A 111602-nucleotide genomic window follows, 5' to 3' on the forward strand; every position below is an offset into this window, starting at 1 on the left:
GCCCGGTTACATTCCGAACCCGGAAGCTAAGCCTTACAGCGCCGATGGTACTGCAGGGGGGACCCTGTGGGAGAGTAGGACGCCGCCGAACAATTATTGGAGCTCTGGCTCTTGGGTATACAGCCCAAGAGCCAGAGCTTTTTTGCGTTGAGGTAGGGTCAGGGGGCATCGTTGGCTCATTTTCTACTGGAGGCCCCCGGGTGGAGGTCCAGGAGACTCGTGTTCAGACGGACCGGGTCCTCACCATCCCCAACATCCTCAGCATGGCGCGGCTCGTCGGCGTGCCCGTGTTCCTGTGGCTCATCCTGCGGCCCGAGTTCGGCGGCCCGAAGAGCGACGGCTGGGCACTTCTCGTGCTGGCCCTGAGTGGTGTCAGTGACTATCTGGACGGGAAGCTCGCGCGGCGCTGGAACCAGATCAGCAGCCTCGGCCGGCTGCTCGACCCGGCGGCCGACCGGCTCTATATCCTCTCCACCCTCGTCGGCCTCACCTGGCGCGAGATTCTGCCCCTCTGGTTGACCGCTGTACTGCTCGCGCGCGAGCTGGTTCTCCTGGTGATGGTGGGCATCCTGCGCCGGCACGGCTATCCGCCGCCGCAGGTGAACTTCCTCGGCAAGGCCGCGACCTTCAACCTGATGTACGCCTTCCCGCTGCTGCTGCTCAGTGACGGATCGGGCTGGCTGCCGTCACTCGCTGCTATTTTCGGATGGGCGTTCGCCGGATGGGGTACAACGCTGTACTGGTGGGCAGGAGTCCTCTACGTGGTACAAGTCCGCCGCCTGGTCCGAGCGGATGCCACGGCCGACTGACTCCTCCCGCTGTCGACGGCGACCGCGGTCCCCGATGGCCCGCTCCGGAAAAGTACGGGAGAATCTGGAGGGGAGTAGTCGGCCAGACCGTCGTCTTTAGAGGAGGACGCTTCCGACATGAAGGCCGTCGTGATGGCCGGAGGCGAAGGCACGCGCCTTCGCCCCATGACCTCAAGCATGCCCAAGCCGCTCCTGCCGGTCGCCAACCGACCGATCATGGAGCATGTGCTGCGGCTGCTCAAAAGGCATGGGCTCAATGAGACCGTCGTAACAGTGCAGTTCCTGGCGTCACTGGTCAAGAACTACTTCGGTGACGGTGAAGAGCTCGGCATGGAGCTCACCTATGCCAATGAGGAGAAGCCACTCGGTACCGCCGGAAGTGTCAAGAACGCCGAAGAGGCATTGAAGGACGATGCCTTTCTCGTCATCTCCGGTGACGCACTGACCGACTTCGACCTCACCGAGCTGATCAATTTCCACAAGGAAAAGGGCGCGATGGTCACGGTCTGCCTCACCCGTGTGCCCAATCCGCTGGAATTCGGCATCACCATCGTCGACGAGGAAGGCAAGGTCGAGCGCTTCCTGGAGAAGCCGACCTGGGGCCAGGTCTTCTCGGACACCGTGAACACGGGCATCTACGTCATGGAGCCCGAGGTGTTCAACTACGTCGAGCCCGATGTGCCCGTCGACTGGTCCGGTGACGTCTTCCCGCAGCTCATGAAGGACGGCAAGCCGATCTACGGCTTCGTCGCCGAGGGCTACTGGGAGGACGTCGGCACGCACGAGAGCTATGTGAAGGCGCAGGCCGACGTCCTCGAAGGCAAGGTCGACGTCGACATCGACGGTTTCGAGATCTCGCCGGGCGTGTGGGTCGCGGAGGGCGCCGAAGTGCACCCGGACTCTGTCCTGCGCGGGCCGCTGTACATCGGTGACTACGCCAAGGTGGAAGCCGGCGCCGAGATCCGCGAGCACACCGTGGTGGGCTCCAACGTCGTCGTCAAGAGCGGGGCCTTCCTGCACAAGGCCGTCGTGCACGACAACGTCTACGTCGGGCAGCACAGCAATCTGCGCGGATGTGTCGTGGGCAAGAACACCGACATCATGCGGGCCGCTCGTATCGAGGACGGGGCCGTCATCGGTGACGAGTGCCTGGTCGGCGAAGAATCGATCGTGCAGGGCAATGTGCGGGTCTACCCGTTCAAGACGATCGAGGCCGGTGCCTTCGTCAACCAGTCGGTCATCTGGGAGTCCCGCGGGCAGGCGCACCTCTTCGGGGCCCGAGGTGTCTCCGGCATCCTGAACGTGGAGATCACGCCGGAGCTCGCCGTCAGACTCGCCGGCGCGTACGCCACGACCCTCAAGAAGGGCTCCACGGTCACCACGGCCCGCGACCACTCCCGTGGTGCCCGGGCGCTGAAGCGGGCGGTGATCTCCGCGCTGCAGGCCAGCGCCATGGACGTACGCGACCTGGAGAACGTGCCGCTGCCGGTGGCGCGCCAGCAGACCGCTCGGGGCAGCGCGGGCGGCATCATGATCCGGACGACGCCCGGGGTGCCGGACTCGGTCGACATCATGTTCTTCGACTCGCAGGGCGCCGATCTCTCGCAAGGAGGTCAGCGCAAGCTGGACCGGGTGTTCGCGCGGCAGGAGTACCGGCGCGCGTTCCCCGGTGAGATCGGTGACCTGCACTTCCCGGCCAGCGTCTTCGACTCCTATACGGGCTCGCTGCTGCGGAACGTGGACACGACCGGCATCGCCGAGTCGGGCCTCAAGGTCGTCGTGGACGCCTCCAACGGCAGCGCCGGCCTGGTGCTGCCCAGCCTGCTCGGCAAGCTCGGCGTGGACTCGCTGACGATCAATCCCGGTCTCGACGAGTCCCGGCCCACCGAGACGACGGAGATGCGCCGGGCGGGGCTGGTGCGGCTCGGCGAGATCGTGGCGTCCTCGGGTGCCGCGTTCGGTGTGCGGTTCGACCCGGTCGGCGAGCGGCTGTCGCTGGTCGACGAGAAGGGCCGGATCATCGAGGACGACCGGGCCCTGCTGGTGATGCTCGACCTGATCGCCGCAGAACGGCGCAGCGGCCGGGTGGCGCTTCCGGTGACCACCACGCGGATCGCGGAGCAGGTGGCCGCGTACCACGGCACCCAGGTGGAGTGGACGACCACCTCCCCGGACGACCTGACGCGGGTCGGCGGCGAGGAGGGCACCATCTTCGGTGGTGACGGCAAGGGCGGCTTCATCGTCCCCGAGTTCAGCAGCGTCTACGACGGTACGGCCGCCTTCGTACGGCTGATCGGTCTGGTGGCGCGGACGCAGCTCACGCTCAGCCAGATCGACGCGCGGATTCCGCGGGCACACGTGCTCAAGCGCGATCTGGCGACCCCGTGGGCCGTCAAGGGACTCGTGATGCGGCGGGTCGTCGAGGCGGCCGGAGACCGCTCCGTGGACACCACGGACGGGGTGCGCGTGGTGGAGGCCGACGGGCGCTGGGTGATGGTGCTGCCCGACCCGGCCGAGGCGGTCACCCACCTGTGGGCGGAAGGCCCCGACGACGCCTCCGCGCAGGCCCTGCTGGACGAGTGGGCGGCCGTCGTGGACAGCGCCGGACGGTAACCGCGACCCCACACGCGCGTGCCGGACAAGTACCCCCAACGGGGGCCTGTCCGGCACGCCGGTGGGGCCATTCGGAGGAATCCGTCGCGACGTGCGACGATGTGCGGCATGCCGCAGCAGCCCCCCGTTCGGAGCACTCGTACGCCACCGTCGCGGCCGGACGCGTCCATGTCGCTGCTCACCAACGTCATGGACCACAGCCTCGACGACGGCTATGCGGAGGCCGCCGCCCGTAAGGCGGCGGTCGGCTCGGGGGGCCTGCCGAAGACGCTCAGGGCGAAGCTGGGGCTGGCCGCCGGGCTGGTACTAGCGGCGCTCGTGGTGACCGTCGGCGCCGCACAGGCGCGTGTGGCGGCGCCGGTCGTCGCCAAGGAGCGCCAGGAGCTGATCGACCGGATCGACCGGGAGACGAAGACGGCCGACGACCTCGAGGGCGCCGTCGACAAGCTGCGTGACGACGTGAGCGCACGGCAGCGCGAGGCGCTGAAGACGAGCGGGGGCGGCGACCAGGCGGAACTCGTGGGCGTCCTGTCCGGGGCGAGCGCGGTGCACGGCCCGGGGGTGAAACTGGTCGTCGACGACGCCAAGGAAGCCACTTCGGGCCAGGCCGGCAACCCGCGGGAGACCAGCGGGTTCTCCGACACGGGCCGCGTCCGCGACCGGGACATGCAGCGGGTGGTCAACGGCCTGTGGGCGTCCGGCGCCGAGGCCGTGGCGATCAACGGACAGCGGCTGACGGCACTGTCCGCGATCCGCGCCGCGGGGGACGCGATACTGGTCGACAACAAGCCGTTGGTGCCGCCGTACACGGTGCTGGCGGTGGGGGATGGTGAGCAGCTCAGCACGCGGTTCCAGGACAGCGCGGACGGGCTGTATCTGAACGCCCTGCAGGAGAACTACGGCATCCGTACCAGCATCTCCGTGCAGAGCGACCTCCAGCTGCCCGCCGCACCGAGCGTGATCGTACGTACAGCACAGCCGGACACGGGAAAACCGGACACGGGAAAGACTGAGAAGGGCACATCGTGATCGCCGTACTGGGCCTCGTCGTGGGAGTCGTGGCCGGCCTGTTGGTCCGGCCGGAGGTTCCGGCGGTCGTCGAGCCGTATCTGCCGATCGCCGTCGTGGCGGCGCTGGACGCCGTCTTCGGCGGCCTGCGGGCCATGCTCGACGGCATCTTCGACGACAAGGTCTTCGTGGTGTCGTTCCTGTCGAACGTGGTGGTGGCTGCGCTGATCGTGTTCCTCGGGGACAAGCTGGGCGTGGGCGCGCAGCTCTCCACGGGTGTCGTCGTCGTGCTCGGTATCCGGATCTTCTCCAACGCTGCGGCGATCCGACGGCACGTGTTCCGGGCGTGAGAGCGATGAGCAACGAGGACGAGACACCCGGAAACACCGGAAACAAGGGCGAACAGCCCGGGGTCCCCGAGAATTCACTGCGCCGGGAGCTGCCCGAAGAGGTGCCGGCGCAGGGGCCCAGGGCCGGCGACGGCGCCGGGGCCGCGCCGCGCGGTGAGGCGAGCGGCCGGCAGCGGCTCGTGAAGGGGCTGTGGCCGCCGCGTGTCACGCGGGCCCAACTGATCGTGGCCGTGCTGCTCTTCGGTCTGGGCTTCGGGCTCGCCGTCCAGGTCGCCTCCAACAGCGACAGCGACAGCGCGCTGCGCGGTGCCCGGCAGGAGGATCTTGTCCGGATCCTCGATGAACTCGACGACCGCACCCAGCGTCTTGAGGACGAGAAGCAGGGGCTCGACAAGCAGCGCCAGGAGCTGGAGAGCAGCTCCGACCAGGCCGAGGAGGCCCGCAAGCAGACGGTGGAGAAGGAACGGCAACTGGGCATTCTGGCGGGCACGGTGGCGGCGCAGGGCCCCGGCATCACGATGACCGTCGACGACACGAAGGGGACGGTCCAGGCCGACATGCTGCTCGACGCGATCCAGGAGCTGCGCGCGGCGGGCGCGGAGGCGATCCAGGTGAACGACGTACGGGTGGTGGCCGGTACCTATCTGACGGACTCGGGCAAGAGTGTGAGCGTCGACGGGAACAAGATCACCGCGCCCTATCGTTTCAAGGTCATCGGCAAGCCGCAGGACCTGGAACCGGCGCTCAACATCCCTGGAGGCGTGGTGCAGACCCTGGAGAAGGAGCAGGCCACCGTGACGGTCGAGCGATCGAGCAAGATCGTCGTGGACGCCTTGCGAGCGGCGAAGCAGCCTGACTACGCTCGGTCGTCCTCCCAGTGAACCGGTGGTGCATGCGGGGCGTCGCACGAGGGCATGAGGTTGCGGGGGGTCGGCGCACCGAAGGGGTGGTGCGTGGTGGAAACTGTTTGGTGGATACGGACGTTGTGAGGATGTCCGGGTCGACCGGTGTGTTCAGTCAGGGTTCGTCCTGCCCCACGGGCGGGTCTGTTTCGGTCAAGGGGAATCGCCCGTGAAGTTGTTTGCGAGGTTGTTCGGCAAGAGCGCGCGAGAGGGCAGCGACAGCAACGCGACCGCTCGCCATCGCGCCCAGCCGGAGGAAGAGGCACAGCGTCCGCTGTTCCGGGACCAGGTGGCTGGTCCGGGCGGTGGCATTTCCGGAGGGCAGGGCGCGCCGTCGGTTGACCCTGCCCAGGCCGGCGGCATAGGTTTCGGCCAACCGTCAACCTCAGGTACGGGTGGAGGGTTCTCGTCCGACCCGTACGCGTCCCATGCCCCGGCGGGGCAGCCGCGGCAGGAGGATCCGTCCATGTCGGCCCTGGTGTGCACGAGGTGCGGTCACCGCAACGCGGAGAACAGCCGCTTCTGCAACAACTGCGGCGCGCCGCTGCGTGCGGGGGCGGTGCCGGAGCGCGCCTCCGAGACGACGTCCACGATCTCCATCTCCGGCATCGAGGCCTACGACGCCGAGGTCACCGGTCAGACGCAGCTTCCTGCGCTGTCCCCGGAGGCGCAGGCGGCCGTGGACGCGCTGCCGCTGGGTTCCGCGCTGCTGGTGGTGCGCCGCGGGCCGAACCAGGGCAGCCGCTTCCTGCTGGACGGTGAGCTGACCACGGCCGGCCGTCACCCGCAGAGCGACATCTTCCTGGACGACGTCACGGTCTCGCGGCGCCACGTGGAGTTCCGGCGCAGCCCGGACGGCACGTTCACGGTCGCCGACGTGGGCAGCCTCAACGGCACCTACGTCAACCGTGAGCGCATCGACCAGGTCGCCCTGCACAACGGCGACGAGGTGCAGATCGGCAAGTACCGGCTGGTCTTCTACGCGAGCCAGCGGGGCTACTGACCCTCCCTCGGACTGAGTCCGGGGGCACCCCCAGGGAAGGTCCATGCTTCGAACACCGGGCGGCGGTGCCGGCCACGGCACCGCCGCGGCGGACAGTGGGCTGATGAGCATCGGCACCGTGCTGAACATGCTGCGCGACGAGTTCCCCGAGGTCACCATCTCCAAGATCCGTTTCCTGGAGTCGGAGGGGCTGATCGAGCCGCGGCGGACCCCCTCGGGGTACCGCAAGTTCAGCGCGCAGGACGTCGAGCGCCTCGGCCGGGTGCTGCGGATGCAGCGTGACCACTATCTGCCGCTGAAGGTGATCCGCGAGCACCTGGACGCCCTGGAGCGCGGGGAGAGTGTCCGGCTGCCGACGCTCGGCCGGCAGCGGGACGGCGAGCAGCTGCGTGAGGTGCCCGAGGAACACACCGTGGCCCGCGTCGGCCGTTCCGAGCTGCTGGCCGCTGCCGGGATCGGCGAGCAGGAACTTCAGGAGTGGGAGTCGTACGGCCTGATCGCTCCGCTGGAGGAGGGCCTGTACGACGCCGAGGTGATCACGGTGGCCTCGCTGATCGTCCAGCTCGGCCGGTTCGGGATCGAGCCGCGTCATCTGCGGGTGATGAAGGCCGCCGCCGACCGGGAGGCGGGGCTCGTGGAGCAGGTGGTGGCCCCGCTCAAGCGCCACCGCAACCCGCAGACCAGGGCCCACGCCGAGGACCGGACCAGAGAGCTGGCGGACCTGGCGGTGAAGCTGCACGCGGCGCTGGTGCAGACCGCTCTCGGGGTGCGGCTGCCCTGAGCCGGGCGGGCGCGGGATGTGATGATCGTCCATGCGTTACCGGCTCGACTACCCAAACATCCCGGGCACGGCCTAGGGTTGCTGTGTGAACGAGCTCGATGTCGTAGGTGTCCGGGTCGAAATGCCCTCCAACCAACCGATCGTGCTCCTGCGCGAAGTGGGAGGCGACCGTTACCTCCCCATCTGGATCGGGCCAGGGGAGGCGACGGCGATCGCCTTCGCCCAGCAGGGCATGGCCCCCGCGCGGCCGCTGACCCACGACCTGTTCAAGGACGTGCTGGAGGCCGTCGGCCAGGAACTCACCGAAGTACGCATCACGGACCTGCGTGAGGGCGTCTTCTACGCCGAGCTGGTCTTCGCCAGCGGGGTCGAGGTGAGCGCCCGTCCGTCCGATGCCATAGCGCTGGCGCTGCGCACCGGCACGCCGATCTACGGCAGTGACGCGGTGCTCGACGACGCGGGCATCGCCATTCCGGACGAGCAGGAGGACGAGGTCGAGAAGTTCCGCGAGTTCCTCGACCAGATCTCACCGGAGGACTTCGGGAGCAGCAGCCAGTAGCCCGTGGGAGACGGGGGCCGGCGCGGGCCGGGAGGTCCGGTCCGCGCAGGTCGCGGTACGCGGCGCGGCGGTCGACAATGACGGCATGTGCCGATGGCGCGTGAGAGCGTCCTACGCCCTGTCCCGAGCGCATTCGGCTAGCCTTTCCCCGCGGTGGGGTACGGGAAACCACTCTCAGGGTGATTATCACTCGGCGTGCCGAGTGTGGCGGTCGTTGACGCACCCCTGGTGGCTGCCTACCTTCGAGAAGGCAGGTCGAGGACGGAGGTCGGCGTGGGAAGCAGCGGCGGCGGTTGGGCCGGGGGTGCCCCCGAACGCGGTTTCGGCGGGAGCGGTCCCCTTCCTTCCCCTGGCTCTCGGCTGCGTTCGAGCAGCGGGTGTCCCCATCCCGGCAGTGCGGCCGATCACGCTCCGCAGCGACCGACGGCCGTGCCGAGCGGCGGAGAGGCGACGTCCATGGCGTCCGAGGAGATCGGCTACCGGGGTCCGACGGCCTGCGCGGCCGCCGGGATCACCTACCGGCAACTCGACTACTGGGCCCGCACCGGACTCGTCGAACCGAGCGTGCGCCCGGCCCACGGTTCGGGAACGCAGCGCCTGTACAGCTTCCGGGACGTCGTCGTCCTGAAGATCGTCAAGCGGTTCCTCGACACCGGGGTGTCGCTGCAGAACATCCGCACCGCCGTCCAGCACCTGCGCGAGCGGGGATTCAGCGACCTGGAGCGCATGACGCTGCTCAGCGACGGCGCGACCGTCTACGAGTGCACCTCGCCCGACGAGGTGCACGCCCTCCTGCAGGGCGGGCAGGGCATTTTCGGCATCGCCGTCGGCGTGGTGTGGCGGGATGTGGAGCACGCGCTGTCGCAGCTGCACGGGGAGCGCGTCGACACCGGGGAGACCCTCATCGGGAACAACCCCGCGGACGAGCTGGCGCGGCGGCGCAACCGGGCGGTCTGACCGGGGCCATCGCGCGGGCGGGGCCCGGCCGCGCGGGCGGCGGTGCCGCTCGGCCGCCTGGGAGCGGCGTTGTCAGTGGTGTGGTGCAGGATCGGACATGTGAGGACCGCGCCCACGATTCTGCATCTGGACATGGATGCCTTCTTCGCGTCGGCGGAGCAGGCGTCCAAGCCCAGCCTGCGCGGGAAAGCCGTCGTCGTCGGCGGGCTGGGGCCCCGCGGTGTGGTGGCCACCGCCTCGTACGAGGCGCGGGTGTTCGGGGTCCATTCGGCGATGCCCACGGCCCAGGCCCGGCGGCTGGCGCCGAACGCCGCGTACCTCACGCCGCGCTTCGCCTTCTACCGGGCGATCAGCGAGCAGGTGATGGGGCTGTTGCGGGCGCTGTCGCCGCTGGTGGAGCCGCTCAGCCTGGACGAGGCGTTCGTGGACCTGGAGGCCGGGGGAGTCGCCTGGGACAGCGAGTCGGCACAGCGGGCGGGGCTGAAGCTGCGCGGGGACATCAGGGCGGTCACCGGGCTGACCGGGTCGGTGGGGCTCGCCGCGTCCAAGATGCTCGCCAAGATCGCCTCGGAGCAGGCCAAGCCGGACGGACTGGTGCTGATCGAGCCGGGGACCGAGCGGGCGATGCTCGGGCCGCTGTCGGTGCGGACCCTGCCCGGGGTCGGTCCGGCCACCGGTGACCATCTGCGGCGGTCCGGGATCACCACGGTCGACGAGATCGTGGAGGCCGGTGAGGACGAGCTGGTCCGGCTGCTGGGCAAGGCCCACGGGCACGGTCTGTACGCCATGGCGATGGCGCACGACGAGCGGCCCGTGGTGGCGGAGCGGGAGGCGAAGTCCGTCTCCGTCGAGGACACCTACGACGTGGACATCCACGACCGGCTGCGGATCGGGCTCGAGGTCCAGCGGCTGGCCGAGCGGTGCGTGCGGCGGCTGCGCGCCGCAGGGCTGTCCGGACGGACCATCGTGCTGAAGGTGCGGCGGTACGACTTCTCCACGCTGACCCGGTCGGAGACGCTGCGCGGGCCCACCGACGACCCCGCCGTCGTTCGGGAGGCGGCGCTGCGGCTGCTGGAGGCGGTCGACACGACGGGCGGGGTGCGGCTGCTCGGCGTCGGCGTCAGCGGGCTCGCCGACTACACCCAGGAGGACCTGTTCGCGCAGGCGGCGGGGGAGCGGGAGCGGGCGCGGACGGAGGGCCCGGAGGAGGACGACGCCGCGCACGCGCCGCCGGCGCCGCCGGAGGAACCGGAGCCGGCACAGCGGCCCTGGCTGCCGGGGCACGACGTGCGGCACACCGAGTACGGGCACGGGTGGGTCCAGGGCAGCGGCCTCGGCCGGGTCACGGTCCGTTTCGAGACACCGGACTCTGCCCCGGGCCGGGTCCGGACCTTCCGGACGGACGACCCCGCGCTGGAGCCGACGGAACCCCTGCCCCTCGTACGGCGAAGACCGGGCGAGGGTGGCCTGGCGGGTGCGGAGACCGAGGGATCAGGTGTTGGTGCGCAGCCGTCGGCGGTTGGGTGGGCCGGGCCAGGGGGGCGCCAAGCAGGTGACGGGTAGGTCGAGGCGTCGTCCACTCGTAGCCGAGGGGTGGCAGCCACCCTTGGCAGAGGCTCGGTTCGGGCGGAACGCGCCCGCCCGGGGCCCGGGGCTGGGGGCTTCGGGCATCGACCGGACGTGGTTCCGCTGCGAGCGCCGCCGTACGACGGGGGCGCCCGTAGCCCGGTGCGTGCGGCCCGGTGCGTGCGGGTGCCGGCCGCGGTCGGCAGCGTAGAGGGTTCGCCGGAGGGAAGGGGTGGGACGGGGTGAAAGGCGTAGGGAGCGTGCCGGGCGTCGGCTCGGGCCGGTCCGCCGGGCCGGCCGCCCCGGCGCGGCACGGGCCCGGGCCCGGGCGTCGCGGCGGGTGGGTCAGATCTCGTCCGTGCCGGCCACTTTGCCGAAGTCGTGATCCTGCAGCGGGGGAGGGGCGGCGATGTCGAGGCCGTAGTGGTGGTAGAGCTGGAGTTCCTGTTCCGGGGAGAGGTGGCGGCCCACGCCGAAGTCGGGGGCGTCCTTGATCAGGGCGCGCTCGAAGGGGACGTGCAGCGCGCCCTCGATCAGTTCGCTCGGCTCCAGCGGGACGAAGGCGTCCCGGCTGAACAGGCCCGTTCGTATGGCGGCCCACTCCGGGACGCCCGTCGCGTCGTCGAGGTAGACCTCGTCGACGGTGCCGATCTTCACGCCGCTGCGGTCGAACGCCTTGCGGCCGATCAGGTTGCGCGGATCGATCTCGGTCTGCACGGGCCCTCCACTTGGTCGCAAGACGGTTGTAAGCACTACGAAAGAGCACAATGGTGATGGCGGCCACTCGAAGGCTCCGGCGTCGACCTCGCTGGTAGGCTGACAGCGGCTGCTGACCCCGTGCGGGAGAGTCCTCCAGACATCATCGGAGGCGCCGAAGGAGCAAATCCTCCCCGGAATCTCTCAGGCTCACGTACCGCACGGACGAGGTCACTCTGGAAAGCAGGGCGGGTGTCGACGGCTCCCGCTCTCACCGACGGTGAAAGCCGGGTGCTCTCGGGCGTCCGGTGAAGCTCTCAGGTCGAGATGACAGAGGGGGAGGCCGTCCGGGTACCCGCGCCGTGGTGCCCCTCGAAGGTCGTGTCAGACCAGGAGGCCTCCGCAATGACCGCCCATCGCATTCCGCTTGCCGAGCTCGAGAAGGGGATTCCCTTCGAGCAGCGCCACATCGGGCCCGACCACGAGGCCCGGGCCAAGATGCTCGCCCAGGTCGGGTACGGCTCGCTGGACGAGCTGACCGCCGCCGCGGTGCCGGATGTGATCAAGAACGCCGACGCCCTCGACCTGCCGGACGCCCGCAGTGAGGCCGAGGTGCTCGCCGAGCTGCGCTCCCTGGCCGACCGCAACCAGGTCCTCGGCTCCATGATCGGCCTCGGCTACTACGGCACCTTCACGCCGCCGGTCATCCTGCGCAACGTCATGGAGAACCCGGCCTGGTACACGGCGTACACGCCCTACCAGCCGGAGATCTCCCAGGGCCGTCTCGAGGCGCTGCTCAACTTCCAGACCGTCGTCGCGGACCTGACCGGTCTGCCGACCTCCGGCGCCTCCCTGCTCGACGAGGGCACGGCGGCCGCCGAGGCGATGGCGCTGTCCCTGCGCATGGGCAAGAACAAGAAGGGTCTGTTCCTGGTCGACGCGGACGCGCTGCCGCAGACCGTGGCCGTCATCGAGACCCGGGCCGAGCCGACCGGCGTCGAGGTCGTCGTCGCCGACCTCAGCGAGGGTATTCCGGCCGACATCGCCGCCCGCGAGATCAACGGCGTGCTGCTCCAGTACCCGGGCGCCTCCGGTGCCGTACGCGACCTCAAGCCGGTCATCGACCAGGCGCACGAGCTGGGCGCGCTGGTCACCGTCGCCGCCGACCTGCTGGCGCTGACGCTGCTGAAGTCGCCGGGCGAGCTGGGCGCGGACATCGCGGTCGGCACCACGCAGCGGTTCGGTGTGCCGATGGGCTTCGGCGGCCCGCACGCCGGCTACATGGCCGTGCGGGAGAAGTTCGCGCGCAGCCTGCCCGGGCGGCTCGTGGGCGTGTCCGTGGACGCGGACGGGAACAAGGCCTACCGGCTGGCGCTGCAGACGCGTGAGCAGCACATCCGCCGGGAGAAGGCCACCAGCAACATCTGCACCGCGCAGGTCCTGCTGGCCGTGATGGCCGGCATGTACGCCGTGTACCACGGGCCGGAGGGCCTCAAGGGCATCGCGCGGCGCACGCACCGGTACGCCGCGATCCTCGCCGAGGGCCTGAAGGCCGGCGGCGTCGAGGTCGTGCACGGCGCCTTCTTCGACACCGTCACCGCGCGGGTGCCCGGGCGGGCCGCAGAGGTCGTCGCCGCCGCCCGGGACAACGGGGTCAACCTGCACCTCGTCGACGCCGACCACGTCTCCCTCGCCTGCGACGAGACCACGACCCGCGACCAGCTGGCCGCCGTGTGGAGCGCCTTCGGCGTCGAGGGCGACATCGAGGCGCTGGACGCCTCCGCCGGGGACACGCTGCCGCAGGACCTGCTGCGCGGCGACGTCTACCTGTCCCACCCGGTCTTCCACCAGCACCGCTCCGAGACCGCGATGCTGCGCTACCTGCGCAAGCTGTCCGACCGCGACTACGCGCTCGACCGCGGCATGATCCCGCTGGGCTCCTGCACGATGAAGCTCAACGCGACCACGGAGATGGAGCCGGTCACCTGGCCGGAGTTCGGTCAGCTGCACCCCTTCGCTCCCGCCGAGCAGGCCGAGGGCTACCTCACGCTCATCCACGAGCTGGAGGAGCGTCTCGCCGAGGTCACCGGCTACGACAAGGTCTCGCTGCAGCCGAACGCCGGTTCGCAGGGCGAGCTGGCCGGTCTGCTGGCCGTGCGTGGCTACCACCGCGCCAACGGCGACGACCAGCGCACGATCTGCCTCATCCCGTCCTCCGCGCACGGCACCAACGCCGCGAGCGCCGTGATGGCCGGCATGAAGGTCGTCGTCGTCAAGACCGCCGAGGACGGCGAGATCGACGTCGAGGACCTGCGGGCGAAGATCGAGCAGTACCGCGACGAACTCGCGGTGCTGATGATCACCTACCCGTCGACGCACGGCGTGTTCGAGGAGCACGTCGCCGACATCTGCGCCCAGGTGCACGAGGCCGGCGGCCAGGTCTACGTCGACGGCGCCAACCTCAACGCGCTGGTCGGCGTCGCCAAGCCCGGCCACTTCGGCGGCGACGTCTCCCACCTGAACCTGCACAAGACGTTCTGCATCCCGCACGGCGGCGGCGGTCCCGGCGTCGGCCCGGTCGCGGTCCGCGAGCACCTCGCGCCGTATCTGCCCAACCACCCGCTGCAGCCCGCCGCCGGGCCGGAGACCGGTGTCGGCCCGGTCTCCGCCGCGCCGTGGGGTTCCGCCGGCATCCTGCCCATCTCCTGGGCGTACGTCCGCCTCATGGGCGGCGAGGGCCTGAAGCGGGCCACGCAGGTCGCCGTGCTGTCCGCGAACTACGTCGCCAAGCGCCTCGAGCCGCACTACCCGGTGCTCTACACGGGCCCCGGCGGGCTGGTCGCGCACGAGTGCATCATCGACCTGCGCCCGCTGACCAAGGCGACCGGCGTGAGCGTGGACGACGTCGCCAAGCGGCTCATCGACTACGGCTTCCACGCGCCGACGATGTCCTTCCCGGTGGCCGGCACGCTGATGATCGAGCCGACCGAGTCCGAGGACCTGGCCGAGCTGGACCGGTTCTGCGACGCGATGATCGCCATCCGCGCGGAGATCGAGAAGGTCGGCTCCGGCGAGTGGACCGCGCAGGACAACCCGCTGCGGAACGCCCCGCACACCGCCGGTGCGCTCGGCGGGGAGTGGAAGCACGCCTACAGCCGCGAGGAGGCCGTCTTCCCGGCCGGCGTGTCGGCCGCGGACAAGTACTGGCCGCCGGTGCGCCGGATCGACCAGGCCTTCGGTGACCGCAACCTGGTCTGCTCGTGCCCGCCGCTGGACGCGTACGAGGACTGAGGCACGCTGAGGTGAGTGAGGGCCCCCGCTTCGGGGGCCCTCATCCGTTTCAGGCCGTCGCCACGGCCACCTCGGTGGCCTTGATCAGGGCGACGACGGAGGAGCCCGCCGCCAGGGCGAGGTCGGTGGCGGCGTCCTTGGTGATGGCGGCGGTCAGTTCCGTGTCCTCGACGGCGACCCTGACCGTGGCCATGGCGCCGCCGCTGGTGACGTCGGTGACCGTGCCGGGCAGCTGGTTGCGGATCGACAGGCCCCCGACGGGGCCCGTCGCGAGGGAGACCTCGGTGGACTTGACCAGGGCGCGGACGGGGGAGCCGGGTGCGAGGCCGAGGTCCTCGGCGGCGTCCAGGGTGACGGCGGCGGTGAGTTCGCGGCCGCCCGTCAGCCGGATCCGGACGGTGGCCATCGCCTCGCCGGTCTGGACGGCGGTGACGGTGCCGGAGAGCTGGTTGCGGATGCTCAGGGTCATGGCACCCACCGTAGTGCCGGTGTCCGGTCAGGCCGGGTATGCGTGGGTCTGTGCCGCTTTCACTGTCGCCCACACCGGTGCACCCGGGTGCAGGTCCAGCTCGGCCGCGGCGACCGTGGTGAGGTCGGCGGCCAGCGGCAGCTCGCCGGTGAGGTCGACGCGGATCTGGTCTCCGTGGGTCTCCAGGCCGGCCACCTCACAGCACCACAGATTGCGGGCGCTGGAACCGCTCGGCCGCTCGCGGTGCAGGGTGACCGCGCCCGGCGGGAACGCGACGAAGACCCCGCCGGTGAGGTGCTCGGTGGTGGTGATCTCCGGGCCCGCCTCCAGTTTCACGGTGTGGCCGTCGGCCCGGCCGCGATAGAGGTTCAGGCCGACCAGCTGGGCGATGTAGTCGGTGCGCGGGTGGCGGGCGATGTCGGCGGGCGTGCCCTCCTGGACCACCCGGCCGTGCTCGATCACCACCAGCCGGTCGGCCAGCACCATGGCGTCCAGCGGGTCGTGCGTGACCAGGACGGCCACCGCCTCGAACTCGGCGAGATGGCGGCGCAGCTGGGCGCGCACCTCCAGCCGGGTGCGGGCGTCCAGGGCGGCGAGCGGCTCGTCGAGCAGCAGCAGCCGCGGGCGGGTGGCGAGCGCGCGGGCGAGGGCGACGCGCTGGGCCTGCCCGCCGGACAGCCGGCGCGGTTTGGCGCCGGCGTGCTCGGTGAGCCCCATGCGCTCCAGCCACGCGGCGGCCTCGGCGCGGGCCTCGGCCTTGCCCGCGCCCCGGCAGCGCGGCCCGAACGCCACGTTGTCCAGGGCCGTCAGATGCGGGAAGAGCAGGTAGTCCTGGAAGACGACGCCGACGGGGCGGGATTCGGGCGGCGTACGGTCCAGGCTGGTGCCGTCGAGGCGCAGCCGGCCGCCGGGCAGCGGGGCGAGGCCGGCCAGGGCGCGCAGGGCGGTGGTCTTGCCGGCGCCGTTGGGACCGAGGAGGGCGACCACGTCACCGGGTGCGGCGGCGAGGGTCAGGTCGAGCCGGAAGGTGCCGCGGTCGACGACGAGGTGGGCGTCCAGGCCCGCGGCGCCTTGGGCGGGGGCGGCGGTCGCCGGGTTCTCGGTGTCGTTCTCGGTGCCGGTCATGAGGTGCTCATCCATCGGTCCCGCAGCCCCGCCAGCACGGCGACGGACACCGCGAGCAGCACCAGACTGAGCGCGATGGCCGCCGCCGGGTCGTTCTGCAGCGCGAGGTAGACCGCGAGGGGCATGGTCTGGGTACGGCCGGGGAAGTTGCCGGCGAAGGTGATCGTGGCGCCGAACTCGCCGAGCGCCCGCGCCCAGGCGAGTACCGCGCCGGCCGCGACGCCCGGCGCGATCAGCGGCAGGGTGACCCGGCGGAAGGCGGTGAAGCGGGAGGCGCCCAGGGTCTGCGCGGCCTCCTCGTAGCGGCGGTCGGCGGCCCGCAGGGTGCCCTCGACGCTGATGACGAGGAACGGCATCGCCACGAAGGTCTCCGCGAGGACGACGCCCGTGGTGGTGAACGGCAGCGTGACGCCGAACCAGGAGTCCAGCCACTGCCCGATCACCCCGTTGCGGCCGAGGGCGAGCAGCAGGGCGACGCCGCCCACCACCGGCGGCAGGACGAGCGGCAGGGTGACCAGGGCGCGCACCAGACCCCGTCCGGGGAACTCCGTGCGGGCCAGCAGCCAGGCCAGCGGGACGCCGACGAGGATGCTCAGCGCGGTCGCGGACGTGGCGCAGAGCAGGGAAAGCTGGAGCGCCTGCCACACCTCGGTGCTGGTCAGCTGGTCCGGCAGGGTGCTCCAGGGCGCTCGGATCAGCAGGGCGACCAGCGGCAGCACCAGGAACGCCAGACCCAGCAGCGCCGGCAGCAGCAGGGGCAGGGGGACGACGCCCGTGCGGGCGCGGCGGCGCCGCGGACCGCCCTGAAGGCTGTCCGCGGCGCCGGTCCTGCCCGGATACGTCACGGCTTGAGGAACCCCGCCTCGGTCAGCACCTTCTGGCCCTCGGCGGACTTGACCAGGTTGATGAAGGCCTGGGCGGCGGTGGCGTTGGGCGCGTTCTTCAGCGGGGCGATCGGGTACTCGTTGACGGCCTTGGCCGACTCGGGGAACTCCACGCCCTGCACCTTGTCACCGGCCGACTTCACATCCGTCTTGTACACGACGGCGGCGTCGGCCTCCTTCAGCTCGACCTTCGTCAGGGCGCTCTTGACGTCCTGCTCGTAGGAGACCGGGGTGAGGGTCAGGTTGCTCGCCTTGAGGGCCTTCTGGGCGGCGGCGCCGCACGGCACCGTCTTGTCGCACAGCACGACCTTCAGGCCGGACTTGGTGAGGTCCTTCAAGGAGGCGACCTTGTCGGGGTTGCCCGGCAGGGTGGCGATCTCCAGCTGGTTGCGCACGAAGGTGGTCGGCGCCGCGGCCGTGTCCTTGGCGTCCGAGACGATCTTCATGGTCTTGGGGCTGGCGGCGGCGAACACGTCGGCGGGCGCGCCGCCCGTGATGCTCGCGGCGAGGGAGTCGCTGCCGCCGAAGTTGAAGCTGACCTGGGTGCCGGGGTGCTCCTTCTCGAACTGCTTGCCCAGGGCCGTGAAGCTTTCCTTGAGGGAGGCGGCCGCGAAGACGGTGACCGTGCCGGACAGCTTCGGCGACGACGAGGCGCTCGACGTGCCCGGCGCGCCGGAGGAGCCGGATGAGTCGGAGGAGCCGGAGGGCGAGGAGCAGGCGCTCAGCGCCAGCAGCGCGGCGGCCGACGCGCCGGTGATCCACAGTGTCCGGCGGGCGGGACGGGTCATCACGGGTTGACTCCCTTTGTGCTCAAGGCGGAGGCAGCCCGAAAGGACCCCTCCCATGCGTCGATCATACTGACGCATCTGCGAGGGAGAAGTCTGCTGTCTCATCGCATGAGCTATGGCCGCCGAGGTGCCGGCTGGCATGTGCGTTCGTACGGTGCGGAGTCGCGTTCCCCCGCGGCGGCGGGTCAGGCGCGGTCGATGTGTACGTTTGTCGACTTCACACGGGCGGTGGCCTCCATGCCGACCTCCAGGCCCAGCTCTTCGACGGCCTCCCGTGTGAGCAGGGAGACCAGCCGGTGCGGCCCGGCCTGGATCTCCACCTGGGCGGCCACGTCGCCGAGCTTGATGGCGGTGACGATGCCGGGGAAGGCGTTGCGGGCGGAGGTGTACGGCGTCTCCTCCTCGTCGGTGCCCGCCTTCGCGAGCTCGACGGAGAACGCCGCCAGGTCCCGTCCGTCGATCAGCCGCCGTCCGCCCTCGTCGCGGTGGGTGGTCATGCGGCCGGCGTCCGCCCAGCGGCGCGCGGTGTCGGGGCTCACGCCGAGGAGCCGTGCTGCCTGGCCGATTGTGTAGGACTGCATGCCGGTCACCATAAGGGCGCCGCGGGCACGCACCTGATCCGGGGCTGTGGGTGTGTCAGCCTGCGTGGCCACGGGGGGCGTCAACCCGTGTGGACGCGGGGGCATCAGCCGGCGTGGACGCGAGGGCGTCTGCCGGCGTGGACGCGGGGACGTCAGCCGGCGTGGACGCGGGGACGTCAGCCCGTGTGGACGCGGGGGCGCCGCTCGCGGTCCGGTTCGGCCTCGCGCAGCACCTCGCGCGTCACCGGGGCCACCTCGCCCGAACCGAAGAGGAAGAAGCGCAGGAAGTTGGTGAACGGATTGCCCTCGGTCCACTCGAAGTAGATGTGCGGGGTGCAGGCCGTCGTGTCGCGGACGTACAGCAGCAGCGCCGCCAGGGCGTTCGGCACGGACGGGGACTCGAGCGTCAGGACCCGGTAGCGGCCGTGCAGGATCTCGCCGCGCACGGTGAGACCGCCCTCGAACTCCGACGGGTCGGTGACCGTCACCTCGGCGAAGACGAAGTCGTCCTGCTCCGGCATGTCGTTGTCCTCGCGGATCTGCTTGATCTTTTCGCGGTACTCGGCCTTGTCGCGCCGGTCGGGCTCGTTGGCGATGAAGCGCATCTTGCGGCTGGCCATGTCCCGTATGAACCGCTCGGCCAGCGGGTCGAGCGTCACGCTGGTGACCCGCAGTTCGAAGGCGCGAAGCAGCCGTGACAGGAGGGAGATGAGGATGATGCCGGCGATGAAGCAGGCGCCGATCTTCACGCCGTCCGGGCGCTCGATGACGTTGACGACGGTGGTGTAGAGGAACACCGCTGAGATCACCGCGAAGCCGATGGTCCAGCCGCGCTGGCCGGCCTTGCGGGCGGCGATGGTCACCGCGATCGCCGCGGAGCTGATCAGCACGAGGACGCCGGTGGCGTAGGCGCCGCCCTGCTTGTCGACGTTGGCGTCGAAGATCCAGGTGACCAGGAAGGCGACCAGGGTGAAGACGAGGACCATCGGGCGCACCGCGCGGGCCCAGTGCGGGGCCATGCCGTAGCGGGGCAGGTAGCGCGGCATCAGGTTGAGCAGTCCGGCCATCGCGGACGCGCCGGCGAACCAGAGGATGGCGATGGTCGAGATGTCGTACACCGTGCCGAACGCGCCGCCGATGTAGTGGTGCGCGAGGTAGGCCAGCGCGCGGCCGTTGGCGGCGCCGCCCGGCTTGAACTCCCGCTCCGGGATCAGCAGCGTGGTGATGAAGCTGGTCGCGATCAGGAAGCAGCTCATGATCAGGGCGGCGGTGGTCAGCAGCTTCTTGGCGTCCCGGATACGGCCGGCGGGGTTGGCCTCGGTGTCGCCGGGATCGCCCTTGACGTGCGGCATCACCGCGACGCCGGTCTCGAAGCCGGAGAGGCCGAGGGCCAGCTTGGGGAAGACGAGCAGAGCCACGCCGACCATTGCAAAAACGTTTCCGTGCTCGGCGGTCAGAGCGCTGGTCCAGTCGGTGACGAGGTGTCCGGCGGTGACCACCTGGTACATGCCGACGATCACGACGACCACGTTGAGCGCGAGATACACGCCGACCAACGCGACCGCGACGCCGACCGCCTCCAGGAAGCCCTTGAGGAACACCGCGCCGAGCAGGGCCACCAGCACCAGTGTGATCAGCATCTGCTTGTCGTGCAGGGCGCTGGTCAGGTGCGGGTTCTCCACCAGGTGCGTGGAGGCGTCGGCCGCCGACAGGGTGATGGTGATCAGGAAGTCGGTGGCGGCGAAGCCGAGCAGGGTGAGCACGAACAGCTTGCCCTGCCAGAACGACAGCAGCCTCTCCAGCATCGCGATCGAGCCCTCGCCGTGCGGGCTCTCCTTCGCCACGCGGCGGTAGACCGGCAGCGCGCCCGCGAGGGTGACGATCACCAGCACGAGGGTCGCCACAGGGGAGAGCAGGCCCGCCGCGAGCGCGGCGATGCCGGGCTGGTACCCGAGGGTGGAGAAGTAGTCGACGCCGGTCAGGCACATCACCCGGTACCAGCGCTGTCCCTTGTGCGGGGGCTCCGGCGCGGCGTGCGGCCCGCTGAGGCCGCCGCCGCCCTTGCCCATGTCGGACAGCCCCTCCAGCATCCACGCGCGCAGGCGACTGGGAGGGGGGTGCTCGGTGGTGGCCATCGGGGTGCTCCTGAAGTGCGGCTCGGCGTGTGGATTCGGCCATCACGCGGTCGGCGGCACCAGCGTATGCGGAGCGTGACGCCCGGGCCTTCGGATCAAGGGCCGGGCGGCGTCAATCTTGCGTTAAGACTGGCCTGGTCGGCGGGGTGAGCTGGGAGGGAAGGGGTTGGGCCGGACGGGGGATGCAGCACCTGAGGGTGGCCCGGCGATCGCGGGAGGGCGTCGGGAGGGCGTCGGGATGATCGCGCGAGGGGCGCCGGATGCGTCCGGGCGGGCCCCGGAAGGTGGCGGGAGGGGCGCCGGGACGGGCCTCGGCGCCCCTCGGGCACGGAACGCGCGTCGGCGGGGAGGCCGGCGTACCCGCGAGCGCCGCGGCGGAGCCGGACCGCGACGTCGGTCGGTCGAGATGCCGGGCGCTGTGCCCGCGCTCATGGAAGCGGGCGGTGGGGGCGCCGACAAGCCCCGGGAAGGTTCTCTTACGGGGTTCTGACGTGGACGGGGACCGTCCGTCTGCGCAGGACGACGTGGACCGGGGTGGGGGCGGGCCACCACCGCTGCCATTGATCGGCGAGCCCCGGGTCAAGGTGCTGTAGCTCAACAACGCCCTGAGCGAGCTGATGGAGTGGCGCTGACCTTGGCGGGTGCGGCGCCGACGGCGACCTCGGACTGCGCGGTGTGGGGGGCCGGTGCATAGCCGGTGGCTGCGGCCGGCCCCGGGAGCCGGTGGCTCAGGCGGCCGTCATCACCCGGCCGGTGTCCAGCGGGCGGTGCGGTGCGATGATCTTGCCGTTGGGCAGGAGTTCGCCGGTGTCCTCGAAGAGGAGTACGCCGTTGCACAGCAGGCTCCAGCCCTGCTCCGGGTGGTGCGCCACGAGACGGGCGGACTCCCTGTCGGCTGAGTCGGCTGAGGGACACGGCGGCTGGTGCTGGCACATGGTGGGTGAGATCTCTCGCTCTGTTGTGGTCATGTCCGCCCCCGTTGGAAAGTCGGTCGGAATCCAGTGTTGCCCCATGGGCGACAATCCGCAGGGATTTCGCAGCACCGCTCCCTCACAGATTGAGTACGCATCACCCGGGCGGCTGGTTCAGTCCAACTGACCTGCACGTTCGGGTGGTTCGCCGTGGCCCTGGGTGACTAGTCCGTATGGGATCGGACGGGTATTTCGGCTCCTTCGAGCGATGAATTGCTCTTAGGAGCGGATTTGCCGGTGGGGCGCCCATGAGGGGGCATGAGTGGGCCCCGCTCCCGGTGCGGAGGCGGGGCCCGGTGTGAAGGACGTGGTGAAGGGCGTGGTGAAGGACGTCAGGCGGGCTGGCCCAGCAGCGGGGCCGGGGTGGCCCGCAGGGTGAGCACCGGCAGCAGGTCGGAGACGCGGTGCGGGCGGTGGGCGGCGATCCCCGGTGGCGCGGGGGCCAGCGGCACCAGCAGATCCGTCGCCTGTGGATGCCCCGTCGCCCCGTCCGCCGTGCAGTCCCCGTGCAGCCACAGGGTGAGCATGTACAGCCCGGGCACGGACAGCAGCCGCGCCTGGTACGGCTGCGGCACCGACTCGGCCTGGCGCAGTGCGCGCTCGGTGGAGGCGATGTAGGGCCCTTCGAAGAAGTGGGAGAAGGCCCAGCCGTCGGGCGTCAGCCGGGTCTCGGCCGCCGCCACCGCGCGGTCGCCACAGCGGATCAGGAACCGCCACCCGGCCAGCCGCGTGGCCCGCACCCCCTCGGGGGTGATCGCGTCCAGCACATGCACGGGCAGCGGCAGATCGGGCGTCGCCGGCCCCTCGGCGTTGCGGAGGGAAGGAGTGGGTGCTTGACGGACCGCAGTCGGGGAACCGAGTGCTGTGAGGACGGAGCGAAGTGCGGGCGCGGGAGCCGGGGGTACATGCAGCGGCATGGTGGGTCGCCTCTCATTCGGCAGGCATGGTGGCGTGAGGGCGGGCGTGGGCGGACGACGCTGTCAGCTCTCGGGATCAGGGCTCGGCGAGGCAGGGGCCGGGGTCGGAGTGTGAAAGAGGTGCGCTGGTGGCTCGTCGTCCGTCACCCCGACGACAAGCCTTCGACCGCGGGCGCCAACCTGCTGCCCTGTCCAGCGAGTTTATACGACACGTGTTCAGCCTGTGTTTCGTCTAGCCGCTTCCGGACTACTCGGCAAGAGCCTATTCGGTCGGCGATTCGCGGGAATCATCCCGATTCCGCGGAGGCTGAACGGCGATGACCTCGGGAAGTGCAGGTCCAGGGGTCGGCCAATTCTCGTCGGTGTTTTTCACGAGATCCATTCCCGTGGAAAGTGCCTGACGCCGCATGCCCTGGGAATGTGCCACTGGACAACCCGCCGGACAACCCGGCAAGCCTAGCCGCTCACGCTCTCGCGCGCATGCGTTATGGATCGCTTCGGCTGGGCATCATCCCCCGTGCACCGGACACCGGAGGCCCGATGACCGGGCCCCGCCCCACCTGAGGAAGGGACGCTTCGATGGGCGAGAAGGTCGTGGCAGGCTCGTTCGACCTGTCCGATCGCCAGCGCTATCGCGAGAAGCTGCAACAGTGCCTGACGGGGCTCGAGCGGCTTCTGGCCCAGCAGCGGTTCGACCGTCCGAAGAACCTGATGGGGCTGGAGATCGAGCTGAATCTGGTGGGCTCCGAGGGGCTGCCGAAAATGCTGAACGCGGAAGTGCTGGAGCGGATCGCGAGCCGGGACTTCCAGACAGAACTCGCCATGTTCAACCTGGAAGTCAACATAGCCCCCCACCGGCTCGGCGACCGGGTATTCGACCGGCTCGCCGAGGAACTCCGCGTCGCCCTGGCCTACGCGGACCGCAAGGCGGGAGAGGTCGACGCCGGAATCGCGATGATCGGGATTCTGCCCACCCTGGACCGGGACGACCTGGTGTCGTCCAATATCTCCGACGTGGACCGCTACACCCTGCTCAACGACCAGATCGTCGCCGCCCGCGGTGAGGACTTCACCCTCGACATCGAGGGCGTGGAGCATCTGCGGTGCACCTCGAGGTCGATCACTCCGGAGGCCGCCTGCACCTCCGTGCAACTGCACCTCCAGGTCACCCCGGGCCGCTTCGCCGACGTGTGGAACGCCGCGCAGGCCGTCGCCGCCGTGCAGGTGGCCCTCGGCGCCAACTCGCCGTTCCTGTTCGGCCGCGAGCTGTGGCGCGAGTCGCGGCCCCCGCTGTTCCAGCAGTCCACGGACACCCGCCCGCCCGAACTCCAGGCGCAGGGCGTGCGGCCGCGCACCTGGTTCGGCGAGCGGTGGATCACCTCGGCGTACGACCTGTTCGAGGAGAACCTGCGCTACTACCCGGCGCTGCTGCCGATCTGCGACGAGGAGGACCCGCTCGCGGTGATCGACGCCGGCGGCACGCCCAAGCTCGCCGAACTGGTCCTGCACAACGGCACGGTCTACCGCTGGAACCGGCCCGTCTACGACGTCGCCGACGGCGTCCCGCACCTGCGCGTGGAGAACCGGGTGCTGCCTGCCGGCCCGACCGTGACGGACGTGGTCGCGAACGCGGCGTTCTACTACGGCGTCGTGCGCGCCCTCGCCGAGGACACGCGGCCGGTGTGGACCCGGCTGCCGTTCGAGGCGGCCGCCGCCAACTTCGACGCCGCGTGCCGGTACGGCATCGACGCCCGCCTGGAGTGGCCGCGGCGCGGCCGGCTCGGCGGCACGACCACCGTCGACGCGGTCACCCTCGTCCGGGACGAGCTGCTGCCGCTGGCGGAGGCGGGGCTGGACGCGTGGGGCATCGAGCCCGCCGACCGTGATCTGTACCTCGGTGTGATCGACGAGCGGTGCCGGCGGCGCGCGAACGGGGCGACCTGGCAGGCGGCCACCTTCCACAACGCGCTGGAGGAGGGGCTGTCGCGTGAGGCGGCCCTGGCGGCCACGACCCGGCGCTACTGCGAGCTGATGCGCAAGGGCGACCCCGTCCACAGCTGGCCGGTGGGGCTGCGGGAGCCGGTGCCACTGGGGTGAGCCGCATTGCTCCGGGCTGAGCGGCACCGCTCCGGGGTGAGCGGTGCTGCTTGCGGGTGAGTGGCGCTCCTCGCGAGTGAGCCGCGCTGCTCCGGGCTGAGCGGCACTGCGTGCCGGTGAGCGGCGCTCCTCGGCGGCTCGGCCGGGGCGCGCCCCGCGACGGGGGCCGACGGACTCCGCGCTGCCGTGATCGGGCATGCTGTGACCTCCCACGGTGTGCAGGCGGAGGCGGGTCAGTGACCGAGACTTTTCCCGAACAGCGGCTCTCACGGCGGATCTTCCGTGACGAGACCCTGCTCGTCCTGGGGCTGTCGCTCGGCGCGAGTGGCGTGTCCGCGCTGATCAGCTTCGTCGGCTCGGTGACCAAGCCGGGCGGCCTCAAGGAGCAGGCGGCCACACTCAACGCCTCCGCCGCGCCGGGCCGGCCCTGGCTGGACCTCGCCTGGCAGCTGTTCGGCATCGCCACCGCGCTGGTGCCGGTCGCGCTCGTGGCGCACCTGCTGCTGCGGGAGGGCGGCAGCCTGCGCACGCTCGGCTTCGACCGCTCCCGCCCCTGGCCCGACCTCGGCCGGGGCGCCGCGATCGCCGCGGTGATCGGCAGCACCGGCATCGCCTTCTACCTGGCCGCGCGGGGCCTCGGCTTCAACCTCACCGTGGTGCCCGAGGCGCTGCCCGGCGTGTGGTGGAAGTACCCCGTGCTGATCCTGTCGGCGGTGCAGAACGCCGTCCTCGAAGAGGTCGTCGTCGTCGGCTATCTGCTGCGCCGGCTGCGCCAGCTGGGCTGGACGCCCGGCACCGCGCTGGCCGCCAGCTCCGTGCTGCGCGGCTCCTACCACCTCTACCAGGGCATCGGCGGCTTCCTCGGGAACATGGTGATGGGCGTCGTCTTCGTCTGCCTCTACCGCCGCTGGGGCCGGGTCGGCCCCCTCGTGGTGGCGCACTCCCTGCTCGACATCGGGGCGTTCGTCGGATACGCGCTGCTGGCCGGCAAGGTGGGCTGGCTGCCGACGCCGTGAACCGCCGGCAGCGCGCCGTCACGGCTGCGTGAGCAGGTCGCCCTCGATCACGGTGACCGCCCGGCCGCTCAGCAGCGTGCGCTCACCGCGCACCTCGGTGCGCACACGGCCGGAGCGCGGTGACGCCTGCAGCCCGGTGAGGCCGGGGCGGCCGAGGCGCTCGGCCCAGAACGGTGCCAGCGCGGTGTGGGCGCTGCCCGTGACCGGGTCCTCGTCGATGCCGACGTTGGGGAAGAAGCACCGCGAGACGAAGTCGTAGCCGCGCGCCGGGTCCTCCGCGCGGGCGGTGGCGATGATGCCGCGCTCCGAGAAGGCGGCCAGGGCCTTGTGGTCCGGGGTCAGGCCGTGCACGGTCTTCTCGTCGGCGAGCTCCAGCAGCAGGTCGCCGATGTTCGGGCCGGTGTCGAATACGGCGCGCGGCTCGGCGCCGAGGGCGTCGGCGACCCCGGCCGGGACCTGGACCGCAGTGAGCGGCGCGGTGGGGAAGTCCAGCGTGATCGAGCCGTCCTCGTGGGGGGTGGCGGTCAGGACGCCGCTGCGGGTGGCGAACCGGACCGGACCCTCGTGGGCGCCGGTGGTGTGCAGGACGTGGGCGGTGGCGAGGGTCGCGTGGCCGCACATCGCGACCTCGGTGGCCGGGGTGAACCAGCGCAGGGCCCAGTCGGCCTCGCCGCCCTCGGGCAGGCGGTGCGCGAACGCGGTCTCGGCGTGGTTGACCTCGAGGGCCACGTTCTGCAGCCACTCGTCGGCCGGGAACGAGTCGAGCAGGAGCACCCCGGCCGGGTTGCCGGCGAAGGGGCGGTCGGTGAAGGCGTCGACGATTCGAATGCGCATGTCCCGACGGTAGCGGCGGCGGGAAGCCGCAGGCCAAGGCCAATTCGGCGGTGCTGGACCGGTCCGCGGCGGGGGAGGCGCGTCCGGTCGGCCGCGAGGCAGGGCTCCAGGGACCTTGTCATGCGAACGCTTCCGATATATCGTTGAAGCATCGCGAATGATCGACGATCGAATGCGAACATGATGATGAAAGAGGAGAGTGATCGCGATGCGTACCCACGGTTTCGAGCACGGACATCGGCACGGCGGCCCCGAGCGCGGCTTCGGCGGATTTGGCGGTGACAGCCGGCGCGCGGCCTTCGGCCCCTTCGGTCCGGGTGGCCCCGGCGGCTTCGGCCCCGGCTTCGGCGGGCACGGCCCCTGGGGCGGCCGAGGGCGTGGCGGACCGCGCGGACGGGCACGGCGCGGAGACGTACGGGCCTCGATCCTGGCCCTGCTGAAGGACCGGCCGATGCACGGCTACGAGATGATCCAGGAGATCGCCGAACGCAGCGGCGGCGCCTGGAAGCCGAGCCCCGGCTCGGTGTACCCCACCCTCCAGCTGCTGGAGGACGAGGGGCTGATCGCCAGTGAGTCCGAGGGCGGCAAGAAGCTCTTCGCGCTCACCGAGGAGGGCCGTACGGCGGCCGAAGAGGGCCCCGAGGCTCCGTGGGAGGAGGCCTCCCGCGGGATCGACTTCGAGGCGCTCGGCGAGATCCGCCAGGCGGGCGTCGGACTGATGGAGGCCTTCGGCCAGGTCTGGAAGACCGGCACGAAGGAGCAGCGCGACAAGGCGCTGGCCGTCCTCAACGACGCGCGCAAGAAGCTCTACCTGATCCTCGCCGACGAGGACTGAGTGATACGGCGGTGAAGGTGCCCCGCGCGGTCGTGCGGGGCGCCTTCGTGCGTCCGGTCGGCCGGCGCGCCGCTCGGGGGGAAACGGCGTGATCTCATCCGTAAGGAGGAGATCACGGTGGGCGGAGTCCACTCCTCGTGGGACGCGGAGATGCTTCGTGCCGTGGATGCGGACGCCCCGGGGGGAGTGATGGGGTAGGGGGCGTGCATCCCCGTATACCCCAGCAAGCCAGCCGTGACCAGGGCGTCCGCCGCGACGACAACGATGTCCCGCTGGGCCCCGGACTGGCCGCTGTCGTGGCGGGCGCCCGGCGCCGGGCGGTACGGGACGGGGACCGGCACATCGACACCGCCCACCTCCTGCACTCCTTGCTGGAGTCCGACCCCGACGTGCGCGCCGTGTTCGAGGCGGCGCAGGTCGCCCGGCTGCTCGGCTACCTCGTCCAGCGCAGCATCGGCTACGGGTTGCGCTGGCAGACCGCCGTGGAGGATTCCGGCGCGCCGCCCGCGACGGTCCGGGCCGAGGGCTACTCGCCGCTGGCGGCGCTCGCCGTCGCGCGGACCGAGGAGCGCGCCGCGCGGCACGGGCGCGCGGCCCGCGGTGTCGAGCTGCTCGCCGCCCTCGTCGCGGACACCGAAGCGCGCGCCGTCCAGGTGCTCGGCCACGCCGGGATCGACGCGCACGAACTGGCCACGCGCCTGACTCGGGAATCGCTCCTGACTCGGGAATCGCGCCTGAATCCGGAATCGTGCCTGGCCCCCGAGTCGCGCTTGGCCTCCGAGTCGCACCCTGCCCCCGAGCCGGGCCTCCCCGCGGAGCCGACCCTCGCTCAGGAACCGTCCGGAGACGCCGGATCGTCCAGCCGGTGAGACAGCAGCCACAGAGGATGACGCTCCTGTCGTGCCCTGCCATCATGTGCCGGTGCATACGTCTGGAAGCAATCAGGGCAGTCGCGGCAAGGGCGCCGGGCTGTCCCTCGCGCTCGTGTCGGCCCTCGCCTTCGGTGGTTCCGGCGTCGCGGCCAAACCGCTGATCGAGGCGGGACTCGACCCGCTGGACGTGGTGTGGCTGCGGGTGACGGGCGCGGCCCTCGTCATGCTGCCGCTCGCCGTCCGCCACCGCGCGCTCCTGCGCCGCCGCCCGGTGCTGCTCGCCGGGTTCGGGCTGCTCGCCGTCGCCGGTGTCCAGGCGTTCTACTTCGCCGCCCTGTCCCGGATCCCGGTCGGGGTCGCGCTGCTCATCGAGTACCTCGCCCCGGCGCTGGTGCTGGGCTGGGTGCGGTTCGTGCAGCGGCGGCCGGTGACGCGGGCCGCGGCGCTCGGAGTGATCCTCGCCGTCGGCGGCCTCGCCTGTGTCGTCGAGGTGTGGTCGGGGCTGAGCTTCGACGCCCTCGGACTGCTGCTCGCGCTCGGCGCCGCCTGCTGCCAGGTCGGCTACTTCGTCCTGTCCGACCAGGGCAGCGACTCCGGCGCCGACGCCCCCGACCCGCTCGGCGTCATCGCCTACGGCCTGCTCGTCGGCTCCGCCGTGCTCACCGTCGTGGCACGCCCCTGGGGCATGGACTGGTCCGTGCTCGCGCACACCGCCCCGATGAACGGCACACCCGTCGCGGCCTGGCTGCTGCTCGCCTGGATCGTCCTGCTCGCCACGGTCGTCGCCTACGTCACCGGCGTGCTGTCGGTGCGCCGGCTCTCCCCGCAGGTGGCCGGCGTGGTGGCCTGCCTGGAGGCGGTCATCGCGACCGTCCTGGCCTGGGTGCTGCTCGGCGAGCACCTGTCCGCCCCGCAGATCGCCGGTGGCGCGGTGGTCCTGGTCGGCGCGTTCATCGCCCAGTCGTCCACGCCCGCGAAGGGCTCGGCGGAGCCGGTCGCCGCCGGGGGCGCCGAAAGGGAGTTGTCGGCCCGCGGAACGGCCGCATAAGGTGCGGCCCATGCCTTCGGACGCACTCGTTCTTCCGCCTCCGGCCGCCTGAGGCGGGCCCTCCGGTGAAGTACGCCCGGCGCACGCCGCCGGGCCGAACGGTGCTGCCCGCAGAAGACGTCAGCGGATCCCGCTCGGGCGGGGTCCTTCCACGAACTTCTGTTTTCTGCGGAGAGAACGCGTGTCCACTCCTGCTTCCGGCCTGCCCCTTGGGCGAGGCCTGCTGTATCTGATCGTCGCCGGTGCCGCCTGGGGCACCGCCGGTGCGGCCGCCTCCCTGGTCTACCGGGCCGCCGACATGAGCGCCGTCACCCTGTCCTTCTGGCGCTGCGCCGCCGGACTCGTCCTGCTGCTGGCCGCCCGCCGCTTCGGCCCCCGCCCCGCGGTCGCCGCGACGCCCGGACCGCTGGGCCGCCGGCTGCTGCGGGCCGGCGCCACGGGCGTCGGGCTCGCGGTGTTCCAGACGGCGTACTTCGCCGCCGTCGCCGCCACCGGCCTCGCCGTGGCGACCGTCGTGACGCTCGGCGCCGGTCCCGTCCTGATCGCGCTCGGCGCCCGGCTGACCCTGGGCGAGCGGCTCGGCCGCGGCGGCCTGGCCGCGGTGGCGGGCGCGCTCGCCGGGCTCGGCGTCCTCGTCCTCGGCTCGGGGGCGGCGGCGGTACGGCCGTGGGGAGTCGGCCTGGCGCTGCTGTCCGCCGCGGGCTACAGCGCCATGACGCTGCTGACCCGCCGGTGGGGGCGCGACGGCGGCGCGGACGCCGCCAGTACGTCCGTCGGGGCGTTCGCGGTGACCAGCCTGTGCCTGCTGCCGTTCGCCCTGGCCGACGGCCTGATCCCGCACACCGCCGACCCCGTCCGGACCCTGTGGCTGCTGGCGTACATCGCCGCCGTGCCGACCGCCCTCGCCTACGCCCTGTACTTCGCGGGCGCCGCGGTGGTCCGGTCGGCGACGGTGTCCGTGATCATGCTGCTGGAGCCGGTGAGCGCGGCCGTGCTCGCCGTGGCCCTCCTCGGCGAACGGCTCACCGCCGCCACGTGCGCCGGCACCGTCCTGATGCTGGCCTCGGTCACCGGGCTCGCGCTGGCGGAGGCACGGACACCGGCGCCGGCGTAGGCCGGGCGGTGCGGGCGGCTCAGGCGCTCTTCCTGCGCAGCAGGTGCTCCCGCGCCACCGTGTCCCGGGGGCCGTCCCGGTCGGCGAGCCCGGCCGCGATCCGCTCCCGCGTCTCCTGAGGGCGGTGACCGGCGTACTTGAACTTCGCGCGTACGCCGGTCACCTCCAGCCGGATGCCGCGGATCCCGGACAGCAGCCGCCCGTACGGCGCCTCGCCCACCGTTGCCGGGGCGGAGCCGCCCTCCGGCTGGAAGTGGCCGACCTGCCGGTTGAGCAGCTCCGCCTTCGCAGCCGGGTCGTCCACCACGTGGGCGCGGCAGCGCAGCTGGACGGCCGCGTAGAAGCTGGTCGGCGTGCCGTGCTCGGGCGGCACGCCGGCCGGCGCCTGCCAGGGACCGGGGATGAACACATAGTCGTCCACGACGCTCAGCACGACCTCCGGGTCCGCCTCCAGAGCCGCCCACAGCGGGTTGGGGCGGGCCAGGTGCGTGACCGCCTCGCCGCGCTCGGCGTCGTAGGCGAAGTGGAGCGGCTGCACGAACGGCGGTTCGCCGGGCGGGCCGTTGACGGCGAGCTGGCCGAAGTCGTGGGCGGCGAGCCAGCTCTGCCACTCCGCGTCGTCCTGGGGCGCGTCCCAGGGGTGGATCAGCATCACAGCACCGCGAGGTAGTCCGGCAGCCCGGTGCCGGGGGCGAGCTGGGGATCGGCCACCGGGGCGTCGTAGCCCTTGCGCAGCGGGACCACGCCGGCCCAGTGGGGCAGGGCGAGGTCCTCCGGCTCGTCGTTGACGCCGCCGGTGCGCAGCTTGGCGGACACCTCGTTCAGGTCGAGGCGGATCACGGCGGTGGCGGCCAGTTCCTTCTTGTTGGCCGGCCGGGAGTCCGCGGCGCGGCCCGGGACGACGTGGTCGACCAGCGCGTCGAGCGCGAGCCGCTTCTCCTCGGGGTCGGTCACGTCGTGGGCGATGCCGTGCACCACCACGGAGCGGTAGTTGATCGAGTGGTGGAAGGCGGACCGGGCCAGCACCAGCCCGTCGACATGGGTGACGGTCAGGCACACCGCGAGCCCCGGGTCGGTCTGGCCGGCCATCCGCAGCGGGCGCGAGCCGGTCGAGCCGTGCACGTAGAGCCGGTCGCCGACCCGGCCGTACAGCGTCGGCAGCACCACGGGTGCGCCGTCGCGGACGAAGCCGAGGTGGCAGACGTAGCCCTCGTCGAGTATCGCGTGCACCAGTTCCGCGTCGTAGCGGGCGCGTTCGGCGGAGCGGGTGGGGACGGTGCGGTCGGTCGGGGGGTAGGCGGTGGACGGTGTGGTCGAGGTCCCCTGCATGGCGCTCTCCCTGAGGCGGCGTCGTGGAACTGGCGATCTGTATTGCACTAGTGCATAATCGGCTTTGTGCTAGGAGAATATCCGATCCAGGGGCGGCGTGCAGCAGACATCGCCGCCGATGTCGAGCGCGCGGTGGCCGCCGGGGCCCTGACCCCCGGCGAACTCCTGCCGCCCATGCGGGAGTTGGCGGTACGGCTCGGGGTGAACCCGAACACGGTCGCGGCCGCGTACCGCACGCTTCGCGAGCGCGGGGTCATCGAGACCGCCGGCCGGCGGGGCAGCCGGGTGCGGCCCCGGCCGGCCACGACGGGGCGCGAGTACATCGGCGTGGACATCCCCGAGGGGGTGCGGGACCTGACGAACGGCAACCCCGACCCGGCGCTGCTGCCGCCGCTCGGCCCCGCCTTCGCAGCGGCCGCCGCGCAGGGCGACCGGGAGCCGGTGCTGTACGGCGCCGCGCCCGTCGAGCCGGAACTTCAGTCGTGGGCGCGGGCAGCGCTGCACGCCGACGGGGTGCCGGACGGGCCGCTGGCCGTCTGCTCCGGCTCACTGGACGCCATCGAGCGGGTACTGGCGGCACATCTCAAGCCCGGTGACACCGTCGCCGTCGAGGACCCCGGCTGGGGGAGCCTCCTCGACCTCGTCCCGGCGCTGGGACTGCGCACCGCGCCGGTCCGCGTGGACGACGAGGGGCCGCTGCCGGACGACGTGCGCGGCGCGCTCGCGGCCGGCGCCCGCGCGGTGATCGTCACCGACCGCGCGCAGAACCCCACCGGCGCCGCGGTGAGCGCCGCACGCGCGCGTGCCCTGCGGGCGGTGCTGCGCGAGCATCCCGGGACGCTGCTCATCGAGGACGACCACGGGCACGCGATCGTCGACCTGCCCCTGCATCCCCTCGCCGGCGTCACCCGGCACTGGGCCCTCGTCCGCTCGGCCGCCAAGGCCTACGGTCCCGACCTGCGGCTCGCCGTGCTCACCGGCGACGACGTCACGCTCGACCGGGTGCGCGGGCGGCAGCGGCTCGGGCCCGGCTGGGTCAGCCGGATCACGCAACGGGCGGTGGCCCGGCTGTGGGCCGAGGGCGCGGTGGACGTGCCGGCCGTGGCGGGCGCGTACGGCCGCCGCCGGGACGCGCTCATCGGCGCGCTCGCCGAGCGGGGCGTGCGCGCGCACGGGCGCAGCGGGCTCAACGTGTGGATCCCGGTCCCCGACGAGACCGGCGCCGTCGCCCGGCTCCTTCAGGCCGGCTGGGCGGTCGCGCCCGGCGCCCGCTTCCGGATGAGCGCGACGCCGGGCATCCGCGTGACGGTCTCGACCCTGCCGGAAGGGGAAGCGGGCCCGCTGGCGCAGGCGATCGCGACGGCTCTGGGGGCGGGTGGAGTGGGGCGGCCGGTGTAGGGCCGCCGCCGGGAACCCCGTCCCCGCGGGCGGCGGTTGCTTCTCAGTGCCTCGACCGTGCCTGCGTCAGTGCCGCGCCCGCCAGGACGATCGCCGCGCCCACCGGGGTGGACCACCGCAGGGACTCGTCCAGCAGGGCGACGCCCGCGGCCGTGGCGATCACCGGGATGAAGTACGTGACCATCTGGGCCGTCGTCGGGCCGACCTCGCCGACCAGGCCGTACTGGATCAGCACCGCCAATCCGGTGCCCAGGGCGCCCAGGGCCGCGATCGCGAGCAGGGGGAGCGCGAAGACGTGGGTCGGCACGGTGGTGAACAGCGGGGTGACGACGGCCAGTTGCAGGGTGGCCAGCAGCAGCTGGGCACCGGTCAGTGAGAGGTTGGAGTGACCGCTGCCGGCCAGGGTGCGGCGGACGTAGATCCAGCCGACGGGGTAGCTGAAGGACGCCAGCAGGGCCAGCGCCGTGCCCTTGGCGTCCAGTCCGCTGAAGCCCTGCCAGGCGCCGAGGACCGTGAGTACACCGAGGAAGCCGACGCCGAGGCCCGCCACCCGCAGCCGTGTCGGGCGGTCCTCGGACAGCGCGACCAGCGACAGCGCCATGCCCCACAGGGGCGAGGTGGCGTTGCAGATGCCGGCCAGCGTGGAGGGGATCGTGAGCTCCGCGTAGGCGAAGAGCGAGAAGGGCAGCGCGTTCAGCAGGAACGCGGCGACCGTCAGATGCGCCCAGGTGCGCGTCCCGCGCGGAAGACGCTCCCGCTTCACCGCCATCGCCGCCGCCAGCACCGCCGTACCGAAGACCAGCCGGCCCAGGGTGACCTGGAAGGGGGCGTAGCCGTGCGTGCCGACCTTGATGAGCAGGAAGCTGAAGCCCCAGATCAGCGACAGTGCGGCGAAGCGCAGCCGCCAGTCCAGGCGGGGGGAGCGGGGCTCGGGGGCGCCGGTGCGCGACCGGGGGCGGGTGACGGAGGCGGTGCTCATGCAGGTAACCATGCGGCACGGCCATCTCGTAGCACAATCGAGAATTCGCACCCGGTATCTCGTAGCATTGCTAACGCGTTGTCCGTCGTCGAAGGAGCCCCTCTTGCTGAACCTCGAGCGTCTGCGCACCCTCGACGCCGTCGCCCGGCACGGCTCGGTCAGCGGCGCTGCCGAGGGGCTGCACATCACCACCTCCGCCGTGTCCCAGCAACTGGCCAAGCTGGAGCGCGAGGTGGGTCAGCAACTGCTCGCCAAGCACGGCCGCGGCGTCCGGCTCACCGATGCCGGCCGGCTGCTCGCGGAGCACGCCGCGCGCATCCTCTCCCAGGTGCAGCTCGCCCAGTCGGATCTGGAGGCCCAGCGCGGCCGGGTGGTCGGCGAGCTGCGGCTGTCGGCGTTCCCGACGGCCGCGCGCGGCCTCTTCCCGGCCGCCCTCGCCGCCCTGCGAGCCGAACATCCCGCGCTGCGGATCCGCTCCTGCGAGCTGGAGCCCGAGGCCGGCATCCGGGCCGTGGTGCGCGGCGACCTCGATCTGGCCGTCGTCCTGGACTGGTACAACAAGCCGATGCCGCTGCCCGAAGGGCTGGTCAAGGCGTCCATCCTGGACGACCCCGCCGATGTGGCGATGCCCGCCGGGCATCCGCTGGCCGACCGCGCCGAGGTGGACCTCGGGGAGTTCGCCGAGGACGAGTGGATCACCTGGGCCGAGGGCGAGTTCTGCCACGAGTGGCTGATGTACACCCTGCGCTCACGCGGCGTCGAGCCGATCGTCGGCCACCGCGCCGGCGAGACGCACACCCAGCTCGGCCTGGTCGCCGCCGGTCTCGGCGTGTGCATCGCGCCGCTGCTCGGCCGGCACCCGGTGCCCGACGGCGTCGTAACCGTGCCGCTCAAGCAGCGCGTCCGCCGCCATGTGTACGTCGTCTGGCGCTCGGACGCCGACCGCCGCCCCTCGATCCGCGCGGCCGTCGCGGCGCTGCGGGCGGCGGCCGAGCACGTCGAGGGCGCGGCCACGGCTACCGCGGGCTGAGCTTGCGGAAGTCCCAGGAGACGACCTTGCCCGGCACGAGCTTCAGCCAGGCGTGGCGGCCGTCGTGCGGCAGCATGTCCAGACCGAAGTACTTGCGGGCGAACCGCGTCTCCACCGCGTCGAGTTCGGCGCACAGCTCCCCGGTGCGCGGCACCTCGCCCACCGTCCGCACGGCCCCGGACAGCTCGACGCCGCGCAGCTCGCCGTACTCCTCGCCGGTGTCGACCGCGACCGCCACCCGCGGATCGCGGCGCAGATCGGCCCACCGCCTGCTGCGCACCACCGAGTACAGCCACAGCGCCGTGCCGTCCCACAGGAACCACAGGGCGCTCACATGCGGGGCGCCGTCCGCCGACACCGTCGCCACCCGGCAGGTGCGCTGCTCGGCGAGGAACGCGTCCAGCTCGCCGGGCGTCATCATGATCTTCCGGCCCCGGCGCTGTGCGGCGGTCATCGGGCCCCCTCCGCCGTCCGACGTGACGCCGGGAATCTTGGGCCGTCCCCCCGGGCCGCGCAAGGGCGCCCGCCCGCCGCGGCCGGGCGTCACGCGAGGGTGATGTCGTCGCCGCTGACGGCGATCCGCACCTCCGGAAGCGGCCGGGTCGCCGGGGACCGCTTCACGCTGCCGTCGGCGATGGAGAACTCGCTGTGGTGGCAGGGGCAGCTGATCACACCGTCCCGGACACCGGTCACCGCGCAGCCCTGGTGCGTGCACGTGGACGAGAACGCCTTGAACGAGCCCGCCGTCGGCTGGGTGACCACCACCTGGTGGTCGGGGAGGATCTTCCCGCCGCCCTCGGGGATGTCCGAGGTCTTGGCCAGCGCGGTCCCCGGCTTCGCGGCCGTGGTGCCGCCGTCGCCCGAGCCGCACGCGCTCAGCGCGACCGCGGCCCCGGCCACGCCCACCGCGGCGACGACGGTACGGCGGGTGGGGCCCGAGGAGGCCTGGAGCGATTCGCTGGTCATGCCGATGTCCCTTCGCCGGATGCCTGGAGAACTGCAGACCAGTACGGGCCCGGGGGACCGGCGGTTCACCGCGCGGCCCCAAGTAACCTGGGGCGATGCTCAAGCACGTCACCGCGACCCGCTACATCACGCCTCTGCGGGAGGGCGGCTCGCTGCCGGGACTCGTCGAGGCGGACGACTTCGGGACGTACGTCCTGAAGTTCACCGGAGCCGGGCAGGGGCGCAAGACGCTCGTCGCCGAAGTGGTGTGCGGGGAACTCGCCCGCCGGCTGGGCTTGCGCGTGCCGCGTCTGGTCGCGCTCGACCTCGACCCGGTACTCGGCCTCGGTGAGCCGGACGCCGAGGTGCAGGGGCTGCTGCGCTCCAGCGGCGGCACCAACCTGGGCATGGACTTCCTCTCCGGCGCGCTCGGCTTCGACCCGCTCGCCTTCGCGGTCACGCCCGAGGAGGCGGGGCGGATCGTCTGGTTCGACGCGCTGATCAACAACGTCGACCGGTCCTGGCGAAACCCGAACCTGCTGGTGCGCAGGGGCGAGCTGTGGCTCATCGACCACGGCGCCACCATGATCTGGCACCACAACTGGCCCGGCGCCGAGGCCTCCGCCGCGCGTCCCTACGACGCCGGCGACCACGCCCTGCGCAGCTTCGCCCCCGACCTCGCGGGCGCCGCCGCCGAGCTGGCCCCCCTCGTCACCGAGAACCTGCTCGCCGAGGTCACCGCCGAGGTGCCCGACGCCTGGCTGACGGGCGAGCCCGGCTTCGACCACCCCGACGACCTGCGACGCGCCTACGCCCGCCCGCTGCTGGCCCGGGCCGCCGTCATCCACGAACGCGTCACGGGGATCGAGGGGGACAAGTGAGCGAGCGGCACGGCACGGGGATCGAGGAGGACGAGTGAGCGAGCGGCACGGCACGGGGATCGAGGCGGACGAGTGAGCGAGCGGCACGGCACGGGGATCGAGGGGGACAAGTGAGCGAGCGGCACATCCACGTGGCCGGCGGGGTCGCCGAGCGCCACATCATCCGGGCCGGGCAGGGCGGCGGACGCGACGTCTACGAATACGCCCTGCTGCGGGTCGTGCCGCGGGTCGAACGCGGGGAGTGCATCAACGCCGGCGTGCTGGTCTACTGCCGCGCCCAGGGCTACGTCGGCGCCCGTACGCACCTCGACGAGGCGCGGCTGCTCGCCCTGGACCCCGACGCGGACGTCACCGGCGTGCGGGCGGCGCTGCGGGCCGTGGAGGAGGTCTGCGGCGGCGGCACCGGCGCGGGGCAGGCCGCCAGCGACGACGCCGGGCGCCGCTTCCGCTGGCTGATCGCCCCGCGCTCCACGGTGGTCCAGCCGGGCCCGGTCCACACCGGGCTCACCACGGACCCGGCGGCGGAGACGGAACGACTGCTGGACCTGCTGGTGCGCTGACGCGGCGGGTCACGTCCGGGCGGGGAACCCGGCGCGGGCCCGGGGCCTTCGCGCGCCGCCTCAGCCGCGGCGCCGCTTCACCACGTACCCGGTGGCCAGGACCGCGCCGGTGACGAAGGTCAGGCCGATGGCGATGTCCCAGTCCGTGGCCCCGACGGCGGAGCCCCCGCCCACTCCGCCCTGCACGCCCCGCGTCGGTTCGACGGGCGTGGGCGTGACCGGCACGGGGGTGACCGGCGCCGGCGTGAGCGGCCTCGACGTGGAGGACGTGAGGCCCTGTGACCGCCGCGGCAGCGCCTCGCAGGCGATTCCGTCGTCCGGGCCCTGCTCCTCGTCGAGCCGGTTCGGGTCGCTGCGGTCGGCGTCCAGGACCGCCTGGGCGTCCTCCTGGTAGCGGAAGTCGCGGCAGTCCAGATCCCGCGCGTGGGCGGGGCCGGCCAGTGGCACGAGCGCGGCCATCGCGATCAGGGTGCCGGCGGCTGTCGTGCTGCGGCGCATGAAGCGCCTCCTTTCCGGGCACGGTTGGCTCGCGCTTCGACGCTAGGGGCGCGGCGCGCCGACGGCGCGCGGCCGTCGGCCGATCGGGTGTTCCGGCGCCCCTGCACGGGCGAGGAAGCAGGTAATGGATCACACACCGCCGGTGTGCCGTTGACACCGGGTGCCAACGCTTCTAGCGTCAGCCGTGGTGAAGGTACTAAGCGGTCGCTCACCTGACGGGCGTACCGTAGGAGCAGCACTGGGCCGGCCGGCGTTCCGGCTTTCTCGAGGGCGAGGAGAAACAGCAATGTCCACCACTGAGCAGCGGGTCGCCGTAGTCACCGGTGCCGCGCGCGGCATCGGCGCCGCCACGGCCGTACGACTGGCGGCCGAGGGCCGTGCGGTCGCGGTGATCGACCTCGACGAGGCCGCCTGCAAGGACACCGTGGAGAAGATCACCGCGGCGGGCGGCAGGGCCATCGCGGTCGGCGCGGACGTCTCGGACGAGGCGCAGGTCGAGGCCGCGATCGCGCGGGTCGTCGAGGAGCTCGGCGCGCCAACGATCCTGGTCAACAACGCGGGCGTGCTGCGCGACAACCTGCTGTTCAAGATGAGCGTCGCCGACTGGGACACCGTCATGAACGTGCACCTGCGCGGCTCCTTCCTGATGTCCCGCGCGGTGCAGAAGCACATGGTCGACGCCGGTTTCGGCCGGATCGTGAACCTGTCGTCGTCCTCCGCGCTCGGCAACCGCGGCCAGGCCAACTACTCCGCCGCCAAGGCCGGCCTGCAGGGCTTCACCAAGACGCTCGCCAAGGAACTCGGCAAGTTCGGCATCACCGCCAACGCCGTCGCCCCCGGCTTCATCGCCACCGAGATGACCAAGGCCACCGCCGACCGCGTGGGCATGGGCTTCGAGGACTTCAAGGCCGCGGCCGCCACCCAGATCCCGGTGGCGCGCGTCGGCGAGCCCGAGGACATCGCCAACGCCGTCGCCTTCTTCACGGGCGACGCGGCCGGTTTTGTCTCCGGCCAGGTCCTGTACGTCGCCGGCGGACCGCTCAACTAAGGGACAGCGCACATGACTTCCGTGGAACTCCCCGAGCTGTCGGGCAAGGTCGCCCTCGTCACCGGCGCCAGCCGCGGCATCGGCTACGGCATCGCCGAGGCGCTCGTCGCCCGCGGTGACCGGGTCTGCATCACCGGCCGCGGCGAGGACGCCCTGAAGGAGGCCGTCGACAAGCTCGGAGCCGACCGGGTCATCGGCGTCGCCGGCAAGGCCCACGACGAGGCCCACCAGGCCGAGGCCGTCGAGCGCACGATGGAGGCCTTCGGCCGCGTCGACCACCTGATCAACAACGCCGGCACCAACCCGGTCTTCGGCCCGATCGCCGACCTCGACCTGAACGTGGCCCGCAAGGTCTTCGAGACCAACGTGGTCTCCGCGCTCGGCTTCGCCCAGCGCACCTGGCACGCCTGGCAGAAGGACAACGGCGGCGCGATCGTCAACATCGCCTCCGTCGCGGGCCTCGCCCCCTCACCGTTCATCGGCGCGTACGGCATCAGCAAGGCCGCGATGGTCAACCTGACCATCCAGCTCGCGCACGAGTTCGCGCCGAAGGTACGGGTCAACGCGATCGCCCCGGCCGTGGTGAAGACCAAGTTCGCCCAGGCGCTGTACGAGGGCCGCGAGGAGGAGGCCTCCGCGGTGTACCCGCTCAAGCGGCTCGGCGTGCCGTCCGACATCGGCGGCGCGGCCGAGTTCCTCACCTCGGCCCAGTCCGACTGGATCACCGGCCAGACCCTCGTCGTCGACGGAGGACTGTTCCTCAACGCCGGCGTCGCCTGACGCCCCGTGGCCGTATGACGATTCGGGCGCCGTTACCGTCCCACTCTTGACGGAAACGGCGCCCGCATACCCAAACGGGCTGTTCCGGGGTGGATGACAACGTCGTCATCAACAGAGTGTTCACAGGGTGAACGAACCAGGTTCAACAACCGTCGCACTGCGGTATGGTCTGCCGACCCTTGGCATGGCAGATCGAGGAGCGTGCGCGTGTTCAACCGGAACCGATGCCTGCGGCAAGTGGCGGCGATCGCTTCCATAACGTCCCTGACGGCCGGCTGCGGCCTGCTGTCCGGGGGCGATTCCAAGGACGCGGGACCCATCGTCGTCGGCACGACGAGCGCCCCCAGCACCCTCGACCCGGCGGCCTCCTGGGACGGCTCGTGGGAGCTGTTCCGCAACATCTACCAGACGCTGCTCGCCTACCCGAACGGCGCGACCACCCCCCAGCCGGACGCCGCCAAGGAGTGCTCCTTCACGGACAGCTCCAACCGCACCTACCGCTGCCGGCTGCGGCCCGGGATGAAGTTCGCCGACGGCGACACCCTCGACGCCAAGGCGGTCGCCTACTCCATCGACCGCATCCGCCGGATCAACGTCCCCGGCGGCCCCGCGGGACTGCTCGGCAGCCTGCAGAGCGTCGAGGCCACCGGCGCGGACGAGGTGGTCTTCCATCTCAACAAGTCCGACGCCACCTTCCCGTTCGTGCTGGCCACCCCCGCCATGTCGATCGTCGACCCGGACGACTACCCGGCCGACAAGCTGCGCGAGGACGGCAAGGTCTTCGGTTCCGGCCCCTACACCCTCGCCTCCTACGAGGAGGACAAGGAGGCCCGGCTCGAGCGCAACGAGAACTATCAGGGGTACGCCCAGCGCAAGAACGACGCGGTGACGATCCGCTACTTCCAGGACTCCGCCGTCATGGTCAAGGCCCTGCGGGACAAGCAGATCGACGTCACCTACCGCGGACTCGCCGCCGACGACATCGTCGCCCTGCAGCGCAAGGAGAGCGCGCCCGGCCTGCAACTGGTCGAGAGCACCGGCGCGGACATCAACTACCTGGTGTTCAACCCCAAGGACAAGTGGGCGGGCAAGGCCGCCGTGCGCCGGGCCGTGGCCCAGGTCGTCGACCGCGGCGCCATCGCGCACAAGATCTACAAGGACACCGTCGACCCGCTCTACTCGATGGTCCCCAAGGGCCTCACCGGCCACACCACCGGCTTCTTCGACGACTTCGGCGAGCCCGACACCGCCAAGGCCCGCAAGATCCTGTCCGAGGCGAACATCTCCACGCCCGTACCGCTCACCCTGTGGTACACCACCGACCGCTACGGTTCCGAGACCGCCCTGGAGTTCCAGGAGCTCAAGCGCCAGCTCGACGAGTCCGGCCTGTTCACGATCACGCTGAAGAGCCGGCCCTGGAAGACCTACGTCGAGGGCTACCAGAAGGGCGAGTACCCGGTCTTCGGGCGCGGCTGGTTCCCGGACTTCCCGGACCCGGAGAACTTCATCGCCCCGTTCGTCGGCGACCAGAACGCCCTCGGCACGCCCTACCCGCAGCCCGAGATCACCGGCATCCTGCTGCCCCGCTCCCGCCGCGAGAGCGACCGCGCCAACGTGGTCAAGGACTTCGAGGAAGCCCAGAAGATCATGGTCGAGGACGCCCGGCTGCTGCCGCTGTGGCAGGGCAAGCAGTACGTGGCGGCCAGCGAGGACATCGCCGGTCCGGAGCGGGCGCTGGACCCCTCGACGATCATGATGATGTGGGAGCTGTCCCGCAAGACCAGCTGGTAGGGACCGCGCGGGCGGCGTTGTCAGTGGGTGCCGGTAGGTTCTGAAGTCAGGAAGCGACCGCACGAATCTTGAGGACGTTGACGTGACCGACACCGCCATGCTGCCCGAGTCCTGGCGCGGGGTTCTGGGCGAGGAACTGCAGCAGCCCTACTTCAAGGAGCTGATGGAGTTCGTCGAGGAGGAGCGGGCGAACGGTCCCGTGTACCCGCCGCGCGAGCAGGTCTTCGCCGCGCTGGAGGCCACGCCGTACGAGCAGGTGAAGGTCCTGATCCTCGGTCAGGACCCGTACCACGGCGAGGGGCAGGGCCACGGCCTGTGCTTCTCGGTGCGGCCGGGTGTGAAGATCCCGCCGTCGCTGCGCAACATCTACAAGGAGATGAACGCCGAACTGGGCACGCCCGTCCCGGACAACGGTTATCTGATGCCGTGGGCCCAGCAGGGCGTGCTGTTGCTCAACGCGGTGCTGACCGTGCGCGGCGGCGAGGCCAACTCGCACAAGGGCCGCGGCTGGGAGAAGTTCACCGACGCGGTGATCCGCGCGGTGGCCGAGCGGCCCGACCCGGCGGTGTTCGTCCTGTGGGGCAACTACGCGCAGAAGAAGCTCCCGCTGATCGACGAGAGCCGGCACGCGGTGGTCAAGGGCGCGCATCCCTCCCCGCTGTCCGCGAAGAGGTTCTTCGGCTCCCGCCCGTTCACCCAGATCAACGAGGCGGTGGCCCGCCAGGGCCACGAGCCGATCGACTGGACGGTGCCGAACCTGGGCTGAGCCGCCGCCGGGCCGGTTCCCCGGGGGCCGGCCCGGCGTGGCCTGGGGGTGGTGCGAGCGCGACTGCCGATCACCCTCGCCGCGTGAGCGTGACCGCGGTGAGCCGACGGCGGGGGTGCCGGTGCCGGTGCCGGTGCCGCCTGAGCGTGATCGCCGGTCTCTGCCGTTAGCGTCGGGGCAAGGAGCACGACGGCCGACGGAGGGCACGCGGTGGCGGAGCGACAGGAGCGGACGGCGTCGGACGCCGTGCTGACGCGGATCGGGCAGGTGGTGATGCTGCTGCACGGCGGGGACCGCGAGGAGGCCCGGCACCGCTTCCTCGGCCTGTGGGCGGAGATCGGGGAGGACGGCGACCCGCTGCACCGCTGCACCCTCGCGCACTACCTCGCCGACACCCAGGACGACCCGGCCGACGAACTCGCCTGGGACCTCAGGGCGTTGACGGCGGCCGAGGAAATCACCGGCGACCGGCTCGACCGGCACGAGGGGGCGCCCGCCGCCCGGGCGCTGTATCCCTCGCTCCATCTGAACCTCGCCGCCGACTACGTCCGCCTCGGCCGGCCCGACGACGCCCGCACCCACCTCGTCCGCGCCCGCCACGCCTCCGACGCCCTGGCCGACGACGGCTACGGCGACGGGGTCCGGGCGGCGATCCGGCGGATGGAGCTGCGGCTGGGGGAGTGAGGCGGGCGCCGGCCGACGAACGGGGCTTCTCCCGGGCGGGGCCCCTCTCAGTGGCCGTACGTCTGCTTGCAGATCCGCGCCTGCGGGCTGTCCGGGCGCCAGCCGCCGTACTGCTCGCCGAGGGCGCACACGTCGGCGTTGCGGCGTGCGATGCCGGGCACGTCCGGGGTGTGTGCGCGGCGGCCCGGCGATCGGTGGTGTTCGGGCCGGGGTGTGGGGTGCGGAGTCTGCTGGTGCCGGTGCTGCGTCCGCGTGGGCGCCGGGGGCTCGGCGTGCGCCGGGCGGCGGGGCTGTTGGGGTTTCGGGGTCTCCGGGCGGCGTGACGGCCCGACCATCTCCAGCGCCTCGCGGGCCGGCGCCTGCACGATCCGCTGCTCCGTGGCGCCGTCCGGCCGTGGGACGGCCGGGGACGAGGAGCGGACCGGGGCGACCGGCGGGACCGGGGCGGGCGGACGCTGGACCGTCACACAGCCGGAGAGGGCCGAGACAGCCACGGTGACCAGGAGCGCTGCGGTGGTCGTCGTTCGATGCACGCGCGTCACTCTGCTGGTTTCGCGCCGCGCAAGGACAGCGGACGAGCGCAGGATGCCCCGCACGGGTGATCTACCGCCCCGTACGGAGGTCTTGTGTGGGTCCCGGCTGACGTCAGTCGCCCGTGGCGCCGTCGATCCGCTCCCGGATCAGGTCGGCGTGGCCGTTGTGGCGGGCGTACTCCTCGATCATGTGGGTGTAGATCCAGCGCAGGCTGACACACTGCCCGCCGCCGTGTCGGGTGACGCCCTTCGACAGGTCGTCCAGGGCGTATCCCTCCGCGTGGCGACGGGCGAAGTCGATCTCCGACTGCCAGGTGGCGTGCGCTTCCTGCCAGGTGTCCGCGCCGGTCAGATGGAACTCGCCGTCGGGGTCGTCGTCGCTGAACCAGATCGGCCCGGCGCCGTCGTCCGCCAGCACCTTGCGGAACCAGATCCGTTCCACCTCCGCCATGTGCCGCACCAGCCCCATGAGGGACAGCTCGGACGGCTCCACGGCAGCGGTCCTGAGCTGGGCGTCGGTCAGGCCCTCGCACTTCACGGCGAGCGTCTGGCGGTGGTACTCCAGCCAGCCCTCCAGCATGGTGCGTTCGTCGGCGTCGGGTGCGGGGGTGCGGCGCTGCGTCGTCATACCCGCATCCTCGTGCAGGCGGGGCGGGGCGGGCCAGCGGATTTTCAGCTGCGGAGCATGCCCGCCAGCAGCTCGCGCAGCCCTTGCCGTACGGCCGCGGGGGGCGGCGGCTCGTAGGCGCCCGCCACGCAGGAGAACAGCAGCCCGTCCGCCCAGGCCGTCAGCGACAGCGCGTGGCGGTCCGGGTCCGGCGAGCCCAGGGCGGTGACCAGGGTGGTGAGCTGATCGCGGAAGCGGGCGCCGGTGGTGTCGTAGGAGGTGCGCAGCGCGGGGCGGCGGGTGGCCTCCAGGGCGAGTTCGTAGCGGGCGAGCGTGAGGTCGCGGTGGCGGGTCAGGGCGCGGTGCAGCGCCAGGGCCAGTGCGTCCACCACCGCGTCGGCGCCCCCGCTCGGATCAGGCATCTCGTGCAGCGCCAGCACCCGGGCCTCCCGCTCGGCGAGCCGGCGCACGGCCAGCTCCAGCAGCGCCTGCCGGGTCCGCGCCACGTTGGACGTCGAGCCCTGCGGCAGCCCGGCCGTCTCGTCGACCGCCCGGTGGGTCAGCCCGCGCATCCCGCGCTCGGCGAGCAGGGCCAGGGCGGTGTCGGCGACGAGGTCGGCGCGGGAGGCGCCGGGGGTGCGTACGGACATGGAGATCACGCTACCCGGACCACTACGCCTGTAGTACCTTCGACGTGTACTACAGATGTAGTTGCCTCTGGAGGAGCCATGAGCCAGGCACAGCGCGCCGTCGTGATCGGCGGCGGCATCGGCGGGCTGACCGCGGCCGCCGCCCTGCACCGGCGGGGCCTGCACGTCACCGTCCTGGAGCGGGCCCGATCCCTCCAACCCGTCGGCGCCGCCCTCTCACTCGCCCCCAACTCCCTGCGCGCGCTGGACGTCATCGGGCTGGGCGACGAGATCCGCGACCTCGCCGCCTGGCAGGGTGACGGCGGACTTCGCACCCCGGGCGGCCGCTGGCTGTCGCGCTCCGACGCCGACGCCGCCGCCGCACGGTTCGGCGGTCCCCTGGTGCTGCTGCACCGCGCCACCCTCGTCGACCGCCTCGCCTTACTGCTCCCGCCCGGCACCGTGCGCACCGACGCCGAGGCCACCGTCACCGACCCCGGCCACGCGAGCCGGCCGGCCGTCGTGCGCACCGCCCGCGGCGAACTGGAGGCCGACCTCGTGGTGGCCGCCGACGGCATCCACTCCGCCGTACGCGGCGCCCTCTTCCCCGACCACCCCGGACCCGTCTACTCCGGGTTCACCACCTGGCGCGTCGTCGTCCCCCTGCCCGGCGTCGCCTTCCCCTCGCACGAGACCTGGGGCCGGGGGCGCATCTGGGGCACCCACCCGCTCAAGCACGGCCGCGTCTACGCCTACGCCGCCGCCATGGCCCCCGCCGGCTCATCCGCCCCCGACGACGAGCGGGCCGAACTCCTGCGCCGCTTCGGCGACTGGCACGAGCCGATCCCCGCCGTCCTCGCCGCCGTTCGCCCCGAGGACGTGCTGCGCCACGACGTCCACCACATCGACCGGCCGCTGCCCTCCTACCACCGCGGTCGCGTCGCCCTTGTCGGCGACGCCGCGCACGCCATGCCGCCCACCCTCGGCCAGGGCGGCAACCAGGCCGTCGAGGACGCGATCGTGCTCGCCCACCACTGCGACGACCTCGCCGCCTACACCGCCGCCCGGCTGCCGCGTACGACCGCGATCACGCGCCGGGCCGTGAAGGTCGCGAGCCTCAACCTCAGCACCAACCGGGCCGTGATCGCCGTCCGGAACGCGGCGATCGCCTCCCTTTCGAAGGCCGGACCTGCCCTGTTCCTGCGGAGCTTCGACGGCATCGCCGACTGGCGGCCGCCGCAGGACCCGTATGCTGCCGTTACGTCAGCAGCGGACACGCAGTGAAGGAGCCCGCAGTGAAGGTCGGCGTCATCGGACTCGGCGACATCGCGCAGAAGGCGTACCTGCCGGTGCTCGCCTTCCAGCCCGGTGTGGAACTGCACCTGCAGACCCGCACCCCGGCGACGCTGGACCGGGTCGCCGACAGCCTGCACCTGCCCGCCGCGCAGCGGCACCGGGACCTGGACGCGCTGCTCGCCGAGGACCTGGACGCCGCGTTCGTGCACGCGCCGACCTCCGCGCACCCCGAGATCGTCACCCGGCTCCTCCAGGCGGGCGTCCCGACGTACGTCGACAAGCCGCTCGCCTACGAACTCGCCGACTCCGCACGGCTGGTGGAGCTGGCCGAGCAGCGCGGCGTGTCCCTCGCCGTCGGCTTCAACCGGCGTTTCGCGCCCGGATACGCCCAGTGCCTGGAGCACCCGCGCGAGCTGATCCTGCTGCAGAAGAACCGGATCGGGCTGCCGGAGGAGCCGCGCAGCATGGTCCTGGACGACTTCATCCACGTCGTGGACACGCTGCGGTTCCTGGTGCCCGGGCAGGTCGACGACGTCACCGTGCGGGCCCGCGTCCAGGACGGGCTGCTGCACCACGTCGTGCTCCAGCTCGCCGGCGACGGCTTCACCGCGCTCGGCGTGATGAACCGGCTCAGCGGTTCCAGCGAGGAGATCCTGGAGGTGTCCGGGCAGGACACCAAGCGCCAGGTCGTCAACCTCGCCGAGACCATCGACCACAAGGGCCAGCCCACCGTCCGCCGGCGCGGCGACTGGGTGCCGGTGGCCCGGCAGCGCGGCATCGAACAGGCCGTGCTCGCCTTCCTGGACGCCGTGCGCGCCGGGCGGCCGCTCAGCGCCCGGGACGCACTGGAGACTCACGAACTGTGCGAGCGGGTGGTACGTGCGGTGCAGGAGCGCTCCGGCGCAGCCTGACCGCGCGCACGCCCTCCGTCACCCCCAGCGCCGCCAGCACCAGCACCGCCACGTCCACCGGCCAGTCGCCGTAACGGACGTACGGGGTGACCCCGTGGGCGAGCGGCACCTCGTACACCGCGGCCCGGCTCGCGCTCGTGCCCAGCCAGGAGCCGACGCGCTCACCGTCGGGGCCGTACACCGCCGACACCCCGGTGAGCGTGGCGTGCACCATCGGCCGGCCGGTCTCCGCGGAGCGCAGCGCGGCGAGCGAGGCGTGCTGCTGTGGCGCCCAGCTGTGCTGGAACGACGACGTGGACGACTGGCCGACCAGCACGTCCACACCGTCCTGGGTGAGCCGCCGGCTCATGTCCGGGAACGCCGTCTCGAAGCACACCAGCGGGCCCAGCCGCAGCCCGTGTCCGGCGTTCATCACGACCTGCTCGCTGCCACGCCGGCGGTCCTCGCCGGCCGCCTTGCCGACGGAGGTCGCCCAGCCGAGCAGCGAGCGCGCGGGGATGTACTCGCCGAACGGCACGAGCCGCATCTTGTCGTAGCGGTCCCCGGTGAGCCCGTCCGGCCCCACCAGCACCGAACTCTTGTAGATCCCGGGGCGGTCCGAGCGCCGCGCGTCCACGTTGACCAGGATGTCCGCGCCCGTCTCGCGGGACAGCGCCGCGATCCGCCGGGCCAGGTCGGGCCGCGCGGACAGGTCGACGCCGACGCTGCTCTCACCCCACACGACCAGGTCGACGCCCTGCCCGGCCAGCTGCCGGGTCAGCCGCTCCTCGACGGCGAACCGCCGGTCGCCGCTGTCGGCGCCGTCCACGATCCCGGGCTGGACCACGGCGATCCGCGCCCGGCCGTCCACGTGCGGACGCGGCGACCACACCCAGGCCGCCGAGGTCGCCGCCGCGGTGGCGACCAACCCGGCCACGGCAGGCATGCGCGACTCCCGCACCGCCAGCAGCACGGCCGCCGCCACGTTGACGGCCACCACCAGGAAGCTGAGCAGCCACACCCCGCCCACCGAAGCGAGCCGCAGCGCGGGACCCACCTGCCACTGACTGGCGCCGAGCATGCCCCATGGCCCGCCGAGCCCCTGCCAGGACCGCACGAGTTCCACCATCAGCCACGCCGACGGCAGCACCAGCAGCGCCGCCGCGACCCGGCCCCGGGAGGGCACCCCGGCCAGGAAGCGGTGCACCAGCCACGCCCAGGGCGCCCACAGCGCGCCGAGCAGGGCGGCCAGCACCAGCGTGAACACGTGCAGGTCCGGCAGCAGCCAGTGGTGCATGCCCAGCATGAACCCGAACCCGCCGCACCATCCGTCGTACGCCGCCCGCCGCTGGGTCGGGGCGCCGCGCGCGAGCAGGATCCACGGCACCAGGGCGACATACGCGAACCACCACGCGGCGGGCGCCGGGAACGCGAGCACGGGCAGGGCGCCGGCCAGCGCAGCGAGGGCCCCTCGTCGCCAGGGGGAGGCGAGCCAACTGCTGAACGTCTTCATATGCCGCCCTCCTACCCGGTGGGGGCTCCAGTGTGCGCGCCAGGGGCGACCCGGCGACAGAGGACCACGCCTCAGCCTGCCGCTCGCCGCCGATTCCCCCCGCCGTCGGCGACGGCCCGCTCACCGGCCGCGCCGGGATATTTGGTGGCCGTCCCGGCCGGGGCGGTGCAGCCTTGCCTGCGTGAATGATCAGAACGTCGCAACGGAGCCCCGGTTCCGTATTCGTGCCCGGTACACGGACACCACCGTCACCGTCTACCAGGCGTACCGCCCGCAGATCGGACTCCCGGCGGCCCGTGCCGGACGCTTTCCCTCCAGTTGGAAGCGGGACCGGATGACCTGGATCAAGCCGTCGTTCCTCTGGATGATGTACCGCTGCGGCTGGGGGACGAAGGAGGACCAGGAGACCGTCCTCGCCGTCGAGATCGCCCGCGAGGGGTTCGAGTGGGCGCTGCGTCATGCGTGCCTGTCGCACCATGTGCCCGACCTGCACGGCGACCGGGCCGCCTGGAAGCGGCAGTTGCGGCAGGCGCCGGCGCGGGTGCAGTGGGACCCGGAGCGCGACCTGCACTTCACCGCGCTGCCGCACCGCTCGCTGCAACTCGGCCTCGGTGGGCAGGCCGCGGCCCGGTACGCCGACGAGTGGGTCGTCGGCATCGAGGACGTCACGCCGCTGGCCGCCGAGATCCACGCCCATGTGCGGGCCGGGGAGCTCGACGCGGCGGCGGCGAAGCTGCCGGTGGAGCGGCCGTATCCCGTGGACGGGGATGTGCTGGATCATCTGTGCGCCTAGAGTGATCGATGATCGATCAAACCGCCTCCGGAGGTACGCATGGCCCAGCCGCTCACCGTCGTCACCGGCGGCAGCCGGGGTATCGGCGCCGCGACCTGTCTCAGGCTCGCCTCCGACGGCCACGACGTGGCGGTGGGGTACGTCCGGGACGCCGAGGCCGCCGAGCGGGTCGTGGACGCCGTCCGCGCGGTCGGGCGACGCAGTGTCGCGGTGCGGGTGGACACGTCCGCTGAGGCGGACGTCGATCACCTCTTCGCCGTGGTGGAACGGGAGTTGGGGCAGGTGACGGGGCTGGTGAACAACGCCGGTGTCACCGGGCCGCTCGGCCGGCTCGCCGACACCGGCACCGCCGATCTGCGGCGGGTGGTCGAGGTGAATCTGCTGGGCGTGCTGCTGTGCGCGCGGCGTGCCGCCCAGCTGATGACCGCGCGGGGGAGTGGGGCGATCGTGAACGTGTCGTCGGCCGCCGCGACGCTCGGCAGCCCCGGCGACTACGTCCACTACGCCGCCACCAAGGCGGCCGTGGACGCCCTCACCGTGGGGCTGGCCAAGGAGCTGGGCCCGGACGGCATCCGGGTCAACGCGGTCGCGCCCGGCATGATCGACACCGAGATGCACGCCGCGATGGGCGATCCGGAGCGAGCGCACCGTGCGGCGGCCGCGATCCCGCTGCGCCGCCCCGGCCGGGCGGAGGAGATCGCCGCGGCCATCGCCTGGCTGCTGTCCCCGGACGCCGCGTACACGGCCGGCGCGGTGCTGCGGGTGTCGGGCGGACGGTGAGACGGGCGGCTGACGGTGCGAAGGCCGGGCGGGCGGCTGACGGTCTCGGGCGGGCCGGCGGTGAGCCGGGCGGCTGACGGTCGCGAAGGCCGGGTGGCCGGGAAGCGGGCGGCCGACGGTCACGAAGGCCGGCGGTGACCTGCGCCCGCCGCTCACGCCGCCTCGACCACCTCGCTGCGTACCGCCGCGGCCCACTGCACCACCAGCAGCTCGTACTCCGCGCGCTCCTGTGCCGACAATATGCCGCCCGCGCGCAGCCACAGCGCGCGGATCTCCTCGTTCACCTCGGCGGCGGAGCGCACGGAACCACGGATCATGGAATCGGGGGACATGCGCCTCAGCCTAGGGGCAAGAACTGACACTGCGCTACCGATTGGCTACGCAACCCGTACGGAGTCGGTCACGAACCGGTACGCGACGCGCCGCGAGCGCCGTCAGTCGATCCACACCACGACACACAGCCCCCGCCGCGCGGCACACTCGTAGAACTCCCGCAGCGCCACGAACCGTTCGGTGAGATGAGCGCGGACGTCACCGCTGAAGCTCTCCGGATGACCGCACAGCGCCGCGGCCTCGGCGGGGTCGCCCGGCAGGCCGGCGAGCACCGCGTCCACGTCGACGTCCCGCAGATCCCGGGCGATCTTCTCGACCTCGGCCGGGTCGAGCACGCGCGGCGGGTCGCTGAAGCCGTCGTACACCTCGTCGTGGTCCAGGTAGCCGGCGGTCTGGCCGAACGTGGCCGAGACCGCGCGGTCGAGCAGGCCGGCCACGGACGGATCGGCGCCGTGGGAGCGGCAGTAGGCGGCGAGCCCCCAGCTCGCCCAGCCCGTGTCCAGCAGGTCCGAGGCGGGCGGGTCCCAGCCGGGCGCGGCACCCGGCGAGTCGAGCGCCGACTCACGGCAGCGTTCCAGGTACGCGGGGGTCACACGGGCGAACTGCTGGGTGAGAGCCATGGCTTCATTCCTCCCCGGTACGCCGCCCGGCGATTCAGCCCGCCGACTCCGCCGCGTGCGGACTGAGAACGCCCGCCGTGACCAGACCGATGATCATGACGCCCAGGATCACGCGGTACCAGACGAACGGCATGAAGGACTTGCTGGAGATGTACTTCATGAACCATGCGATGACGGCGTATCCCGACCCGAACGCGATCACCGTAGCGAAGATCGTCGGCCCCCAGGAGACGTGATCGCTCTCCATCGCGTCCTTCAGCTCGAACAGCCCGGACGCCAGCACCGCGGGGATCGCGAGGAGGAAGGAGTAGCGGGCGGCGGCCTCGCGCCGGTAGCCCATGAACAGGCCGCCGCTGATGGTCGCGCCGGAGCGGGAGACACCCGGGACGAGCGCGCAGGCCTGGCACAGGCCGAAGACCAGACCGTCCTTCACGCCCAGGTCCTGGAGCGTCTTGCGCTGCTTCGGCGCCCGGTGCCGGCCGCCCGACTCGTCGCGGGCCGCCAGCCGGTCGGCTATGCCGATGACGACACCGACGACGATGAGCATCGTCGCGGTGATCCGCAGATCGCGGAACGGCCCCTCGATCTGGTCCTTGAACGTGACGCCCAGCACGCCGATCGGGATCGAGCCGACGATCACCAGCCAGCCCGTCTGGGCGTCGTGATCGCCGCGCATGCCCTTGTCGTACAGCGACCGGAACCACGCGGACAGGATGCCCGCGATGTCCTTGCGGAAGTAGATCAGCACCGCCGCCTCCGTGCCGATCTGGGTGATCGCCGTGAAGGCCGCGCCCGGGTCGTTCCAGCCGGAGAAGGCCGCGGTCAGCCGCAGATGCGCGCTGGAGGAGACGGGAAGGAACTCGGTCAGCCCCTGGACGAGTCCGAGGACGAGCGATTCAAACCAAGACATGAAGGTACGTCAGTCCAAGTGCCGGTCGTGGAGGGGCGACGGGGCACCGGGCCGCCGTACGCGATGATCACGTGTGTCGAGGGCAGCGTAGCGCCCCCGGATGACGGCCCCTTGGCGGGGGCGGCGGCTCCGTCGCGGTCAGCCGCGGCGCAGATGGTGCCGTTTGCGCCAGGCCACCACCGCTCCCGCCACCGCGGGCAGTGCGATGCCGGCCATCGCCACCAGGAAGGCCGGAGACGTAGGGGAACCGGCCCGGGCGCCGGCGAGTGCGTAGGCGGCGGTGTTCGGGACCGAACCGATGCCCGTCGCGAGCAGGAAGGGCAGGCAGCGCATCCGGGAGACGGCGGCGCAGTAGTTCGCGGCCCAGAACGGTACGCCGGGAAACAGACGGGCCATCAGCATCGAGCGGAACCCGTGCCGGCTGAGCTGGCCGTCCGCCGCCGTCAGCAACCGGCCCCGCAGCAGCGGGCGCAGCGCGTCCTGCCCCAGCGCCCGGCCCAGGCCGAAAGCGACCCCGGCGCCCAGCACGGTGCCGGCGAGCGACGTGGTGAGCCCCATCGACGTGCCGAACAGCGCGCCCGCCGCCAGGTTCAGCAGCGGCCGCGGCACGAACGCCACCGTGCACAGCCCGTACGCCACCGTGAACACCGCGGCCGCCGCCGCACCGCCCAGCTGTGGTGGCCAGCCGTGCGCCAGGAGCCGCTGCGGCTGGAACAGCAGCACCGAGCAGCCGGCCGCCGCGAGGAGCGCGAGCAGCAGGGAGAAACGGGACCAGGGCGAGCGCAGGACCCGGGTGCAGCGCGCGGCGAGCGTGCCGGGCAGGGACACGGGCGGCGCGGCGATCGCGAGCTCCATGGCGGGGGCCGGGGGAGAGGCCACTGCGGTGCCCCCAGAGCGGGTGGGTGCATCGGGCATCCGGCGACAGTAACCGACGCGGGTGTCTGATCGCCGTATGGTCTGTCTCATGACCGTCACAGGTACGGGAGCGATCGCCGTGCCCCGCAGTGCGCTCGCCGACGTCGTCCTGGCGCGGCTGACCGAGGCGTACGGCGCCGCGGCCGACCCCGAGCGGGCCGGGCCCATGCGCGCGTACATGAAGGATGTCGCCCCCTTCCTCGGTATTCCCACCCCCGAGCGCCGCGCCCTGTCCCGTACCGTCCTGGCGGGTACGGCGCGCCCTGGCGAGGCCGACTGCGCGGCGATCGCGCTGCGCTGCTGGGAGCTGCCGGAGCGGGAGTACCACTACTTCGCCGTCGACTACCTGCGCCGCCACGTCGGCCGCTGCTCCTCCGCCTTCCTGCCGGTGGTCCGGCACCTGATCACCACCGTCCCGTGGTGGGACACCGTCGACCTGCTCGCCGCCCATGTCGTCGGCCCGCTCGTCGCGGCCGACCCGGCCCTCGCGAACACCATGGACGCCTGGATCGCCGACGACGACCTGTGGCCGGTCCGCGCCGCCCTGCTGCACCAGCTGCGGTTCAAGGAGGACACCGACGCCGAGCGGCTGTTCGGCCACTGCCTCCGTCGCAGCGGCCACCCCGACTTCTTCATCCGCAGGGCCATCGGCTGGGCCCTGCGCGAGTACGCCAGGACCGACCCGGAGGCCGTGCGCGGCTTCCTCGCCCGCGAGCGGGGCCGGTTCGCGGCGCTGACGGTGCGCGAGGCGCTGAAGAACATCGGCGCCTGACAGGCCGTAAGGGACGCCCGGCACCGGCCGTACGGCGATAAATCGTTCGACGGCGTGCCGTGGCCCGGCGATGATCGACGACATGTTCCGGTACGCCTTCCTCCTCGCAGCATCCGCGGTCGCGGATGCCCCGAAGGCTGCCGTTCCCGTCATCCTGGCCGCTGTCGACGGCGCCCGAAGCTGACCCTCCCCGGATCGTTCCGCGGACCCCGCAGGGGAGGGTCGGCGGTTTCTTGGGGGCCCCCTTCCTTCCCACGAGGCTTCGAGGTACAGCCATGCCCAAGACGGCGTACACGCGCACCAAACCGCATCTCAACATCGGCACCATGGGCCACGTCGACCACGGCAAGACGACGCTGACCGCCGCCATCACCAAGGTGCTGGCCGAGCGCGGCACCGGCACGTTCGTGCCGTTCGACCGCATCGACCGCGCCCCGGAGGAGGCCGCCCGCGGCATCACCATCAACATCGCGCACGTCGAGTACGAGACCGACACCCGGCACTACGCCCACGTGGACATGCCGGGTCACGCCGACTACGTCAAGAACATGGTCACCGGCGCCGCCCAGCTCGACGGGGCGATCCTCGTCGTCTCCGCGCTCGACGGGATCATGCCGCAGACCGCCGAGCACGTGCTGCTGGCCCGTCAGGTCGGTGTGAACCACATCGTCGTCGCGCTCAACAAGGCCGACGCCGGCGACGAGGAGCTGACCGACCTGGTCGAGCTGGAGGTCCGCGACCTGCTCACCGCGCACGGCTACGGCGGCGACGCCGCGCCCGTCGTACGGGTCTCCGGGCTGAAGGCGCTTCAGGGCGACCCGCGCTGGACGGCGTCCGTCGAGGCGCTGCTCGACGCGGTGGACACCTACGTGCCGATGCCGGAGCGGTACCTGGACGCGCCGTTCCTGCTGCCGGTGGAGAACGTGCTCACCATCACCGGCCGCGGAACCGTCGTCACCGGCGCCGTCGAGCGTGGCACGGTGCGGGTCGGCGACCGGGTCGAGGTGCTCGGCGCCGGCGTCGACACGGTCGTCACCGGGCTGGAGACCTTCGGCAAGCCGATGGAGGAGGCGCAGGCCGGGGACAACGTGGCGCTGCTGCTGCGCGGGGTGCCCCGGGACGCGGTGCGGCGCGGGCACGTCGTCGCCGCGCCGGGCAGCGTCGCGCCGAGCCGGCGCTTCACGGCCCAGCTGTATGTGCTCTCCGCGCGCGAGGGCGGCCGTACGACACCGGTCGCCACCGGGTACCGGCCGCAGTTCTACGTCCGCACCGCCGACGTCGTCGGCTGCGTCGACCTCGGCGAGGCGGCGGTCGCGCGGCCCGGGGAGACGGTGGAGGTGACCGTCGAGCTGGGGCGCGAGGTGCCGCTGGAGCCGGGGCTCGGGTTCGCCGTCCGCGAGGGCGGGCGGACGGTCGGCGCGGGGACGGTGACGTCCGTCGGCTGAGGTGACAATGGTGTCGTGAGCGATGCCATACCCGTCACCCGGACCACCGACCACGGAACCGCCAAGCTGATGCCCGACGTCGACCGTGAGCGGGCCTGGCTGCTCACGGTCGACGGCGCACCCCAGTCGTACGTCGACCTCGACGACCCGGCGTACCTGGAGTTCGAGTACGCGCGGCGGCTCGGGCATGTGCTGGACACGGTCGCGGAGCCGGGACGGCCGCTGGACGTGCTGCACCTCGGCGGGGGCGCGCTCACCCTGCCGCGGTACGTGACCGCGACCCGCCCCGGCTCCCGGCAGGACGTCGTCGAGGCCGACCGGGGGCTGCTCGAGCTGGTCGTGGAGCAACTGCCGCTGCCCGCCGGGTCGGGCGTCGCGCTGCACACCGCGGACGCGCGGGCCTGGCTGGAGGCGGCGCCGGCGGACAGCGCCGACGTGCTCGTCGCCGACGTCTTCGGCGGCTCGCGCATCCCCGCGCACCTGACGACCCTCGCCTACGCCCGCGAGGCCGACCGGGTGCTGCGGACGGACGGCGTCTACGTCGCCAATCTGGCGGACGCGGCGCCGTTCGCCTTCCTGCGCTCCCAACTGGCCACCTTCGCCGCGCTCTTCGAGGAACTGGCGCTGATCGCCGAGCCGGGCGTGCTGCGCGGCCGGCGGTTCGGGAACGCGATCCTGGTCGCCGCGCACCACCCCGTGGACACGGCCGCGCTGGCCCGGCTGACCGCCGCGGACGCCTTCCCCGCGCGGGTGGAGCACGGGCGGTCGTTGCGCGACTTCACGGGGGACGCCCGCCCGGTCACGGACGAGGACGCGGTGCCCTCACCCGTGCCGCCCGACGGGGCGTTCGGCATCGGCTGAACCTTCCGCGCCGCGGGCCGCCACGGCCCGGGTACGGCGGCGCAGCCGGCGCACGTCCGGCACGCACAGCACGGCCCCGGTGACCGCCACGACGAGCGCAGCGCACCCCCACAGGGACGCGGCGCGCCCGAAGGCGCCCTCCGCGGGCCCCGCCAGCGCCATCGCCACCGGCACCAGCGCGACGGACCCGAACCAGTCGTAGGCCGACACCCGCGACAGCTTCTCCTCGGGGATCTCCTGGTGCAGCGCCGTCATCCAGGACACGCCGAACACCTCCAGCGTGACACCGGTGGCGAACATCACCGCGCACAGCACGCCCAGCGGCACCGGTACGGCGAGGGCGGCCGACGGCAGGGCCAGCGGGAAGACGCACAGGGTCCCGGCGAGCAGCAGCCGGCGGGGCTTCCACCGGGTCATCAGCAGCGCGCCGGCGACCGTGCCCGCGCCGAAGAAGCCGAGCGCCAGGCCCCAGGGGCCCGCCCCGCCGAGGTGGTCGCGGGCGACGAGGGGGCCGTAGACCGCGTCGGCGGCGCCGACGACCGCGTTGGCGACGGAGAACTGCGCGACGACGCCCCACAGCCAGGGCCGGCCGGTGAACTCCCGCCAGCCCTCCTTCAGATCGGCGACGATGCCGCCGCCCGGTGCGCGCGGCGGGAGGTGCCGTACGTCGAGGAAGGAGCGCAGGGCGCCGGCGAGCGCGAACGCGGCAGCGTCCGCGGCGAGGACCCAGCCCGGGCCGACCGCGGCGACCAGCGCGCCGCCCGCGGCCGCGCCGCCCAGGGCCGCGCCCTGCATCGCCATCCGGAACACGGCGAACGCCCGCCCCGCGTGTTCGCCCTCCACGGACGACAGCAGCATGCCCTCGGCGGCCGGGCTGAAGAACGCCTGCCCGGCGCCGCCGAGCGCGGTCAGCAGCATCATCTGCCACAGCCGCGGCTCACCGGCCAGCACGAGGACGGCGAAGGCGCTCTGCGACAGGCAGTTGACGGCGTTGGCGGCGACCATCACGCGGTGGCGCGGCACTCGGTCCGCCACCGCGCCGCCGATCAGCAGGAACAGCACCAGCGGCACCGTCCGCGCGGCCGCCACCAGACCCACGTCGCCCCCGTCCCCGCCCGCGCCGAGCACCGCGAACGCGGAGGCGATGAGAGCGGCCTGACTGCCGCCGTTGGTGAGGAAGGCGGCAGCGGTCAGCAGAGGGTAGTTCCGGCCGGCCCAGCGGGGCCGACCGGAACGGGGAGCGGTGTCGGCGGGGGTGGTCACCGAGTGACTATGGCTTCTGGGACACCGCCGCGCCAAACCGGGTCCCGCTCCGCACGCGGTGCGGGACGGAACCCGGATCGGGTCAGCTCACGACGGGGTCGCCGTGCAGCCGGACCGTGCTGAGGATCTGCTGGATCGTCGCGTCCGGCAGCTCTTCCTTGACGCCCTTGACACCGTAGAGAGTGAAGGCGACGAAGTTGCCGGCGGAGTTCTTGAAGGCGAACGTGGTGGCCTTGCCGTCGGTGTCGCACTTGGTCTTCTTCGGCGCACCCGCCGTGAAGCTCGTCGCGACGTCGCCCTTGAGGCCCGACTTGGTGGTGTAGGGCGCGGCCTGCCCGATCTTCAGGTACTTGCGCGAGGTCTTCTCGTTCTGGTCGGTGTAACCACCGAAGGCCCACGTGGCGGAGTCGCCGCGGGCGACGCTCGCGGTGTCCTTGGCGCCGTTCTCGCCCTTGGTGCCCGCGGCGGCCAGTTCCTTGTCGGTGGTCCTGCCGTCGTGGACGGACGAGCACCACTTCTCGTTGTAGAACGCCGGCGCGCTCATGCCGATGTAGGCGGAGCCGTCGCCCTTCTGCTCGTCCTCGAAGCCGATGAACAGGCCCGGGTCCTTGACCACCCAGTTCGCGGGGACGTCGAACGCCGTGCCGTACTTGGGGTTGATGACGACCTTCCACCCCGGGACGGTCGCCTTCTCGGCCTCTCCGCCCCGCGGGTTGTCGGCCGCCCCGGACGAGGTCGGCTGCGGCGACGGGGTCGGCGAGGACGACACCGACTGTGCGGTGGTCGGCTTGTCCGAGCCGCCCTTCGCCGTGTCGTCCTTGTCGTCGCCGAGCACCAGGAACCCGGTGACGGCTGCGGTCAGCACCACCGCGCCGGCCGCGATGATCGCCACGAGCCTGGTCCGGTTGCCGTCACCGCCACCGCCGTTGCCGAGGTTCCCGGGCGGCGGCGTCGCCGGCTGCGGAACACCGGCCGGCGTGGGCGTGCCCCACTGCTGCTGCGGATAGGGGCTGGGCTGCTGGTATCCGGTCTGCTGGTACGGATTCGGCTGCTGGTACCCCGGCTGACTCGGCTGCTGATACGGGTTGTTCTGCGCGTTCGGGTTCGGCTCGCCCCCGGGCGGCTGCTGTCCTGGCCACATGGCGCCCCACCCTAGTGCCGCCCCGGACACGATTCGGTCACCGGGCCTTGTCAGGGACGTACCAGATCAGGATTCCGTGGTCTTCACCAGACGGACGGTGCTGAGGATCTGCCGGACCGTCGTGTCCGGAACCTCCTCGCGGACCCCCTTTGCGCCGGTGAACGACCAGGAGGCGAAGTCGCCTTCGGCGTCCTTGAAGGCGAACGTGGTGGCCTTGCCGTCCGTGTCGCACTTGTGCCGCCGTACGTTTCCGGAGGACTGCGAGGTGGCGAGGCTGCCCGTGAGCCCGGAGGCGGTGGTGAAGGACGTCACCGGGGATGTGGTGATCTTCTTGCGGTCCGGTTGAGTGTAGGAACCGTAGACCCAGCTCGCCGAGTCGGAACGGGCGATGTCCTCGGTGCTCTTCGCGCCGTTGTTGCCCCGGCTTCCCACGTCGGCCAGCGCGGTGTAGTCGATGGTGCCGTCCCGGTCGGTGTCCTCACCGCACCACTTCTCGTTCAGGGTCGCGGGGGCTTTCATGGCGACGAGGGGCTTGTCCTGCGGGTCGTTCCGGTCGGCCACGTAGCTGACCCAGTCGGGCGCCTTGAGCGTCCAGGTGGCGGGAACGTCGAAGGCGACCCCCAGGTCACTGTTCACCACGACCTTCCAGCCCGCGATCGTCGGCTTCGGCGCCGAGTCGGCGTTCCTCGGGTCGGCGTTCCTCGGGTCGGCGGGAGCGGAAGGGGAGGCCGACGCGGCGGAGGCGGTCGGGCCCGGGGCGGCCTCGCCGTCCGAGCCGCCGCCCAGCAGCACCGCACCGGTCACCGCCGCGGCCACGACCACGGCCGCGGCGACGGTGATGGCGAGGACCTTGGTGCGGCGGCCCGAACCGCCGGGCGGGGGCGGCGCCGTGACGGTGGGCGCGTTCCAGGGGCCGGGAGAGGGCTGGGCGTACGGGTTGGGCTGGTGGTAGCCGGGCTGCTGGTACGGGTTCGGCTGCCCGGTCGGGTTGTCCCGGCCGCCCGGGGACGACTGATCTCCTGGCCACATGGTCGGCAAGCATACGGGGAGCGGTTGGCGGGGTGAGCGGCCCGGAGGTCTGGCCCACTGAGGCTACTCATGGGTAACATGCCGCCATGAGCGCAGATCAGATGTCGATCGGCGAGATGCTCGCCGCCACCGTGCCGATGGCCCGGACCTTGAAGCTCGAGTTCGTCGAGACCACGCCGGAGCGGGCGGTGGTGGCCCTGCCGGATCAGGGGGAGTTCCACAACCACGTGGGCGGCCCGCACGCCGGTGCGATGTTCACGCTCGGGGAGTCGGCGAGCGGGGCCATCGTGCTCGCCGCGTTCGGCGACCAGCTCGCGCGGGCCGTGCCGCTGGCCGTGCGGGCCGAGATCGCCTACAAGAAGCTCGCCATGGGCGCCGTCACCGCGACCGCGACGCTGGGGCGGCCGGCCGCCGAGGTCGTGGCCGAGCTGGACGCGGGTCAGCGGCCCGAGTTCCCGGTCGCCATCGAGATCCGGCGCGAGGACGGAGCCGTGACCGGCGAGATGACCGTGGTGTGGACCCTGCGGCCCAACGGCTGAGCGGACGTTGCGGGGAGTGTGGCCGAGGCCCGCGCTGGTGCGGAGCCTCGGCCATCGTCATGCCACCGGGCCGCCTCCGCGTCCAGGTTCGAGAACTGGACGTAACCCGCCACCGCGGCCCTCCGTATCCGCCGTTTAAGCCGTCCGTCGCCCATTGCAGGCGAATACGGAAACCGATACCGGCGGTAACCAAGGGGAAAGCGCGGCTTTCTGAGGAGACGTCACTCGGACTCCTTGTTTCCCCTGAGCCGTATGTGCGAAAGTGAGCCCCCCGCGGGAACGCAGTGCCACCCTTCGGCTCGGAAGGAATTGGTTCCGTGCACTCCCCACACCCCCCACGCCCCCCATATCCGCCCCGTCCGGGAGGGACGCCCGGAGAGTCGGACCGCGACCTCGTCGCCCAGTTGGCCACGTCCGACGGGCACGGCCGCGCCGTCGCCCTGCTGCTCGCCCGGCACTGGTCGGCCGCCCACGACTACGCGGCCGTCTGCCTCGCCTCACCCGGCGAAACCGCCCAGCTCGTGGCCACCGCAGCGGTCCATCAGGTGCTCGACCGGCTCGCCGCCGGCCGGGTCGGCGGCGCGCTGCGCCCGCAGATCCTCGTCGCCGTCCGCGACACCGTACGCGGCTGGGCCGCGGACCACGGTATTTCCGTACTCCTGCCGGAATTGCGCAAAACCACCGGTGGTCGCGGACTACGCGCGACCAGAGGCGGAACCCCGGAAAAGCGACAACTCGCCGAACGCGCATTCCGCGCCCTTCCCGGTGCCGCCCAATGCCTGTTGTGGCACACCGAGGTCGAAGCCGAACCGATATCCGTACCCGCTGGTCTGCTGGCCGTGCATCCCGGCACCGCCGCCACCGCTCTGGAACAGGCCAGGGAACAATTCCGCACCGGTTGCGTCCGCGCCCACCGCGAACTCGCCCCCACCGACGAGTGCCGCTTCCACAGCCGCCTCCTCGACGTCCCGCTGCGCCGCGGCGGACATCTGCTGCCCGACGTCCGCCGGCATCTCGCGCAGTGCCGCTACTGCCGTCACGCCGCCGAACAACTCGCCCACTTCGACGGTGCGCTCGGCGTCCTGCTCGCCGAGACCGTGCTCGGCTGGGGCGCCCGGCGCTACCTCGACTCCCGGCCGGGGCGCGGTGCCCGTCCCGGCGCCGCGCACGCCGGTCCCGGCGCCGCGCATGTCCGTCCCGGCGGCCGCCATCGCGGGGCGCCACCGGCGGGCCGTCCCGCCGCCTCCGCGCGGCACACCAAGGCCGTAGTGGCCGGTGTCGGGCTGACCGCTCTGGCCCTGCTCGTCACGGTGCTCGCCACCCAGAGCCGCTCCGCCGACAACGCTGTCCCCGGTTCCGGAACCGGCCGCCGGTCGGTGCGCACATGGGGCCCGCCCGGTGCCGGGACCGGTGGCGGGACCGCCACCCGGCCGGTCGGGTCCGTCGCCACCCCGCCGTCACCCGGCTCCCCCTCCGCCGCCTCCGCCGCGCGCCCGGCCCCGGCCCCGCTCCTGCGGGGCCGCCTGCGCAACGCCGCCCTCGGCCGTTGCCTCGACGCCGACGCCGGCCGGGTGTGGCCTGCAGTCGCCGTCGTGCTCGCCGACTGCTCACCGGCCGGCTCCCAGCGCTGGACCTACGGCGCCGACGGCCGCTTGCGCAGCGCCGCCGACCCCGCCCTGTGCCTGCGCGCCGACCCGCTCGACCATCGCGTCACCCTCGCCGACTGCACCGCCGCGACCGGCTACGACCTCACCGTCCGCGGCGAGTTGCTGCCGCGCGGGCGGGTCGGCCTCGACCTCGCGGCCGCACAGGGCTCCGCAGCCACCGTCACCGTCGCCCGGCGGGACGGATCGGCGCGCGGGCGGTGGCTGTTCGACACCGGGACCGCGCAGGACGGCCCGCCGCAGCCGCGGTCGGACCCGGCGGCCGTCCCACCCGGCACGCCGAGCCGGCCGAGCGAGCCGAGCGCGCCGAGTCGGCGGCCCCAGCCCTCCGCCGTCCCCGGCGGCCGGCCCGCCACGCCGCGCTTCGCCCCGGTCGGCTGCTGCGCCGAGCCCCCACCGGTCGTGGAACCACGGCCGGCCACGGCACCGGTCATTGCACCTGCCACGGCACCTGGCACGGCACCGGTCATCGCACCGGCCGCCGCTCCCGTCGCCGCGACCACGATCGTGTCCCTCGCCGCCGTCGCCCGGCCCGTCGTGTCCGCCGCCGTGCGGACCGCCACACCGGCGCGCTGATCCGACCGCACCACTCGCGGGGGCCACCCGTCCGGCGGCCCCCGCCCCACTTTCCGTTCCTCCCGCGGCCGGCATCCGGCGTCCGACCGCCTCGCCTCGTTGACTCGCGTCATCCCGAGTCGTACGTTGCCGACGCGTACGCCGTTTCTGACGGGTCGTCACTCTCCGGCGCCCTCGTCGTGCCCGCGCACCGAAGGAGCGACGGCCCATGTCCGACACGGTCTCCCGGCGATCCGCCCTGACTCTGCTGAGCGGCACGATCGCGGTCGTCGCGGCGGCCGCCGGTTCCCTCTCCCTCGCCCCCCGCGCCGTTGCGCGCGGCAGATCCGGCGCCCGCACCCCCGGCCGCCGCGTCGACCACCTCCTGGGCGCGCTGACCCTCGACGAGAAGGTCGCCCTGCTGCACGGCGCCACCGACCCGGACACGCTCGGCGAGGCCGGTTACGTCCCCGGCGTCCCCCGCCTCGGCATCCCGCCGCTGCGCCTGGCCGACGGCCCGGCCGGGGTCCGGGTCACCCGGCACGCCACCGCGCTGCCCGCACCCGTCCTCCTCGCCTCCGCCTTCGACCCCGAGCTGGCCCGCCGCTACGGCCGGGTCATCGGCCGCGAGGGCCGCGCCCTCGGCCAGGACGTCCTGCTCTCCCCGATGGTCAACCTGATCCGCACCCCGTACGCCGGACGCAACTTCGAGACCTTCAGCGAGGAACCGCTGCTCGCCGCCGACCTGGTCGCCGCCGAGATCGAGGGCATCCAGGGCGAGGGGCTCATCGCGACCGTCAAGCACTTCGCGCTGAACAACCAGGAGAAGGACCGCATGTCCGTCGACGTGCGCGTCGACGAACGCACCCTGCACGAGGTCGAACTGCGCGCCTTCGAGGCCGCCGTCCGGGCCGGCGCCGGAGCCGTGATGGGCGCCTACAACAAGGTCGACGGAACCTACGCCTGCGAGAACAAGGCCCTGCTCACCGACATCCTGCGCGAGCGCTGGGGCTTCGACGGCTGGGTGATGACCGACTGGTACGCCGCGCACAGCACGGAGAAGGCCCTCACCGCCGGGCTCGACATGGAGATGCCCAACGGCGCCTACTTCGGTGCCGCGCTGCGCACGGCGGTGCGCGAGGGCCGCGTCGCCGCGTCGTACGTCGACCGCGCCGTACGCCGCGTCCTCGCCGTCATGGACCGCTTCGGGCTGCTCGACGGCAGCGCGCCGCCCCGCCCGGGACGGGACGCCCGGGCAGGCGCCGCCGTCGCCCTGGAGGTCGCCAAGGCCGGGGCCACCCTGCTGCACAACGCGCACGGCACCCTCCCGCTCACCGCCGGCAGCATCGCGGTGATCGGTCCGACCGGCGCCCTGCCCTTCGTCAGCGGCGGCGGCAGCGCCCACGTCGTCCCCGACCACGCCGGCAGCCCGCTGGCCGCCCTGCGCTCCCGGGCCACGGGCGAGGTCACGTACGCCCTCGGCGAGGACGTCTTCGGCAAGCCGATCCCGGCGGGCGCGCTCACCCCCGGGTTCACCAGCGAGGGCACCCGGGTCGACGCCGGGGCGGTCTGGTCGTACGACGGGACCCTCACCGTCGGCGAGGCCGACGAGTGGACCTTCGTGCTCCACTTCTCCGGGCTCCCCACCGGCCGCCCGAAGGTGCGGCTCGACGGCGCCGAGCTGTTCCCGATCGCGTCCGGCTGGGGCGAGGCCTTCTCGGGCGGCCTGCTCGGCACCGCCCCGGACGGCCTCGCCGTACGCCGCGCGACGCTCCGCCTCGCCCCCGGCGCCCACCGGCTGCACATCACCGCGCAGGGCGGAACGGCCGGTCTGGAGTTCCGGCTGCGGCACAGCACGGGCGCCACCGGGGACGCCGACCGCGCCGAAGCGGTACGGGCCGCGCGCGCCGCCCGCCAGGTCGTCCTGTTCGCCTACGAGGACGCGACCGAGGGCCAGGACCGCACCACCATCGCCCTGCCCGGCCACCAGAACCGGCTGATCGAGGCCGTCACCGCGGCCAACCCGCGCACCACCGTCGTCCTCAACACCTCATCGGCCACCGCGATGCCCTGGCTGGAGCGCACCGGCGCCGTCCTGCAGATGTACTACCCGGGCCAGGAGGGCGCGGCCGCCACCACCGCCGTCCTGTTCGGCGACTGCGACCCCGGCGGCCGGCTCACCCAGTCCTTCCCGGTCGACGACGACCACCACCCGGTCGCCGGCGACCCGCACCGCTACCCGGGCACGGGCGGCATCGAGCAGTACTCCGAGGGCGTCCACGCCGGCTACCGCTGGTACGACGCCGAGGGTGTGCGCCCGCTCTTCCCCTTCGGCCACGGACTGTCGTACACCTCCTTCGCCTACGGCGAGCCCTCCGCGCGCTGGACCCGGGACGGTCTGGAGGTGGGCTTCACCGTCCGCAACACCGGCCGGCGCACCGGCGTCGACGTGCCGCAGGTGTACGTCGGACCCTCCCCGGACGTGCCCCTCGACCAGCCGGTGCGGCTGCTCGGCGGCTACCGGCGGCTCACCCTGGAGCCGGGGGAGCGGCGCCGGGTCACCGTGCGAGTGGATCCGCTCACCCTGTCCTGCTGGGACACCGCCCGCCACGACTGGGTGCTCGGCACCGGCCGCCGCACGGTGTGGATCGGCGCGTCCTCCGGTGACCTGCGGCTGCGCACCGGCGCGTACGTCGGCGGGTGATCCCTGCGGGGGCGCTCGCGCCGCCGTCGGCGCGATCCGCGGCCCGACGCCGCCGCACGCCGACCCGGTAGGCTTCCCGACGTGCGCCTTCGCGGCGCGCACGGGGACAGGCAGGGCAGTGAAACGGGAGGGACCGGCAGTGCACGTCCAGGAATGGCTCGACACGGTACCGGCCGGCGCCGTCTACGCGATGGTGGCCCTCGTCATCGGCCTCGAGAGTCTGGGCATCCCGCTGCCCGGCGAGATCGTCCTGGTGTCGGCGGCGCTGCTGTCCTCCCAGAGCGGCGGCATCAACCCCCTCGTCCTCGGCGCCTGCGCCAGCGCCGGCGCCGTGGTCGGCGACTCCATCGGCTACGCGATCGGCCGGAAGGGCGGACGGCCCCTGCTGGCCTGGCTCGGAAGGAAGTTCCCCAAGCACTTCGGCGAGGGGCACATCGCGACCGCCGAGCGGTCCTTCGAGAAGTGGGGCATGTGGGCGGTCTTCTTCGGCCGCTTCGTCGCCCTGCTGCGCATCTTCGCCGGGCCGCTCGCGGGCGTGCTGCACATGCCGTACTGGAAGTTCCTCACCGCCAACTTCCTCGGCGGCGTCGTCTGGGCGGGCGGCACGACCGCCGTCATCTACTACGTCGGTGTCGTCGCCGAGTCCTGGCTGAAGAAGTTCTCCTGGCTGGGCCTGGTCCTCGCGGTGCTGATCGGCCTCGGCTCGATGCTGGTGCTGAAGCGCAAGGCGAAGAAGGCGCAGACGGCACAGGAGCAGGCGGCCGAGCCGGAGCCGGTCCCGGCCGCCGAGTAGGCGTCAGCCCCGGTGCACGTCGTCGTGGGCCTTCGCCAGTTCCGCGTACATCGTGCCGTTCAGCGTCACTCCGTGCCGCTCCTCCTCGCTCAGCTCCCGCCGCACCTTCGCCGGGACGCCCGCCACCAGGGAACCCGGCGGCACCACCATCCCTTGCGGCACCAGGGCCTGCGCCGCGACCAGCGAGCCCGCGCCGATCACCGCGCCGTTCAGGACCGTCGCGCCCATGCCGATCAGGCAGTCGTCCTCCACGGTCGCGCCGTGCACGACGGCGTTGTGGCCCACCGAGACGCGCTCGCCGACCGTGACCGGGAAACCGGGGTCGGCGTGCAGCGTGCAGTTGTCCTGGATGTTGCTCTGCGCGCCGACGCTGATCCGCTCGACGTCGCCGCGCAGCACCGCGCCGTACCAGACGCTCGCGCCCGCCCGCAGCGTCACGTCGCCGATCACCGACGCCGTCGGCGCCACGAACGCCTCGTCGTCGATGTCCGGTTCCTTGCCGCCGATGCCGGTGATCAGCGCCTGGTGCGTCATGGGTGCCTCCTCGATCGTCGTTCGGCAGCACCGTACGCCACCCGGTGGGGTGAAGATCACAGGGCTCGGAGCTGATGGGCGCCCGGCGCGAGGTTTACGGTGAGCGGGTGCTCATGCGCAAGAACACGTTCTCGTCCTGGCGGCGCCGCCTCGCGCAGCGCGCCGTCCACGCCGGCTGGGCCTGGGTGCAGCGCACGGGCTCGGTGACGGCGGAGCGCCCCGGGCGCTTCCGCTTCGGCGCGATGGGAACAGGTACCAGGCTCGCCTTCCCGCTCGGCACCGTCTTCGGCGAGCCGTGGATCCACCTGGGCGCGCACTGCATCGTCGGCGAGCAGGTCACCCTCACCGCCGGCCTGATGCCCGACCTCGACCTCGGCCCCGAGCCGATCCTGCGCATCGGCGACGGTGTGGTGCTGGGCCGCGGCAGCCATGTCATCGCCGACACCACCGTCACGATCGGCAGCGACTGCTACTTCGGGCCCTACGTCTACGTCACGTCCACGAACCACTCCTACGACGACCCCCACGAGCCCATCGGACGGCAGTGGCCGCGGATGGAGCCGGTGGAGATCGGTCCGGGCTGCTGGATCGGCACCGGCGCGGTGATCCTGCCCGGCGCGCGGATCGGCCGGAACGTCGTGGTCGCGGCCGGTGCCGTGGTCCGCGGCCCGGTGCCCGACCACGCCGTGGTGGCGGGGGCGCCCGCCCGGGTCGTACGACGCTGGACGCCCGAGGACGGCTGGCAGCCGCCGTTGCGCACCCCGGCGCCGGTGCCTATACCCGACGGCGTCACGCCGGAGCAGTTGCTGGCGCTGTCCGGGCTGGACGAGGAGACGGTGGCGCGCCTCGCCGAGCTGGACGAGGAAGAGGCGGCGGGCCTGGCCCGGCTGGAGACGGACGCCTGAGCTCGGACGGCCCCGCTCACCCCGTCGCCAGCAGCAGCGTTCCCAGCAGCGCCAGACCCGCTCCCGCCGCCTGCACGCCACGCAGGCGTTCGCGCAGGAAGCCGCGGGCGGCGAGCGCGGTCACCACCGGGTACAGCGAGGCGAGCACCGCGGCCACGGTGACCGGGCCGTGCTGGGCGGCGATGGAGTACGTGCCGTTGGCGGAGACGTCCGCCAGCCCGACGAAGGCCAGCGCGGGCAGCGCATCCCACGGGAAGCGGCCGCCGGGCAGCGCGGGCGTACCCCGCTTCACCGAGACGTACAGGGCGGCGCCGCCCGCGGCCACATTGGTCAGCCGCTGGACGAACAGCGCGAGGAAGAGACCGGTGACGGTGGTCGACGCCTCCGCGATCAGCGCGAACACCGCGCCGAAGCCGACCGCCGCGACCAGCGTCAGCACGATGGTCTGCCGCTGCACGGGCGCCCCCTTGCGCTGGGGTCCGCCGGCCAGGACGACGCCGCTCACCGCGACGGTGGCACCCGCGACCTGCATCAGTCCGGGCCGCTCGCCGAGCACCAGCCCGACGCCGATCGGCACGGCCACGCTGAGCGACGCGAGCGGGGAGACGACGCCCATCGGGCCGCGGGCGAGCGCCTGGTAGAAGCAGATCATCGCCACCGGGCCCACCAGCCCGGCCGCGACGGCGAACCACAGCCGCGGTCCCGCCTCGCTCCAGCCGCCGGTGGCGACCACGATCGCGCCGAGGACGGCCGCCGCGACGGTCTGCGAGACGACCACCACGGTCAGGGCCGGCGCGCGTCGCGTCAGCACCCCGCCGCCGAAGTCGGCCAGGCCCCACAGCAGGCTGGTGGCCAGGGCGAAGAATGCTGTCACGGTTCCCCTCGCAGTACAGTTCGGTGGACGATCGGGTGCACCACACCGTAGTTCAGTCTGCTGAACTCTGTCATGCAGAATATTTGACTTCCCGGATATTGGACGGAATGTGTCAGACCTCGACCTGCTGACCCAGTCCCTGGCGCGCAACGTCAAGCGCTGGCGTACCGAGCGCGGCTTCACCCTCGACGCGCTCGCCGCACGGGCCGGCGTCAGCCGCGGCATGCTCATCCAGATCGAGCAGGCCCGCACCAACCCGAGCATCGGCACGGTCGTCAAGATCGGCGACGCCCTCGGCATCAGCATCACCACCCTGCTCGACTACGAGCAGGGCCCGAAGGTGCGCATCGTCCCCGAGGAGCAGGCCGTACGGCTGTGGCACACCGACGCCGGCAGCTACAACCGCCTGCTCGCCGGCACGGAAGCCCCCGGCCCGCTGGAGATGTGGGACTGGCGGCTGATGCCGGGCGAGTCCAGCCCCTCCGACCCGCACCCGGCCGGCACGGTCGAGCTGGTGCACGTCACCACCGGCGAGCTGACCCTCACCGTGGACGGCGTCGCCCACCGGATCCCGGCCGGCGCCAGCGCCTCCTTCGAGGCCAACACCCCGCACACCTACGGCAACGAGGGGGACGAGCCGATGGAAATGATCATGGCCGTCTCGGTGCCGCTCGTGCGCTGAGATGCCCCCGCGCCCCGCCCGCCGCACTTGCTAACGTGCGGTCATGCAGGCACCCATCGGACACTTCGACCAGGCCGCTCCCGCCCCCGACTGCCTCGGCGAACTGACCCGCCCCGTCGCCGACGCCGTACGGCACTGGCGCGGCAGCGTCCCCGCCGAGGAGATCGTCTACGTCGATACCGACCCGCAGTGGGCCGACACCGCCGTCTTCGTCGAGCACTACGGCCGTGAGCTGCTGGAGCAGAGCGCGAACTGCGTCGTCGTGGCCGGCAAGCGCGGCGGTGAGACCACGCTCGCCGCGTGTGTCGTCCTCTCCACGACCCGGGTCGACGTCAACGGTGTCGTCCGCCGCCACCTCGGCGTGCGCAAGGCCTCCTTCGCGTCCATGGACACGGCGACCGGGGAGACCGGCATGGAGTACGGCGGCATCACGCCGGTCGGGCTGCCCGGGAGCTGGCCGCTGCTGGTGGACGCGGCCGTCGTCGACCTGCCGTACGTCCTGGTCGGCAGCGGGCGGCGGCGCGGCAAGCTGCTGGTGCCGGGCAAGGCGTTCGCCGAACTGCCCGGCGCGGTCGTGCTGGAGGGCCTCGGCGTCGCCTGACGCGCCGGTGATCCGGCGTCAGGCGGCGCGTGCGTGGTGGGCCAGCGCCAGATGCGGGTCCGCCTCACCCGGCACCGGCGCCGGGTCCGCGTGCACCAGGGCGGCCGCGAGCCGCGGCACCGCGTGCAGCAGCGCGTGCTCGGCGTCCACGGCGATCGCGTGCGCCCGGCGCACCGACACCTCGCCGTCCACGACGACCGCGACCTCGGCCCGCAGCCGGTGCCCGATCCAGCGCAGCCGCAGCTCACCCACCCCGCGCACCCCCGGCACCGCGCGCAGCGCCGCCTCCGCCCGGTCCACCAGGGCCGGGTCGACGGCGTCCATCACCCGCCGGAACACCTCGCGGGCCGCGTCCCGCAGCACCAGCGCGATCGCCGCGGTGATCGCCAGACCCACCACCGGGTCGGCCAGGTCCCAGCCCAGCGCCGAGCCGCCCGCGCCCACGAGCACGGCCAGGGACGTGAACCCGTCGGTGCGGGCGTGCAGCCCGTCGGCGACCAGCGCGGCCGAGCCGATCTCCCGCCCCACCCACATCCGGTAGCGGGCCACCCCCTCATTGCCCGCGAACCCGACGAGCGCGGCCACCGCGACCGCGCCGACGTGCTCGACCGGCCGCGGATCGAGCAGCCGCCCGAACGCCGTCCACCCGGCGAACGCCGCCGACGCCGCGATGGTCAGCACGATCGCCAGTCCGGCGAGATCCTCGGCGCGCCCGAAGCCGTAGGTGAAGCGCCGGGTCGCCGCGCGGCGGCCCAGCACGAACGCGATGCCCAGCGGTACGGCCGTCAGCGCGTCCGCCGCGTTGTGCACCGTGTCGCCGAGCAGCGCCACCGACCCGGACACCGCCACCACCAGCGCCTGCGACAGCGCGGTGACGCCGAGCACGGCCAGCGAGACCCACAGGGCGCGCATCCCGCGGGCGGAGGACTCCAGGGCGGCGTCCACCTTGTCGGCGCTCTCGTGGGAGTGGGGGGTGAGGAGGTGGGCGAGACGGTGCCGGAAGCCGGAGTGCTGGTGGGGGTGGGGCGCGTGCCCGTGGTGGGGGTGCTCGCCGTGCGGGTGGGGCGCGTGCCCGTCGTGCGGGTGCCCGCCGTGCGGCTCGTGCCGGTGCTCGTGGTGGTGCCGGTCGCTCACGCGTCTCCCCTTCCGGTCCAGGAGGTGGACGTACCCCGCCCACGGCGCCATTATGTGCGTATGAGCGCACGCATGCACCTCTCACCTGCGGACGATGCGCACTCGCGCACTCCGGGCGAGGAACAGTTCGCGCTCGCCGCCGAGCTGCTCGCGCTGCTCGGTGACCGCACCCGGCTGGCACTGCTGCACGCCCTGGCAGGACAGGAGGCGGATGTCACCACCCTCACCGAGGCGTGCGGGGCGGCCCGCCCGGCGGTCAGCCAGCACCTGGCCCGGCTGCGTCTGGCCGGACTGGTGACCACCCGCAAGGAGGGGCGCCGGGTGATCTACTCCCTGCGCGACGGACATCTGCGCCGCCTGGTCGACGAGGCGCTCAGCGTCGCCGACCACCGGCTCACCGACCGGCCCCCGCACGACTGACCCGGTCGCGCTCCGCAGGCTCGCTCAGTAGCGCTCCGCGCCGCCCAGGTACTGCTCCGCGAACGCGGCCGCCGCCACCGGGGAGCTGAACAGCCGCCGCAGCCGGGCCAGGGAGGTGCCCGCGCGGAACGCGTCGCCCGCCGCCGGCCCGTGGTAGACCTCCGCCAGCCACTGCGAGAACTCCTGGTAGTCCCACACCCGGCGCAGACACGCCTCGGAGTAGCCCGCGAGCCCGCTGTCGTCGCCCCGCGTCAGCCGGGCGACCAGCGCGTCACCCAGCAGGAACGCGTCGTGCAGCGCCAGGTTCATGCCCTTCGCCGCGATCGGCGCGACGAGATGGGCGGCGTCCCCGGCCAGGAACAGCCGGCCGGACGCCATCGGCTCCACGACATAGTCGTGCATGTCGAGCACGCGCTTCTCGATCAGCGGCCCCTCGACCGGCTCCGGGGCGCCCTCGGCCGCGAGCCGCAGCCGCAACGCGTCCCACACGCGCGCGTGCGACCAGCCCTCCGGGTCGTCGCCCGGCCGGCACTGCAGGTAGTAGCGGGTCATCTCGGGGCTGCGCGGCATCTGCCCGGCGAACCCCTGCGGGTGCACGCCGAACAGCACGCAGTCCGTGGACGGCGGCGCCTCGGCGAGCAGCGCCAGCCAGCCGATGCCGTAGTCGTGCCGGGCCACCCGGGCCCGGCCGCCCGCCAGCGCCGCCCGCGTCACCCCGCGCGCCCCGTCGCACCCGGCGACGAAGTCGCAGCGCAGCACCCGCCGTACCCCCGTCTCGGGGCAGGTGTACGACACCGACGGCCGGTCGGAGTCCACGTCGTGGACGGCCACGTCCCGCACCGCGAACCGGACGTCCCCGCCGCGCTCGTCGGCGTAGGCGCGCAGCAGGTCGGTCACCAGCAACGGCTGTGGATACACCCAGTGATGGCGCCCGGTCAGCTCGCCGTAGGCGAAGCGGTAGCGGCCGCCGTCGAAGCGGAACTCGCACGCCGTGTGCCGCTGGGCGCCGGCCAGCAGAGCCTCGCCGAGGCCCCGCTTGTCCAGCTCGCGGACCGCCCACTCCTCCAGCACCCCGGCTCTGGGCCGGTGTTCGACGAACTGCCGGGTCTCGGTCTCCAGCACCACGCACCGCACACCGGCGGCCGACAGGAGGTTGGCGACCGTCAGGCCGGCCGGGCCGGCGCCCACGACGACGACGGGAACGTGCTGTATGTCAGGGGAGTTGGGGATCACGCGGTCATTATGGCGACGGCCCCACCGGTCAGCGCAGCCTGGGTATCTCGATGGCGGGACAGCGGTCCATCACCATCTCCAGTCCCGCGGCGCGCACGCGCGCGTAGGCGGCCTCGTCGACCACGCCCAGCTGGAACCAGACCGCGCGGGCGCCCTTCGCGACGGCCTCGTCCGCGACGCCGCCGGCCAGGTCGCTGTTGACGAAGACGTCGACGACGTCCACGTCGAAGGGGATGTCCGCGAGCGTGGCGTACCCCTGCTCGCCGTGCACCGTCTCCGCCTTCGGGTGCACCGGCACGATCCGCTTGCCGAAGCGCTGGAGCACCTGCGCCACGCCGTACGCGGCACGGTCGCGGTTCGCGGACAGGCCGACCACGGCCCAGGTGTCCCCCAGCTGGGTGAGGATCGTGCGGATGGTTGCCTCGTCGCCGTACACCGGCGGCCTCCCTCGGCCTCGAAAGTGAAGCAAAACGCTCTGTGGAAGCACAACGGATGAGGCGCGGCCGGGATTCCACCTGCGCGCGGACGGCGACGGGCCTAGGCTCACTGCGTGCTGCGCATCACCGACGCCCGAACCGGCAAGTCCCTCGAGGCCGCCCCCGTGCGCCGCGGCCTGACCCGCATCGAGGCGCACGCGCCCCGGCACGACGCCGCCTGTCTGCGGGTCCTGCTCGTCACCGACCTGCTCGTGCGCGCCCTCGAACTCGGTGGTACGCCCGTGTGGGCGCTGCTGGCCGGCCGCGGTGAGCAGGCGGAGCTGCGCGCGAGCGCGGCGGCCCTCGGCATGCGGCCGCTGGAGGACAGCCCTGACGCGGGGGCCGGCCTGGGCGAGGCCCAGGTCATCCATGTGGTGTCCGACGGCGGTGTGGTCCCCGACGGCGTCCGGCTCGCGGTGGGTCCCGTGACGCCTGCGGACGCCCTCGCGGGGGACTGTCTGCGGGCGGACGCCGACCCGGCCGCCGTACGCCTCGCGCTGCTGGCCGAGCCGCGCACCGCGCCGGCCCGGCTGGACCCGGACACCCTGGCCGCCGCGCGCGGCACGCTCACCCGCTGGCGGCGTGCCGTCGCCGACTGGGCGCGTCACCCCTCGCGGCCCATGCCCGAAGAGGTGCGCGGCGCTCTGCGCGCCGCGTGGGAGGACGACCTGGACATGCCGGCCGTGCTGGACGTCCTGCGCAGGGTGGAGGCGGCCGGGCCCGAGCTGGCCGAGGGCGCCCGCTTCGAGACGTACGCCTACGCCGACCGGCTGCTCGGCCTGGACCTCGTCCGTGATCTGGGGGCGGTGTGAGCGCGAGGTGGCGGGGGTGACCGCCGGGCGCTCCGGTGCGGGGCCGCTGCGCCGGCTGGTCCTCCTGCGGCACGCCAAGTCGGCGTGGCCCGAGGGCGTGCCCGACCACGCGCGTCCGCTCCGCCCGCGCGGACGACGCGACGCCCCGGCCGCCGGGCGGGCGCTGGCCGAGGCGGACCTGCTGCCGGACCTCGCCGTGTGCTCCACCGCGCTGCGCGCCCGCCAGACCTGGGAGCTGGCGGCCGCCCAGTGGGGCACCCCGCCCCCGGTCCGCCACGAGCGGCGCCTGTACGCCGCCGACGCGGGCGACCTGCTGGAGGTCGCCCGCGAGACCCCGCCCGAGGTGGAGACCCTGCTGCTCGTCGGGCACAACCCCGGCTTGGAGGACCTCGTCCTGACGCTGGCCGGCGACGGCATCGACGACACCCTGGAGCGGGTCCGGGTGAAGTTCCCCACCTCGGCGATCGCGGTCCTGACCTGGTACGGCCACCACTGGTCCGCTCTCGCCCCGGGCGCCGCCCTGCTGACGGCGGTGACGGTGCCGCGGGGCGGCAGGAAGTAGGGCGGCGGAGCGCGTCCCGCGGTGCGCATAGGCTGGCCGGATGCAGGACGAGTACCGCACGATCGGCCGGGCCGGGATGCATGAGACCGAGGTCAACCGCTCCCGTTTTCTGTGCGCGCTGGCCCCGGCGGCCACCGAGCGGGAGGCGCAGGAGTTCATCGCCGCGGTCCGCAAGGAGCACGCCGACGCCTCGCACAACTGCTGGGCGTACGTCATCGGCGCCGACGCCTCGACCCAGAAGGCGAGCGACGACGGGGAGCCCGGCGGCACCGCGGGCGTGCCGATGCTCCAGATGCTGCTGCGCCGCGACATGCGCTACGTCGTCGCCGTCGTCACCCGCTACTACGGCGGCGTCAAGCTGGGCGCCGGCGGACTGATCCGTGCCTACGGCGGCGCGGTCGGCGAGGCCCTGGACACGCTGGGGACGATCACGCGCCGGCGGTTCCGCCTGGCGACCGTGACCGTCGACCACCAGCGGGCCGGCAAGGTGCAGAACGACCTGCGGGCCACCGGGCGCGAGGTGCGGGACGTGCGCTACGGCGAGGAGGTCACCATCGAGATCGGGCTGCCCGACGCGGACGTGGACGCCTTCCGTGCCTGGCTGGCGGACGTGACGGCGGGCACAGCCGGTCTCGAACTGGGCGGGGAGGCCTACGGCGACGCATGACAATTCGGGCAAAGGTGATGTAACTGGCCTGCCGGGGAGCGGTCATGGCGGGCCGTTACGGGAGTAACCGCCCGTGATGTCAGACCCGGCCGTTAGTCTCGGGGATCATGAGGCTGCTGCACACTTCCGACTGGCACCTGGGCCGGGCGTTCCACCGGGCGAACATGCTCGACGCCCAGGCCGCCTTCGTCGGGCACCTCGTCGCCACCGTGGGTGAGCGCGACGTCGACGCGGTGGTCGTCTCGGGAGACGTGTACGACCGCGCGGTGCCGCCGCTCGCCGCGGTCGAGCTGTTCGACGACGCCCTGCACCGGCTCGCCGGCCTCGGCGTGCCCACGGTGATGATCTCCGGCAACCACGACTCCGCCCGCCGCCTCGGCGTGGGCGCCGGGCTCATCGACCGCGCCGGCATACACCTGCGCACCGACCCCGCCGGCTGCGCCACCCCGGTGGTGCTGCGCGACGCGTTCGGCGACGTCGCCTTCTACGGGCTGCCGTACCTCGAACCGGCCCTGGTCAAGGACGAGTTCGCAGTCGAGAGGGCGAGTCACGAGGCGGTGCTCGCCGCCGCCATGGACCGCGTCCGCGCCGACCTCGCCGCCCGCCCGCCCGGCACCCGCTCCGTCGTCCTCGCGCACGCCTTCGTCACCGGCGGCCAGGCCAGCGACAGCGAGCGGGACATCACCGTCGGCGGGGTCGCCGCCGTGCCCGCCGGCGTCTTCGACGGGGTGGACTACGCGGCCCTCGGGCATCTGCACGGCTGCCAGACCATCACCGAGCGCGTGCGCTACTCCGGCTCCCCGCTGGCGTACTCCTTCTCCGAGACCGACCACCGCAAGAGCATGTGGCTGATCGACCTCGGCGAGGGCGGCGCGCTCACCGCCGAGCGGATCGACTGCCCGGTGCCGCGCCCGCTGGCCCGGCTGCGCGGCACCCTGGAGGAGCTGCTCGACGACCCCTCCCTGGACCGGTATCAGGAGGCGTGGGTCGAGGCCACCCTGACCGACGCCGTCCGCCCCGCCGACCCCATGGCCCGGCTCGCCGAGCGTTTCCCGCACACCCTCAGCCTGGTCTTCGCACCCGAGCGGACGTCCGAGGACACCGAGGTGACCTATGCCCGGCGGCTCGCCGGGCGCAGCGACCAGCAGATCGCGGAGGACTTCGTCGCGCATGTGCGCGGCGCGGGACCGGACGCCGACGAACAGACCGTCCTGCGCGAGGCGTTCGACGCCGTACGCGCCGACGCGGTGGTGCGGGAGGTCGCGCGGTGAGCGGGCGCGCGGTGAGTGGGCGCGCGGTCACGGCGAGGCCGGGTGAGGCGACGGTGGGGTCGCGTGAGGCGACGGTGGGGGAGGTGGTCCGGTGAGGCTGCACCGGCTGGACATCACGGCCTTCGGGCCCTTCGGCGGCGAGCAGAGCGTGGACTTCGACGCCCTCTCCACCGCCGGGCTGTTCCTGCTGCACGGCCCGACGGGCGCCGGCAAGACGTCAGTGCTCGACGCCGTCTGCTACGCCCTGTACGGCTCCGTTCCGGGCGCCCGCCAGGGCATGACCCTGCGCAGCGACCACGCCGACCTGCGCACCCGCACCCAGGTCACTCTCGAGCTGACCGTCGCCGGCCGGCGGCTGGAGATCACCCGGCAGCCGCCGTGGGAGCGCCCAAAGCTGCGCGGCAAGGGCACCACCGTCGACAAGGCACAGACCTGGCTGCGGGAGCACGACGCCGTGGCCGGCGCCTGGAAGGACCTCAGCCGCTCCCACCAGGAGATCGGCGAGGAGGTCACCCAGCTGCTCGGCATGAGCCGCGAGCAGTTCTGCCAGGTCGTCCTGCTGCCCCAGGGCGACTTCGCCCGCTTCCTGCGCGCCGACGCCGAGGCCCGCGGCCGCCTGCTCGGCCGGCTCTTCGACACCCAGCGCTTCGCCGACGTCGAGAAACGGCTCGCCGAGCGCCGCCGTACCACCGAGGCGCAGGTGCGCGAGGGCGACGCGGCGCTCCTCGCCGACGCGCACCGCATGCAGCAGGCCGCCGGCGACGCCATGGAACTGCCCGAGCTGACGCCGGGCGAGCCGGGCCTGGCCGACGCCGTGCTGGGCGCCGCCGCCGTGGCCCGCTCCACCGCCCGCGAGCAGCTCGCCATCGCCCGCTGCCGGCAGGCCGCCGCCGAGTCCGCGCAGGCCGCCGCCGACCGCGCCCTGTCCAGGACACGGGAACTGGCGCGCCTCCAGGCCCGGTTCGCGCAGGCACAGGAGCGGGCCCGGCTGCTGGAGGAGCGCGCCGAGGCGTACCACGCGGCACAGGCGCGCATGGAGCGCTCCCGCAAGGCGGAGGCCGTGGGCCCGGCGCTGGAGCTGCGGGACGACGCCGAGAGCGAGCATGCTCGCGCCGCCCGGCAGGAGACACGCACGCGTGCCCTGCTGCCCGAGACGTACGCGGACGCCGGGGCGGCCGGGCTCGCCGCTGCGGCGCGCCGGGCCACCGAGGAACTGGGCGGCCTGGAGTCCGCCCGCCGCGCCGAACAGCGCCTCGCCGCCCTCCTCGCCGAACGCGCCGGCCTGGACCGGCAGGAGCGCGCCGACGGCGACGTCCTCACCGACGCCGAGCAGTGGCTCGCCGGATGGGAGGAGACCCGCGCGGGCCTGCAGAGCCGTATCGATGCCGCGCAGGAGGCCGCGACCCGCGCCGAGCAGCTCGCCGAGCGCCGCGAGCCCGCCCAGCGGCGGCTGCGCGCCGCCCGCGAGCGCGACCGGCTCGCCGAGGAGACGGGCGTGGCCGCCCGGCAGACCCGCGAGGCCGAACAGGCCGTGCTCGCGGCCAAGGAGCACTGGCTCGACGTCAAGGAGCAGCGGCTCGACGGCATCGCCGCCGAACTCGCCGCCCGCCTCGTCGACGGCGAGCCCTGCGCGGTGTGCGGCGCGGCCGAGCACCCCGCGCCCGCCCGCAAGGACGCCGGGCATGTCGACCGGGAGGCCGAGGAAGCGGCGCTGGCCGCCTACCAGCAGGCCCAGCAGCGGCAGGGCGACGCCGAGCGGCGCCTGGCCGCCGTCCGCGAGGCGCTGGCCGCCGCCACCGCCGAGGCCGGCGACGACCCCGCCGACCGGCTCGCCCGGGAGGCCGACGAGGTGGAGCGCCTCTTCGCCGCGGCCCGGCGGGACGCCTCTGCGCTGCACGCCACCCAGGAGGAACTGCGCCGGGCAGAGGAGGAACGCGAGCGCCGCAGCGCCGACCGGCAGGAGACGGCCGTGCGCGCCGCCGCCCGCGTCGGCCACCGCGAGCGCCTGGAACACGAACGGGCGCTGCTGGAGGAGGAGCTGGCGCAGGCCCGCGGCGGCGCCGGCAGCGTCGCCGCGCGCGCCGCGCAGCTGGAGCGCCGGACCGCCCTGCTCACCGACGCCGCCGACGCCGTACGCGCCGCCGAGGACGCCGCCCAGCGGCTCAAGGACGCCGACGCGCGGCTCGCGGACGCCGCGTTCCGCGCCGGGTTCGACACCCCGCAGGCCGCCGCCGAGGCGCTGCTCACCGATGCCGAACACCGCGAGCTGCAACGGCGGCTGGACGCCTGGCAGTCCGAGGAGGCCGCCGTCCGCGCGATGCTCGCCGAGTCCGACGCCGCGGCCGCCGCCCAGCAGCCGCCCGCCGACCTCGCCGCCGCCGAGCGGGCCGCCGCATCGGCCGCCGAGCGGCTGCGCGCCGCCGCCTCCGCGTGCGACGCCGCCACCCGCCGCTGCGCCGAACTGGACCGCCTCTCCGCGCGCGCCGCGCAGGGCGTGCGACGGCTGGCGCCGCTGCGTGCGGAGTACGACCGGGTGGCCCGGCTGGCCGCCCTCGCGGCCGGCACCGCCGCCGACAACGAACGCCGGATGCGCCTGGAGTCCTATGTGCTCGCGGCCCGGCTGGAACAGGTCGCCGCCGCGGCGACGGCACGGCTGCAGCGCATGTCGTCCGGCCGCTACACCCTCGTCCACTCCGACGACCGCGCCGGGCGCGGCCGCAGCGGACTCGGACTGCACGTCGTCGACGCCTGGACCGGCCGCGAACGCGACACCGCGACCCTGTCCGGCGGCGAGACCTTCTTCGCCTCCCTGGCGCTCGCGCTCGGCCTCGCGGACGTCGTCACCGACGAGGCGGGCGGAGTGCGGCTGGACACCCTCTTCATCGACGAGGGCTTCGGCAGCCTCGACGACCAGACCCTCGACGAGGTCCTGGACGTGCTCGACTCACTGCGCGAGCGGGACCGCAGCGTCGGCATCGTCAGCCATGTCGCCGACCTGCGCCGCCGCATCCACGCCCAGCTCGAGGTGGTCAAGGGCAGATCCGGGTCGGCGCTGCGCAGACGCGGTCACTGACCGAGGGCGCGGCGGGCGAGCGGCGAGGAGTAGACCACGCTCGTCGTCACCGAGCCGAGTGAGCCGATCCGGCCCGAGACCTCCTCCAGGTGCCGCATGGACCGGGCGGCGACCTTGATGACGAAACAGTCGTCGCCCGTCACGTGATGCGCCTCCAGGATCTCCGGGGTGGCGGCGACCAGGTCGTGGAACGGCTTGTAGTTGCCGTTGGGGTAGCGCAGGCGCACGAACGCCAGGATCCCGAGCCCCAGCCGCTCGGGGTCCACGACCGCCGCGTACCCCCTGATCACCCCGGCCTCCTCCAGCCGGCGCACCCGCTCGGTGACCGCGCTCGCGGACATGGAGACGGCACGTGCCAGCTCGGCGAAGCTGGCGCGCCCGTCGCGCTGGAGGACGTCGAGTATGCGCCAGTCGGTGGCGTCCGGGGAAAACGCGGTCATCCCCGAGGGATAGCAGGGGAATCGACGGTCGCACAAGGTTCACGCCGGGGAACGCCCCTTCAGGAAGATGATCAACCGGCCGTAGATTTCAGGACATCGACGACAGCCTCCGTCACACGACAGCGTCCGTCGCACGACAGCCCCCGTGGCATCGACATCCTGCGTCGCATCGGCGACCTCCGCCGCATCGACGACGTCCGCCGCATCGGCGACCCCGACTGAAAGGCCGGCCCATGACCACCACGACCGCCGCCAACCCCGTCCTGCGTGTCGCGCCCGCCGCCCCGGCCGAGGCCGCCGCCTACTTCCGCGCCTCGCTCGTCTTCCACGCCGACGTCTCCGACGTCGGCGTCGCGCTCGAAGCGGGCGGCGACCCCGGCTTCGTCGTCCTGGACTCCCGCTCCACCGCCTCCTGGGACCAGGGTCACGTCCCCGGCGCGGTCCACCTGCCCACGGCGCTCATCGCCGAGCAGGCCGAGCGGCTCCTCGACAAGACCACGCCGGTCGTGACGTACTGCTGGGGGCCCGGCTGCAACGGCGCGACCCGCGCCGCGCTCGCCCTCGCCGAACTCGGCTACCAGGTCAAGGAGATGCTCGGCGGCTTCGAGTACTGGGTGCGCGAGGGGTTCGCGTACGAGACCTGGCAGGGCCGCGAGCAGCGCGCCGCCGACCCGCTGACCGCGCCGGTGGACGCGGACGACTGCGGCTGCTGACCGGGAACGGGACGCGGAGAAGGAAAGGGGTGACAGGGCCGAGCCGGCGCGGCGGGATCGGGCAGGCCGTGGCCCGGCGGCTCGCCGCCCACGGTGCGAGCGGGAACCTGCACCACGGGTCCCCGCACGACGCGGCACAGCCCTGGGGCGCGGACAGCCCCGAGGAGGTGACCGCCTCGGGGCGCGCCGCGCGCGCCGATCCCGGGATGGTGGCGGCGGCTGGTTCCCGGCGTCCTGCGGCCCCGGCGCCCCCGCGAACTGATCGACACGGCCGCTTCGGCGCTGGGCGGGCGGCTCGACATCCTCGTCGCCCACCACGGCCTCGCTGACCGTCACGCCCTCAGCGGCAGCGACGGCACGCTCGACGCCGTCGACGCGGCGATGCCGGACGCCCACTGGGCCGTCGCACCCGCTCGGTGCTGCCGCCTCGTCCAGGCCTACGCCCGGCCCCGGGGCGCCACCCCTCGGTGAGGGCGGCTTCCGGTGCTGACCGGGCGGCGGTCGCGGCAGCTCGCCGCCCGGCCCGCGTGGCGGCCGGTCACAGCCGGGACAGCTCCTCCACCAGGTCGTCCAGGCCCAGCGAACCCTGCGAGAGGGCGGCCATGTGCCATGCCTTGAGGTCGAAGGCGTCACCGTGCCGCGCGCGGGCGTTCTCCCGGCCGGTGAGCCACGCCCGCTCACCCAGCTTGTAGCCGATGGCCTGGCCCGGCATCGTCAGATAGCGGGTCAGCTCGCTCTCCACGAAGTCCGCCGGCCGGCTGCTGTGCGAGCCGAAGAACTCCTGCGCCAGTTCCGGAGTCCAGCGCTCACCCGGGTGGAACGGCGAGTCCGCCGGGATGTCCAGCTCCAGGTGCATGCCGATGTCCACGATGACCCGCAGCGCCCGCATCATCTGCGCGTCCAGGTAGCCGATTCGCTCCTCGGCGTCCTTGAGGAAGCCCAGTTCGTCCATCAGCCGCTCGGCATACAGTGCCCAGCCCTCGGCGTTGGCGCTGACCATGCCCACCGAGGACTGGTAGCGGGACAGGTCCCCGGCCACGTGCGTCCACTGGGCGAGCTGCAGATGGTGGCCGGGGACGCCCTCGTGGTACCAGGTCGACACCAGGTCGTACACCGGGAAGCGGGTCTGGCCCATCGTCGGCAGCCAGGTGCGGCCGGGGCGGGAGAAGTCCTCCGACGGGGAGGTGTAGTACGGGGCCGCGGCACCGCCGGGCGGCGCGATGCGGGACTCCACCCGCCGCACCCGCTCGGCGAGTTCGAAGTGGGTGCCGTCCAGCGCGTCGATGGCCTCGTCCATCAGGCCCTGGAGCCACGCGCGGACCTCTTCGACGCCCTCGATGTGCCGGCCGTGCTCGTCGAGGTGCGCGAGCGCCACCCACGGGGTCGCGGCGCCGGGCAGGATCTTCTCCGCCTCCTGCCGCATCTCGCCGAGCAGGCGGTGGTACTCGGCCCAGCCGTACGCGTACGCCTCGTCCAGGTCGATGTCGGTGCCGTTGAAGGAGCGGGACAACACGGCGTAGCGTTCGCGGCCCACCGTGTTCGGGGCGCCCTCGATGCCGGGCGCGTACACGTCGCGCATCCAGTCGCGCAGTTCGGCCACCGCCGCGGTGGCGGCGCGCGCCGCCTCGTCCAGTTCCGCGCGCAGCGCCTCGGGACCGGCGGCGGCGAAGTCCTCGAACCAGCCACGGCCCTGCCCGGTGTCGGCCCACTCGGTGAGCTGCCCGACGAACGTGGCGGTCGGGCGGGGCGCGGCGTACAGCTTGCGGTCCAGGCCGAGCGTCAGGGACTCGCGGTACCCGGCCAGCGCCCGCGGTACCGCGCGCAGCCGTTCGGCGATCGCTGCCCAGTCCTCCTCCGTCTCCTGCGGGGTCACCGTGAACACCTCGCGCACCTGGTGCGGCATGGTGTGCAGGTTGCCGACGGCGCGCAGGTGCTCTTCGGCCTCGTGCACGGCGAGTTCGGCGGTGAGCCGCTCGCGCAGCAGCCGCGCGCAGCGCCGCTCGATGTCGCTGTCGGCGCCGGGGCGGCGCTCCGCCTCGTCCAGCTTCGCCAGGGTGGCCCGCGCCAGCCCGGCCAGCGCGTCGGCGCCCGCCGGCGAGGTGTCGGGCATCCGGCGTGAACTCTCCGGTACGCCGAGGTAGGTGCCGGTGATCGGATCGAGGGCGATGAGCTCGTCGACGTAGGCGTCGGCGACCTCGCGGGGCAGCGGGCTGTTGGTCTCTGACATGCGGCCATCCTCGTACGCCCACCGCTGCCGCGTCTGCCGGGTTTCCCCTACGGATGCCGGCGGCGGCCGGATTCGGCTCCGGGCACGCCGGGGTGCCGCGGCGGTTCCGGCGGGCGCCCCACCGTCATCTCACGGCGTTCCCGGGCGCTGCGGCGGCAGCAGTGGGCCGCAGTCCCACTGCTGGAAGATCAGGCGGGTCTCCACGCGGGTCACTTCGCGGTGGGCCGTGAACTCGTCCAGGACCAGGCGCTGCAGGTCCGCCATGTCCGCGACCGCCACGTGCACGAGGTAGTCGTCCGGGCCGGTGAGGTGGAAGACGGTCCGGGACTCAGGCAGCGCCCGGATGCGTTCGACGAACGGCCCGACCAGCTCCCGTCGGTGCGGTCTGACCTGCACCGACAGCAGCGCCTCCAGGCCGCGGCCCAGCTTGGCCGGGTTCAGCCGCAGCTGATGGCCGAGGATCACGCCGGAGCGGCGCAGCCGTGTCACCCGGTCCAGGCACGTCGACGGCGCGACCCCGACCTGCGCGGCGAGGTCCCGATAGGTGGTCCGGGCGTCGTTCTGCAGCAGCCGCAGCAGATGCAGATCGACCGGATCCAGTACGACGGATTCGGCCATGCGCCGAACGTAGCACGGGTTTCAGCCACTTCATACCGGCCGTTGTTCACCCTTCCCGTCGGGGCCGAGCTGATCGGAGCCGGCCCGCCCGGGGGACCCCTGGAACGGCCAGGGGTGCCCGCGGGGACCCCGAGGAGACCCCTGTGGAGGCGCCCGTGGACACCGCCCGTACCACCCGCAGAGCACTGGCCACGGAGGCCGTGCACGCCGGCCGTGACGACCTCGCCCGCCAGGGCCTGCACGCCCCGCCGATCGACCTGTCGACCACGTATCCGTCGTACGACAGCCGTGGTGAGGCCGCCCGGATCGACGCGTTCGCCACCAGCGGCGCCGAGCCGGACGGTCCGCCCGTCTACGCCCGGCTCGGCAACCCGACCGTCGCCCGTTTCGAGACGGCGCTGGCGAAGCTGGAGGGCACCGGGTCCGCGGTCGCGTTCGCCAGCGGCATGGCCGCGCTGAGCGCCGTCCTGCTGGTGCGCGCCTCGATGGGCCTGCGGCACGTCGTCGCCGTACGGCCGCTGTACGGCTGCAGCGACCACCTGCTCACCGCCGGGCTGCTCGGCACCGAGGTGACCTGGACCGATCCGGCCGGCATCGCTGACGCGCTGCGCCCGGACACCGGCCTGGTCATGGTCGAGACCCCGGCCAATCCGACCCTCGCCGAGATCGACGTGCGTGCCGTCGCCCACGCCTGCGGCTCGGTGCCGCTGCTCGTCGACAACACGTTCGCCACGCCGGTGCTGCAGCGGCCCGCCGAGCAGGGCGCGCGGCTCGTGCTGCACAGCGCCACCAAGTACCTCGGCGGCCACGGGGATGTGATGGCGGGCGTGGTGGCCTGCGACGAGGAGTTCGCCGGGCGTCTGCGCCAGGTGCGGTTCGCCACCGGCGGTGTGCTGCATCCGCTGGCCGGCTATCTGCTGCTGCGCGGCCTGTCCACCCTGCCGGTCCGGGTGCGGGCCGCCTCCGCGAGCGCCGCCGAACTCGCCCGCCGGCTCGCCGCCGACCCGCGCGTGGCCCGCGTCCACTACCCGCGCATAGGCGGCGCCATGGTGGCCTTCGAGGTGCACGGCGACCCGCACGAGGTCATCGCCGGGGTACGGCTGATCACCCCGGCGGTCAGCCTCGGCAGCGTCGACACGCTCATCCAGCACCCGGCGTCCATCAGCCACCGCATCGTGGACGAGGACGACCGCCGCGGCGCCGGCGTGAGCGACCGGCTGCTGCGGATGTCGGTGGGCCTGGAGGACGTGGACGACCTGTGGGCCGACCTGGACGGGGCGCTCGCCGGTGCGGGAGACCGGGCCGCGACGGCCGCGGCCGCACACTGACCCCCGGCCGCACACTGACCCCCGGCGGCCGGGCACGGCCGCGGCCGCGCGCCGACCTTCGACTGCGCGCTGACCCCAGGCGGCCGCGCGCTGACCTTCGGCCGCGCACTGACTCCCGGCGGCCGGGGACGGCCGCGACCGCGCGCTGACCTTCGACTGCGCGCTGACCCCAGGCGGCCGCGCGCTGACCTTCGGCCGCGCACTGACCCCCGGCGGCAGCGGACGGCCGCGACCGCGCGCCGACCTTCGGCGGGCGACGCGAGGGCGGCCCGGCGGAACACCGCCGGGCCGCCCTCGCCGGGACGTCTCAGTCCCGGGCGACGCTCTCCTCGCGCTCCTCGATACCGCGCCGCTGCCGGTCGTACGGCGGGCGCGAGCCGGCCGGGGTCGCGTCCAGGCGGGCGGTGATGACCAGGGTGCCCTCCTCGATCTGGTAGTCGAGGGGCAGTCCGAGGCCGCGCATCGCGGCGACCATCCCGGTGTTGGAGGCCTGCGTGACCGCGTAGACGCTCTCGCAGCGCGCCTCGGCCGCCATCGCCACCAGCCGGCCGAGCAGTTCGCCGCCGATGCCGCGCCGCTGCCACTCGTCCTCGACGAGCAGGGCGACCTCGGTCTCGTCGCCGTCCCACAGCAGGTGACCGAGGGCGACGATGCGGCCGGAGGTGGTCTGCACGGCGAGCGTGCGCCCGAAGCGCGGGCTGAGCAGGTGGTTCAGATAGCGGTCGGCGTCCCTGACCGGCCCGTGGTAGCGCAGGGACAGCGTGCGCGCCGAGCACCGCTCGTGCATCGCCTTCGCGGCCTTGAGGTCCCCGGTGTCGGCCCGCCGCACGGTGATCGGGTTGCCCTCGGGCAGCGTCAGGACGTCCGAGCCGACCGGGACCCGCGGCCCGAGCCGGGCGTCCAGCTCCACCAGGGCGCGGGCCCGCGCGAACTCGGTCGGGGTGAACGGCAGATAGGGCCGCTCCACGGTGAGGACGCCGCCCTCGGGCGCCCGCAGCCGCATCACGGTGTCCTCCAGCACGCCCTCGACCGGGACGGCGACGGCGCCGGCGCCGCCGCCGGCCGTGGACGCGGGCAGCGACCGGATGGTGCAGCGGCCGAGCAACTGGCGCAGCGCCAGCGGCAGCTCCGCCGTGTCCAGGGCGGTACGCGTGGCCAGGCCCAGCACCCGGGTGGGAGCGTCCACCAGATCGTGGGCGTCGGCCCGCTCGATCCAGGTGCCCGTGCCGCCGGCCAGGGCCACCAGCCGGGTCAGCTCGGCGGACGTCAGCGTGCCGGGGGAGCGCAGCAGGAACTCGTCCACCGCGGTGTCGCCCAGCGGGTGCGCCTGCAGGCTCAGGATGTCGACCCGGTGCCCGGCCAGGGCCGTGCACAGCGCGGCCAGCGAGCCGGGCTGGTCCCGCACGGTCGTACGCATCCGCCACAGGGTGCTCTCGGCGCCCACCGCGTCCGCGGTTCGCGGCGCCGGGGAGACCTGCCCGGCCGGCGGCTCGGCGGAGCCCGGCCGGGCGCCGGTATCACCGGTCGGCGGGGCGTGTCCGTGCCTGCGTGACCACCATGTGTGGAAGCCGGCCGTGGCCGTCAGGACCGCCGCCGACGCCACCAGCAGCACGGGCCCGTCCGGGCCGTGCCCGATCAGGTTCGCCACGCCGTCCGCGACCGCCACGGCCGTGAACATGGCGGCCAGCTCCACCACGTCGCGCCGCCAGTGGTGCACGGGCCGGCCGTGCCGGGAACGCTTCACATCGGGAATCTCTCTCCTCATGCATCCACTGTGAAGGAACGGTGTTGCGTGATCACGAACGTCTTGTGACCGATGGGTAAAGCGTGCTTCTAGAGTTTTTGTCCGTTGTGTCACAGTCGCGTTGCGGGTGCGCCGACGGCCGTCGGCCGAGGGGGAGTTGACCCGCGCCGCGCTCCGGGGGATGACGCCGGCGCGCGGCACGGACACCGAGGGTACGCGAGCTGTCACACGGTCCTCACTGGCCGACGCGGCCCGGCTGGAGCACCTGCGTGAACAGCACGGTGCCGTCCTGCTCACGCAGCCGCACCGTCAGCTCACCGCTGTCGCCGTCGATGTCGACCTCGCCGAAGAACTGGTAGCCCTCGGCCGGGGAGACGTTCCCCCGGGCGGGCGCCTTCACGAACACCCGGTCGGGACCGAAGGTGCCGTCGAGCGCGCTCGCCGGGAAGGCGCCCGCGTTCAGCGGACCCGAGACGAACTCCCAGAACGGCTCGAAGTCCTTGAACGCGGCCCGCGACGGGTCGTAGTGCTGGGCCGAGGTGTGGTGCACGTCCGCCGTCAGCCACACCGTGCCCGTGATCCGCCGGTGCTTGACGAACCGCAGCAGCTCGGCGATCTGCAGCTCACGGCCGAGCGGAACGCCCGGATCGCCCTGCGCCACGGCCTCGAAGTTCGGCCTGCCCTCCACCCCGTCGGGCACGACCAGGCCGAGCGGCATGTCCGCGGCGATCACCTTCCACACCGCGCGGGAGCGGGCCAGCTCCCGCTTGAGCCACTCCAGCTGCTCGCGGCCGAGGATGCCCTGAGGGTCGGTGGTCTGGTCGTCGGGGGAGTTGGCGTTGCGGTACGTCCGCATGTCCAGCACGAACACGTCCAGCAGCGGGCCGTGGTGGACGACCCGGTAGATGCGGCCGTCACCGCGGGCGCCCAGCGTGGAGACCGGGAAGTACTCGGCGAAGGCGCGCCGGGCCCGCGCCGCCAGGTCGTCCAGCCGGGTGCCGGCCGGGTAGGCGGTGCCGGAGGCGATGACCTCGCCCGGATACCAGTTGTTGCGGACCTCGTGGTCGTCCCACTGGATGATGTTCGGCACCTGCGCGTTGAACCGGCGCAGCGCCGGATCGAGCAGGTTGTAGCGGAAGTTGCCGCGGTAGTCGGCCAGCGTCACCGCGACGTGGGCCTTCTCCTCGCTGGTCACCGACCGGTACACCGAGCCGTCCGGCAGCGCGGCGGTCGCCGCGATGGGGCCGTCGGCGTAGATGTTGTCGCCGCTGCACAGGAAGAAGTCCGGGTCCAGCTTGGCCATCGCGTCGAAGATGCGGTAGCCGCCGATGGACTCGTTGATGCCCCAGCCCTGGCCGGCGAGGTCGCCGGACCACACGAACCGCACGCCCTGCCGGCGCCGCACCGGCGCCGTACGGAAGGTTCCGGCCACCGCTTCCCCGGTACGGCGCGGGTCGTCCGGGTCGGCGAGCAGCACCCGGTAGTGGATCTGCTCGCCCGGCGGCAGCCCGTGCAGCCGGGTCGTGCCGGTGAAGTCGGTGTCCGGGCCGAGCAGCGGCCCCGGCCGGCGGCGCGCGCCACGGAACGACCCGGTCGCCGACGTCTCGACGACCATGCGGGCGGGACGGTCCGACCGCACCCAGATCAGCCCGGAGTCCGAGGTCACGTCCCCCGCCTGCACACCCCAGCCCGCCTCGGGGCGCCCGGAGAGCGCGAACGCCGGCGCGGCGCCGAGCCCGGCGGGCAGGGACAGGGCCGCCGACGCGGCCAGCGAACCGCGCAGCACACTGCGGCGGCCGGGATGCGGACGGTGCGACATGGAGGGCCTCCAGGGGCGGGAATCAGCCGATGTGCACTCCACACCTACTGGCGCTCCCCGGCGCACACGGAAACCACAAGTGAACAACTCCCGCTGACGCGACGGAAGCAGGCGGCACCGGGACGCGGCCGGCCGTCGTGGTCTTCTCGTTCTCCGTTTCACGCAAAATGGGCTGACGTGGCGTCAGCCCCTGGAGAGTGCCGGTGTGACGTCAGTCTCGGCTGCCGTCGAGGATGACCCGCGCGACCAGGGCCGGGTCGTCGTTCATCGGGCAGTGCCCGCAGCCGGGCAGTCGTACCAGCCGGGCCCGTGGCATCACCTGCTTGGCGCGCACGCCCTGACGGGGCACCAGCAGCCGGTCCCGGCTGCCCCAGGCCACGGTGACCGGGATGCCGGGAATGTCGCCGTCGAACCGCACTGTGGCGCCGGCCGCGAGGGTCGCCGCGAAACCCGCCGCCTCGGCCAGCGCCCGGGTCTCGGCGACCACGGCCTGCGGGGTGCGGCGACCGGGCCGGGCGTAGATGGTGCTCGTCAGGACCGTCCGGCCGGCCGTCGAGCGGGACAGCTGCTCGACGAGCGGCAGGGGCAGCCGGCGGGAGATGCCGCGCATGGCCAGCAGGACGCCGAACGCGTAACGCCGCTCGGCCTCGGACCAGAAGCCGGCCGGGGACAGCGCGGTCACCGACCGCACCAGCTGCCCGCGGCCGAGCTCCAGCGCGATCAGCCCGCCCAGGGAGTTGCCCGCCACGTGCGGGCCGTCCAGCTCCAGCGCCTCGCACAGCACGCCGAACACGGCCGTCGTCGTGGGCAGGTCGTACGCCAGCGCCGGCGGCAGCGCGGGGGAGGCCCCGAAGCCGGGCAGGTCCACGGCGATCACGTCCCGGTCGGCGGCGAGGATGTCCACCACGGGGTCCCAGGCCTGGCGGTGGTGGCCGATGCCGTGCAGCAGGAGCAGCGGTGCGCCCCGGCCGGTGCGCGCGTAGGAGACGGTCACCGGCTGCGGGCCGTGCGGGGAGGGGACCTTGAAGGAGAGCGTGGCGGACATGCGGGGCTCCTCGGGGACTCACGGACGGACGCCAGGTAGGCAGCTTGTCAGTAGTTGCTACCCGCCGGTAGCCCCCGGTGGGCTCCGCGGTGGCGCCGGTGCACCCGACGAGTGATCGAGGATTGGTCTTGACCAAGGGTGTGGGCCGCCCTATGGTCGCAGACAAGTGCAACAATCTTTAATAAACAAGGGCGCTAAAACGCCGCCGGACCAGGCATCGCGGAGGACAGGGTGGGGACCACGCAGCTGGAGACGGTGCCGGAACCCAAGTACTGGCATCTCAAGACCGTGCTCACCGAGGCGCTGGACTCCGAGTTCGCGGTCGGTGAGATCCTGCCCAACGAGCGTGAGCTCGCCGCCCGCTTCGGCGTCGCGAGGGCCACTCTCCGGCAGGCCCTGGAGCAGCTCGAACTGGAAGGCAGGCTCCAGCGCCGCCGCGGCGTGGGCACCACGGTCGCACCGCCCCGCATGGGCGTCGCCGTCGGCAACGGGGGCCAGGGCTGGCCGAGCGTCGGAGGCGACGACTGGCAGCCGGCCGACTGCGACCTGGCCGTGCCGCCCGCGTCGGTCGCCGACGCCCTGGAGACCGGCCGCGACGAGGAGGTGCACATCGTGCGCCGCACGCGGGTGAACCACGGTCAGACGGTCGCCGCCGAACTGCTCTACGTGCCGCGGGTCTCCGTGCCCGAGCTGACCGGCATCGACGCGCCCGCGGGGCCGGCCCGTGCGCGTGCCGTGCTGCGCGAACTGCAGCGGCGCGAGGCCGCCGGCCAGGACCGCGCCGTCGAGCTGGGCTCGGCCGGCGCCGGCGACGCCAAGGCGCTGGACCGGCTTCCCGGCGCGCCCGTCCTCGTCGTCACCACCCGGTACTTCGCCGAGGGCCGCACCGCGGCGCTGTCCGTCGCCACCTACCGCGCCGACACCTGCCGGCTCACCTTCGGCGACGCCGGCGGCGTGGAGATCCACCACGACCCGGAGCGCCGGGCGTCCTGACCCACGGCCGACGCACGCGCGCCCCGGCTCACCGGGGCGCGCCGGAGCGGCCCATGCCCTGCCGAGCTTGGAAATCACGCGGTGGCGGGCACCCGCAACGCGGCCAGCACCGGCAGGTGATCCGTGGCTGCCCGCAGGTCCTGTTCGACGACCCCGGGAAGCCCCATCGGCACCCCGCACCCCAGCACCTGAACCCCCTCCGTCGCGAAGACCGCGTCGATCCGCTGGAGCGGATCGCCGAGCCGGGTGGTGTGCTCGCGCCCCCACGGCTGCGTCGCCCAGCAGTCCTGCAGGGCGTCCGCGAGCAGACCGAACGTACGGCCGCCGGGCCGGTCGTTGATGTCGCCCGCGGCGACGGCGTACGGCACGTCCAGCGCGGACAGCCGGTCGAGGAGCATCCGGCCCTGCTCATAGCGCTCCTGCTCCTGAATGCTCAGGTGAGCGCTGAGCACCCCGAGCCGGGCCCCGCCGAATCGCAGTACGGCGGTGGCGAAGCCGCGCTGGTGCAGGCCCGGGGTGCGGGGCAGCAGGACGTCCTCGGTGCGCTCCACGTGGGCGCGGAGCGAGGACAGGATCATGGGACCGGAGGCGGTGGCGCCGCCCGAGACGTACACGAGTCCGGACGAACGGGCGAGGCGGGCCGCGGCCTTGCGCCAGCGGAAGAACCGCGGCGCCTCCTGAACGCAGACGACGTCGGGCCGGCAGGCCCGGATCACCCGGGCGAGGGCCGCGACGTCGTCGCGCATGGAGCGGACGTTGTAACTGAGCACGCGCACGACCACGGAGCCGTCGGGCTCCGTCGCCGACCTGGGCAGATCCCGCACGCTTCCCCTTTCCACCGTGGCTTCGACAGGAGACGGACCCGGTGCCACCGGAGCATTCTCTCCGCGTCCGAGCCGAGTTCCCGGCACAGCGCCGGACGAGAACGCCCACGGCCGGCTCACCGGCGGGCGGTCACCGTGCCGTCCACCGCGAACAGCTGCTCCTCCACGTGGTCCAGTGCCAGCCGCAGCGCGCCCGTCGCCACCGCCGCCTCGCCCAGCAGCGACAAGGTCACCTTCGGCGGCCGCAGACAGTAACGGGACAGCTCCTTGCTCAGCGGGGCGAGGACCCCGTCCAGACCGGCCGCCCAGCCGCCGATGACGACCAGCTCCGGGTCGAGCGCCAGCACCAGCGCGGCCACGTCGTGCACGAGCCGCCGGATGAAACGGTCCACCGCCGCACGGGCCCGCCGGTCGCCCTCGCGGGCCTGGGCGAACACCGCCGCCACCGCCTGCTCGTCCAGCGGGTGCAGCGGCTCGTCGGTCGTCGACAGCAGCGTCTCCGGTGTCACCTCGCGCCCCAGCAGATGCAGCGCGCCGATCTCACCGGCCGCGCCGCCGTAACCCCGGTGCAGCCGCCCGCCGATCAGCGCGCCCGCGCCCGGGCTCAGACCCGCCAGCACGAACACGATGTCGTCGGACTCGGTGGCGGCGCCCTTCCAGTGCTCGGCCACGGCCGCCGCGTTCGCGTCGTTCTCCACCAGCACCGGGCACTTGAAGGAACGGCTCAGCCGCTCACCCAGTCGCAGCCCCGTCCACCCCGGCAGCGCCGTGCCCAGCCGGACCGTCCCGTCGGCCTCGACGATCCCGGGGGTCGCCACCCCGACCGCGCGCAGTGAGCTGCGCGGCACCCCGGCCCGGCGCAGCAGCTCCGCCACCGTCGTCCGCAGCCGCTCCAGCCGCTCGTCCGCCCCGGCGCTCTCCTCGACGTCCTTGGCCTGCGCGCCCACCACCCGGCCGTCGAGGTCGGCCAGCAGCGCGGCCACCCGGTGCGCGCCGATCTCCACACCCAGCAGATGCCCGGCCTCCGCGCGGAAGCGGAATCTGCGCGCGGGGCGGCCCTGCCGCCGTGCCGTGCCCTCCTCGGCCGCCTTCTCGACGACCAGGCCGGCCTGGATGAGATCGTCCACGACGCCCTCGACGGTCGGCCGGGACAGCCCGGTCACCCGGGTGACCTCCGTCAGCGTCGCGCAGTCCGTGGTCCGCAGCGCGTGCAGCACCACCGCGGAATTGATCCTTCGCAGCAGCGAGGGATCCCCGCCGGTCAGCCGCCCCACCGTCCGTCCTCCCAGCTCGTGCGCGTGTTGGCCGGATCGTACTCGGCACGCCGGGCACCGGCGAGACGCGGGCCGCGCCCAGCCTCGCCGGACCGGCCCCCAGGTGCCACGGCCGTGTTCAGCCCGGGGTGACGAAGCCCGACTCGTAGGCCACGATCACCGCCTGCGTACGGTCCCGCGCCCCCAGCTTCGCCAGGACGGCGCTCACATGCGACTTCACGGTCTCGGTGCCGACGACGAGCCGGGCGGCGATCTCCGCGTTCGACAGCCCGCGGGCCATCAACCGGAGCACCTCGCCCTCCCGCTCGGTCAGCCGCGCCCGCTCCAGCGCCTCCCGGGCCGCGCGGTTGCCGCCGCTGTCCCCGTACTCGGCTGCCATACGCCGCACCGAGGCGGGGAAGAGCAGCGACTCGCCTTCCGCCACGAGCCGCACGGCGTGCACGATCTCCGCAGGCCGGGCCCGCTTCAGCAGAAAACCGTCCGCGCCCGCGCGCAGCGCCCCGTACACGTACTCGTCGTTCTCGAACGTCGTCACCACGAGGATCTTCGGCGGGTCGGTCACCGTACGCAGCACGGCGCGCGTGGCCTCGATGCCGTCCAGCAGCGGCATCCGTACGTCCATGGCGACCACGTCGGGCCGCAGCTGCCGCACGAGCGGGATCACCGCGGCACCGTCGGCCGCCTCACCGACCACCTCGATGTCGGACTGCGCCTCCAGCACGGCTCGCAACCCCGCGCGGACCAGGGGTTCGTCATCGACCAGGAGCACACGCACGGGCACCCGGCCAGCTTAGGCCCTGTCGTGGATCATCCCGGCGTCGCGGGGCCTGGATCACCGCACCGGGAGCTCGACGTGCACCTGCCAGTCGGGCCCGTCGGGGCCCGTGTGTGCCCGGCCGCCGAGCAGGGCCGCCCGTTCGCGGATGCCGCGCAGTCCGCTGCCCCGGGCGGGCCCGGGTATCTCGCCGGGAAGGGGATTGCGCACCTCCAGCAGGAGCCGGGCGCCGTCCGCGGCGACCCGCACCCGCACCGGCACCGAACCCGCGTGCCGCAGCACGTTGGTCAGGGACTCCTGCAGCATCCGGTACCCCTCCCGGGAGACCGGGCCGGGCACCGTCTCCAACGGGCCGCTCAGCTCCGCGTCGACGTCGGCGCCCGACGCCCGCGCGGACTCCAGCAGCCGGCCGGCGTCCGCGAGCGTCGGCCGGCCGCTCACCGGCCGCTCCGCCTCCCGCAACACGCCGAGCACCCGCTCCAGGTCCTCCAGCGCCGCCCGGCCGGTGTCCTCGATCGCGGCCAGCGCCCGGTCGGTGAACTCCGGATCGCGAGCCGCCCGGGCCGCGCCCGCCTGGACGACCGCCACGGTCAGCGCGTGCCCGATCGAGTCGTGCAGCTCGCGGGCGATGCGGTTGCGCTCCAGCAGTTGTTCGGTGCGCTCCTCCAGCGCGGCGAGCCGCTCGGCGGGAGAGGGGCCGAGCAGCCGCAGCGCGGTACGGGTGATCAGCTCACCACCGGCCCACACGAGGGCCGCCAGCAGGATCAGGGGCAGCGGGACGAGGACGGCGTACCACCAGTGATGGCCGGGCACGGGCACCCACCCGCTGCCGTCCGCCGAACGGCCCAGCGCGGCCTGGAGCAGATCCACGGTGGTGAAGGACAGTTGGAAGGTCAGATGGGAGACGAGGGCGCCCAGCAGCAGCCGGGCCTCCAGCCAGAGCACCGTCCGCCCGCGGTCGCCCCACGTCCTCGCCGGCTCGGTGACGATCTCCGGGGCCCCGGCGTCCCGGCGGCGCCCGAGGAGCAGCAGCCGGGCCTGGAAGCCCTCCACGGTCCGCACCGCCGGGATCAGACCGGACAGTCCGAGCACCACGGCCGCCGTGGCCGGAGCCCACCAGGCCTCGTCGATGAACAGCCACATCGCCGGCCACACGACGGCCACGAACAGATGCAGCCACCGTGTGTACGTGACCGCCCGTCCGAACGGGCGCAACCAGCGGATCATGACGCCATCGTGCCAGCCGCCACTGACAACGGACCTCCCCCGCACGGGGGAGACGATCTCCACCGGCGGGGGAGGAGCCGCACCCCGACGGCCCGTCAGAGTGAGGACATGACCAGCATCGACGTCCACGACCTCACCAAGGAGTACGGCTCCCGGCGCGCCGTCGACCACCTCACCTTCCGCGTCGTACCCGGCCGCGTGACCGGCTTCCTCGGCCCCAACGGCGCCGGGAAGTCCACCACCATGCGGCTCGTCCTCGGCCTGGACCGGCCGACCGCCGGCACCGCGACCGTCGGCGGCCGTCCCTACGCCACGCTCGGCGAACCGCTCCGCGAGGTCGGCGCGCTGCTGGACGCGCAGTGCGCGCACGGCTCCCGCACCGCCCGCGCCCACCTGCTCGCTCTGGCCGCGAGCAACCGCATCGCCCCCCGCAGGGTCGAGCAGGTGCTGGAGGAGACCGGGCTCGCGCCGGCCGCCCACCGCAGGGTCAGGACGTACTCCCTGGGCATGCGTCAGCGCCTCGGTATCGCGGCCGCGCTGCTCGGCGATCCGCCCGTGGTGATGCTCGACGAGCCCGCCAACGGCCTCGACCCCGAGGGCATCGTCTGGATCCGTGAGCTGTTGCGCGGGCTCGCCGCCGAAGGACGCACGGTCCTGGTCTCCAGCCATCTGATGCACGAGACGGCGTCCTTCGCCGACCACCTCCTCGTCCTCGGACGCGGACGGCTGCTCGCCGACATGCCGATGCGCGCCTTCATCGACGCGCGCGTGCAGCCCCGCGTCCGGGTGCGCACCACGGACGGCGTCGCGCTGAAGGAGGCGCTCGCCCGGCACGGCCACGAGGCCGCCGAGACGGACGACGGCGCGTGGAGCGTGCCGCACGCGCGGGTGGAGGACATCGGGCGGATCGCGTCCGCGGCGGGCGTACCCCTGCTCGAACTGACCGCCGACGAGGGCACGCTGGAGCAGGCCTACCTCGATCTCACCGCGGCCGAAGCCGAGTTCACCGCACCCCGTCAGGAGGCCTGACCATGGCATTCACCCCTGCTTTGCACGCCGAGTGGATCAAGATCCGGACGCTGCGCTCGCAGCTCACGAGCCTCGGCGCGGTCGTGGCCGCCACCGCCGCCTTCTCCGCGCTCGCCGCGCTGGACACCGGCGGCGCGGACTTCGACGCTCTCTTCTCCACCTTCTTCGGCATCAGCTTCGGCCAGATCGCGGCCATCGCCTTCGGTACGACGGCCATGGCGGCGGAGTTCCACAACGGCGCCCTGCGCGTCTCCCTGGCCGCCGTGCCCCAGCGGGGCCGCTGGTTCGCGGCCAAGGCCACGGCGGTGGCCGCGCCCGCGCTGGCCGTCGGCCTGCTCACCGGCCTCGTCGCTCTGGCGGTGGGCCGGGCGGTCCTCGGCGACCGGGCGGCCGGCCTGGCGGCGGCCGAACAAGCGCGCGCCGTCGTGGGCTGCGGGATCTACCTGATGCTCATGGCGCTCTTCGCGACCGGGCTCACCACCGTGCTGCGCAGCGGCGTCGCGACGCTGAGCATCCTCGTCCCGTTCCTGCTCATCGTCTCCTTCGTCATCGGCGACATGTCCGGAGGCGTCGCCGACTTCCTGCCCGACCGCGCAGGTCAGGTCGTACTCCATCACGGTTCCGACGGGCTGCTCGGCCCGTGGCCGGGGCTCGCGGTGACCGCGGCGTGGACGTCGGCCGCGCTGGGGGCCGGGGCCTGGAGCGTCCGGCGCCGGGACGCCTGAGCCGGAAAGAGCCGGTGAGGGCCGCCCCAGCCGGGCCCGCCCCGGCCGGGCCCGGCCCTGACGCCCCGCCAATTGTCAGTGGGGGCCGCTTTACTGGATCGCATGGACAGCGCGCAGCATCTCGCCGTGATCGACCGGCTGCGCTCCCGGGTCTTCCCCGGGCAGCGCGGCCGGACGGACGTGGGCACGGCCGGGCCGGGTTACTTCATAGCGGAGTTGGTGACCAGCCACGGGCTGCGGGAGGGCGACCCGGGGGAGCGGACGCCGACGACCGCGGACTTCCACGCCCTGAAGGACCGAGTGGCGCGGGACCTGGACGAGCGCAGGGGCACGCATCCGCCGCCCCTGGGCATGCAGGGCCTGCGGGTGCGGGCCGCGCGGGGGGAGGAGATACCCGAGCCGTGGGGAACGGTCAGCGTCCGGGTGGACGAGGTGGACCTGTGGGACCCGGACGAGACCGGCCGCTGGGTCGCCCTCGGGGTGGCCGACCGGGACGCGCACGACGAGATCCAACTGCTGGTCGTCGTCACCGACATCGACCCGCCCTGAGCCGCTACTCCTCGGCGGCCCGCCGCAGCCGGGCGTACTCCTCGGCCATGGTCGCAACGGTCCAGTGCGCGTTCAGGCCGCTCGGGTTGGGCAGCACCCACACGCGGGTGTCCCCGATCGTGCCGTCCTGCGGTCCCACCTGTGCGGTGCGGTCCGCGAAGGCGGCCCGGTAGGCGGTGACGCCGACGACGGCCAGCCAGCGCGGCCGCAGCCGCTCGACCTTGGCTCTCAGCAGCAGGCCGCCCTCCCGGTACTCCCCGGCGCCGAGTTCGTCGGCGCGGGCCGTCGGCCGGGCGACCACGTTGGTGATGCCGAGCCCGTACTGCGGCAGTTCCTGCTGCTCGGCGGGGGTGAGCAGCCGGGGCGTGAAGCCGGACAGGTGCAGGACGGGCCAGAAGCGGTTGCCGGGACGGGCGAAGTGATGGCCCGTCGCGGCGGACATCAACCCGGGGTTGATGCCGCAGAACAGCACGCGGAGGCCGTCCGTGACGACGTCCGGCACCGGACGGTCGCGGGCGGCCTCCAGCTCCGCCTGGGTGAAACGGGGCATCGTGCGACGCGGGGTCAGAGGATCGCGCCGGGAGTGTAGCCCGCGGCCTCGGGGTGCTGCTTGACGATCTCCTCGACACGGCCGACGACCGTGGCGACCTGGTCGGCGGCGGCGCCGGTGAACGACAGCTTGTCCGCCATCAGTGCCGCGAGCTGCTCACGGTCGAGCGGGAGGCGCTCGTCGGCGGCGAACTTGTCCAGCAGGTCGTTGCGCTCGGCACCCTGCTCGCGCATCGCCAGGGCGGTGGCGACCGCGTTCTCCTTGATCGCCTCGTGCGCCATCTCCCGGCCGACGCCCGCGCGCACCGCGCCCATCAGCACCTTGGTGGTGGCGAGGAACGGCAGGTAGCGGTCCAGCTCACGGGCCACGACCGCCGGGAAGGCGCCGAACTCGTCCAGGACCGTCAGGAAGGTCTCCAGCAGGCCGTCCAGCGCGAAGAACGCGTCCGGCAGCGCGACGCGGCGCACCACGGAGCACGACACGTCGCCCTCGTTCCACTGGTCGCCGGCCAGCTCGCCGGTCATGGAGGCGTAGCCGCGCAGGATGACCATGAGGCCGTTGACGCGCTCGCAGGAGCGGGTGTTCATCTTGTGCGGCATGGCGGAGGAGCCGACCTGGCCCGGCTTGAAGCCCTCGGTGACCAGCTCGTGGCCGGCCATCAGGCGGATCGTCTTGGCCAGCGAGGACGGCGCGGCGGCCAGCTGCACCAGCGCGGTGACGACCTCGTAGTCCAGCGAGCGCGGGTAGACCTGGCCGACGGAGGTGAAGGCCTGCGCGAAGCCGAGGTGCCCGGCGATCCGGTTCTCCAGGTCGGCGAGCTTCGCGGTGTCACCGCCGAGCAGGTCGAGCATGTCCTGCGCGGTGCCCACCGGGCCCTTGATGCCGCGCAGCGGGTAGCGGCCGAGCAGCTCCTCGATGCGGCCGTAGGCGACGAGCAGCTCGTCGGCGGCGGTCGCGAAGCGCTTGCCGAGGGTGGTGGCCTGGGCGGCGACGTTGTGGGAGCGGCCGGCCATGACCAGCTCGCCGTACTCGCCCGCGAGCTTGCCGAGACGTGCCAGCACCGCCACCGTGCGGTCGCGCACCAGCTCCAGCGAGAGCCGGATCTGCAGCTGCTCGACGTTCTCGGTGAGGTCGCGGGAGGTCATGCCCTTGTGCACGTGCTCGTGCCCGGCGAGGTCGTTGAACTCCTCGATGCGGGCCTTCACGTCGTGCCGCGTGACCTTCTCGCGCTCGGCGATGGAGGCCAGGTCGACGGTGTCGAGGACACGCTCGTAGTCGGCGATCGCCGCGTCCGGAACCTCGATCCCGAGGTCCTTCTGGGCGCGCAGCACGGCGAGCCAGAGCTGACGCTCCAGTTTCACCTTCTGCTCGGGCGACCAGAGCGTGGCGAGCTCGGCGGAGGCGTAGCGTCCGGCGAGGACGTTGGGGATACGGGGCTTGGCGGGCGCAGAAGTCACGTGACCAGATTCTACTGGCGATTCCTGCAGGCCAGCCCCGCGGTGCCGATCAGCGGAACCTACGAGACGCCGGTCACGCCCGCGCGCGGCACGACGGGCCCTCCCACCCCGGCCGACGGATGCCACGGGCGACGGACGGCCGCGGGCAGGTCAGAGGGGGCAGGGGGGCGCCCGGAACCCGGGGGCCGGAGTGGTTGCCCCGGGCCCGGGCGGTGGCCCGATCCCGCCGTGTGGCCTCAGGCGCCCTCGGTGCCGGAGCCGGACGGCACCCTCGAGCGCCGGGCGCGGTGGCCGACCCAAGAAGGGGCGCGGGGAACTGCGCGACCAGCCCCCACCGGGCCCGCACCCGGAACACCATCGCACGCGGCAGGCGAACGCCGTGGCGACCCGGCCTGGACCCCGTCACGGTGCCGGGCGGGGCGGCCCCGGGGCGGCGGCGCCGCAGGGAACCCGGCCTGGGCGCGGACACTCGGTCGGCCCAGCTCGGCGGCCCGGCGACCGGCGTCCCGCCCCGTCCTCAGTTCGGCGGAGCCGCCCGCTCGTCGTACGGCAGCAGATCCGGGCGCTTCGGTGGGCGGCCGTCGCCCGAGGAGCGGCCGGTGAGGCGGCGGCCTATCCAGGGGAGCAGGTGCTGCCGGGTGAAGCGGGCGTCGGCGACGCGGCGGGCGATCCAGTTCGGCGGGAGCGCGGTGGGCAGCGGGGCGTGCCAGTCGGGGTCCTCCGCCTCGTGGCCGAGGGTCTGCCACACGGCCTCCGCGACCCGCCGGTGCCCCTCGGGGGTCAGATGCAGGCGGTCGACGTCCCACATCCGCGGGTCGCCCAGCCCGGGCGCCCCGTACAGGTCGGCCACCAGTGCGCCGTGCCGCGCGGCCAGGTCGTCGACGCAGGCGAAGAGTTCCTCCATGCGCGGCCGGAAGCGCTCCAGGACCGGGCCCTGGCGGCCGGGGCTGCGCATCAGGACGAGCTGCTTGCAGGACGGCGCCAGGGTCTCCACGGCCTCCGTCAGCAGCCCCTTGACCCGGCCCATGTCGCACTTGGGCCGCAGCGTGTCGTTGAGGCCGCCGACCAGGGTGATCACATCGGCGCCCATCGCGGCCGCCACCGGCACCTGCTCCTCGACGATCTGCGCGATGAGCTTGCCGCGCACGGCCAGGTTGGCGTACCGGAAGCCGGGCGTGCGGGCGGCCATCCGGGCCGCGAGGAGGTCGGCCCAGCCGCGGTAGGAGCCGTCCGGCAGCAGGTCCGACATGCCTTCGGTGAAGGAGTCGCCGACGGCGACCAGGCTGGTGTAGGCGGGGTTCGTGTCCATGGCGTCAGCGATGGTAACCCGCGCGGCATACCCAGCGGTCGGTCGCCCTCGGCTCCAGGGAGGACGCCCAGGCGGCGGCACCGAACGCGCCCGTGGCGGCACCTGCGCGAGGCCGGATGCGGCGCCGACGTACGCGCCGCATCCGGGCGGGCCGTCAGGCCCGTTGCCCGAACAGCTCCCGCAGCACGTCCTCCATCGTCACCAGCCCGGCCAGCCGGCCGTCCCCGCCCAGCACCGCCGCCAGATGGGTCCGGCTGCCCCGCATCGCGGTGAGCACGTCGTCCAGCGGCGTCGTCTCCCGCACCCGCGCGATGGACCGCATGTCCCGCAACCGGAACGGCAGATCCCGCGGCGTGGCGTCCAGCGCGTCCTTGACGTGCAGATAGCCGACGATCCGCCGTCCCTCGTCCACCACCGGGAAGCGGGAGAACCCGGACTCGGCCGACAACCGCTCCAGCTGTTCCGGTGTGACGCCCACGCGCGCGTAGACGACCTGCTCCAGCGGCAGCACCACGTCGCGCACCGGGCGGCGGCCCAGCTCCAGCGCGTCGTGCAGCCGCTCCGTGGCGCGGTCGTCCAGCAGACCGGCCTCGCCGGCGTCCTTGACGATCTGCGCCAGCTCGGCGTCCGAGAAGCTGGCCGTCACCTCGTCCCTGGTCTCGACCCGCATCAGCTTCAGCAGCGCGTTCGCGAAGGCGTTGACCGCGAAGATCACCGGCCTCAGGGCCCGCGCGACCGCCACCAGCGGCGGCCCGAGCACGAGTGCGCTGCGCACCGGTTCCGCGAGCGCGATGTTCTTCGGCACCATCTCACCGAGCAGCATGTGCAGATACGTCGCGAGGGCCAGCGCGATCACGAAGGACACCGCGTGCCCGGCGCTCTGCGGCACGCCCACCGCGTGGAACACCGGCTCCAGCAGATGCGCGATCGCCGGTTCGGCGACCACACCCAGCACCAGCGTGCACAGCGTGATGCCGAGCTGCGCGGCGGCCATCAGCGCCGAGACGTGCTGGAGCCCCCACAGCACGCTGCGCGCCCGCCGGTCACCGGCCTCCGCGTGCGGTTCGACCTGCGAGCGCCGCACCGAGATCAGGGCGAACTCGGCGCCGACGAAGAAGGCGTTGACGACGAGCGTCGCCAGGCCGATCAGCAACTGCACCGCGGTCACCGCGGCACCCCCTTCTCGCCGTGCGGCTGCTCGTCGTCCAGCGGCGCGTGCAGCAGTACCCGCGCCGCCCGGCGCCCGGAGGCGTCCACCACGTCCATCCGCCACCCGGCGACGTGCAGGACGTCACCGACGGCCGGTATGCGGCCCAGCCCGGCGGCGACGAGCCCGGCCAGCGTCTCGTACGGCCCGTCCGGCGCCTTCAGGCCCACCCGGGTCAGCCGGTCGATCCGGGCGGCGCCGTCGGCGGAGTACAGCGCGCGGCCGTCCTCGTCGGTGCCGGCCGGGGCCAGGTCGGGCGTCTCGTGCGGGTCGTGCTCGTCGCGGACCTCGCCGACGACCTCCTCGACGATGTCCTCCAGCGTCGCCACGCCCGCCGTACCGCCGTACTCGTCGATGACCACGGCCATCGTCCGCCTGCCGGACAGCCGGTCCAGCAGCCGGTCCACGGTCAGCGACTCCGGGACCAGCAGCGGCTCGCGCATCAGTTCCGACACCGGCACCCGCGCGCGCCGGTCGGCCGGGACGGCCAGCACGTCCTTGACGTGCGCGGTGCCGACGACCGTGTCGAGGCTGCCGCGGTAGACCGGGAAGCGGGACAGGCCCGTCGCCCGGGTCGCGTTCGCCACGTCCTGGCAGGTCGCCTGCGCGTCCAGGGCGATGACCTGCACGCGCGGGGTCATGACGTTCTCCGCGGTGAGGTCGGCGAGGTTGAGGGTGCGCACGAACAGCTCGGCGGTGTCCGGTTCCAGGGCGCCCGCCTTGGCGGAGTGCCGGGCCAGCGCGGCCAGCTCCTGCGGGCCGCGGGCGGAGGCCAGCTCCTCGGCCGGCTCGATGCCGAAGCGGCGCACCACGCGGTTGGCGGTGTTGTTCAGATGGGTGATGAAGGGCCGGAACGCGGCGCTGAACAAGCGCTGCGGGGTGCCCACCCGCTTGGCCATGGCCAGCGGCGCGGAGATCGCCCAGTTCTTGGGCACCAGCTCGCCGACGACCATCAGGAACACCGTGGACAGGGCCGTGCCGACCACGAGCGCGACCGAGCTCGCCGCGCTCCGGGACAGGCCGAGCGCCTGCATCGGACCCGCGAGCAGCTTGGCGACCGAGGGCTCGGCGAGCATGCCGACGACCAGGTTCGTGACCGTGATGCCGAGCTGGGCCCCGGACAGCTGGAAGGTGAGGTTCCGTACGGCCTTCAGCGCGCCCGCGGCACCCCGCTCGCCGCGCTCCACGGCCCGCTCCAGCTCGCTGCGTTCGACCGTGGTCAGCGAGAACTCGGCCGCCACGAAGGCGCCGCAGGCGAGCGACAGCAGCACGGCCACGAGCAGCAGAAGCACTTCGATCATCGGGTCACCTCCGTCCCATCGTCGGACAGGGCAGGGAGGATCGCGCGATGTCGGCTACTGGGGGGCTCGCCCATGGGCGGACGCTCACAACCTTTCATGGAGGACCGAGTGATCCACCAATAGTAAAGGATGGGCAAAAAGGCTCAGGAGGGGAGTGGCTTGACCCAGCGCCGCCAGTGCTCCTCCGGCCCGTACCCGGCTGCGCCCCACACGCGATGGGCTCTCTCGTTGCGCACCAGCACCATCGCGTCCGCGCGCCGCCCGCCCAGCGCCGTGAACCGTTCCTCGGCCGCCGCCAGCAGCGCGGAACCGATGCCGCGGCGCCGCAGCTCGGGGTGGACGGCGAGCCGGTACAGATGGCAACGCCAGCCGTCGAAGCCCGCGATCACCGTGCCGGCCAGCTCGCCGCCCTGCTCGGCCAGGATCAGCGCCTCGGGGTCGCGGGCGATCAGCCGCTCCACCCCGTCCCGGTCGTCGCTGATGCTCGTTCCCTCGGCCGCCGTCTTCCAGAAGGCCAGCACGGTGTCCAGGTCGTCGGGCGCCGCCGCCCGTATCCGTAGATCAGACATGTGGTGATCACATCAGGTCGGGCCCTCGCCGACCCGGAATTCCAGCATCCGGACCGGCACCGGTCGCACACCCTGGAACTCACTCGTGCGCGATCGCCGCCAGCACGTTCATCCGTGAGGCACGCAACGCCGGGAGCAGCGCCGCGACGACCCCGACCACCGCCGAACCGATCACCACCGCGACGATCGTCGACCACGGCACGGCCAGCGCCTTCAGGCCCTGCAACGCCAGCACCCGCTGCATGCACAGCCCCCACACCAGACCCAGCCCGAGCCCCAGCACCGCACCGAACACCGCGATGACCACCGACTCCAGGCGGATCATCCGCCGCAGCTGACGCCGGCTCAGCCCGATCGCCCGCAGCAGGCCGATCTCCCGGGTGCGCTCCACCACCGACAGCGCCAGCGTGTTCACCACACCGAGCACCGCGATGACGATCGCCAGACCGAGCAGCGCGTACACGAGGTACAGCAGCACCGCGATCTGGTCGTGCACCAGCTTCTTGTAGTCGGCCTGGTTGCGCACCTGTACCTGTGGATACGCCGCCAGCGACCGCTCCAGCCGGGAGCGCAGCACGTCGGGCGCCGTCTTGGGTGCGGCGTTGACATAGAGCGCCGCGTCCTGCCCGCCGGGCACGTACCGCTCCACCGTCCCGATGCCGAGGAACAGTCCGCCGCTCATCCCGAACCCCTCGGCGGCCTGCTGTTCGGTGAGCGCGCCGACCCGCAGCCGCGCGCTGCGTCCGCCCGGGAACTCCACCGGCAGCACACCGCCCAGCCGGACTCCGTGGTCGCGCGCGAAGCCGGCGTCCATGCCGATGCCGCCCGGGGCCAGCGCGCCCGCCGTGCCGCCCGCGGCGTACGTCAGGTGCGCGACGTCGTCGAGCCGCGAGTCGTAGCCCGAAGCCGTCGAGACGACGCGCCGGCCGTCCGGCAGCCGCACGGCGACCGGCGCGAACCGCTGCCGGACCACCAGGCCCACGCCCTTCGTGGCCCGCACCTGGGCCGTGACGTCCTTGGAGAACGCCGCGTACCGGCCGCTCTGCACCACGAAGTCGGCGCCGAGCGTCTTGTCGATCCGCTCGTCGAACGAGCGCGACATCGAGGCGCTCGCCACCGACAGCCCGCCGACCAGGGCGAGCCCGACCATCAGAGCGGCCGCCGTCGCCCCTGTCCGCCGCGGATTGCGCAGGGCGTTGCGCTGGCTCATCCGGCCTACGGAACCGAACAGGGCCGGGAAAGCCGCGCCGAGGACCCGGATCACCGGACGCACCAGCAGCGGACCGGCGACGACGGTCCCGATCAGGGTGAGGACCACACCGAGCCCGAGCAGCGAGGCCGCCGTCGCCGTACGGGACGACGCGGCGCAGCCCGCGAGCGCCGCCACGCCCAGCGCGCCCACCACCGCCCCCGCGATCGCGCGCGCCTTCAGCGGCCGGCCCACCCCGGCGACCTCGGCGTCCTGCAGCGCCGCCATCGGGGAGACGGTGGCGGCCCGCCGGGCCGGTAGATACGCGGCGACGAACGTGACGCCCACCCCGACGGCGTAGGCCGTCACCGGGGTCACCCAGCCGACGGCCAGCTCGGCCGTCGTCAGATGCATCCCGAACGCCGCCATGAGGTGGATCAGCCCCACCGCGAGCCCGATCCCGGCCGCCAGGCCCAGCGTGGAGCCGACCAGCCCGAGCAGGAGGGCCTCGGTGAGCACCGAGCGGCGCACCTGCCGCCGGTCGGCTCCCAGCGCGCGCAGCAGCCCCAGTTCGCGGGTGCGCTGGGCGATCAGCATCGAGAAGGTGTTGACGATCAGGAAGACGCCCACGAGCACGGCGACGCCGGCGAAGCCCACCATGACGTACTTGATGACCTTCAGGAACGTGCCGAGCTGCTGCGCCACCGACTTCGCCTGCTCACCGGCCGTCTTCAGGGTGTACGGGCCCGCGCCGAGCGCCGCCGACACCTGACGCTTGAGCACGGTGTCACGCACGCCCGGGGCCGCCGTGACGGAGATCGTTGTGGCGCGGTCGGCGGAGCCCAGCAACAGCCGGGCCGCGTGCGCGGGGTCGAGGTACAGCAGGGCCGAACCGGGGTTGGTCGTGGTGAACGTGGCGATGCCGGCCACGCGGACCGTGAAGGTGCCCGGCTGGGCCAGCACGGTGAGCGTGTCGCCGATCCGCACGTGCCTCCTGCCCGCGGTGTCGGCGTCCAGCAGCGCCTCGTGCACACCGTGCGGGGCGTGCCCGGAGGTCAGCCGGACCGGGCTGCGGTCGGTGAGGCGCCAGTCCCGCGCGATGGTGGGCGCGCCGGTGGTCGGGCTCACGGACCGGTGCCGGCTGTCGACGACGGTGATGTTCTGCACGCTCACGTCCGCGTGCGCCGAGGCGGCCCCGGGTGCCTTCGCGGCGCGGGCGGCGAGCGAGGCCGGCAGGGTCTGCACGGCGCCGCTGGGCCCGGAGGTGCGCAGGTCCTCCTTCGGCGCCACGGTGACGTCGGCGGCGGTGGAGGCGAAGAGCCGGTCGAAGGTGTGGGTGACCGTGTCGGAGAAGATCAGGCTGCCCGCGACGAACGCGACGGACAGCACGACCGCCAGCGCGGACAGCAGCAGGCGGCCCTTGTGGGCGAGGAAGCTGCGCAGGGTCGCGCGGAGCACGCGTCAGCCCTCCTCGACGGGAAGGGCGGCGCTGCCTGCCTGGGCGCCGCTGCCGGCCTGGGCGCGCAGCACGTCGAACCGTTTCATGCGTTCGAGCACCGCCTCCGCCGTCGGATGCTCCATCCGGTCCACGATCCGCCCGTCGGCGAGGAAGAGCACCACGTCGGAGTGGGCGGCCGCGCCCGGGTCGTGGGTGACCATGACGACCGTCTGGCCGAGGGAGTCGACGGCCTCCCGCAGGAACCCCAGCACCTCCAGGCCGGCCCGCGAGTCCAGGTTCCCGGTCGGCTCGTCCGCGAAGATCAGCTCCGGCCGGGACACCAGCGCCCGCGCGCACGCGACGCGCTGCTGCTGGCCGCCGGAGAGCTGGGCCGGGCGGTGGCTGAGCCGGTCGCGCAGGCCGAGGGTGTCCACGACGCGGTCCAGCCACTGCCGGTCGGGCCGCCGGCCCGCGATGTCCATCGGCAGGGTGATGTTCTCCAGCGCGTTCAGCGTCGGGATCAGGTTGAACGACTGGAACATGAACCCGATCCGGTCCCGCCGCAGCCGGGTCAGCTCCCGCTCCCGCAGGCCCGTGATCTCGGTGCCGCCGAGCCACACCTGGCCGGCCGAGACGGTGTCGAGTCCCGCCAGGCAGTGCATCAGCGTGGACTTGCCCGAGCCCGAGGGCCCCATCACCGCCGTGAAACGGCCCCGGGCGATGTCCACGTCCACCGCGTCCAGGGCTAGCACGGCCGCCTCGCCGTGGCCGTACGCCTTGGTCAGCCCGCGGGCGCGGGCAGCGGTCGTGTCGGCGGGGGCGGAGCCGGGCGGGTGCTCCGTAGCGGTTCTGGACACGAATGCCTCCTCGTGGCGGCCCGGGACCCGCGACGGTACGGCCCGGGCGGTCGTCCCAGGCCGAGCGTAGTGTGACCCGGCGCACACGCGGTACACGTGCGGCCATCCGCGCGCCCTTGCCGCGGCCGGCGCATCGGCGCCGGCGTCGAGGTGTGGCGAAGACCCAGCTGAACGTGCGCGTGGACGAGGACACCGCCCGCGCCGCCCGGGAGCGGGCGCCGGCCCGCGGGATGAGCGTCAACCGCTGCGTCGAGGAACTGGTCCGGCAGGACGCCGGTGAGGCGGGGCACACCTTCGTCGAGGCGGCCGCCGACGTCATGAAGAGCTACGCGCCGGTCTTCGCCGAGGAGTTCGGCGCGGATGGGGAGGGGGCGCGGGAAGGTCCGGGAGGGCGCGCGGGACGGCGCCCGGGAAGACCGCCGCTGATCCGTCCGAGGGCAACAGCCGCAGGTCGAGTGCGCTCGGCGTAGATCCGCATGCCGTTGAGCAGCCTCCGTATCGATCTCGCCCGGCTGCTGATGCTCGCCGAGCAGCAGACGCCGGGAGATCCCCGGGTCACCGACCGGGGCGCGCTGGTCGCCGCCGTCGCCCGCCATCAAGCCGAGATCTTCGACGTGCCCGTCTACGACGACACTGCGTACGACCGCGCCGCCGCCCTGCTGTACCTGCTGATCCACGTGCCCGCGCTGGATCGCTCCAACGCGCTGTTCGCCTCCGCCGTGGCCTACGCCTACCTGGTCGCGAGCGGGCTGAAGGTCGTCACCTCGCCCGAGCAGGTGCGCGAACTGGCCCGGCTGGTCAAGAGCGGCGAGGTCTCCGTCGACGACATCGCGCGCGAACCGCGGCAGTGGAGCGCGTGAGTCACTCCACCGGCCGCCAGGCGGTGCCCAGCACGCAGTACGACGGGGGCAGCCGCGGGCCCTTCTCCGGCATCAGCACCTGCCGGTACGGTCCGAGTTCGAACCCGGCCGCGCGCAGGGCGGCCACCGGGTCGCGCGCGACATGACAGCCGCCGTTCAGCGCCGGCCACACCGTGCGGTCCAGGGCCCGCTGGGTGAACCTCATCGCCGTACCGCCGCCGGCGCCGTGCTCGAAGAACCGCACCATCCCGCCCGGGCGCAGCACCCGCCGCACCTCCGCCAGCGCCCGCGGCACATCCCGCACGCTGCACAGCACCAGCGAGACCACCGCCGCGTCGAAGGCCTCGCTCTTGACTGGCAGCGCCTCCGCGGTGCCCGGCGCCACGTCGACCGGCACCTCGGCGCGCAGGGCCGCCTCCCGCGCCAGCTGCCGCAGGGTGCGCTCCGGTTCGATGGCGACGACCTCCGCGACCGCCGGCGGGTAGTGCGCGAAGTTCAGCCCGTTGCCCGCGCCGACCTCGATCACCCGCCCCGACAGCCCGGCCAGCAGCCGCCCGCGGATCCCGGCCATGCCGGCCCGGGACTCCATGGCGACGCTCACACGGGCGTAGTAGCGGGCGAACAGCGGATGGTGGACGGCGTCCGGCGGCACCTTGCCGGAGCCGGTGGCTCGCGCTGGCATGGGAGACCTCCTCGGCAGGACGGGCCTTACGCCGATTCTCCCCCGCACCGGGCGGAGCCACCCCTTCCGCCACCGACCGCACCGAGCGCGCGGGGAAATGGCCTCGCGCCGGTCACAGACGATCGCACACCCCGGCCCATGCCGTCGGCTGTACGTCCCTGACCTGCGGCACACCCGGCACGTGGACCGATGCGAGGCGGACCGGGGCCGCCGGACTGCGCCGCGCGCCGTCAGGTGGCCGCGAACATCCCCCTGCCGCGCCGGGAACTCGCGCCCAGAGCGCCTCCTGGGCCCGCGCCCCGGACCTCGCTTCTGCCCGGGCCGCGTGCTGGCAGCTGGCCGGGTCGTGCCCGCGCCGGTAGTCCGCTCGGGCCCGAGCCGGGGGCCGCGGCAGCCGCTCGGTGGTGTGCCTGCGCCGGAAGCCCGCTCGTGTCCGGGCCGCGAGTCCGCAGCCCGGCCGGGTCGTGCCCGCGCCGCGAGCCCACCCGTGCCCGCGCCGCAAGCCCATCCGCGCCCGCGCGCGGGCCCGCAGCCCGGCCCGGGCATGACTGAGTGGCGAGCCCGCAGCCGGCCGGGGCGTGCCCGCGCCGCGAGCCCACCTGTGTCCGGGCCGCGTGCCGGCAGCCGCTTGGAGGCATGCCTGCGCCGGAAGTCCGCTCGTGTCCGGGCCGGGGGTCGGTAGCCGCTCGGTGGTGTGCCTGCGCCGGAAGCCCGCGCGTGCCCGAGCCGCAAGCCCACCCGCTCCCCCGCGTGAGCCCGCAGACCGGCCCGGGCATGACCGAGCGGCGAGCCCGCAGCCGACCGGGGCGTGCCCGGGCCACACCCAGCGCGCCCGCGCCGCGAGTCCGCAGCCCGGCCCGAGCGTGCCCGCGCCGCCAGCCACACGTGCCCGAGCCGCAAGCTCACCCGCGCCCGCGTGCGAGCCCGCAGCCCGGTCTGGGCATGACCGAGCGGCGAGCCCGCAGCCGGCCGGGTCGTGCCCGGGCCACAAACCCAGCGCGCCCGCGCCGCGAGTCCGCAGCCCGGCCCGAGCGTGCCCGCGCCGCCAGCCACCCGTGCCCGAGCCGCAAGCCCACCCGCGCCCGCGCGTGAGCCCGCAGTCCGGTCCGGGCAGGACCGAGCGGCGAGCCCGCAGCCGGCCGGGTCGTGCCCGAGCCGCAAACCCACTCGCGCCCGCGCCGCACGTCCGCAGCCAGGCCCGGGCGTGCCCGCGCCGCAAACCCACCCGTGCCCGCGCCGCGAGCCCTCCCGGGCCCGCGCCGCGAGCCCACCCGGGTCCGCGCCGCGAACCCGCTGCCCGCACCCGTCAGGGCGCCTCGCGGGCCCGGAACGCCTCCGCGTCCCACGTGCCGTCCAGGCGGGGGGCCAGCCAGCCGGGGGCCGCCGTGCGGAAGTCGGCCGGGGACAGCGCGCCCGAGCCCTCCGGCAGGGCGCCCAGCAGCGGGGCGCCGGCCACGACCGGCATGTCCTCCAGGTTGCAGCGCATGGCCAGGTCCGGGGTGCCCGGCCAGCTGCCGATCACCAGGCCGAGCAGCTCCACGTCCCGTCGCCGCAGTTCCCGCGCGCTCAGTTCCGTGATGTTCAGCGTGCCGAGCGCGGGAGAGGCCACGAGCAGTACCGGCGCCCGCAGCAGCGCCGCCGCGTCCGCGAGCGTGCCGCCCGCCGCGTCGAACCGCACCAGCAGCCCGCCCGCGCCCTCCACCAGCACCAGATCGTGCTCAGCGGCCAGCTTCGCGGCCGCCTCGGCGATGTCCTGCGGATGCACCGGCGCCCGCCCGGCCCGCCGCGCGGCGGTGGCCGGCGCCAACGGCTCCGGATAGCGGGCGACTTCGGCCACCGTCACCGCGCCCGCGAGGTGCGCCACCTCGTCGGCGTCCCCGCGCTCGCCGGGGCCCACCCCGGTCTGCGCGGCCTTCAGCACGGCCACCGAGCGGCCGGCCGCGAGCGCCGCGGTCGCCACCGCAGCGGTCGCGACCGTCTTGCCGACGTCCGTGTTCGTGCCCGTGATCACCAGTACCGGCATGTCATCCCTCCCGAGCCGCCGCGCACACCGCGCGGCAGATCCGTGCCACGTCCGCGTCCGACGTGACGTACGGCGGCATCGTGTAGATCAGATCGCGGAACGGCCGCAGCCACACGCCCTCGCGCACCGCGGCGCGGGTCGCGGCGGCCATGTCCACGGGGTGGTCCAGCTGGACGACGCCGATCGCGCCGAGGACGCGCACGTCCGTCACTCCGGGCAGCTCCGAGGCCGCCGCGAGCCCCTCGCGCAGTCCGGCCTCGATCCGTTTGACCTCGGCGAGCCAGTCCTGCCCGAGCAGCAGCTCGATCGAGGCGCAGGCGACGGACGCCGCGAGCGGGTTGCCCATGAACGTCGGCCCGTGCGCCAGCACCGGCACCTCGCCCCGCGAGATCCCGTCGGCCACGCGCGCGGTGCACAGCGTCGCCGCCATGGTCAGATAGCCGCCGGTGAGCGCCTTGCCCACGCACATCACGTCCGGGGACACCGCCGCGTGGTCGGCGGCGAACAGCGCGCCCGTGCGGCCGAACCCGGTCGCGATCTCGTCGAAGACCAGCAGCACGTCGTGCGCGTCGCACGCCTCGCGCAGCACCCGCAGATAGGCGGGGGAGTGGAACCGCATCCCGCCCGCGCCCTGCACCACCGGCTCGACGATGACGGCGGCGAGTTCATGGGCGTGGCGCTCCACCGTCGCGCGCAGATGCTCGGCGTACGCCTCGTCGTAGCCGGCGGGCGGCGCGTCGGCGAAGACCTGGTGCGGGAGGACGCCCGCCCACAGCTCGTGCATGCCGCCCTCGGGGTCGCACACCGACATCGGCGTCCAGGTGTCGCCGTGGTACCCGCCCCGCCACGTCATCAGCCGCTGCTTCTCCGGGCGGCCCAGCGAACGCCAGTACTGCAGGCACATCTTGGCGGCGACCTCGACCGACACCGAACCGGAGTCGGCGAGGAAGACGTGCTCCAGGCCGTCGGGCGACATGTCGACAAGGAGCTTCGCGAGCCGCACGGCGGGCTCGTGCGTGAGCCCGCCGAACATCACATGGCTCATCCGCCCCAGCTGTGCGGCCGCGGCCTCGTTGAGCACCGGGTGGTTGTAGCCGTGGATCGCCGACCACCACGACGACATGCCGTCGACCAGGTCACCCGAGCCGTCCGCGAGCTTCAGCCGGACCCCGCTCGCCGCCTCGACGACGAGCGGTTCGGCCTGCCCGGGCATCGGGCCGTACGGATGCCACACATGCCGCCGGTCCAGTTCCAGCAGCTCGGGCACGCTCAGGTCAGGCATTGGGCGCGAGGTCCGTTCCCGCGCCGCGCCGGCGCACGGCGACCAGGTCGGTACGGGGCTCGCCCGCCGCCGGAGCGGGGGCGGCCGTACCGCAGACGCCGCCGCCCTCGTGCGACCCGCAGCCGCCGGCCGGGGCATGCGAGCCGCAGCCCTCGGCGCCCTCGTGCGAGCCGCAGCCGCCCGCCGCATCGTGCGCCCCGCAGCCGCCCGCCGCCTCGTGCGATCCGCAGCCGCCCGCGCCGCCCGCCCGGTGCTGCGGCAGGGTCACCTCGCCGGCGCCCTCCACCTCGAACCCGGCGTCCGCGATCATCTCCAGGTCGGCCTTGCCGGCCTGGCCCTCACTGGTCAGGTAGTCACCGAGGAAGATCGAGTTGGCCAGGTGCAGCGCCAGCGGCTGCATCGTGCGCAGATGGACCTCGCGGCCGCCCGCGATACGGACCTCCACGTCCGGGCAGACGAAGCGGACCATCGCCAGGATGCGCAGGCAGCGCTGCGGGGTGAGGTTCCACTCCTTGGCCAGCGGGGTGCCCTCGAACGGGATCAGGAAGTTCACCGGAACGGAGTCCGGGTCCAGCTCGCGCAGCGAGTAGACGACGTCCACCAGGTCCTCGTCGCTCTCGCCCATGCCGGCGATCAGGCCGGAGCACGCGGACAGACCCGCCGCGTGCGCCTTGGTCACCGTGTCCACCCGGTCGGCGAACGTGTGTGTGGTCGTGATGTCCGCGTACGTGCCCTCGGACGTGTTGAGGTTGTGGTTGTAGGCGTCCGCGCCCGCCTCGCGCAGCCGCTCGGCCTGGCCGTCGGAGAGC

General features: G+C 73.3%; 106 protein-coding genes, 1 rRNA gene, 3 pseudogenes and 1 riboswitch (1 of these 111 running past the window's edge). Of the genes and pseudogenes, 56 read left to right on the forward strand and 54 right to left on the reverse strand.

The features are described from left to right. The 11 genes from rrf to AC0B9F_RS33005 all read left to right on the forward strand — a co-directional run. Positions 1-91 (forward strand): 5S ribosomal RNA (gene rrf / locus AC0B9F_RS32955); the annotation flags it as partial. A gap of 109 nt (positions 92-200) precedes the next feature. After that, positions 201-809: a CDP-alcohol phosphatidyltransferase family protein gene (locus AC0B9F_RS32960; protein ID WP_472008748.1), complete on the forward strand. Its 609-nt coding sequence runs from the start codon at positions 201-203 to the stop codon at positions 807-809. A 117-nt stretch (positions 810-926) separates the two neighbouring features. After that, positions 927-3422, forward strand: coding sequence for a sugar phosphate nucleotidyltransferase (locus AC0B9F_RS32965; protein ID WP_472008750.1), 2496 nt, complete (start codon positions 927-929; stop codon positions 3420-3422). Between the two features lie 108 nt (positions 3423-3530). Then, a complete protein-coding gene (locus AC0B9F_RS32970) occupies positions 3531-4451 on the forward strand; it encodes a DUF881 domain-containing protein (RefSeq protein ID WP_472008752.1) in 921 nt (306 codons plus the stop codon). Further along, positions 4448-4780, forward strand: a complete 333-nt coding sequence (locus AC0B9F_RS32975) for a small basic family protein (protein WP_003988855.1) — start codon at positions 4448-4450, stop codon at positions 4778-4780. The genes AC0B9F_RS32970 and AC0B9F_RS32975 overlap by 4 nt, the downstream gene beginning before the upstream one ends. A gap of 5 nt (positions 4781-4785) precedes the next feature. After that, positions 4786-5661: a DUF881 domain-containing protein gene (locus AC0B9F_RS32980; protein WP_472008753.1), complete on the forward strand. Its 876-nt coding sequence runs from the start codon at positions 4786-4788 to the stop codon at positions 5659-5661. 190 nt (positions 5662-5851) lie between these two features. Then, a complete protein-coding gene (locus tag AC0B9F_RS32985; protein ID WP_472008755.1) occupies positions 5852-6685 on the forward strand; it encodes an FHA domain-containing protein in 834 nt (277 codons plus the stop codon). A gap of 43 nt (positions 6686-6728) precedes the next feature. Continuing rightward, on the forward strand, positions 6729-7466 hold the full coding sequence (gene ftsR / locus AC0B9F_RS32990) for a transcriptional regulator FtsR (protein ID WP_472008756.1): 738 nt from the start codon (positions 6729-6731) through the stop codon (positions 7464-7466). Between the two features lie 85 nt (positions 7467-7551). Beyond that, positions 7552-8025, forward strand: coding sequence for a bifunctional nuclease family protein (locus AC0B9F_RS32995; protein WP_363265694.1), 474 nt, complete (start codon positions 7552-7554; stop codon positions 8023-8025). 273 nt (positions 8026-8298) lie between these two features. Further along, a complete protein-coding gene (locus tag AC0B9F_RS33000) occupies positions 8299-8982 on the forward strand; it encodes a MerR family transcriptional regulator (protein WP_472008757.1) in 684 nt (227 codons plus the stop codon). 99 nt (positions 8983-9081) lie between these two features. Then, entirely contained in the window at positions 9082-10545 is a 1464-nt protein-coding gene (locus tag AC0B9F_RS33005; RefSeq protein WP_472008759.1) for a DNA polymerase IV, read from the forward strand. A gap of 348 nt (positions 10546-10893) precedes the next feature. On the opposite strand, the gene AC0B9F_RS33010 is transcribed toward AC0B9F_RS33005, so the two are convergent. Then, positions 10894-11265: a PRC-barrel domain-containing protein gene (locus tag AC0B9F_RS33010; RefSeq protein WP_472008761.1), complete on the reverse strand. Its 372-nt coding sequence runs from the start codon at positions 11263-11265 to the stop codon at positions 10894-10896. A gap of 113 nt (positions 11266-11378) precedes the next feature. After that, positions 11379-11474, forward strand: a riboswitch (glycine riboswitch). Positions 11475-11649: 175 nt separating this feature from the next. Between AC0B9F_RS33010 and gcvP the strand changes: the two genes are divergently transcribed. Beyond that, positions 11650-14535 carry an aminomethyl-transferring glycine dehydrogenase gene (gcvP, locus tag AC0B9F_RS33015; RefSeq protein WP_472008762.1) on the forward strand — a complete coding sequence of 962 codons (2886 nt, stop codon included), beginning with the start codon at positions 11650-11652 and terminating at the stop codon, positions 14533-14535. Between the two features lie 49 nt (positions 14536-14584). Here the strand turns inward: gcvP and AC0B9F_RS33020 are convergent, their stop codons facing one another. The 8 genes from AC0B9F_RS33020 to AC0B9F_RS33055 form a co-directional block, all read right to left on the reverse strand. After that, complete coding sequence (locus AC0B9F_RS33020) at positions 14585-15004, reverse strand: TOBE domain-containing protein (protein ID WP_472008764.1); 420 nt, start codon at positions 15002-15004, stop codon at positions 14585-14587. A gap of 27 nt (positions 15005-15031) precedes the next feature. After that, positions 15032-16129, reverse strand: coding sequence for an ABC transporter ATP-binding protein (locus AC0B9F_RS33025; RefSeq protein ID WP_472008766.1), 1098 nt, complete (start codon positions 16127-16129; stop codon positions 15032-15034). Further along, positions 16126-16974 (reverse strand): molybdate ABC transporter permease subunit, encoded by an 849-nt coding sequence (gene modB / locus AC0B9F_RS33030; RefSeq protein WP_472008768.1) that lies wholly within the window; start codon positions 16972-16974, stop codon positions 16126-16128. The genes AC0B9F_RS33025 and modB overlap by 4 nt, the downstream gene beginning before the upstream one ends. After that, the gene (gene modA, locus AC0B9F_RS33035) at positions 16971-17801 is read right to left on the reverse strand and encodes a molybdate ABC transporter substrate-binding protein (RefSeq protein WP_472008770.1); all 831 of its coding nucleotides are present in this window, start codon (positions 17799-17801) and stop codon (positions 16971-16973) included. The genes modB and modA overlap by 4 nt, the downstream gene beginning before the upstream one ends. A gap of 185 nt (positions 17802-17986) precedes the next feature. Continuing rightward, positions 17987-18382, reverse strand: coding sequence for a TOBE domain-containing protein (locus tag AC0B9F_RS33040; protein ID WP_472008771.1), 396 nt, complete (start codon positions 18380-18382; stop codon positions 17987-17989). Positions 18383-18558: 176 nt separating this feature from the next. After that, the gene (locus AC0B9F_RS33045) at positions 18559-20517 is read right to left on the reverse strand and encodes an APC family permease (RefSeq protein ID WP_472008773.1); all 1959 of its coding nucleotides are present in this window, start codon (positions 20515-20517) and stop codon (positions 18559-18561) included. 728 nt (positions 20518-21245) lie between these two features. Further along, positions 21246-21452 (reverse strand): DUF5999 family protein, encoded by a 207-nt coding sequence (locus AC0B9F_RS33050; RefSeq protein ID WP_363265711.1) that lies wholly within the window; start codon positions 21450-21452, stop codon positions 21246-21248. 368 nt (positions 21453-21820) lie between these two features. After that, positions 21821-22405 carry a hypothetical protein gene (locus AC0B9F_RS33055; RefSeq protein ID WP_472008774.1) on the reverse strand — a complete coding sequence of 195 codons (585 nt, stop codon included), beginning with the start codon at positions 22403-22405 and terminating at the stop codon, positions 21821-21823. A gap of 579 nt (positions 22406-22984) precedes the next feature. Between AC0B9F_RS33055 and AC0B9F_RS33060 the strand changes: the two genes are divergently transcribed. Both AC0B9F_RS33060 and AC0B9F_RS33065 read left to right on the forward strand, forming a co-directional pair. After that, complete coding sequence (locus AC0B9F_RS33060; protein ID WP_472008775.1) at positions 22985-24502, forward strand: glutamate-cysteine ligase family protein; 1518 nt, start codon at positions 22985-22987, stop codon at positions 24500-24502. 236 nt (positions 24503-24738) lie between these two features. Beyond that, positions 24739-25518, forward strand: coding sequence for a CPBP family intramembrane glutamic endopeptidase (locus tag AC0B9F_RS33065; RefSeq protein ID WP_472008776.1), 780 nt, complete (start codon positions 24739-24741; stop codon positions 25516-25518). An 18-nt stretch (positions 25519-25536) separates the two neighbouring features. Here AC0B9F_RS33065 and AC0B9F_RS33070 read toward each other — a convergent pair whose 3' ends face one another. Beyond that, positions 25537-26352, reverse strand: coding sequence for a PhzF family phenazine biosynthesis protein (locus AC0B9F_RS33070; RefSeq protein WP_472008777.1), 816 nt, complete (start codon positions 26350-26352; stop codon positions 25537-25539). Positions 26353-26560: 208 nt separating this feature from the next. Here AC0B9F_RS33070 and AC0B9F_RS33075 point away from each other — a divergent pair, with 208 nt between their 5' ends. From AC0B9F_RS33075 to AC0B9F_RS33090, 4 genes and pseudogenes are all read left to right on the forward strand, one after another. Next, on the forward strand, positions 26561-27187 hold the full coding sequence (locus AC0B9F_RS33075) for a PadR family transcriptional regulator (protein WP_472008779.1): 627 nt from the start codon (positions 26561-26563) through the stop codon (positions 27185-27187). Between the two features lie 203 nt (positions 27188-27390). Then, positions 27391-27888, forward strand: a pseudogene (locus AC0B9F_RS33080) (hypothetical protein); the annotation flags it as partial. 214 nt (positions 27889-28102) lie between these two features. Then, complete coding sequence (locus AC0B9F_RS33085) at positions 28103-29107, forward strand: EamA family transporter (protein WP_472008967.1); 1005 nt, start codon at positions 28103-28105, stop codon at positions 29105-29107. 181 nt (positions 29108-29288) lie between these two features. After that, positions 29289-30221 carry a DMT family transporter gene (locus AC0B9F_RS33090; RefSeq protein ID WP_472008780.1) on the forward strand — a complete coding sequence of 311 codons (933 nt, stop codon included), beginning with the start codon at positions 29289-29291 and terminating at the stop codon, positions 30219-30221. 19 nt (positions 30222-30240) lie between these two features. On the opposite strand, the gene AC0B9F_RS33095 is transcribed toward AC0B9F_RS33090, so the two are convergent. Further along, complete coding sequence (locus tag AC0B9F_RS33095; protein WP_472008781.1) at positions 30241-30873, reverse strand: FMN-binding negative transcriptional regulator; 633 nt, start codon at positions 30871-30873, stop codon at positions 30241-30243. Next, complete coding sequence (locus AC0B9F_RS33100) at positions 30873-31550, reverse strand: pyridoxamine 5'-phosphate oxidase family protein (protein ID WP_472008782.1); 678 nt, start codon at positions 31548-31550, stop codon at positions 30873-30875. The genes AC0B9F_RS33095 and AC0B9F_RS33100 overlap by 1 nt, the downstream gene beginning before the upstream one ends. A gap of 66 nt (positions 31551-31616) precedes the next feature. On the opposite strand from AC0B9F_RS33100, the gene AC0B9F_RS33105 reads away from it, so the two are divergent. Next, on the forward strand, positions 31617-32948 hold the full coding sequence (locus tag AC0B9F_RS33105) for an aminotransferase class I/II-fold pyridoxal phosphate-dependent enzyme (RefSeq protein WP_472008784.1): 1332 nt from the start codon (positions 31617-31619) through the stop codon (positions 32946-32948). A gap of 43 nt (positions 32949-32991) precedes the next feature. Here AC0B9F_RS33105 and AC0B9F_RS33110 read toward each other — a convergent pair whose 3' ends face one another. Further along, a complete protein-coding gene (locus AC0B9F_RS33110; protein WP_472008786.1) occupies positions 32992-33927 on the reverse strand; it encodes a DMT family transporter in 936 nt (311 codons plus the stop codon). A 103-nt stretch (positions 33928-34030) separates the two neighbouring features. On the opposite strand from AC0B9F_RS33110, the gene AC0B9F_RS33115 reads away from it, so the two are divergent. Then, entirely contained in the window at positions 34031-34957 is a 927-nt protein-coding gene (locus AC0B9F_RS33115) for a LysR family transcriptional regulator (RefSeq protein ID WP_472008788.1), read from the forward strand. On the opposite strand, the gene AC0B9F_RS33120 is transcribed toward AC0B9F_RS33115, so the two are convergent. Both AC0B9F_RS33120 and AC0B9F_RS33125 read right to left on the reverse strand, forming a co-directional pair. Beyond that, entirely contained in the window at positions 34944-35411 is a 468-nt protein-coding gene (locus tag AC0B9F_RS33120; RefSeq protein ID WP_472008790.1) for a pyridoxamine 5'-phosphate oxidase family protein, read from the reverse strand. The genes AC0B9F_RS33115 and AC0B9F_RS33120 overlap by 14 nt on opposite strands. An 89-nt stretch (positions 35412-35500) precedes the next feature. Further along, complete coding sequence (locus AC0B9F_RS33125) at positions 35501-35923, reverse strand: Rieske (2Fe-2S) protein (RefSeq protein WP_472008792.1); 423 nt, start codon at positions 35921-35923, stop codon at positions 35501-35503. 95 nt (positions 35924-36018) lie between these two features. On the opposite strand from AC0B9F_RS33125, the gene AC0B9F_RS33130 reads away from it, so the two are divergent. Then, positions 36019-36783, forward strand: a complete 765-nt coding sequence (locus AC0B9F_RS33130; RefSeq protein ID WP_472008794.1) for a HipA family kinase — start codon at positions 36019-36021, stop codon at positions 36781-36783. 110 nt (positions 36784-36893) lie between these two features. Next, positions 36894-37343: a DUF3037 domain-containing protein gene (locus AC0B9F_RS33135; RefSeq protein WP_472008796.1), complete on the forward strand. Its 450-nt coding sequence runs from the start codon at positions 36894-36896 to the stop codon at positions 37341-37343. A 60-nt stretch (positions 37344-37403) separates the two neighbouring features. On the opposite strand, the gene AC0B9F_RS33140 is transcribed toward AC0B9F_RS33135, so the two are convergent. Further along, positions 37404-37841: an excalibur calcium-binding protein gene (locus AC0B9F_RS33140; RefSeq protein ID WP_472008798.1), complete on the reverse strand. Its 438-nt coding sequence runs from the start codon at positions 37839-37841 to the stop codon at positions 37404-37406. Positions 37842-38127: 286 nt separating this feature from the next. On the opposite strand from AC0B9F_RS33140, the gene fabG reads away from it, so the two are divergent. The 5 genes from fabG (at position 38128) to AC0B9F_RS33165 (ending at position 42910) form a co-directional block, all read left to right on the forward strand. Then, positions 38128-38889, forward strand: a complete 762-nt coding sequence (gene fabG, locus AC0B9F_RS33145; protein WP_472008800.1) for a 3-oxoacyl-ACP reductase FabG — start codon at positions 38128-38130, stop codon at positions 38887-38889. Positions 38890-38901: 12 nt separating this feature from the next. Then, positions 38902-39669, forward strand: coding sequence for an SDR family oxidoreductase (locus AC0B9F_RS33150; protein WP_472008802.1), 768 nt, complete (start codon positions 38902-38904; stop codon positions 39667-39669). Between the two features lie 207 nt (positions 39670-39876). After that, positions 39877-41460 carry an ABC transporter substrate-binding protein gene (locus tag AC0B9F_RS33155; RefSeq protein WP_472008804.1) on the forward strand — a complete coding sequence of 528 codons (1584 nt, stop codon included), beginning with the start codon at positions 39877-39879 and terminating at the stop codon, positions 41458-41460. A gap of 82 nt (positions 41461-41542) precedes the next feature. Beyond that, a complete protein-coding gene (gene ung / locus AC0B9F_RS33160; RefSeq protein WP_472008806.1) occupies positions 41543-42226 on the forward strand; it encodes a uracil-DNA glycosylase in 684 nt (227 codons plus the stop codon). 210 nt (positions 42227-42436) lie between these two features. Further along, positions 42437-42910 carry a hypothetical protein gene (locus tag AC0B9F_RS33165; protein ID WP_472008808.1) on the forward strand — a complete coding sequence of 158 codons (474 nt, stop codon included), beginning with the start codon at positions 42437-42439 and terminating at the stop codon, positions 42908-42910. A 47-nt stretch (positions 42911-42957) separates the two neighbouring features. On the opposite strand, the gene AC0B9F_RS33170 is transcribed toward AC0B9F_RS33165, so the two are convergent. The 3 genes from AC0B9F_RS33170 to AC0B9F_RS33180 form a co-directional block, all read right to left on the reverse strand. Then, positions 42958-43443, reverse strand: a complete 486-nt coding sequence (locus AC0B9F_RS33170; protein WP_472008810.1) for a hypothetical protein — start codon at positions 43441-43443, stop codon at positions 42958-42960. A 112-nt stretch (positions 43444-43555) separates the two neighbouring features. Beyond that, positions 43556-44071: a DinB family protein gene (locus AC0B9F_RS33175; RefSeq protein ID WP_472008811.1), complete on the reverse strand. Its 516-nt coding sequence runs from the start codon at positions 44069-44071 to the stop codon at positions 43556-43558. Between the two features lie 44 nt (positions 44072-44115). Next, positions 44116-44700 (reverse strand): TetR/AcrR family transcriptional regulator, encoded by a 585-nt coding sequence (locus AC0B9F_RS33180; protein ID WP_472008813.1) that lies wholly within the window; start codon positions 44698-44700, stop codon positions 44116-44118. Between the two features lie 78 nt (positions 44701-44778). Between AC0B9F_RS33180 and AC0B9F_RS33185 the strand changes: the two genes are divergently transcribed. Next, entirely contained in the window at positions 44779-45963 is a 1185-nt protein-coding gene (locus tag AC0B9F_RS33185) for an FAD-dependent monooxygenase (protein WP_472008815.1), read from the forward strand. A gap of 11 nt (positions 45964-45974) precedes the next feature. Next, positions 45975-46886, forward strand: a complete 912-nt coding sequence (locus AC0B9F_RS33190) for a Gfo/Idh/MocA family protein (RefSeq protein ID WP_472008817.1) — start codon at positions 45975-45977, stop codon at positions 46884-46886. Here AC0B9F_RS33190 and lnt read toward each other — a convergent pair. Then, positions 46804-48378 (reverse strand): apolipoprotein N-acyltransferase, encoded by a 1575-nt coding sequence (gene lnt, locus AC0B9F_RS33195; RefSeq protein ID WP_472008819.1) that lies wholly within the window; start codon positions 48376-48378, stop codon positions 46804-46806. The two genes, AC0B9F_RS33190 and lnt, sit on opposite strands and share 83 nt — an antisense overlap. A 181-nt stretch (positions 48379-48559) precedes the next feature. Between lnt and AC0B9F_RS33200 the strand changes: the two genes are divergently transcribed. Both AC0B9F_RS33200 and AC0B9F_RS33205 read left to right on the forward strand, forming a co-directional pair. Then, entirely contained in the window at positions 48560-49171 is a 612-nt protein-coding gene (locus tag AC0B9F_RS33200) for a DUF4291 domain-containing protein (RefSeq protein WP_472008821.1), read from the forward strand. Between the two features lie 39 nt (positions 49172-49210). Then, positions 49211-49951 (forward strand): SDR family oxidoreductase, encoded by a 741-nt coding sequence (locus AC0B9F_RS33205; protein ID WP_472008822.1) that lies wholly within the window; start codon positions 49211-49213, stop codon positions 49949-49951. A gap of 152 nt (positions 49952-50103) precedes the next feature. Here the strand turns inward: AC0B9F_RS33205 and AC0B9F_RS33210 are convergent, their stop codons facing one another. The 4 genes from AC0B9F_RS33210 to AC0B9F_RS33225 form a co-directional block, all read right to left on the reverse strand. After that, positions 50104-50283, reverse strand: coding sequence for a hypothetical protein (locus AC0B9F_RS33210; protein ID WP_472008824.1), 180 nt, complete (start codon positions 50281-50283; stop codon positions 50104-50106). Between the two features lie 102 nt (positions 50284-50385). Further along, the gene (locus AC0B9F_RS33215; RefSeq protein ID WP_472008826.1) at positions 50386-50904 is read right to left on the reverse strand and encodes a DUF1877 family protein; all 519 of its coding nucleotides are present in this window, start codon (positions 50902-50904) and stop codon (positions 50386-50388) included. A 34-nt stretch (positions 50905-50938) separates the two neighbouring features. Continuing rightward, positions 50939-51814, reverse strand: coding sequence for an undecaprenyl-diphosphate phosphatase (locus AC0B9F_RS33220; RefSeq protein ID WP_472008827.1), 876 nt, complete (start codon positions 51812-51814; stop codon positions 50939-50941). A 138-nt stretch (positions 51815-51952) separates the two neighbouring features. Next, entirely contained in the window at positions 51953-52729 is a 777-nt protein-coding gene (locus AC0B9F_RS33225; RefSeq protein ID WP_472008829.1) for a TVP38/TMEM64 family protein, read from the reverse strand. 49 nt (positions 52730-52778) lie between these two features. Between AC0B9F_RS33225 and AC0B9F_RS33230 the strand changes: the two genes are divergently transcribed. The 3 genes from AC0B9F_RS33230 to AC0B9F_RS33240 all read left to right on the forward strand — a co-directional run bounded on the left by AC0B9F_RS33230 (position 52779) and on the right by AC0B9F_RS33240 (position 55807). Continuing rightward, complete coding sequence (locus tag AC0B9F_RS33230; RefSeq protein ID WP_472008831.1) at positions 52779-53501, forward strand: DNA alkylation repair protein; 723 nt, start codon at positions 52779-52781, stop codon at positions 53499-53501. A 275-nt stretch (positions 53502-53776) separates the two neighbouring features. Further along, on the forward strand, positions 53777-54946 hold the full coding sequence (gene tuf / locus AC0B9F_RS33235; protein WP_472008833.1) for an elongation factor Tu: 1170 nt from the start codon (positions 53777-53779) through the stop codon (positions 54944-54946). 15 nt (positions 54947-54961) lie between these two features. Further along, positions 54962-55807, forward strand: coding sequence for a spermidine synthase (locus tag AC0B9F_RS33240; protein WP_472008837.1), 846 nt, complete (start codon positions 54962-54964; stop codon positions 55805-55807). Here AC0B9F_RS33240 and AC0B9F_RS33245 read toward each other — a convergent pair. From AC0B9F_RS33245 to AC0B9F_RS33255, 3 genes are all read right to left on the reverse strand, one after another. After that, positions 55769-57070: an MFS transporter gene (locus AC0B9F_RS33245; RefSeq protein WP_472008838.1), complete on the reverse strand. Its 1302-nt coding sequence runs from the start codon at positions 57068-57070 to the stop codon at positions 55769-55771. The genes AC0B9F_RS33240 and AC0B9F_RS33245 overlap by 39 nt on opposite strands. 82 nt (positions 57071-57152) lie before the next feature. Beyond that, on the reverse strand, positions 57153-58211 hold the full coding sequence (locus tag AC0B9F_RS33250; protein ID WP_472008840.1) for a DUF8017 domain-containing protein: 1059 nt from the start codon (positions 58209-58211) through the stop codon (positions 57153-57155). A gap of 66 nt (positions 58212-58277) precedes the next feature. Then, the gene (locus tag AC0B9F_RS33255) at positions 58278-59240 is read right to left on the reverse strand and encodes a DUF8017 domain-containing protein (RefSeq protein ID WP_472008842.1); all 963 of its coding nucleotides are present in this window, start codon (positions 59238-59240) and stop codon (positions 58278-58280) included. A gap of 86 nt (positions 59241-59326) precedes the next feature. Here AC0B9F_RS33255 and AC0B9F_RS33260 point away from each other — a divergent pair, with 86 nt between their 5' ends. The 4 genes from AC0B9F_RS33260 (at position 59327) to AC0B9F_RS33275 (ending at position 65495) form a co-directional block, all read left to right on the forward strand. Continuing rightward, a complete protein-coding gene (locus tag AC0B9F_RS33260; protein ID WP_472008844.1) occupies positions 59327-59779 on the forward strand; it encodes a DUF4442 domain-containing protein in 453 nt (150 codons plus the stop codon). A gap of 317 nt (positions 59780-60096) precedes the next feature. Beyond that, positions 60097-62019: an RICIN domain-containing protein gene (locus AC0B9F_RS33265; protein WP_472008846.1), complete on the forward strand. Its 1923-nt coding sequence runs from the start codon at positions 60097-60099 to the stop codon at positions 62017-62019. A 208-nt stretch (positions 62020-62227) separates the two neighbouring features. Next, the gene (locus AC0B9F_RS33270; RefSeq protein ID WP_472008848.1) at positions 62228-64702 is read left to right on the forward strand and encodes a beta-glucosidase; all 2475 of its coding nucleotides are present in this window, start codon (positions 62228-62230) and stop codon (positions 64700-64702) included. A gap of 139 nt (positions 64703-64841) precedes the next feature. Then, the gene (locus AC0B9F_RS33275) at positions 64842-65495 is read left to right on the forward strand and encodes a DedA family protein (RefSeq protein WP_472008850.1); all 654 of its coding nucleotides are present in this window, start codon (positions 64842-64844) and stop codon (positions 65493-65495) included. A 3-nt stretch (positions 65496-65498) separates the two neighbouring features. Here AC0B9F_RS33275 and AC0B9F_RS33280 read toward each other — a convergent pair whose 3' ends face one another. Next, positions 65499-66029 carry a gamma carbonic anhydrase family protein gene (locus tag AC0B9F_RS33280; protein ID WP_472008852.1) on the reverse strand — a complete coding sequence of 177 codons (531 nt, stop codon included), beginning with the start codon at positions 66027-66029 and terminating at the stop codon, positions 65499-65501. A gap of 113 nt (positions 66030-66142) precedes the next feature. Between AC0B9F_RS33280 and AC0B9F_RS33285 the strand changes: the two genes are divergently transcribed. After that, entirely contained in the window at positions 66143-66934 is a 792-nt protein-coding gene (locus AC0B9F_RS33285; protein WP_472008854.1) for an acyltransferase, read from the forward strand. Between the two features lie 16 nt (positions 66935-66950). On the opposite strand, the gene AC0B9F_RS33290 is transcribed toward AC0B9F_RS33285, so the two are convergent. Beyond that, the gene (locus AC0B9F_RS33290) at positions 66951-67808 is read right to left on the reverse strand and encodes an EamA family transporter (protein WP_472008856.1); all 858 of its coding nucleotides are present in this window, start codon (positions 67806-67808) and stop codon (positions 66951-66953) included. Between the two features lie 109 nt (positions 67809-67917). Here AC0B9F_RS33290 and AC0B9F_RS33295 point away from each other — a divergent pair, with 109 nt between their 5' ends. Both AC0B9F_RS33295 and AC0B9F_RS33300 read left to right on the forward strand, forming a co-directional pair. Then, positions 67918-68490 (forward strand): helix-turn-helix domain-containing protein, encoded by a 573-nt coding sequence (locus tag AC0B9F_RS33295; protein WP_472008858.1) that lies wholly within the window; start codon positions 67918-67920, stop codon positions 68488-68490. A gap of 43 nt (positions 68491-68533) precedes the next feature. Further along, the gene (locus AC0B9F_RS33300) at positions 68534-69091 is read left to right on the forward strand and encodes a YbaK/EbsC family protein (protein ID WP_472008860.1); all 558 of its coding nucleotides are present in this window, start codon (positions 68534-68536) and stop codon (positions 69089-69091) included. A gap of 18 nt (positions 69092-69109) precedes the next feature. Here AC0B9F_RS33300 and AC0B9F_RS33305 read toward each other — a convergent pair whose 3' ends face one another. Further along, a complete protein-coding gene (locus AC0B9F_RS33305; RefSeq protein WP_472008862.1) occupies positions 69110-70225 on the reverse strand; it encodes a cation diffusion facilitator family transporter in 1116 nt (371 codons plus the stop codon). Between the two features lie 60 nt (positions 70226-70285). On the opposite strand from AC0B9F_RS33305, the gene AC0B9F_RS33310 reads away from it, so the two are divergent. After that, positions 70286-70645 carry an ArsR/SmtB family transcription factor gene (locus tag AC0B9F_RS33310; protein ID WP_472008864.1) on the forward strand — a complete coding sequence of 120 codons (360 nt, stop codon included), beginning with the start codon at positions 70286-70288 and terminating at the stop codon, positions 70643-70645. 24 nt (positions 70646-70669) lie between these two features. Here the strand turns inward: AC0B9F_RS33310 and AC0B9F_RS33315 are convergent, their stop codons facing one another. Together AC0B9F_RS33315 and AC0B9F_RS33320 are read right to left on the reverse strand one after the other, a co-directional pair. Continuing rightward, positions 70670-71878 (reverse strand): 4-hydroxybenzoate 3-monooxygenase, encoded by a 1209-nt coding sequence (locus AC0B9F_RS33315; protein WP_472008866.1) that lies wholly within the window; start codon positions 71876-71878, stop codon positions 70670-70672. Between the two features lie 28 nt (positions 71879-71906). Next, positions 71907-72314, reverse strand: coding sequence for a CoA-binding protein (locus tag AC0B9F_RS33320; protein WP_472008868.1), 408 nt, complete (start codon positions 72312-72314; stop codon positions 71907-71909). Positions 72315-72428: 114 nt separating this feature from the next. Between AC0B9F_RS33320 and AC0B9F_RS33325 the strand changes: the two genes are divergently transcribed. From AC0B9F_RS33325 to AC0B9F_RS33345, 5 genes are all read left to right on the forward strand, one after another. Then, a complete protein-coding gene (locus tag AC0B9F_RS33325; RefSeq protein ID WP_472008870.1) occupies positions 72429-73166 on the forward strand; it encodes a hypothetical protein in 738 nt (245 codons plus the stop codon). A 16-nt stretch (positions 73167-73182) separates the two neighbouring features. Beyond that, positions 73183-73728 (forward strand): SixA phosphatase family protein, encoded by a 546-nt coding sequence (locus AC0B9F_RS33330; RefSeq protein ID WP_472008872.1) that lies wholly within the window; start codon positions 73183-73185, stop codon positions 73726-73728. 40 nt (positions 73729-73768) lie between these two features. Beyond that, positions 73769-74395 carry a YigZ family protein gene (locus AC0B9F_RS33335; RefSeq protein WP_472008874.1) on the forward strand — a complete coding sequence of 209 codons (627 nt, stop codon included), beginning with the start codon at positions 73769-73771 and terminating at the stop codon, positions 74393-74395. A 107-nt stretch (positions 74396-74502) separates the two neighbouring features. Next, a complete protein-coding gene (locus AC0B9F_RS33340; protein WP_472008876.1) occupies positions 74503-75666 on the forward strand; it encodes an exonuclease SbcCD subunit D in 1164 nt (387 codons plus the stop codon). 91 nt (positions 75667-75757) lie between these two features. Further along, positions 75758-78739 (forward strand): AAA family ATPase, encoded by a 2982-nt coding sequence (locus AC0B9F_RS33345; protein WP_472008877.1) that lies wholly within the window; start codon positions 75758-75760, stop codon positions 78737-78739. Here the strand turns inward: AC0B9F_RS33345 and AC0B9F_RS33350 are convergent. Continuing rightward, entirely contained in the window at positions 78733-79179 is a 447-nt protein-coding gene (locus AC0B9F_RS33350; RefSeq protein ID WP_472008879.1) for an Lrp/AsnC family transcriptional regulator, read from the reverse strand. The genes AC0B9F_RS33345 and AC0B9F_RS33350 overlap by 7 nt on opposite strands. A 233-nt stretch (positions 79180-79412) precedes the next feature. On the opposite strand from AC0B9F_RS33350, the gene AC0B9F_RS33355 reads away from it, so the two are divergent. Both AC0B9F_RS33355 and AC0B9F_RS33360 read left to right on the forward strand, forming a co-directional pair. Continuing rightward, positions 79413-79892 (forward strand): rhodanese-like domain-containing protein, encoded by a 480-nt coding sequence (locus AC0B9F_RS33355; protein ID WP_472008881.1) that lies wholly within the window; start codon positions 79413-79415, stop codon positions 79890-79892. After that, positions 79880-80357, forward strand: a pseudogene (locus tag AC0B9F_RS33360) (hypothetical protein); the annotation flags it as partial. The gene AC0B9F_RS33355 and the pseudogene AC0B9F_RS33360, both read left to right, overlap by 13 nt. A 73-nt stretch (positions 80358-80430) precedes the next feature. On the opposite strand, the gene AC0B9F_RS33365 reads toward AC0B9F_RS33360, so the two are convergent. Beyond that, positions 80431-82119 (reverse strand): DUF885 domain-containing protein, encoded by a 1689-nt coding sequence (locus AC0B9F_RS33365; RefSeq protein ID WP_472008883.1) that lies wholly within the window; start codon positions 82117-82119, stop codon positions 80431-80433. A 129-nt stretch (positions 82120-82248) separates the two neighbouring features. After that, positions 82249-82737: an Lrp/AsnC family transcriptional regulator gene (locus AC0B9F_RS33370; RefSeq protein ID WP_472008885.1), complete on the reverse strand. Its 489-nt coding sequence runs from the start codon at positions 82735-82737 to the stop codon at positions 82249-82251. Between the two features lie 155 nt (positions 82738-82892). Here AC0B9F_RS33370 and AC0B9F_RS33375 point away from each other — a divergent pair, with 155 nt between their 5' ends. Continuing rightward, on the forward strand, positions 82893-84065 hold the full coding sequence (locus AC0B9F_RS33375) for a trans-sulfuration enzyme family protein (RefSeq protein WP_472008887.1): 1173 nt from the start codon (positions 82893-82895) through the stop codon (positions 84063-84065). Between the two features lie 307 nt (positions 84066-84372). Here the strand turns inward: AC0B9F_RS33375 and AC0B9F_RS33380 are convergent, their stop codons facing one another. From AC0B9F_RS33380 to AC0B9F_RS33390, 3 genes are all read right to left on the reverse strand, one after another. Then, positions 84373-85830: a GNAT family N-acetyltransferase gene (locus tag AC0B9F_RS33380; RefSeq protein ID WP_472008889.1), complete on the reverse strand. Its 1458-nt coding sequence runs from the start codon at positions 85828-85830 to the stop codon at positions 84373-84375. 214 nt (positions 85831-86044) lie between these two features. Continuing rightward, positions 86045-87628, reverse strand: a complete 1584-nt coding sequence (locus tag AC0B9F_RS33385) for an alkaline phosphatase D family protein (protein ID WP_472008891.1) — start codon at positions 87626-87628, stop codon at positions 86045-86047. Between the two features lie 211 nt (positions 87629-87839). Then, positions 87840-88673, reverse strand: a complete 834-nt coding sequence (locus tag AC0B9F_RS33390; RefSeq protein WP_472008893.1) for an alpha/beta fold hydrolase — start codon at positions 88671-88673, stop codon at positions 87840-87842. 231 nt (positions 88674-88904) lie between these two features. Between AC0B9F_RS33390 and AC0B9F_RS33395 the strand changes: the two genes are divergently transcribed. Then, positions 88905-89666 (forward strand): GntR family transcriptional regulator, encoded by a 762-nt coding sequence (locus tag AC0B9F_RS33395; protein ID WP_472008895.1) that lies wholly within the window; start codon positions 88905-88907, stop codon positions 89664-89666. 74 nt (positions 89667-89740) lie between these two features. Here the strand turns inward: AC0B9F_RS33395 and AC0B9F_RS33400 are convergent, their stop codons facing one another. The 4 genes from AC0B9F_RS33400 to AC0B9F_RS33415 all read right to left on the reverse strand — a co-directional run bounded on the left by AC0B9F_RS33400 (position 89741) and on the right by AC0B9F_RS33415 (position 93766). After that, the gene (locus AC0B9F_RS33400) at positions 89741-90490 is read right to left on the reverse strand and encodes an endonuclease/exonuclease/phosphatase family protein (RefSeq protein ID WP_472008897.1); all 750 of its coding nucleotides are present in this window, start codon (positions 90488-90490) and stop codon (positions 89741-89743) included. 116 nt (positions 90491-90606) lie between these two features. Then, positions 90607-91764 (reverse strand): ROK family transcriptional regulator, encoded by a 1158-nt coding sequence (locus AC0B9F_RS33405; protein WP_472008899.1) that lies wholly within the window; start codon positions 91762-91764, stop codon positions 90607-90609. Positions 91765-91882: 118 nt separating this feature from the next. After that, positions 91883-92545 carry a response regulator transcription factor gene (locus tag AC0B9F_RS33410; protein WP_472008901.1) on the reverse strand — a complete coding sequence of 221 codons (663 nt, stop codon included), beginning with the start codon at positions 92543-92545 and terminating at the stop codon, positions 91883-91885. A gap of 51 nt (positions 92546-92596) precedes the next feature. Continuing rightward, complete coding sequence (locus AC0B9F_RS33415; protein ID WP_472008903.1) at positions 92597-93766, reverse strand: sensor histidine kinase; 1170 nt, start codon at positions 93764-93766, stop codon at positions 92597-92599. A gap of 108 nt (positions 93767-93874) precedes the next feature. On the opposite strand from AC0B9F_RS33415, the gene AC0B9F_RS33420 reads away from it, so the two are divergent. The 3 genes from AC0B9F_RS33420 (at position 93875) to AC0B9F_RS33430 (ending at position 96069) form a co-directional block, all read left to right on the forward strand. Next, on the forward strand, positions 93875-94795 hold the full coding sequence (locus AC0B9F_RS33420; RefSeq protein WP_472008905.1) for an ATP-binding cassette domain-containing protein: 921 nt from the start codon (positions 93875-93877) through the stop codon (positions 94793-94795). Between the two features lie 2 nt (positions 94796-94797). Beyond that, a complete protein-coding gene (locus AC0B9F_RS33425) occupies positions 94798-95520 on the forward strand; it encodes an ABC transporter permease (RefSeq protein WP_472008907.1) in 723 nt (240 codons plus the stop codon). Positions 95521-95622: 102 nt separating this feature from the next. Beyond that, the gene (locus AC0B9F_RS33430) at positions 95623-96069 is read left to right on the forward strand and encodes a hypothetical protein (RefSeq protein ID WP_472008909.1); all 447 of its coding nucleotides are present in this window, start codon (positions 95623-95625) and stop codon (positions 96067-96069) included. 4 nt (positions 96070-96073) lie between these two features. Here the strand turns inward: AC0B9F_RS33430 and mug are convergent, their stop codons facing one another. From mug to AC0B9F_RS33470, 8 genes are all read right to left on the reverse strand, one after another. Continuing rightward, entirely contained in the window at positions 96074-96619 is a 546-nt protein-coding gene (mug, locus tag AC0B9F_RS33435) for a G/U mismatch-specific DNA glycosylase (protein ID WP_472008911.1), read from the reverse strand. Positions 96620-96633: 14 nt separating this feature from the next. Beyond that, entirely contained in the window at positions 96634-98076 is a 1443-nt protein-coding gene (gene purB / locus AC0B9F_RS33440; protein WP_472008913.1) for an adenylosuccinate lyase, read from the reverse strand. 517 nt (positions 98077-98593) lie between these two features. Further along, complete coding sequence (locus AC0B9F_RS33445; RefSeq protein ID WP_472008915.1) at positions 98594-99385, reverse strand: SGNH/GDSL hydrolase family protein; 792 nt, start codon at positions 99383-99385, stop codon at positions 98594-98596. Positions 99386-99539: 154 nt separating this feature from the next. Beyond that, positions 99540-100553 (reverse strand): hemolysin family protein, encoded by a 1014-nt coding sequence (locus AC0B9F_RS33450; protein ID WP_472008917.1) that lies wholly within the window; start codon positions 100551-100553, stop codon positions 99540-99542. Continuing rightward, positions 100550-101893, reverse strand: coding sequence for a hemolysin family protein (locus tag AC0B9F_RS33455; protein WP_472008919.1), 1344 nt, complete (start codon positions 101891-101893; stop codon positions 100550-100552). The genes AC0B9F_RS33450 and AC0B9F_RS33455 overlap by 4 nt, the downstream gene beginning before the upstream one ends. A 143-nt stretch (positions 101894-102036) precedes the next feature. Continuing rightward, positions 102037-102462, reverse strand: a complete 426-nt coding sequence (locus tag AC0B9F_RS33460; protein WP_472008921.1) for a GNAT family N-acetyltransferase — start codon at positions 102460-102462, stop codon at positions 102037-102039. Between the two features lie 79 nt (positions 102463-102541). After that, complete coding sequence (locus AC0B9F_RS33465) at positions 102542-105109, reverse strand: ABC transporter permease (RefSeq protein WP_472008923.1); 2568 nt, start codon at positions 105107-105109, stop codon at positions 102542-102544. 3 nt (positions 105110-105112) lie between these two features. Next, positions 105113-105946 carry an ABC transporter ATP-binding protein gene (locus tag AC0B9F_RS33470; RefSeq protein ID WP_472008925.1) on the reverse strand — a complete coding sequence of 278 codons (834 nt, stop codon included), beginning with the start codon at positions 105944-105946 and terminating at the stop codon, positions 105113-105115. Positions 105947-106098: 152 nt separating this feature from the next. Here AC0B9F_RS33470 and AC0B9F_RS33475 point away from each other — a divergent pair. Then, positions 106099-106329 (forward strand): annotated as a pseudogene (locus tag AC0B9F_RS33475) (toxin-antitoxin system HicB family antitoxin); the annotation flags it as partial. A 99-nt stretch (positions 106330-106428) separates the two neighbouring features. Further along, entirely contained in the window at positions 106429-106806 is a 378-nt protein-coding gene (locus AC0B9F_RS33480; protein WP_472008968.1) for a fic family toxin-antitoxin system, toxin component, read from the forward strand. A 1-nt stretch (position 106807) separates the two neighbouring features. On the opposite strand, the gene AC0B9F_RS33485 is transcribed toward AC0B9F_RS33480, so the two are convergent. The 4 genes from AC0B9F_RS33485 to bioB form a co-directional block, all read right to left on the reverse strand. Next, complete coding sequence (locus AC0B9F_RS33485) at positions 106808-107488, reverse strand: class I SAM-dependent methyltransferase (protein WP_472008927.1); 681 nt, start codon at positions 107486-107488, stop codon at positions 106808-106810. A 1306-nt stretch (positions 107489-108794) separates the two neighbouring features. After that, positions 108795-109511 (reverse strand): dethiobiotin synthase, encoded by a 717-nt coding sequence (gene bioD, locus AC0B9F_RS33490; RefSeq protein WP_472008929.1) that lies wholly within the window; start codon positions 109509-109511, stop codon positions 108795-108797. Between the two features lies 1 nt (position 109512). Then, entirely contained in the window at positions 109513-110793 is a 1281-nt protein-coding gene (locus tag AC0B9F_RS33495; RefSeq protein ID WP_472008931.1) for an adenosylmethionine--8-amino-7-oxononanoate transaminase, read from the reverse strand. Next, positions 110786-111602: the 3' portion of a biotin synthase BioB gene (gene bioB / locus AC0B9F_RS33500; protein WP_472008933.1), read on the reverse strand. It continues 440 nt past the right edge of the window; 817 of the gene's 1257 nt are visible here — the last part of the coding sequence; the start codon falls outside the window, past its right edge; it ends in the stop codon at positions 110786-110788. The genes AC0B9F_RS33495 and bioB overlap by 8 nt, the downstream gene beginning before the upstream one ends.

The sequence above is a fragment of the Streptomyces sp. NPDC097129 genome (genome assembly GCF_055668065.1).

Excerpts from the sequence above, each read along its gene's own strand:
- AC0B9F_RS32965 (WP_472008750.1), top strand. The coding sequence starts at position 927 with ATGAAGGCCGTCGTGATGGCCGGAGGCGAAGGCACGCGCCTTCGCCCC.
- AC0B9F_RS32970 (WP_472008752.1), top strand. The coding sequence starts at position 3,531 with ATGCCGCAGCAGCCCCCCGTTCGGAGCACTCGTACGCCACCGTCGCGG.
- AC0B9F_RS32980 (WP_472008753.1), top strand. The coding sequence starts at position 4,786 with ATGAGCAACGAGGACGAGACACCCGGAAACACCGGAAACAAGGGCGAA.
- ftsR (WP_472008756.1), top strand. The coding sequence starts at position 6,729 with ATGCTTCGAACACCGGGCGGCGGTGCCGGCCACGGCACCGCCGCGGCG.
- gcvP (WP_472008762.1), top strand. The coding sequence starts at position 11,650 with ATGACCGCCCATCGCATTCCGCTTGCCGAGCTCGAGAAGGGGATTCCC.
- AC0B9F_RS33020 (WP_472008764.1), bottom strand. The coding sequence starts at position 15,004 with ATGACCCTGAGCATCCGCAACCAGCTCTCCGGCACCGTCACCGCCGTC.
- AC0B9F_RS33025 (WP_472008766.1), bottom strand. The coding sequence starts at position 16,129 with ATGACCGGCACCGAGAACGACACCGAGAACCCGGCGACCGCCGCCCCC.
- modA (WP_472008770.1), bottom strand. The coding sequence starts at position 17,801 with ATGACCCGTCCCGCCCGCCGGACACTGTGGATCACCGGCGCGTCGGCC.
- AC0B9F_RS33040 (WP_472008771.1), bottom strand. The coding sequence starts at position 18,382 with ATGCAGTCCTACACAATCGGCCAGGCAGCACGGCTCCTCGGCGTGAGC.
- AC0B9F_RS33045 (WP_472008773.1), bottom strand. The coding sequence starts at position 20,517 with ATGGCCACCACCGAGCACCCCCCTCCCAGTCGCCTGCGCGCGTGGATG.
- AC0B9F_RS33050 (WP_363265711.1), bottom strand. The coding sequence starts at position 21,452 with ATGTGCCAGCACCAGCCGCCGTGTCCCTCAGCCGACTCAGCCGACAGG.
- AC0B9F_RS33055 (WP_472008774.1), bottom strand. The coding sequence starts at position 22,405 with ATGCCGCTGCATGTACCCCCGGCTCCCGCGCCCGCACTTCGCTCCGTC.
- AC0B9F_RS33060 (WP_472008775.1), top strand. The coding sequence starts at position 22,985 with ATGGGCGAGAAGGTCGTGGCAGGCTCGTTCGACCTGTCCGATCGCCAG.
- AC0B9F_RS33070 (WP_472008777.1), bottom strand. The coding sequence starts at position 26,352 with ATGCGCATTCGAATCGTCGACGCCTTCACCGACCGCCCCTTCGCCGGC.
- AC0B9F_RS33075 (WP_472008779.1), top strand. The coding sequence starts at position 26,561 with ATGCGTACCCACGGTTTCGAGCACGGACATCGGCACGGCGGCCCCGAG.
- AC0B9F_RS33095 (WP_472008781.1), bottom strand. The coding sequence starts at position 30,873 with ATGCTGATCCACCCCTGGGACGCGCCCCAGGACGACGCGGAGTGGCAG.
- AC0B9F_RS33100 (WP_472008782.1), bottom strand. The coding sequence starts at position 31,550 with ATGCAGGGGACCTCGACCACACCGTCCACCGCCTACCCCCCGACCGAC.
- AC0B9F_RS33110 (WP_472008786.1), bottom strand. The coding sequence starts at position 33,927 with ATGAGCACCGCCTCCGTCACCCGCCCCCGGTCGCGCACCGGCGCCCCC.
- AC0B9F_RS33120 (WP_472008790.1), bottom strand. The coding sequence starts at position 35,411 with ATGACCGCCGCACAGCGCCGGGGCCGGAAGATCATGATGACGCCCGGC.
- AC0B9F_RS33125 (WP_472008792.1), bottom strand. The coding sequence starts at position 35,923 with ATGACCAGCGAATCGCTCCAGGCCTCCTCGGGCCCCACCCGCCGTACC.
- AC0B9F_RS33130 (WP_472008794.1), top strand. The coding sequence starts at position 36,019 with ATGCTCAAGCACGTCACCGCGACCCGCTACATCACGCCTCTGCGGGAG.
- AC0B9F_RS33140 (WP_472008798.1), bottom strand. The coding sequence starts at position 37,841 with ATGCGCCGCAGCACGACAGCCGCCGGCACCCTGATCGCGATGGCCGCG.
- fabG (WP_472008800.1), top strand. The coding sequence starts at position 38,128 with ATGTCCACCACTGAGCAGCGGGTCGCCGTAGTCACCGGTGCCGCGCGC.
- AC0B9F_RS33150 (WP_472008802.1), top strand. The coding sequence starts at position 38,902 with ATGACTTCCGTGGAACTCCCCGAGCTGTCGGGCAAGGTCGCCCTCGTC.
- AC0B9F_RS33175 (WP_472008811.1), bottom strand. The coding sequence starts at position 44,071 with ATGACGACGCAGCGCCGCACCCCCGCACCCGACGCCGACGAACGCACC.
- AC0B9F_RS33180 (WP_472008813.1), bottom strand. The coding sequence starts at position 44,700 with ATGTCCGTACGCACCCCCGGCGCCTCCCGCGCCGACCTCGTCGCCGAC.
- AC0B9F_RS33185 (WP_472008815.1), top strand. The coding sequence starts at position 44,779 with ATGAGCCAGGCACAGCGCGCCGTCGTGATCGGCGGCGGCATCGGCGGG.
- lnt (WP_472008819.1), bottom strand. The coding sequence starts at position 48,378 with ATGAAGACGTTCAGCAGTTGGCTCGCCTCCCCCTGGCGACGAGGGGCC.
- AC0B9F_RS33205 (WP_472008822.1), top strand. The coding sequence starts at position 49,211 with ATGGCCCAGCCGCTCACCGTCGTCACCGGCGGCAGCCGGGGTATCGGC.
- AC0B9F_RS33210 (WP_472008824.1), bottom strand. The coding sequence starts at position 50,283 with ATGTCCCCCGATTCCATGATCCGTGGTTCCGTGCGCTCCGCCGCCGAG.
- AC0B9F_RS33215 (WP_472008826.1), bottom strand. The coding sequence starts at position 50,904 with ATGGCTCTCACCCAGCAGTTCGCCCGTGTGACCCCCGCGTACCTGGAA.
- AC0B9F_RS33220 (WP_472008827.1), bottom strand. The coding sequence starts at position 51,814 with ATGTCTTGGTTTGAATCGCTCGTCCTCGGACTCGTCCAGGGGCTGACC.
- AC0B9F_RS33225 (WP_472008829.1), bottom strand. The coding sequence starts at position 52,729 with ATGCCCGATGCACCCACCCGCTCTGGGGGCACCGCAGTGGCCTCTCCC.
- AC0B9F_RS33230 (WP_472008831.1), top strand. The coding sequence starts at position 52,779 with ATGACCGTCACAGGTACGGGAGCGATCGCCGTGCCCCGCAGTGCGCTC.
- tuf (WP_472008833.1), top strand. The coding sequence starts at position 53,777 with ATGCCCAAGACGGCGTACACGCGCACCAAACCGCATCTCAACATCGGC.
- AC0B9F_RS33250 (WP_472008840.1), bottom strand. The coding sequence starts at position 58,211 with ATGTGGCCAGGACAGCAGCCGCCCGGGGGCGAGCCGAACCCGAACGCG.
- AC0B9F_RS33255 (WP_472008842.1), bottom strand. The coding sequence starts at position 59,240 with ATGTGGCCAGGAGATCAGTCGTCCCCGGGCGGCCGGGACAACCCGACC.
- AC0B9F_RS33260 (WP_472008844.1), top strand. The coding sequence starts at position 59,327 with ATGAGCGCAGATCAGATGTCGATCGGCGAGATGCTCGCCGCCACCGTG.
- AC0B9F_RS33270 (WP_472008848.1), top strand. The coding sequence starts at position 62,228 with ATGTCCGACACGGTCTCCCGGCGATCCGCCCTGACTCTGCTGAGCGGC.
- AC0B9F_RS33280 (WP_472008852.1), bottom strand. The coding sequence starts at position 66,029 with ATGACGCACCAGGCGCTGATCACCGGCATCGGCGGCAAGGAACCGGAC.
- AC0B9F_RS33285 (WP_472008854.1), top strand. The coding sequence starts at position 66,143 with ATGCGCAAGAACACGTTCTCGTCCTGGCGGCGCCGCCTCGCGCAGCGC.
- AC0B9F_RS33300 (WP_472008860.1), top strand. The coding sequence starts at position 68,534 with ATGCAGGCACCCATCGGACACTTCGACCAGGCCGCTCCCGCCCCCGAC.
- AC0B9F_RS33310 (WP_472008864.1), top strand. The coding sequence starts at position 70,286 with ATGAGCGCACGCATGCACCTCTCACCTGCGGACGATGCGCACTCGCGC.
- AC0B9F_RS33335 (WP_472008874.1), top strand. The coding sequence starts at position 73,769 with ATGCAGGACGAGTACCGCACGATCGGCCGGGCCGGGATGCATGAGACC.
- AC0B9F_RS33340 (WP_472008876.1), top strand. The coding sequence starts at position 74,503 with ATGAGGCTGCTGCACACTTCCGACTGGCACCTGGGCCGGGCGTTCCAC.
- AC0B9F_RS33350 (WP_472008879.1), bottom strand. The coding sequence starts at position 79,179 with ATGACCGCGTTTTCCCCGGACGCCACCGACTGGCGCATACTCGACGTC.
- AC0B9F_RS33355 (WP_472008881.1), top strand. The coding sequence starts at position 79,413 with ATGACCACCACGACCGCCGCCAACCCCGTCCTGCGTGTCGCGCCCGCC.
- AC0B9F_RS33365 (WP_472008883.1), bottom strand. The coding sequence starts at position 82,119 with ATGTCAGAGACCAACAGCCCGCTGCCCCGCGAGGTCGCCGACGCCTAC.
- AC0B9F_RS33370 (WP_472008885.1), bottom strand. The coding sequence starts at position 82,737 with ATGGCCGAATCCGTCGTACTGGATCCGGTCGATCTGCATCTGCTGCGG.
- AC0B9F_RS33380 (WP_472008889.1), bottom strand. The coding sequence starts at position 85,830 with ATGAGGAGAGAGATTCCCGATGTGAAGCGTTCCCGGCACGGCCGGCCC.
- AC0B9F_RS33385 (WP_472008891.1), bottom strand. The coding sequence starts at position 87,628 with ATGTCGCACCGTCCGCATCCCGGCCGCCGCAGTGTGCTGCGCGGTTCG.
- AC0B9F_RS33390 (WP_472008893.1), bottom strand. The coding sequence starts at position 88,673 with ATGTCCGCCACGCTCTCCTTCAAGGTCCCCTCCCCGCACGGCCCGCAG.
- AC0B9F_RS33415 (WP_472008903.1), bottom strand. The coding sequence starts at position 93,766 with ATGATCCGCTGGTTGCGCCCGTTCGGACGGGCGGTCACGTACACACGG.
- AC0B9F_RS33420 (WP_472008905.1), top strand. The coding sequence starts at position 93,875 with ATGACCAGCATCGACGTCCACGACCTCACCAAGGAGTACGGCTCCCGG.
- AC0B9F_RS33425 (WP_472008907.1), top strand. The coding sequence starts at position 94,798 with ATGGCATTCACCCCTGCTTTGCACGCCGAGTGGATCAAGATCCGGACG.
- AC0B9F_RS33430 (WP_472008909.1), top strand. The coding sequence starts at position 95,623 with ATGGACAGCGCGCAGCATCTCGCCGTGATCGACCGGCTGCGCTCCCGG.
- mug (WP_472008911.1), bottom strand. The coding sequence starts at position 96,619 with ATGCCCCGTTTCACCCAGGCGGAGCTGGAGGCCGCCCGCGACCGTCCG.
- AC0B9F_RS33445 (WP_472008915.1), bottom strand. The coding sequence starts at position 99,385 with ATGGACACGAACCCCGCCTACACCAGCCTGGTCGCCGTCGGCGACTCC.
- AC0B9F_RS33455 (WP_472008919.1), bottom strand. The coding sequence starts at position 101,893 with ATGATCGAAGTGCTTCTGCTGCTCGTGGCCGTGCTGCTGTCGCTCGCC.
- AC0B9F_RS33460 (WP_472008921.1), bottom strand. The coding sequence starts at position 102,462 with ATGTCTGATCTACGGATACGGGCGGCGGCGCCCGACGACCTGGACACC.
- AC0B9F_RS33485 (WP_472008927.1), bottom strand. The coding sequence starts at position 107,488 with ATGCCAGCGCGAGCCACCGGCTCCGGCAAGGTGCCGCCGGACGCCGTC.
- bioD (WP_472008929.1), bottom strand. The coding sequence starts at position 109,511 with ATGCCGGTACTGGTGATCACGGGCACGAACACGGACGTCGGCAAGACG.
- AC0B9F_RS33495 (WP_472008931.1), bottom strand. The coding sequence starts at position 110,793 with ATGCCTGACCTGAGCGTGCCCGAGCTGCTGGAACTGGACCGGCGGCAT.